Source organism: Acidovorax sp. ACV01, assembly GCF_014851495.1.
GTDB classification, from domain to species: Bacteria; Pseudomonadota; Gammaproteobacteria; order Burkholderiales; family Burkholderiaceae_C; genus Acidovorax; species Acidovorax radicis.
In genome coordinates, this window is the sequence record NZ_JACUZT010000004.1 from 338,871 (window position 1) to 454,213 (window position 115,343).

A 115,343-nucleotide genomic window follows, 5' to 3' on the forward strand; every position below is an offset into this window, starting at 1 on the left:
AGCCCGAGGCGGGCGTCGTCTTCGAAGCCCAGCGGTTTGTGGAAGACGTGCGCACGCTCCAGTTCGACAACGGGCATTTTCTGAGCGCGGAAGGCGCACGCCCCGCCCCGGTGCCCGCACAGGGCCTGCCCACCATGGACTTCTACCGCCAGCAGATCGTTCTGGGCCTGCGCGACTACGCGCGGCGCTGCGGCTTCACGCAAGTGGTGGTGGGCAGCTCGGGCGGCATCGACAGCGCGCTGACGCTGGCGCTTGCTGTGGAGGCGCTGGGTGCGGACAACGTGGTGGGCATCACCATGCCCTCGCGCTACTCCAGCAGCGGCTCGGTCGATGACTCGGTGGCGCTGTGCCACAACCTGGGGGTGCAGCTGTTCACGCACCCGATTGCCGAATTGGTAACGGGCTACGCGCAGCCGTTTGAAACCAGCTTTGGCAAGCCGCTGCAAGGCCTTCCACTCGAAAATCTGCAGGCGCGCATTCGCGGCACGGTGCTGATGGAATACTCCAACGCCTTCGGCCACCTGCTGCTCACCACCGGCAACAAGTCGGAGATCTCGGTAGGCTATTGCACGCTGTATGGCGACACCAACGGCGGGCTGGGCCTGATTGGCGACCTCTACAAGACCGAGGTATTTGCCCTCTCGCGCCACGTCAACGAACACGCCGGGCGCGCGCTGATTCCGCAGGCCATCATCGACAAGGAACCGTCTGCTGAACTGGCACCCGGCCAGCGCGATGTGGACAGCCTGCCGCCCTACCCCGTGCTCGACGAAGTGCTCAAGCTGCTCATCGAAGGCGACCGCCTTTCTGCTGCGGAGCACGCGGCGGCCCAGAATTTTGTGGCCCAGCTGCAAACCGACGACGCGGGCCGCGCCCTGGTGCAGCGCGTGCGCATGATGGTGGCGCGCAACGAATACAAACGCCGCCAGGCCCCGCCCATCGTGCGCGTGCGGGCCCGGGCCTTTGGCAGCGGGCGGCAGATGCCGATTGCAGCGCGGTATGTGTGAAACGGCTCCACGGTAAAATTACTACCAAAAAGATAGCTGCTAGCGCTTTATAGATAGGCGCCAGAGGCCAAAAACACTGAAAAATGCGAACCCAGTAACGGAGACACATGGTCGATACCGCTATCTACATCGGGCGTTTTGAACCCGTGCACAACGGCCACATTGCGCTGCTGCAGCGTGCACTCGACAGCGCGCAGAAGGTCATCGTGGTGGTGGGCTCGGCCTGGCAGGCGCGCTCGCCCAAGAACCCCTTCACCTGGCAAGAGCGCGAGGCCATGCTGCGCAATGCGCTGCCCGAGGCCGACCGCAGGCGCGTGGTCGTGCTACCCATGCGCGACTACTACAACGAGGCCGTGTGGGTGCAGGCTGTGCGCGCAGGCGTGGCGCGTTTGACCACGCCGGGTGCGCGCATCGGGCTGGTGGGCCACTTCAAGGACGCCACCAGCGGCTACCTGAGCGCCTTCCCCGGCTGGGAGCTGATCCACGTGGAGCGCCAGGGGCCGATCGACGCCACGGCCATCCGCGACGCGTGGTTTGGCGCCAACCCCGACACGGTGCAGTCCGCCCTCGCCCCCCTGGCCGACCAGATGCCCGCCAGCACCCTGGCCACGCTGATTCAGTTTGCGCAGACCCCGCACTACCCGGCGCTGCAGCAGGAGTGGCAGATGCTGCGCGGCTACCGCCAGGCCTGGGCCGCCGCGCCCTATCCACCGGTATTCGTGACGGTGGACGCCGTGCTGCGCTGCCGCGACCACGTGCTGCTGATCCGCCGCGCCCACGCCCCCGGCAAGGGTCAACTGGCCGTGCCCGGCGGCTTCATCGAACAGCGCGAAACCGTGTGGCAGTCATGCCTGCGCGAGCTGGTGGAAGAAACCCATTGCCACCTGCCCGAGGCCACCATGCGCGCCGCGCTGCAGTGCGTGGCGGTGTTCGACCACCCCGACCGCAGCCAGCGTGGACGCACTCTGACCCACGCGCATTACTTTGATCTGGGCGACGCACCATTCCCCACCGTGCAGGCCGACGACGACGCGCTGCAAGTGCAGTGGACCCCCATCGACCAGCTGGCGGCGATGGAAGAGGAATTCTTTGAAGACCACTTCCACATGCTGGACCACTTCCTGGGGCTGACAGGCGCATTGAAGTCCAGCGAACAGCGCAGCAAGGTGAAGGTCGGCAACGGGCTTAGCGGCTAAAACTGGCGCTGCCCAGACCAGTGCCCCCGTGCAAGGGCCGCCCCGCCGCACCGGGGGCGTCCCCCTCCGCATTGCGCAGCAATGCCAGAGAGGGGGAAGGCGCGAAGCGACTCAGGGGGTGCTTACTTACTCACGCCACCCGGAACTGCCCCACCGTCTGCGACAGCGTCACGGCCTGCTGGCTGAGCGACTGCGCCGCGGCCAGGGCTTCTTCGACCAGCGCCGCGTTCTGTTGCGTGCTTTGGTCCATCTGCGAGATGGCCTGGTTCACCTGGGCAATGCCCGCGCTTTGCTCGCCGCTGGCAGCGCTGATCTCGGCCACCATGGTGGTCACGCTTTTCACCCCCGCCACCACCTCGCTCATGGTGGCGCCGGCCTGCTCCACGAGTTGTGTGCCCACACCCACCTTGGCCACGGAGTCGTCGATCAGGCCCTTGATCTCCTTGGCAGCGGCCGCGCTGCGCTGTGCCAGGCTGCGCACTTCGCTGGCCACCACGGCAAACCCCCGGCCCTGTTCGCCCGCGCGGGCAGCTTCCACCGCTGCATTGAGCGCCAGGATGTTCGTCTGGAACGCAATGCCGTCGATGACGCTAATGATGTCCACGATCTTGCGCGAGGACTGGTCGATGGAGCCCATGGTGCCCACCACCTGCTGCACCACATCGCCCCCGCGCACAGCCATGTCGGAGGCAGCGCGCGCCAGCTCGTCGGCACGCTTGGCGTTGGCGGCGTTCTGCTGCACGGTGGAGGTGAGCTGCTCCATCGAAGCCGCCGTCTCCTGCAGTGCGCTGGCCTGCGATTCGGTGCGGGCCGACAGGTCGCCGTTGCCCGCTGCAATTTCGGACGAGGCCGTGGTGATGGAGTCGGTGCTGTCGCGCACCTGGGTCACCAGGTGCGAAAGATTGTCACGCATGGCGCGGATGGCGTGCAGGATGCTGGTGGTGTCGCCGGGCAATGTCTGCACGTCCACGGCCAGGTTGCCTTCAGCGATCTGCGTCACAACATCGGCCGCGTACTGGGGCTCGCCGCCGAGCTGGTGCACCAGCGTGCGCAGCATCTGCCAGGCCATCAACGCAATCACCAGCATCAGCGCCGCGCCGATGGACAGCAGGATCGCGGTGTTGCGCCAGAAGGCGTTTTCGATGTCGTCCACATAGTCGCCAAAACCGATGATCCAGTCCCAGGGCTCGAACTTGATGATGGCGTAGAGCTTGTCCACCGGCTCCTTGGCACCGGGGCGCGTGCCGGGCGCGGTGACCGTGCCCACCGTCACACCTTGCAGTGCTGCGCGGTAACGCACGCCCGCTTCCTTGCCGCCCTTTTCATCGACGATGCCGATGCGTTTGGGGTTGGGGTGCACATAGTTCACGTCGTTGGTGAACCCACGGACAAAGAAATATTTGTCCTTGTCCACAAAACTGCCAATGGCGCGGGTCGCTTCCTTGATGGCATCTTCGCGCGACAGGGCGCCGCTCTTTTCCTGCTCGTGCGCCTTTTGCGCGGCGGCATGGGCCAGCACCACCAGGTTGGAGAGCTGCGCCGTGCGCTCTTTCATCATCGACTGATAGAGCGTAGTCAGCGCCACGGCCGACAGCACCACCAGGCCCAGGAGTGTGGCGGCACACAGCCACAGGATGCGGGTTTTGAGTTTCATGGCCTGTCCTCTTCTCGGAATACGGAATTAAAAGTAACCAGAAGATACAACGAGGACCATGTCCTGTGGGCGTGATGGTCTAAATCGAAGGGCGCGCAGCCCCGTGCGGCCGCGCTCGATCAGGTGCCTGCACGCTCCAGCATCGCGTGCAGCAGCACGTTGCAGCCCGCCGTGATGTGCTCGGGCTTGGCGTCTTCGATCTCGTTGTGGCTGATGCCGTCCTTGCAGGGGATGAAGATCATGCCGCTGGGCGCGAGCTTGGCCATGTAGACGGCGTCGTGCCCCGCGCCCGAGACGGCGGGCATGTGGCTGTAGCCCAGCTTGGCCGTGGCGCGGGCCACGGCCTCCACGCATTCGCTATGGAACACCTGCGCCGGGTAGCTGGACACCATCTCGATATGCACCTGCACGCCGTGCTCCTGCGCCACCTGGTGGGCCCGCGCCTTCACTTCGGCCGCCATCTGGTCCACGAGTTCGTCCGTGCTGTTGCGCAGGTCGATGCTGAACTTGACCCGGCCGGGGATGACGTTGCGGCTGTTGGGGAAGACCTGCACCATGCCCACGGTGCCGCGCCCATGCGGCGGATGGCGGTGGGCGGCAGCCACCACGTCCTGCATGATGTGGGTGGCGGCCACCAGGGCGTCCTTGCGCAGCGCCATGGGCGTGGGGCCCGCGTGGGCTTCCATGCCGGTGACGGTGCAGTCAAACCAGCGGATGCCCAGCACGCCGCTGACCACGCCGATGGTCTTGTCGTTGTCTTCCAGCACCGGGCCCTGCTCGATATGGGTTTCGAAGTAGGCGCCGATGGGGTGGTCGCCCGGCTCCTGCTCGCCGATGTAGCCGATGCGCTCCAGCTCGCCCTTCACCGTCTTGCCCTCGGTGTCAGTGGCGGCGTAGGCATGCTCCAGCGTGAAGGCCTTGGCGAACACGCCCGAGCCCATCATCACCGGCACGAAGCGCGAGCCCTCTTCGTTCGTCCAGAAGGCCACTTCGATCGGCGCCTCGGTTTCGATGCCGTGGTCATTGAGCGTGCGCACCACCTCGATGCCCGCCAGCACGCCGTAGTTGCCGTCGAACTTGCCGCCGGTGGGTTGGGTGTCGATGTGGCTGCCGGTCATGATGGGCGGCAGGCTGTTGTTGCGCCCGGGGCGGCGCATGAAGCCGTTTCCAATCTTGTCGATGGTGACCGTCATGCCGGCCTCGCGCGCCCAGCGGGTGACGAGGTCGCGGCCCTGCTTGTCCAGGTCAGTGAGCGTGAGGCGGCACACGCCGCCCTTGGGCGTGGCGCCGATCTGCGCCAACTCCATCAGCGATGCCCACAGGCGGTCGCCGTTGATGCGCAGGTTCTCGATGTCGGTTTTCACTTTGGTGTCCATGGTGTTCTCCGTGATGGCGTTCGTTCTTCAACGAGCGACTGCAGTGGGGGCCAGATCGTGGGCGCGCTTTTGCACGGCCTGGAAGTTGCTGCCAAACGCGGGGCGCTTGATGTACCGGCCCTTGCCCTGCTCTGCGCGCAGGTCGCCATTGGCAAACACCACGCGGCCCTGGCTCACGGTGTGGCTGGGAATGCCGCGCACAGCGCGGCCTTCAAAAATGTTGAAGTCGCCCTTGCTGAACTGCGTTTTGGCCGAGAAGGTCTTGGTGCCTTCAGGGTCCCACAGCACCAGGTCGGCGTCGGCGCCCTCGCCGATGAAGCCCTTGCGCGGGTAGATGTTGAACAGCTTGGCGCAGTTGGCCGAGGTGATGGCCACGAACTCGGAGGGCGTGAGGCGGCCGGTGTTCACGCCGGCATCCCAGATGGCGGCCATGCGCTCTTCCACGCCGCCCGTGCCGTTGGGGATCTTGGCGAAGTTGTCCTTGCCTGCCGCCTTCTGCGCGGCGCAGAAGGTGCAGTGGTCGGTGGCGGTGGTGTGCAGCTGGCCCGATTGCAGGCCGCGCCACAGCGCCTCCTGGTGAGCCTTGGGGCGGAAGGGCGGGCTCATCACGTGGGCGGCAGCGGCAACAAAGTCCGGGTCGCGATAAACGCTGTCGTCCACCAGCAGGTGCCCCGCCAGCACCTCGCCATACACCCGCTGGCCACGCGCACGGGCGCGGGCGATGGCATCGGCCGACTCCATGCAGCTCACATGCACCACGTAGATGGGCACGCCCAGCACGTCGGCAATCGCGATGGCGCGGTTGGCGGCCTCTGCCTCGACCATGGGCGGGCGCGACAGCGGGTGGCCTTCGGGGCCGGTGATGCCCATCTTGGCGACCTCTTGCTGCAGCAGGTACACCAGCTCGCCGTTTTCGGCATGCACCGTGGGCATGGCGCCCAGCTCCAGCGCGCGCTTGAAGCTGTTCACCAGGGTTTCGTCGTCGCACATGATGGCGTTCTTGTAGGCCATGAAGTGCTTGAAGCTGTTCACGCCCTCCTGTTGCACCAGCGTGCCCATGTCGGCGCGAACCTGCTCGCTCCACCAGGTGATGGCGACATGGAAGCTGTAGTCGGCCGCCGACTTCTCGGCCCAGCCGCGCCATTTGCGGTAGGCATCGAGGATGGGTTCCTGCGGGTCGGGGATCACAAAGTCGATGATGCTGGTGGTACCACCGGCCAAGCCTGCGGCCGTGCCCGTGAAGAAGTCGTCCATGGTGACCGTGCCCATGAACGGCAGCTGCATGTGCGTGTGCGGGTCGATGCCGCCGGGCAGCACGTATTGCCCGCTGGCGTCGAGCACCTGCGCCCCCGCAGGCGCCTGGGCCGCAGCCCCCTCCCCCACGGCCACGATGCGGCCATCGACACACAGCACATCGGCGCGCTGCTCACGGTCGGCGTTGACCACGGTTCCACCGCGGATCACAAGGGCTTGGGTCATGGGGGTCTCCTTCAGGGATACAGATCAAAAAAGGGCCCTGCACTGGCACCAGGCCCAGGCAGGGCCAGAGGTCATTTTTTCTTGGCGGTCAGGTAGTAATAGGTACCGGCCACGGCCAGGCTGAAGAACCAGCCCGAATCGAACAGCGTGAGCCAGATGGCGGGCATGCCCGCCTTGTCCACCACGCCCGACACCGCCAGATAGCCTGGCAAGCAAGGCAGCACGCCCAGTGCAAAGGCGATGAGCGCGTGCAGGTTCCAGCCATTGCTGTACTCGTACTCGCCACCCCGGCGGTACAGGTCTTCCACCTTCAGCTCGCTCTTGCGCACCAGGTAATAGTCCACCAGCAAAATGCCCGCGATGGCGCCCAGCAGCGTGCCGTAGCCGCCCAGCCAGGTGAAGAGGTAGCCGCCCGATGTGGCCAGGATCTTCCAGGGCATGAACACGAGCCCGATCAGCGCGGCGATGACGCCGCCCATGCGGAAGCTGATCTTGGAAGGCGCGATCTGGCTGAAATCGTACGAAGGCGACACCAGGTTGGCGGCCACGTTGGTCGTCAGGTTGGCCAGAAGGATCACCAGCAGGCCCAGGCCCGCGGCCACGCTGCCCATCTGGGTCAGCAGGCCATCAGGGAACAACTGCGCCTTGCCGTACAGGATGGCCGACGCCGAGAAACCGATGACGCCCACCATGGAGAACAGCGCCATGGGCAGCGGCAGGCCGATGGCCTGGCCCATGACCTGGTCTTTTTGCGACTTGGCGAAGCGCGTGAAATCCGGGATGTTGAGTGCCAGCGTGGCCCAGAAGCCCACCAGTCCCGTCAGCGCCGCCCAGGTCTTGGGACCGCCTTCCACCACCTTGGCGGGCAGATTGAAGAGCTGGCCTGACGGCACCTTCATCATCAAAACCACCACGAACAGCACCGAGGCACCAATCATCAGTGGCGCGGCAATCACTTCCAGCAACCGAATGGACTCCGGCCCCTTCCAGATGAAGTAGATGTGAACCGCCCAGAACGCGAGGAAGCACATGAACTGCGAGGTACTGATGGTCTCGCCCTGGGCGGGCCCCGCGAGGTTCATGCCCACGATGTTCAAGAAGCCATGCAGCGCGAGTGCGCCGAAGTAGCAGTTGATGGAGAACCAGCCACACGCCACCAGGCCGCGCAGCACAGCCGGCAGGTTGGCGCCCTTCACGCCGAACGACGCACGCGCGAGCACCGGGAACGGCACGCCGTACTTGGGCCCGACGCGGCCGATGAGCACCATCGGTATCAGCACGATGCAGTTGGCCAGGAACACGAGCCACACTGCCATCTGCCAGGTGAAGCCTTGGTCCAGCATGGAACTGGCCATGGTGTAGGTGGGCACACACACCACCATGCCCACCCAGAGTGCGGCGAAGTCTTTCCAGGTCCAGTGCCGCTGCGCGGCGGTGGTGGGGAGCAAATCTTCATTGGCGAGCGTGTTGGAGGCTCCGCCGGGCATTAGCCCCGCCACGTGGGCAGCGCTGCCGGTACTGTTGGTCATGCCTGTACTCCTGTCAAAGACTTCGTTGGGGTTGCACACAACCCGCTGTCTGGTCCGGCGCCCTCACGCTGGCAGATGGCGGGCAAAGGGAAGCGAGCGATGCTAGAGAGGACGCAAGAACTGCACCAGATGCAGTGCAGCATGCGTTGCAAATCAGCACCACGACGGGGGCATCCGGAACGTCTTGCATGGCCTGCAATGGAAGCACGCATCGGGTGCAGGATCAGGCCGTTGCAGACACGCGCTGCGGATTGTTGGGGTGCGTGGTCCAGTTGGCGTATTCACCGGTGACCTGCTTGCCCGTGCGCACATCGACTTCGCCCGGTTCCAGGGCGCGCATGGTGATGCACTCGGGCACGGGGCAGATCGACACGCAGAGGTTGCAGCCCACGCACTCGGCCTCGTTGATCTCGAACTTGCGCACTCCGCCGTCCTTGGTGAAAGTGATGGCCTGGTGCGAGGTGTCTTCGCACACCACATGGCAGCGGCCACACTGGATGCAGGCATCCTGGTTGATGACGGCTTTCTCGATGTGGTTGAGGTTGAGGTTCTTCCAGTCCTTCACCGTGGGCACGGCCTGGCCCTTGAAGTCGTCAATCGTTGCGTAGCCATGCTCGTCCATGAAGTTCGACAGCCCATCGCACATGTCCTGCACGATCTTGAAGCCGTAGACCATGGCGGCCGTGCACACCTGCACGGTGCCACAGCCGAGCGCAATGTATTCGGCCGCATCGCGCCAGGTGGTGATGCCTCCAATGCCGCTGATGGGCAGGCCCGCGGTCTGCGCGTCGCGTGCGATCTCGGCCACCATGTTGAGCGCAATGGGCTTGACGGCCGGTCCGCAGTAGCCGCCGTGCGAACCCCAGCCGTCGGTGCTCGGACTCATCACCATGCGGTCGAGGTCCACACCCATGATGGAGTTGATGGTGTTGATGAGCGACACGGCATCGGCCCCGCCCGCCTTGGCGGCGCGTGCGGGCTGGCGCACGTCGGTGATGTTGGGCGTGAGCTTCACGATCACGGGCAGCTTGCTGTAGTGTTTGCACCAGGCCGTGACCATCTGGATGTACTCGGGCACCTGGCCCACGGCCGCGCCCATGCCGCGCTCGCTCATGCCGTGGGGGCAGCCGAAGTTGAGTTCAATGCCGTCGGCGCCGGTGTCTTCCACGAGCGGCAGGATGGCCTTCCAGCTCTGCTCCTCGCAGGGCACCATGAGCGAGACGATCATGGCGCGGTCCGGCCAGTTGCGTTTGACGCGCTTGATCTCTTCGAGGTTGGTGTGGAGCGGCCGGTCGGTGATCAGCTCGATGTTGTTCAGGCCAATCACGCGGCGGTCTTGCGACATCAGCGTGGAGTAGCGCGGCCCGTTGACGTTGACCACCGCCGGGTCTTCGCCCAGCGTCTTCCACACCACGCCACCCCAGCCGGCTTCGAAAGCGCGGGTGACGTTGATCTCTTTGTCGGTGGGCGGTGCGGAGGCCAGCCAGAAGGGGTTGGGGCTTTGAATGCCCAGAAAATTGCTGCGAATGTCTGCCATGGGGTGCTCCCGTGAGTTGCAGTTGACGACGTCAGGCCACGAGTGCCACGGGCACGCTCAGCGCTTGATGAATGGAGACAGCAGCGACCTTGCCGTGCTCCACCGCCTCCACCGTGAGGTCGCGGCCACCCACGCGGCAGTCGCCTCCGGCCCAGACGCGCGCCAAGCTGGTGCGGCCCTCCAGATCCGTCACAATGCGCCCGGCTTCCAGCGCGATGGAGGCACCCACCGGCTCGGCCACAAAGGTCTGGCCGATGGCCTTGAGCACCATGTCGGCCTCCAGCGAGAAGGTCTCGCCGGTTTCCACCAACTTGCCGCCACTCAGCGCCGTGGCGGCAAAACGCACGCCCTTGACAACACCGCCTTCGCTCAGCACCTCTTTCGGTGCAGCCCAGTGGCGGATGGCCACACCATTCGTCTGCGCCCACTGCTGCTCCACAGCGGACGCCGACATGGCCTCTGCGCCGCGGCGGTAGACGATGGTCACCTCTTCGGCGCCCAGCTTGCGCGACTGCACGGCGGCATCCACCGCCGTCATGCCGCCACCAATCACCACCACGCCGCGGCCTACGGGCAGGGTCGAGAGATCGGTGCTCTGGCGCAGCTCGGCGATGAAGTCCACCGCATTGCGCAGGCCGGTGGCCGTGGGTTCGGCCACGCCCAGCGCATTCACGCCTTGCAGGCCCAGGCCCAGGAACACCGCGTCGTACGCGCCCAGCAGGCTGTCGAGCGTGATGTCACGGCCCAGCTGCTGGCCGGTGCGCACCTCGATGCCGCCGATGGACAGCAGCCACTCCACTTCCTTCTGCGCGAAGTTGTTGGTGGTCTTGTAGCTGGCCAGGCCGTATTCATTCAGGCCGCCCAGCTTGGGGCGCGCCTCGAACAGCACCACGTCATGGCCGCGCACGGCCAGGCCATGCGCGCAGGCCAGGCCTGCAGGCCCGGCGCCCACCACGGCCACACGCTTACCGGTAGCGGCCGCGCGCTGGAACAGCGGTGCACCGGGCTGGGCAAAGAAGGCGTCGGTGGCGTAGCGCTGCAGTGAGCCGATCTCCACCGGCTTGTCTTCGTTGGTGTTGCGCACGCAGGCCTGCTCGCAGAGCACCTCGGTGGGGCACACCCGCGCGCACATGCCGCCCAGCGGGTTCGCCTCCAGGATGGCGCGGGCAGCACCCCGGTTGTTCTCCTGTGCGATGCGGTGGATGAACGAAGGGATGTCGATGCCCGTGGGGCAGGCGGTGGCGCAGGGCGCATCATGGCAGTAGTAGCAGCGCTCGGCCTCGATCAAGGCCTGGGGTTTGGTGAGCGGCGGGTGCGCATCACTGAAGTTGGCAGCGTAGTCGGCCAGGTTCAGGCGTGCAGCATGAATGCCGCAGGCACGGCTTGCGGGTGTGTCCATCAGTTTTCCTCCGGAAGGGTCGGGGTGGGGGTCTGGGCGTGCGCCGGCGCCTTGCAGCGCCTGCAGCGCCCGCAGCTCATGGGGCCGGGGCCAGCCAATGCGGCGCCAGCGTAGGTGCTGGCGCCCGCAAACTTCGGAGGTTTCATCGTGGGCCTCGCTGTAGGATTCAGGTGCCCACTGCTTTGGTGCAGCGGTGCCCTGTGTGGTGGGTCAATTTACCAACCCGTAAAAATTTACCAATTGGTAAAATCCCTAGAGCAAACCCCGTGCCAGTCAAATCGCCACAAATCCCCGCCCCACGCCAGCGAATTGCCAGTTTTTGGCCCCTGGCTTGTTCCACAATGGTGCGATGACCGACGCCCGCCCGTCCCCCGCAGACACCGCCCCCCGCGCGCCCACCGCCTCGCGCCTGCTCAAGGAACAGAGCATCCTCACCGAAGCCGAGAACCACTTTGCACAATTCGGCTTCGAGGGTGCTTCGCTGGAGAACATTGCCGCAGCCATTGGCATCAGCCGCCACAACCTGTTGTATTACTTCACCAGCAAAGAGGCGCTGTACCAGCGTGTGCTCGACGATGTGCTGACCCAGTGGCTGGCGGGCATGGAAGACCTCTCGCACAGCGACGACCCCCAGCAGGCGCTGCGGCGCTATATCCGCGCCAAGCTGCAGTATTCGCGCACGCGCCCCCAGGGCGCCAAGGTATTCACCAAAGAGGTGATTGCCGGTGCACCACGCTATGGCAAAGCCATCATCGAGCGCGTAGGCCCGCTGCTCAAGACCGAGGTGCGCACCTTCGAGCGCTGGGCGCGCGAAGGCCGCATCGCCAAGGTGAATTTCACGCACCTGATGTTCATCATCTGGTCGGTCACGCAGGCCTACGCCGAGCAGGAAGCCCAGTTCGCCCTGCTGCTGGGCAAACCGGCGCTGACCGAACGCGACTACGACAAGGCCGAGGAGTTGATCGTGCGCATGGTGCTGAGCGCGCTGGCGCCGGACAACGCCATCTGAATCGCGGGAGCGCTGCGATGCAGAGCAGCCATTGGCGGCTTGGACCGCTGAACGGCCTGCACCGCCCTGATTTACTACTATATTGATAGCTATAAGCGCTTTACGGGCAAGCGCCAAAGTACATTTTATTGTTATTTTTGCTGATCTCCTGTCTTGTGCAGCGTTGCGTGCAAGACAGCGGACACAGGCTGCAGCCCCGCCCTACACCTGCTTTTGCTGCCACAGCACATCCAGCACATGCTGGGTGGCCCGCTCCACAGGGCCTGCGCGGTGCGCGATACCCAGAGGCCGCCACAGCCGGGGCTGCAGCGGCAGCATGCGGATGCGGGGGTCCAGTGGCGCGGCGGTGGAAGCCTCTTGGGGCAGCAGCGTTGCACCATAGCCTGCCGCCACCAGGCTCTTGATCGCGTCGTTGTAGTTCAGCTGGATGCGCGCCTTGGGGTGCTCGCCGGCCAGCGCAAACCACTCGCTGGTCAGCCTTGACAGGCTGGTGCCGTCATCGTTGAGGATCAGCGGCTGGCCCGCCAGCCAGCGGGGCGTGGCCCTTGCGGGCAAAGGCCATGAGGACGGCACAAACGCCATGACCGGGTCGCGCCGCCACGGCAGCACCGCCACGCCAGGCGTTGCCGCTTGCGGCAGGGCCACCAGGCCCACATCCAGTGCCCCATTGGCCAGCCGCGACATGGTTTCCTGCGAGGTGAGCACCGCCACCTGCACGTCAATGCCGGGGTGGTGCTTACCCAATGCCTCCAGGGCCAGGGGCAACAGATGGGCAATGGCACCCGTGGAGGCGCCCAGACGCACACGCCCCGCCAACCCCTGCACCTGGCGCTGCACGAGGTCCATCGCTTCGTCGGCATCTGCCAGCAGGCGCCGGGCGCGTTCAACCAGCAACTCGCCTACGCCGGATGGCCGCACCTCGCCCCGCTTGCGCACCAGCAATGGCGCACCGATGTGGGCCTCCAGGTCCGCAATGTGCAGGCTCACCGTGGGCGGCGCCAGGTGCAGCGTGCGGGCGGCTTCGGCGAAGGAGCCCAGGTCGGCGATGGTGACAAGGGTGCGCAGCCGGTCGAGATTGAGTTCGCGCATGACGTTCAGTAAACCTGATGCTGATGTTTGTGAAATTCAACTTTTCAAAGTTTAGACCGGGACCGAAGATTCCACACCCCCTCCATTTCAGGAACCTGCCTCCATGACCACCCAACCCCTTGTCTTCATCGATGGCGACCAAGGCACCACCGGCCTGCAGATCCACGAGCGCCTGCGCGGCCGCACGGATCTGCAACTGCTGACCCTGCCCGACCACGAACGCAAGAACACCGCCCGCCGCACCGAGGCCATCAACAGCTGCGATATCGCCATCCTGTGCCTGCCCGATGCCCCAGCCCGCGAGGCCGCGGCCGCCATCGTCAACCCCGCCGTGCGCGTGATCGACGCCAGCTCGGCGCACCGCACGGACCCGCAGTGGGTGTATGGCTTTCCGGAGATGGGCGCAGAACAGGCCGCACGCATTGCGGGCGCCAGGCGGGTCAGCAACCCAGGCTGCTACCCCACGGGCGCCATCGCCCTGCTGCGGCCCCTCGTGCAGGCGGGCCTGGTGCCCGCCGACCATCCCATCACCATCCATGCGGTGTCGGGATATTCGGGTGGCGGACGGGCCCGCGTGGACGAACATGAAGGCCCGAACGCGGCCAACGCCCCAGCCTTCCAGCTCTACGGCCTGGGACTGGAACACAAACACACCCCGGAAATCGCCTTGCATGCCGGGCTGTCGCAGCGCCCGTTCTTTCTTCCAGCCTATGGTTCGTTCCGCCAGGGGATTGCGCTCACCATTCCGCTCCTGCTGCGCCAGCTACCCGCAGGCACCACCGGAGAGCGTTTGCACGCTTGCCTGGTCCAGCACTTTCTGGGTGCAGCCCATGTCGAGGTCCTGGGCCTCGCGCAAGCACGGGACACCCAGCATCTGGACCCGCAGGCCCTCAACGGCACCAACCAGATGCAGCTGGGCGTTTTCAGCAACGCCCGCCATGGCCAGGTGCTGCTGACTGCCGTATTCGACAACCTGGGCAAGGGGGCGTCGGGGGCGGCTGTTCAGAACCTGGATCTGATGATCGGCCGCGGTCATCAAACCGCCCGGTTGTAGCCTCCTGCCACACAGGGGGCACAGCAAGACGAGTACACCCAAAGCGGCCCGCGCAGGAGTTTCCCGCAGCGCGGGTACCCCCACCAAGTCATTGTTTTTGCGGACTTTTTCACAGACTGTGACGTTTTTTGGTCTGCTACACTGCCTTCGCGCTAGAGCCTCCCCAACCGGGGACGGCTCTCCCCCACATTCCCCCCGACGCCCTTCCATGGCTCAATCCGGCAAAGCACCCTACTTTTTCGCCCTGATTTTGTTGTTGGCCGTGTTGGGCGTGTATGTGCCTGGATTGAGCAATGAGCTGCTGTTTGACGACATACGGCTCACGGAAGGCACGATCTTTGGCAACTACGGCAGCCTGCTGGAGTTCAAGCAGCGCATGGTCTCGTATGGCAGCTTCGTCTGGGTAGACCAGATCGCAGGCGCCGGCTGGTGGAAGCAGCGCATCGTCAATATCGCCTTGCACCTGGGCGTGGTGGCTGCGATGTATGCGTTCTTCAAAGCGCTGATGGCCAGCACGCGTTTCCCACAGGACATCGAGGAACAGGCGCACTTCGCGTCGTCGCAAAGGGCGGCATTGCAGGTTGGGGTGGCGCTGTTTGCACTCCACCCCATGGCGGTGTATGCCATCGGCTATCTGGTGCAACGGTCCATCCTCATGGCGACCCTGTTCGCCGTGCTGGCATGCTGGGCCTTTGTGCGTGGGCTGCAAACCAAGCGAGTGGCCTGGTACGCAGGCGCGCTGCTGAGCTACCTGCTGGCCGTGCTGTCCAAGGAGCATGCGGTGATGACCGCCGCAGCAGCAGTTCCCCTGTATGTCTACGTGTGCCGTCCGGGCGGCAAGCGCACCGCCACCGTGGTAATTGGTGCCTTGCTGCTGCTTGCGCTGGCGGTGGGATCCCTGCTTCACTTCCGCGGCGACCTGGTGGGGCGGCTTTTTGACGCCCAATCCATCGCGTTCGCAGAGCAGCTTGAAGCCATGCGTCCCGGCATCACCGGTCAGATCTATCCGCTGAGCATTCTGAACCAGGCTGCGCTCTTCTTCGCCTACGGATTGCTGTGGGTGCTGCCCTATGTCGGGTGGATGTCGATCGACCTGCGCCCGGCTTTCCCTTTGGGCTTGGCATCCCCCTGGCAACTTGTAGGCGCCTTGGGATACGTCGCACTGTTGTCAGGTTGTATTTGGCTGGTTTTGCGACGCACCGGCGCGCTGGGCCTGGCCGCGCTGTGCCTGCTGCTGCCAATGCTGTGGTTTGCCACGGAGTTCGCCACCGTCTGGATCCAAGACCCCTTTGTTCTGTACCGCAGCTACCTCTGGGCCGTCGCGCTGCCAGGCCTGCTGGCAATTGCACTCACGGGCTTCAAGCCCCGCACGATCTACGTGGCCGGAGTGATCTTGGGCCTGGTGTTCGGTGCGCTGGCCCTGGAGCGCAACCTGTCGCTGCGGGATGAAAGCACGGCCTGGACCGACGCGGCCGAGAAAATCGATCTCAAGGCCCCTGCCAACGCCGTGGGCCGCAGCCGACCCTTCATGAACCTGGGCGCCTACCACTTGCGCAGAGGGTTCCCCGACCAGGCTGAACGCGCGTTTGCAACCGCAGCCGCTTTTGGCGACCGGGGCGAACTGGGCCGCAGCACACGCCTCAATGTCGGAGTCGTCCTGCAGCAGCAAAAAAAGCACGCCGAAGCCTTGAAGGCCTTTGCCGCCGCCGAGGCCCTGGGTTACTCAGACTTGCCCTTGTACTACCACCGCGGCGAGTCCCAGTTTGCGCTCAACCAGTTCGCGCCCGCCTTTGAGAGCTTCACGATCGCGCTGCAAAAAGTCGCCAAAGACAAGAACAACCAGAGCACCGAACCCACCATTCGCCTGCGGCGGGCCGAAGCGGCCCTTGCGGTTCAGCAGTTTGACGAAGCCGCCACCGAATTCCGAACGCTGCTCAAGACCGATGCCCACAACCCGCGTTTCGTCCAAGGCCTGGCCATGGCCTTGCTGGGCAAAGGCGATGGTAAGCAGGCCACCGCGCTGCTGGAGGCGCTGGTAGCGCAAAAACCGAGCGCTGCGGCGTACTACGCCCGCGCGATGGTCTACCACAGCACGGGGCGCATTCCAGAGGCACAAAAGGATTTGGACCAGGCCATCCAGCTGGACCCACGCAATCCCCAATACCGGCAAGTGCGCGAAAAAATCGCGGGCATGCCTGCAGCTAAACGCTAGCACTTCGCAGGCACATGGCGCTCAGGGTCTTGCACGTCGGCAAATTCTTTCCTCCGTACCACGGAGGCATGGAAGTTTTTCTGGCCGATCTGATTCATGAACAGCGGCGCCAGGGCCTGGATGCCCACGCATTGGTACACGGCGATCCCCTGCCTGATGACCCCCCATGGTTGCAGCGAGTGCCAGTGCAGTTCAGCGTGGTCTACGCGCCCATCGCACTCGGATTTCGGAAAGCATTGGGTCGGGCCATTCAGCGCATCCAGCCTGATGTGCTGCACCTGCACATGCCCAACAACTCCGTTTTCTGGGCGCTCACCCTGCCGCAGGCGCGCGACATTCCGTGGGTGGTGCACTGGCATTCCGACGTGGTGGTGTCACGCATCCGCACGGCAGTTGCCATCGCCTACCGCCTTTACAGGCCCTTCGAACAAGCGGTACTCAGCCAGGCGGCGCGGGTCATTGCTACATCTGCGCCGTATCTGGAAGCCAGCGAACCACTTCGAAAATGGCGGGACAAATGCGATGTAGTTCCCCTGGGCCTGGACTGCGCCACCCCTGCACCCTCCGGCGAGATAAAACCGTTAAAGGCCTGGGCAGCCGAAGGTGGCGGCGCGCTGCGCCTGTTGTCGATCGGGCGCCTCACCTATTACAAAGGTTTTGAAACCCTGGTCCGCGCTGTGGCGGGCCAGCCGGGGCTGGAGTTGTTGATCGTGGGGGAAGGCGACTCTCGTCAGGAACTGGAGGCCCTCATTGCCACCCACACCCGATCCGGCGAACAGCCCAATGTGCGCCTTCTGGGGGACGTGGGTGACGACGAGAAACATGCGCTGCTCAGAAGTTGCGACGTCTTCTGCCTGGCTTCGCGCGAGCGGACCGAGGCCTTCGGCATGGTGTTGCTGGAAGCCATGCACCACGCCCGGCCTTGCATCGTGAGCGACTTGCCTGGATCGGGCATGCCCTGGGTCGTTTCGCAGGCAGGTGCTGGCTTGCGTGTTTCCCTGGAGAGCGATATCTCGGGCTGGCGGGCGGCCTTCAAGCACATGCAAGACCAGCCCGGACAACGTGCCGAATTTGGTGCCGCTGGACAGCGCTCCCTGCACAGGCACTTCTCCATCGCGGCCAGCGCCCAAGCGCTTGCGACCCGGTACACACTGGTGGCCCCAGAGGCGGCAAGGCCGGCTCGGGGCAAAGACCTTCTGGTGGTGATCCCCGCACGCAACGAAGCCAGCACCATTGGCAGCGTGCTGCAGCATTTGCATGCCGCAGGCTGGCACGATGTACTGGTCATCAATGACCAGAGCACGGACGATACGTCCGCCATTGCCAGCGCGGCGGGTGCCTGCGTGTTGAATCCTGTGCTCCCCATGGGTGCATGGGGGGGCATGCAGGCGGGCATTCGCTATGCGCTGCTGCACGGCTACCAAGCCGTCATCACTATGGACGCCGATGGGCAGCATGAGGTCAACGAGATTCCTGTTTTGCTGCGGGCGCGGGAGCAGGCCGATCTGGTCATAGGAGCTTACCCAGAGCGCGCCAGCCGTACACGGCAACTGGCCTGGAACTGGTTTCGCCACCTGGCCGGTTTTGACTTGCGCGACCTTACCTCGGGATTCAGGCTCTACAACGCCGATGCCATGCAGGTCCTGGCATCGCGTGAAGCCACCTTGCTGGACTACCAGGACCTGGGTGCGCTGCTGATGGTGCGCCGCGCCGGGCTGCGTATTGCCGAGGTGCCCGTTTCCATGAATCTGCGCGCAGTCGGCAAGTCGCGGATTTTCAACTCATGGTTCAGTGTGGCCAAGTACATGGCAGCCACCACGCTGCTGTGCCTGGCACAGTGGCAAGTGCGTCGAGCACGCCGCGCTAGTCCCTGAGTCTCAGAAGTATTCCCCAAGCCACGCACCGACAAATGCGCGTGAAAGCTAGCCGAGACGATTTTCTCGCAAAGCAGTGTTATCGGCTTCCAAAATGGCTAGCCGCTGGTTGAGGCGCCGCACATCCCTTTCCACTCGGGTATTGACAATGTCGGTGTGCAGCGTTTTCACGAGAACGATCACCACCGCCACCAGCAAAAGCAGAGCTGGCGGATAACTGATACCTACAACCACAGCGAGACGGTCAATCAACCCTGGCCAAACTCCCAGAACTGCTGCAGCCCCCGCCACAAGAATCCAGAATAGACCGTGCAAAAGATAAAGGTGATCGCGCCGCACTAGCAGCAAAATGACGGCGGCAAGGCCGATGCCCAGCAAGGTGGTCGTGATTTGAAGTGGCGCCATGTTGGGGTATTTACAGAAAACCAATTACACACAGGCGCCCTCGCGCCAATCCCCTCGCCTCGCGCCATGGAACTGGAGCACTGACGGGCCTGAGATGAGGATGATTCTAACGTTGCACATGCGCAGGCTCGGACCGCGTCCGTGCTACAGCGAATACATAGCAGACAAGCTTCTATTTGAATAAATCGGTCGTGTAGCACCACTCATCCCGAGTGTTTGTGTGCGTTGCCCGACTTTAGGTGTTTGAATTCCACGCGGCTGTCTTGCACCGATTGGGAATGATGCCCAGGTATAGTTCCATGCGACGGTCTGCTGTTGATCCAGCATGCGGGCTAGGATCAATGACAACGTAGTGCAAAACTATATGAAGGTCTGTGAATGTCAGAAGTGAGATCTGGTCTGCGACATCTGCTGGCCACGCCCGTGCTCTATAACATTTTTCAGAATATTGTCGGCGCGAACGCCTGGCGACGGGAGGCGGTGGGCCGCGCGTTGGCGACTGTCACAAAAGATGCCAAGCATCGTGTGCGCGTGCTCGACATTGGATGCGGCACCGGGGATGTTCTGTCCTACCTTCCGGCGAATGTCGACTACGTGGGCTTTGACCGGAACGCCGCCTATATTGCCAGCGCGCAGGAGCGATTTCGGGAGCGCAGCGCACGATTTGTGTGCGATGAGCTGACGGTTGACTATGACTCACAGGAATCGGAATTCGAAATCATTCTTGCACTCGGTCTGCTCCATCATCTGGACGACTCAACGGCCGAGAGCCTTTTTCGCACGGCCAAGCAACGATTGAGGCCCAGCGGTTTTCTGCTGACGCTGGATCCCCTATACGCACTTGGGCAATCGAAAATCGCGCGCTACATCATCTCGAAGGATCGTGGCACCCACACTCGAACCGAAATGGAATACTGCGAATTGGCGCGGCGTGTCTTCAATCATGTGACGTGCGACGTAGACCAAGACCCTCTGCGCATTCCATATACCGGGGTCGTGATGAGATGCGCCATATAAGGCGATGGTTGACGCTGCTCACAAACCGGGCATCGCGAGGGTAACTATCGAGGTTTCAGCGCAATAGGATGACGACATCAGCACGCGACGCACGATGTGCACCAGGCTCACCTGCGGAGCGAGCTTGCGTACCTTGGCCACTCAATGCGCAGCACAACTTGCGCATCGTCCGGTATTTTGCAATTGACCGTGCCCGACGTGGGTAGGCTGACGCACCATCCACCATCGTTATAGAACTCCGCATCCGCCCGCGCCCACAGAGGTCTCTGCCGCGAGGGGCGCCACCACCACACGGTCCAACTTAATTGACACGCCGTAGTAATCTGTTGCTACGTCGGACTCAAAAACCATCACGTTCGAACCCTGCTTGAGCACACCTGCGGGAACTATGGCTCTACCTTCTAAACCCTGCTGGGTCATTGGCAACTGGACACCGTTGACCGACAGAACGAGGCTCTTCAGTACCGACTCTCTAGCTATCGCAGCCAGTCGAAAACGAAGCAGATAACTATCATCCTTGGGCAACAGTTCGAAGTACAAGCTACCCCGCTCATCGGTCTTCCAGGCGGCCGACGTCTTGCGCAACCCGGACACTTCCCACTCCGCTTCACGCCACCCACTCCCACGTATCGGAAGATCTAGGCTCCATACATCCCCAAAGTCCCAGCGATAGCAGTCACGCACACGGTGAGCCGACTGCCATAACAGCCCTGTGAGCGGCCACCGTACCTCGTACAGGCCGGTTGGATTCGCAGGATCCTGCCTGCTGCCAGACGCATACGGTAGGTTTGAAATTCCGCTGGAATCCAGAACCATTTCCTGGCCTACATCTAGGGTTACGGTGGTAGACACAGGCCACCGGACCACCCTGCGCGGTTCGCTGGATACGGGAAGACCAGGACCACTGGCCAGGGGCGCAGCCTCGAAAACCCATTGTCCATCGGCAACATAACAGTGCCCAGTGCGACCTAATCCATCTCGCCGCATCCATTCGCCGGCGGGCTGACGACAGATCTCCAGAGGTCCCGTCGGATGTCCAATGACGTACGACAGGGCATAGCCCAAATTCTCAGGAAGGAACATCCATGTGTGACCCAGACTGTTGCTATGGTCTCGGACTACGACGGGGGGAGCGCCTTCGCGCCGGCCATATTGGCTGGCGACCTCTCCCAGCAGCCTGCGTTGGATATCTGATAGGTCCTGGTAATGACTGAACTGATGCAGCTGGAAGGTCAGACCAAGAAAGACTGCTGGAAACGACATCAACAACATCACCTTCCGACTGTGGGCGACCACGAAGGCCAGCACGCCCACCCAGAGGAGTGCCGCACCGGGGCTGGCAGCCAAAAAAGTGCGCTGGTTGATCGACAGGTGAGGCAATGAAAGCAAATAGGGAAAATAGCCTGCCAGTGCCATGGCACCACCCATCAGCATCAGTCTGAAGGCTTGCACAGATCGAAGCCCTCCAACGGGGTGGCTGGCCGGCAAGCACATGCCCACTGCCGCAGCCAGGAGCAACAGCGTACATACAGCCAGATAGATCTGGTTGGACATTGGCTGGTCCATCGCCAGCCGGAATGCCTCGACCCAGCCCCCCCAAACCGCATGCAGCGCGCCAACAGTGAAGAGCTTCGGCCAAGTCACGGCAAGCAGTCCTAGAACACTGCCGCCTCCCACCAAGTTGCCCTGATAGCTGCTGCCGCTACTGACGCTAGCGATATACACGCCATATAGACCGAGACCGATGCTAAAGAGGAGCCATACCCAGGATTTGCGCCGGGCGATGGTCAAAACGCCAACAGCGCCCCGCTGAACGAAGAAGTAGCCGGGTACCAAGAGAAGCAGAGCCAAGGCTGCTTCGTACATTGCAATGCCGCCAACAGTCGATATGGCAGCGACCACAGCCAGCGCACCTTGGACGAACCTACCTACCTCTCGTTCCAGGGCCTCAATAAGCGCACACGCTCCCAACATTGCCAAAGTGATGGCCCAGACAATGTGCAGGCTCCTCAACGACACATGCATCGTGTCCGCCGGGTAAAGGATGCACAACAGTACCGCCGCCGCCCCCAGCGTCCTAGATTGCGACAGGCGCCATACCAGCCAGCCCCCCATCGCCCCCTTGAGCAAAAGAGCGAGTATTAACAACATGTGCCATGGAACGAAAGAATGCGAGCTCAGTTGATTCGCCAAACCGGGAATCAGAAAGGTAAGGGGTCGCATCGCCAGGCTGGGCAGAAGGCCCTCCCTGCCAGATAGGTAGAAGTGGCCGTGCTTGGCGTAGAGGCCCAACAATCCCCACTCTTCGATCAAGCCTCCCATTTCGAAACCGAAGGGTAGCCAAATAGCCGTGACAACCAGCCCCGCCAACAGGAAACAAGCGGCAACATAGGAAAACCTGGACATCTAGCAACCTTCTGTCAGCAAACAACTAAAGCCATATTCACAGGCTCCGCAGAATGAGTGTTGTGCAGGCGTTCCAGCACTCGCTCACGACTTGGTGAATACCCACCTGTCCATCACCACGTAAGTCGCAACCGGAACCATGAGAATGGTTATCCCGATTCCAACCCATAGGGGCCAACCCAATAGGTCGCACACCAGCCAGGGGATGGCCGCAGCCAGCACGAACCCCAGAAAATGCGTCGCAACAAAGCGGACGAACTGCGGCCACAACGCACCCTGAGCTTGAAATGTCAGGCCTCGATGCCCCAAAAAGGCGATGGGCACCGCAGTGGCATAGCCCAAGCCACCAGCGACAGCGGCATTCACTCCCCACACATCTACATACAGCCGCGTCGCTGCAGCGTAGACCAGGGCATTTGCAATCCCGACCAAGGTGAAGCGCGAAAACCTGTGCAGCAATGCCGGACTCACGGCCACCCTCCCAATCGCAGCCCATCCGCATGACTGGTCCAACGGTTTGCGCTTGAATACATGGTCAACTTCCTGGCCACTCAGCAAATAGCGCGTATTGCGCGCCCAATGGCAGCCACCGCATCTGAGGCTCTACGGCGTTTAACTTCTTCAACGCAGCGGGGAAAAAGATGATGTTCCAGAGGCTAGCGATCTGATAGCCCTGCTCCCTCAAGATCGACTTTATTTCTCGAGGCCTAACCAGCGTCACACCGGCATCGAACGGGCAATCCCGCACCACTCTACGCGTCACCGGATTGAAAGGATTGTGCTCGAATACTGCCAATAGGCCGCCAGGCTTCAAGCAGCGAGCGATTTCCCTGAGCGTCGAAGCGCGATCAAACGGTTCGATATGGTGAAGGACATTGGACACAACCACCATGTCGAAACTCGCAGCCTCGAAAGGCAAGGTTGTTCCATCGTATAAGGCCAACTGGCACCTGGGGACTTGGCGTCCACTGGACACCTCCAGACTGCGTTGTGAGACATCCACCCCTTGCAAAGCAGCGTCGGGGAATAGGTCACGTAAAAAAGGAAGGTTGGTACCAGTTCCGCAGCCGAAATCCAGAATGGACGCAGGTGCGGTGTGCGGACGCTCGTTCTGATATGCACTCAGAGCGGCAAACTTACGCTCTGCATAGTAAACGCTGTCGCCACCGCCAATCGCAAGTGCCCGATCAAGCGTCTGCCGATAACTGTCAGCGTGCGCGTCAAACTCGGGTGCTGACATGCTGAACCATTTCAGAAAAATGTTGAAAGAATTGCTTTCGCATGATGCGCGTCACCAAACCTGTGTCCATACCATGGGCCTTGCAGTACCTACAACAAGGAAATTCCCCTCAGCACCTCCGTCGGCTTCGATCTTCCGGGACCTGTGCGAGGTTCGGCGCGTCCAACTCCGAGTCGGAGTGCCAGCGCTTCGGCAAAAATGTTTCCTCACCTGCCGCAGCGTGTCGGTGGTGACGAGGCCACGAGCCTTCCGGATGCCGCCAACCTGCGTGACCTCAAAGAGGACTAGCAATTGGGCGCTCGGCCCGATATAGAGGCGCCTGAAAGTTTGCCTCAGGAGGCTCAAGCGGCAAGCTCTCTGAGATAAGACGCGATTACCACATCATCGCTTCTGTCGATGACGAAAAAAGTGGGCTTTCCTTGAGCCCGAAGTACCAGAATAGAAAGGTACTCCAGAGCAGCGCTGATCAGAAAAAGGATCATCCCACTGAACACCATATTGGAGATGATCAAAGAGCTCCACCCACGCGCCATGAAAGCGCCAGGATGGAAAAACTCCCTGACTGCCACATACGCGGCAAACGTAAACCCAAAAAACATAGCTGCCAATCCCAGGTAACCTCCGATACGAAGGGCCTTGACGCGGCTGGACATAATAAGTCGCCGGGCGTGAGACATCAGCTTTCTCAGCGAGTAGCCACTTTTTTTGCCTTCGATAAAGCGCCGGTCTTTAATGGGCAGGATTGAGGTGCCCACACGGCGGGAGTACCAAGAAAGCGCAATGTCAAAGTAGGTTTCATGGCCACACACTCGACTGGCGGAGCGGGCGATCGAACCGCGCATTACGCGAAAACTGCTGAAAGTTGAGACGCTCATGTCGCCTGCTAAAACACCTGTGACCCGCTTCATGAAACGCGAGCCGAGATCACGGATGGCACTTTCATGCACCCCTTCCAGGGCATGGGCATAGACAATATCGAGCTGATCAGCGACAGCAACCTTCAGCATCGCAGGAATGTACTCAGGTGGATGCTGCAGGTCCTCATCCAGAGTAACCACCCAATCACCGCAAGTATGCAAAATCCCCGCGATGGTGGCTGGATGTTGGCCAAAATTCCGCGACAGATGAAGCACCCGCATCCATGCACGGCCCTCAGACAGGGTGCTCAGCACAACAGCAGATTCATCAACGGAGTCGTCGTTAACGAAGACCACCTCTTCCAAATGTAATGGTGCACGGTCCGATATCCAGGCTTCACGGAGCTGTGCAATCGATGCAACCAGTTCCGCCAGATAGTCAGCACCCGAATAGACGGGCACCACCAGCGACACCAGTACTTTGTTGTTAGGATTCGCGCTTACGCTCACTCCGCTCCCCCTTGGTATGCAGACTAGGCATCGACAGGCACTAGCCGTATTTATAGTGTGATCTATCAGATCGTCCGCAACACAGACACTCGACGCACGGGCACGCCGACATACACACCAGTCTGGTCAATGGAGCGATGCACGACCCCGCCACCTCCAATCGTGACATCGTCCACTATAGTCAGTCCATCTAGAACAGTGGCGCCAGCCCCCACCATGACCAAGCGGCCAATCCGACTGCGCCCAGCAATCACGGCCTTCACCGATACATGAGAGAAGTCGCCAACGACCGCTTCATGTTCAACCACCGCCCCTGTATTGACAATGCACCCTGCTCCGACGCGCGCCATGGGGCCTATATGAGCGTGATGGCCGACAAAACACCCCGGCTCCAACGAAGAGCCGACACCTATCGACGCTGATGGGGAAACAAGGGTCGCCAGGGGCCACCCGGCCCGAAGCGTCCATTCGACCTGTTCACGCCGACGTGCGTTAGAACCTGCGGCAGGGAACACGGTCCATCCGGATGGCAAGGTTTCGGGAAAAATGGTTTGCGTGGGAAAACCCAATAAAGTCTCGCCCGGCGCTGCATTCGCGTCCACAAAAAGAAAGTCCTGGATCCCAACGGCAACTGCTACGTCCATCACCGAGCGAGCATGCCCTCCAAAACCTAGCACGCACAGCCCAGTCGGTACCACCGGCGAATGACTCACGATATACCCTCGGCTGCGCCACGCTGCGACACCATGCGGTCCAGGATATCAAGGTGCTCATTCACCACGTCTTGCCAAGTGCGTTGCACCAACTGTTCATAGGTCGGCAATTGCACCGCTAACAACTTCTCTCGATTCGCGACACCCCATTGAATTCGCTCTGCCATGTCTTTCCAGTCGTAGGGGTCAAAGAACGTAAGTTCTTGCAAGACTGGATCAGTCAACACCTCTTGGCTTACAGGAATTTTCGCCATAACTACCGGTGTGCCAACCGACAAGGCCTCGGTGAAGGTGAAAGGACACCCTCCCTCGCTCAAACTGGGATTCACCGCCAATGTTGCAAGCTTGTAGCATGCAGCAAGCTCATCAACGCTTAGCTTGGGCAAACAAAGAACTTCCTCCTCCAATCGATGCTGGACAATAAAATCCTGTATCTCCGGCATGTGGCGCGGATTACCCGTCAATATCAACTTGAGTGACACGTGGCGGCTTCGCAATAAATACTCATATGCCCTCAAGAGGCTTAAGATATTTTTATTGGGCCTAAACTGACTTGCATAGAATAAAAACTGAATATCTCCATTTTTTATACCTGCAAGGTAGTCAATGTTCTCACCTTTCAAAAAAGCTTGAGATAAAATACTGCGGCAATAATTTTTTGACGCCTTCTCTGGATCAGGAAAACCAGTAACAGTTACCGATTGATCCAATTTATTCGGTGCGTGGTATATTACAGATACCTTATCTTCATCAACCCCATACCTATCAACCAATGTCCCCCATTTTATGGCACCACTATAGGCCACTAGATTATCAGAATCAGCAATCGCTTTTTCGACATTTTCAAAAACCTGCAAAGTGTAATCACCGTTCACAGATGAAAATCCTACCGGGAAGTCCGTCAAAACCACGTCTGGAACACACATAAGGCGAGGTGCCTTGATCTGATTAAAGGCGGGCCAGAATGCAGCCGGGCAGTACCAAGCGCTCACTCCACGCAGGCGCTCAATCACTCTTTGCATGCGCTGGGTTTCGGTTTGCTCCATATCGGCAAACAGGCGCTGCACAAATCCTATACCCTGAGGCTGATCAAGCAGTGCTTTCAAACGGTTCTTTTTCGCTGCGACCTTGGGAGTCACTCGCCGAACACTGCCTCGAAATATCGCGGTCCATCGATTGACAAGGACTATCGGCACCCAAATTGGTGCAAGCAGCAAGAACAACCCTGCCATGGGCAACGCCTCAATGCAAAACAGAAACAGCGTGGACACACTGTTCACCTGCACCGCTCGACGCCCTATGCGGGTCTGCGCCTGCGTCACCCCGGCTGCTATTGCACGGCCTATATGCTTGAGCCTGCCGGAGCTGCGGTCCCGCTGTTGATATGCCTTCCATGCTTCGTAGGCGTACAACACGTAAGGCTTGCCTCTAGGCCCCACCACACGGAACCGATCTTTGGGAACGCCTTCGCTGTCAAACAACTCCTCCAGCGAATCATGCGACCAACTCGGACACACAATGGTAAAGCGTACATCACTTCGGCCTTCCGAGCCCTTCAAGAACGCTGCCAGATAGCGGCCCAACCCCTCCGCACGCAAGTCTACGGTTGGCGGATACGCCACATAGATCCCGTATTCCTTTATCACAGGCACGCACGCACCTCTTTCCAATAAAAGGGGGCAAGGGCTTCCACGCTTTGCACCGACAGCTGTTGGATTGTAGGCAAACGGGCTCGCCGGGCCATCGCCTCATGCTCCATCTGTTTGAGTTGCATGGCCATATCTCTTGGCGACGCAGGATCCATCCAAGACAAACCAAGCGAAAACTGGGCATCCATTTCACGCATCGCCGGGTAGTCACTGGAAAGCGATGGAACTCCAAGGCAAGCTGCTTCCACTACGCTGAAAGTTCCATTATCTATACGGCCTGCGTGCCACAGAAACAATGCACCCCGCAAAAGTTCTCGATATGCCAAGTCAGGCAATTCCCCACACCACCGAACGCGTTTATCCAGGATCTCGGAACGATCAAATACTTCAGCCATCGCTTGAATATGGGAGCCCTCTCCAGATCGCAGACCTTGCGTATTGACTCCCGTTACGCGGCAATTCAAGTGCCCACCCAATTCCCCATAATAAATTTCCAATGCACGCGCTGCATTGACGTGATTCTTATGGGCCGCAGCATTGGTGGTCCACAAAAAATAATCTTCACTAGGCCGTGGGCTTGCCACCTGCTCGACTTTCATCACCGGAAACTCTGGAGCCAGCATCGGGACCTTGCGTACCTTTCCAGGCTCAAGACCGGCGTATTGAATCGCATCGCGCCAAGTGAAATCTGTGGTGACCAGCACGCGGTCTGCGGCCCGGGCGGCCATCAGAAACGCGTGGTCTGTCCCCTTGGAAATCACCGGCTCATACCTTTGAAGATAATCAAACACCATAAGCACACTGCTTTTCAGCGGCAGCAATGGACACGAAAGACGGTCACTTACCACAAGCCATAAATCACAATCTTGCAATTGTTGAATACCATCGTTCGGCACGATGTATTGGTTGGCGGTGGGTTCCCACTTTGAAAAACCAGCATACCGCATAGCGCGGAGAGCCTGGCTGGCTGTCAAGGTCTTCCACGAATATGGTCTACGTAATACGCCCTCTGGCAACTCGTCAAAATCAGCATCTGAATAAGTTGCAGATTCATCCAAATGCAAAAAAACCACATCAACAGGTTCTCCGGCCTGCCGACTGCCAAGATATAGAGCTTTCGCCAAAAGCAATGCGCCACGCAAGCTTCCACCACGGTATCCCACCGGCAGTATCACCGCCACACGTTTTCGCGAGATTGCTATTGGTCGCGACTGCATTTTTTCGCGCGATGCCTCGAGATCGGCAGCAATGCGCTGAAAGCCTTCACGCCATAACTGCACCATATTCTGTGGGTCCATGGCACTCAGCAGCACCCTCTGAGTAGAACAAATTTCTTCGATGAACTTCCAATCATCGCCCAAAATTCGCTCAATTTTCGCACGAGCCTCACGTATCGTAGAGCAACGTCCGGGCAATTTATCCCCACCGAGCCGATCCAACATGCCACCAGACATAAACACAAGCGGCATTCCGATGCGTACAGCCTCGAAAGGATGATAATGAATATGATGTGATTCACGACTTTGATAAAACATCACCCGCGCTTGCACCATATTTCGATGATGCTCCGACCCACTCACAAAGCCCAGGACATGGGGATCAGCAATCGCGACGGGCTGAGCTCCCGAGACCATGTACGGGAAATCCCCAAAATCTTTGCAAAAAGATTCATATGTTTTTTTGTAATAATCATTGAATGCAATATCAGGGCAAACAAATAGTATTTTCTTACACTCGCCTTTCCACGCATTCTCAAAGCCGATATCCAACATACCCAACGGCAAGTAGCAGCGCCGATCACGAAGATGACTCGGCTCCTGATCGGCAAGGTGTGAATAAGCCTCACCAAAATAGAACCGCCTTCCCAAGCGCTTTAGCACACGCTCTCCCCCATAGTAAGCAATTATCTTACCGTAGGTCATAGGTTGCTGAGTTCCAAAAACCCTCCAAACAACAGCACCGTAAAAATGCTTAGATACAGATTGAAAAATATCCAGCGAATAGAATATTATAAAAACAACATCGAAGTACTTGTTCGCCAAACGCCAGGAATTTTCGTCTCCGCCCGCATACCAATCCGTTTTATTTAGAATTTCCAAATCATCTTTTGGTATTTTCAAAAGATGATCTTCAGAATAATCAACGCTTGCACTTCTAAATCTTGGATCATCAGGGTAAGACTTAGGCAAGAAGATCTGCTCCACACCAATGCGCTTGAGCATCGATATCTCAAATTTTCGTGCCGACGTATGGTTCAACAACCACATCACACGCAAAGGGGATCGCGAACTCATAGTATTTTATTTATCTTCTTGTATTCACTAATGGCATCATCCACTGCGCCATCAAACACCACTTCTCCACGATGAAAAACAACCCCCCGCTGGCATAGACTCTTCAAAGCAGAAAAGTCATGAGAAGCCAAAACAAGAATCTCTGCCCGCTCAATCAATTGGGCTATGCGCAGCCGGGCCTTAACCATAAAATTGGCATCCCCCGCCCCAATCACTTCATCAAGCAGTAGAATATCACCCCCCACCGCTGTTGATATGGCAAATGCTAGCCTAACCTGCATTCCCGCAGAATAGGTTTTAATAGGATAATCAATAAATTCACGCAAATCGGCAAATTCGACAATCTCCGCCTGCTTTTCGCGCATGAATTTTGGCGTCAACCCCAAAAGAAGGCCGCGATAGAGAATATTTTCTCGGCCAGTTGCATCCGGTTCAAACCCTAAACTCAAGTCGAATAGCGAACGGACTTGGCCACGTACTTCAACCTTGCCACTTGATACAGGATACAAGCCTGCCACAGTTTTGAGAAAAGTACTCTTCCCAGCACCATTATGTCCGAGGAGACCCACCCGCTCCCCTCCTGTGATCTCAAGATTAATATTCTTAAGTGCATGAACATCTTTGACTTCATCTGCATTGCGCTTGCCAAAGGGCCTTGCAACAAGAGACTTCAAGGAACGCTCTTTGAATGCAACCGATGCATAGTGAAGATTTACTGTCTGGAGGCTAATGTGGGGTTGGCTCATAGATAGAAGATCACCTTACTCTCAGCCTTACGGCCTACCAACCACGCGAAAAATGCAAAAATCAGCGCTAGGGCTAGAGAATAGGCATAATTTTCGACTGTGGGCCACGCCCCATTCAAGAGCGGTGCCCTGACCAGTTGAAGAACATGGTAAATGGGATTGAAATCAACCAAGAAGTCCATACCTCCTTGCTTGAACATTTTTGCCTCAAAGTAAACCGGTGACACAAACCACAAAGCCTGCATCAGCAGTCCCATGGCATGTGGCACGTCACGGAAACGCACTCCCACATACGCCAAGGTTGTTGCCAGTGGCCAAGCGATTATTCCGAGAATCGGGAAAATGGTGAATACTGCCAGCCAGCTCCAGCCAAAGTTCTGTGGGAGCACCACAAGAGACCATCCAAACAATGCAAGGCTCGCCAGCATCAACACGGCCAGACTTCCCAAGACGGTTCGGAGGGTATAGATGGCCAGTGGGTGTTTGCACTGTTTGATATACGCATCTGCTTGGACGAAAGACAGGGCACCGCCAGTAACGTTGGCAACCACAAACTCCCACACAATCAAGCCAGAGAGAATATAAGGGGCGTAGGTTGTGATGTCCGATTTAAACATCTGACTGAACACCACCGCCAACAATGCGGTCATACCCAGTGGTTGAATAATAGACCACAAGGCTCCAAAAAAGGAACGCCGCCAACGCGAACGCAGGTCAGCAAGGGCGAGGTGGATCCAAAAATAGCGGGATTGCCATATCCCCTTCCAATATCGATTCATCAAGCTAGTCCAGTGGTTTGACCGTTGCACCTATCCATCGGATACCGAGCCCCTTATTGCAGCTGTCCAGCCCTAGTACTGACGCATCCAGATGCATTACCTCCACATCTCCTATCAACAAAATAGCCGTTGAAGAGGTAACGGAGAGCTGGCAATCTCCTTTTATTGGAAGCCCGAACACAGCTGCAACTTCTGACAACTGTTTCCACGTTTCTCCATGATGGCGCCATACAGACAATACCCCCTCCTTACCCGAACTCTGAACGAGTAATGCAGCCATATGGGTATCCCCCCCTTTACCCGTATACCCAAGCACAGCAGAGACATGCGACTCCTGTCCTGCTTCCAGCGCATAGGTAAAGCTCTCCGTCGATTGATTGCCTGTAGCGTGCTTCAGAGCCAAACACAGGCCGGCAGATGCTCGCTTGCTACCATCATTTAACGTTTCTGGCGAACCAAGGACCAACTGGTACGAGGACCATGCAATCCTCCCTTCCACTGCAGCGCGTGCAGCCTGGAGCCTGTTCTGGGTTATATCCCCCTGCATGTGGATAGGTTGCCATCTTTTTTCTACAGGCTTCGGGAGCCGCTCTTGAACTCCGTCTCCAGCCATGCTTTTCTCCAGAAATTTCTGAAGATTATTCAGCGGCACCCCATGATGTGCTTCGTCAGGGACATCCAACAATCTCACTTCATTCACAGCCCCAAAAGACCCTAGGCAAAAATAATCAATTGCCTGCCACTTTTTTCTATCCAATATCCACAATGCGCTCAAAGAATCGCGGCGTAAGTCTCGCCCCACTTTCTGACTCTCGCCTACAACAACGTAATCTCTAGTCGCAGCCAGTCCGCGTGTATAAACCGGCGAACCAGACTCCCACAGAGGTTCTTTTGAATCAATATCTATCAAGCCACCTATTTCTGAGTGGCAACTTAATCGTTGGCCTTCAGAAGTAATCCAAATATTGTGAAGCCCCGTTCTTTCACCCAAAGGAATTATCGACAACACTTCCAGGTCAGGATACGAAAAAACGGCGAGCTTCGAACCCTTACTGTGGCCATGGGCCACAACGAACAATTTTCCAGAATGAAGAAAAACGGAATTCAGATGATCTCCAGTAATCCTATCCAGTGCTAATCGATCCCATCTGGCGCTGCTGACTCCTGCCTCCTGAAAAACCTTGGGTCGATTCAAATCGATTATTGAAATGACATTTCTACCCGTGTTCGTAGATATGACACGTCCATCGGGTGCGCAAAATATCTGGTGAGGCTGAGATAAAAATTTCCCACTATTTTTAGCGCCTTTTGACAGCCAACCTTGCTCAGATTGAGCATAAGATGAAATGTCAACAAGCTCAGAATTATTCACCCCGGAGTGGGAGAGGACCAATTCATCCTCTCCCGCAAACCAGGATATTCCATAATATTCGGTACGATGACTCTCGAGAGGCAGCACCTTTCTAGACTGGAGATCCACAAGCAATAAATAGCCTGTAGTTGCGACCAAGGCGTACTTCATTGCACCATAGCCCCAAAAAAGGACTGAATGTACTGAGCAATCCGCTGGATTTCACCTTGCGTCAGTGCGGGATAACTTGGCAAATTGACCCCACGTGCGCCTAAATATTCAGCGACAGGAAATACCCCCTTTGTCAGACAATGGGGCATGGTGTGCGCAGGATAGAACACGGGCCGGGTCTCAACGCCGTGCTCCCGCAGGTGCTGGCGCAGCCCATCTCGATGGCTGGCATTGTTCACAAGAATGGAGCACATCCAGAAAGAGTGTGTAGTGCCGGGCTCTTCTCGATGCACGTCCAGCGGCAGTCCTTGCAGCGCTTCTGCGTACCAAAGTGCGATTTGGCGCTTTTTTTCAAGAATGACGTCTGCTTGCTCCAGCTGCGCCAAGCCAATGGCGGCGCAGATGTTGGTCATTCGGTAGTTATAGGCAACGATGTCATGCCAGTACTCCCTGCTTGGCGATACACCCTGATTCTTCAAGTGAAATGCCTTCGCCAATACAGCAGCATCCTTCGCAACCACCATTCCTCCTTCGCCAGTAGTAATGGTTTTATTGCCAAAGAAGCTGAAAGTGGCGATGTCACCAAAGGAGCCCACATGACGTCCCTTGTAATAGCTTCCGAAGGCTTCGGCACAGTCTTCGACTAGGAATAGATTGTTTTCTTCGCAAATTTGAAGAATGGGATCCATATCACAGGATTGCCCATACAAGTGAACCGCCATCACCGCTTTAGTGTGCGGTGTAATTTTTCGCCGGATATCTTCGGGGTCAACCTGCCAGGTGGCTTGTAGTGAATCCACAAACACGGGTGTCGCACCCGTCTGGATGATGGTGTTGACCGAAGCAATGTAGGTGAAGGTTGGCACAATCACTTCGTCACCTGGACCAATTCCCAACGCGGCCAAGGCCAGATGAATGGCCACAGTGCCATTGCAAACACTGGTTGCCCCCCCTGGCGCGCCCACATATTTTGCAAAGGCCGACTCAAATCTGCCGATGAACTCTCCTTTGGACGAAATCCAAGTGGAATCCAGGCATTGATTGACGTATTCTTTTTCGCGACCGTTGAAGTAGGGTTGATATACAGGAATCATGCCTGGCCGATCATTCGTGATGGTTGAAGTATTTGAAACCATTCTGTTTGACCAACTCGTCGCGTTGCGCCTCCTTGAGGTCTTCCCGCATCATTTCAGACACCAGCTCTGAAAAAGTGGTGATTGGCACCCACCCAAGCTTTTGCTTTGCCTTGCTAGGATCCCCAAGCAGGGTTTCGACCTCTGAGGGGCGGAAATACCTGGGATCAACCGCCACAATACACTTACCGGTTGCCGAGTCGTAGCCTTTTTCCTCGACACCCTTGCCCTGCCATTGGATATGAATGTCGATTTCTTTCGCTGCGAGATCCACAAATTCACGCACTGAGTGCTGTTCTCCGGTTGCGATCACGAAATCTTCTGCTGTTTCCTGCTGCAGCATAAGCCATTGCATTTCGACATAGTCACGTGCATGGCCCCAATCGCGCAGGGCATTCATGTTTCCAAGGTACAGGCACTCCTGCAATCCCAGCTTGATTCTCGCAAGTGCGCGGGTGATCTTGCGGGTCACGAAAGTCTCGCCTCGCAATGGAGATTCGTGGTTGAACAAAATACCATTGCACGCATACATTCCATACGCTTCGCGGTAGTTCACTGTGATCCAGTAGGCGTACATCTTTGCCACTGCATACGGAGACCGTGGGTAAAACGGGGTGGTTTCCTTTTGAGGCACTTCCTGCACTAGGCCATAGAGCTCAGAGGTAGATGCTTGGTAAAAACGGGACTTTTTCTCCAAGCCTGCAATACGTACGGCTTCCAACAGGCGCAACGTTCCCAATGCATCAGAATTGGCGGTGTACTCAGGCTCTTCGAACGAAACTGCCACATGGCTTTGGGCTGCAAGGTTGTAGATTTCGTCCGGCTGAACCTGCTGAACAATGCGAATAAGGCTGGACGAATCTGTCAAATCCCCATAATGGAGTGTCAAATCCAGCCCTTCGCTATGTGGGTCGTGATACAAATGGTCAATGCGATCTGTATTAAATAGCGAAGCCCGCCGACGAATGCCGTGAACTGAATACCCCTTACTAAGCAGCAATTCGGCCAAATATGCTCCATCCTGCCCGGTAATGCCTGTTATAAGCGCTATCTTTTTCTTCAATTCACTCTCCTGGATACTGATTTATTAAGTTAAGAGGACATTCGCCCATAGCTATCGTCATATCTCACGATATCGTCCTCCCCCAGATAACTTCCCGACTGGACCTCAATGATCTCCAACGGTACCTTCCCGGGGTTGGAAAGTCGGTGAATGTGGCCTACGGGGATATAAGTCGATTCGTTCTCACCCAACAGGAAAACCTTCTCGCCGTTGGTGACTTGGGCCGTTCCTTTGACAACCACCCAGTGTTCGGCACGGTGGTGATGCATTTGCAAGCTAAGACTCGCGCCGGGGTTCACCACGATGCGCTTGACCTGGAAGCGCTCCCCGCTGTCAATGCTGTCGTACCAGCCCCATGGCCGGTGCACCTTCCGGTGTGTATCCGCCAAGGCGCGCTTTTGCGCCTTGAGATGCGCCACGATGTGCTTGACGCTCTGAGTTTGCGATTTGTCGGCAACAAGAACCGCATCGGGTGTCTCAATCACCACGATATTCCTCAGGCCGACACCTGCAACCAGTCGACTGCGCGCCATCACTAGCGAGCCCGTCGAATCGGTTAACACAGCATCCCCCACAATGGCGTTGTCATTGGCATCGTGCCCAAGGACTTGCCACAACGCATCCCAGGCCCCCAGATCAGACCATCCAGCCTGCAACGGCACGACACATGCAGGGATTCCTAGATCAGGACGCTTGGGCAGGTGCTCCATCACCGCATAGTCAATGGAGTCTGACGGACAGGCTGCGAACGCCGCCACATCAGGCCGTACGAAATCCAGATCGCACTGGGCGTCGGCCATCGCACGGGTGCAGGCCTGCAGGATTTCAGGTTTGCATGCGTCCAACGCTTTTAGCCAAACACTCGCGCGCACCATGAAAAGCCCACTGTTCCACAGGTATTCCCCAGAGTCGACGTACCGCTGAGCGGTATCCCCGTCAGGCTTTTCTGCAAAGTTGGCGACCCGATAGGAACCCTGCTGATATTCGGCGCCGCGCTGAATGTACCCATACCCTGTTTCAGGCCGGTCCGCCACGATGCCAAAAGTGACCAGGGCCCCTTGTACAGCCACCTCCATGGCTTGCAGGATTGCCACATGCAAGGCGGCCCGATCAGTGAACACGTGGTCCGCCGGCATGGCCAAAAGTATGGGGTCAGCCCCGTCGGAGCCCGCCTGCAACGCAGCAAGAGTGAGCGCTGGTGCTGTATTTCGGCCAAATGGTTCCAGCACGATCCGTGCGTCATCCACTTGCGCAGCCACCAGTTGGCTGGCTGCAAGAAAACGATGCTCGACATTACAGACGAGCACAGGTGGCGCCAACGACACGCATTCCGCCAAGCCATGCAAGCGCAGAACGGTGTCTTGAAGCATTGTGAATTCACCGTCAAACGCAAGAAACTGCTTTGGGTAGGCTTCACGCGACAAAGGCCACAGCCGGGTGCCAGAACCTCCACACAAGACGACAGGAACCAGTGTGTGCTTCATGAAAAGGGGATAAGAAGGAAAGCGTCAGTGTTCGCCGCGGCCCAGCCCGCTTGGAAACTGAACAAGTCAAAAAAGGGGTGCGCGGTGAAGGCGGACCTTGCGAAAGGCGCGTATGAGAGACCAAGGCGCCGGTGTAGCTCTCCGGCACTTCTTTAACGCATTGTATCTTTGCTCATATACGCGCCAGCCAGGGTTACATCGGGTTTCCTTCTCCGGTGCTGAACAGGGTGGGGCACATAATGATTTAACGGAAATTGTCCGCTAGGCCCCACTGGCGAAGAAGTTGGCTGAAACCCCCATGGTCTGTAACTGCTCAGCCATGCGTTCATGGGTGTTGCCATAGATCGAGTCAGTGCACAGCCCACTGTTGCAGCGCTGTGGCTCCCTCGGAACCCGCAGCATGCATCAATGTATGAGCCTGCCCGTCCGCCCAAGCTGGGCTCACGACGCTGGCCCATGCACACCCCTAAAACCCGCAGTGCCGAGGAATCCCCGCAGCTCCAAGGCCTCTCTGCCCACCAAGAAATCAGGCCAGGGCATGCCCGCTCAACCATCGAAAAACAAGTCGCTGTCAAAGACAGGTTCCAGGATCTACTCGCCAGTTGGGTGAGACGGAGCTAGCACACTTCAGGCCGATGTTGATCGGCCTCCTGAAAACTCAGGTCTTTCCTTTTTTAACCGAACAGGCATTCAATCAGAAGTGGCATACAGAACATCTTCACGATCACCCCAGTTGTTACAGGCATTGTTGCCAAAAACGGATACCGTCCTGTCTTGCGCCTGGGCAGACAACAACAAGGCATAGATGGTTTTCCCTTGGGCTGTGGCGAGATTGATAGCCCATTGGTTATTATTACCACATGATGGCGAGCCAGTTTTAACGCCTGCCGTGAAAAACAGGAAATTGCTGGAATTGATAATCAGCGTGGTTACCTTACCAGACGAAGATCCTGCCTGCGCACTGCATGCAATCATTGCCACGCCGGTGGCAATAGCGATTTTCTTGAATATTTTCATATAAACCCCTCAGTCTAAAAGAAGTTGCAGTATCGGCGCCATATTTATCAGTCTCTTATGGTAGGTCGCGGCCAAGGTAACCCCACTGTATTGACTATCACCACGCAGCATGACATGGTAGGTTCCTGCGGTCGGGGTGGGGAAGGTGCAGGTCTCCTCGTTTCCCACCGCAAAAGGCCTGCAGTCATATGAAGCGGTAGTTGGCACTTGGCCAAATTTGACATAGAGGTCCACATCTCCAATACCCCCGCTGATCTGGATGACAAGATTTTTTGCGCCGGCAGGAACCACAACACTGCGGTACTGAACCGAGCCCGCAGTACCCGTCAGATTCGTCTCCAACAATGGGGTTGTTGCACGCCCGCCTCCGCTGCTGGAATTGAAGTTTGCAGTCACAGTGGTGTTTGCATTTACGGTGAATGAGCAAGCACCTGTTCCACTGCAGCTCCCACCACTCCAGCCGACAAATGAGCTTCCTGCAGCGGGGCTCGCCGTCAGCGTCGCAATGGTGCCAGGAGCAAGTGACTCGGTACAAGTACTACCGCAGTTGAGCAATCCTCCTGCACGACTTACGGTGCCAGTCCCAGTCCCGATTTTCGCGACAGACAGTACGCCTTGGGGAGTTGGAATGAATGTGGCCGTCACATTCCGCGCCACACTCATCGTGACAGTACACACACCGGCACCCGAGCAAGCACCTCCCCATCCGGAAAATGTGTACCCCGTTCCAACGGATGCAGATAACGTGACGATAGTGCCCGCAGCATAACTTTCGTTGCAGTCCAACCCACAATTAATACCTGCCGGAGAGCTGGTTACCGTGCCTGTTCCCGTTTTGCTAACGCTCAGATCGAAGGTACCTGAAGCATCCAGCGGCAGCTTTGATTGCGCTTGATCCGACATCACAGTTGGAACACGGCCAGCATTTACCCCATAGACGTGATTGGTTCCAAAAGTCCATGTGATGTTGCTCATCCCCCCATTGAGCAGATGGCAGTAACTCATGATGGTCCCGTTTCCCTGACCTGCGCCCCCTCCAGTGGTTGAGGATGCGCCAGGCAAAAAGCCCAACCGTCCGGCGCCCCCAAGGGCAATTCCGCACTGCCCAGTAGCATTTCCCGAATAGCAGCAATCGATTGCACCACCGGTATTAGGTGACGGAGCAATATAGGGATTGTCGTAGTCATGCGTATGTGAACTACCAAATGCATGTCCAATCTCGTGGGCAACTACGACCGAATCCCAGATGACCTGCGGGTTCGACGGATTGAAATCTCCTTCGATATTTGCACTAACGCCATAAGCCGTACTTTGGTTGGAGAGGCTACCCACATAGGCTATCCCACCCCCAGAATTTTTCCCGCTAAGTAAATGAACATGGTGCCGCGAAACAGAGGCATTTGCCCCGGCATTCCAGAAGGCTTGCAACTCGTTGAGCATCGCGCCCGTGGCTGTCTGGGTCCAAGGATCGGCAGATGTTGTGCGAATTACTATTTGCTTGAGATTGAAACGGGTGGATATTTCTGCTTGGTACCGACTACCCACATAGGTAAGCAGATTGGTCACATATGTGAATGCAGCAGACTCAGAACCAAAATTTTGATAAAACTCGTAGTCGCTATCAATGATGATATCCGCACGCCGAGGGCTGCCTGCTTTCTCTTCACTCAAAATTTTTTGAGAATTTTCCCGGCCAGTTTTGAGCAAATTTTCAATCCCGAGCTTCTTCTGGCTCGGGTCGGATTGAAGAAAATCTGGGCTTACACCGCAAGAAAACTCTCGATTGATAAAATCTTTCTGATGATTCACCAAGCGTGAAACAGCAGCACCCGCACCGTTGCCGCGAACAGGAAGCAGTTCATTGACAACCGTCTCCTTCCCGCGGTGAATGATGGTGCGAATTTCTCCCTTGGGGGATACCGTTACAAAAGCATAGCTATCGGGATTGCCTTCGAGCGTGCCCACAAAATGTGCGCTGGTAGCCAATGGAAAGGCCCGCGATCCCTTTTCATCGACAACAATAAATTGTGTTTCACCGCTGGTGACTTCTGAACGCCGAAGCCTGAGATTCACTACCGAAGGAACTTCATCGTTAATTTTTAGATTTTCAATGAGCAACGCTTCGCCAGGCTTGGTATCCATTGCGGTGAGCGCAAGCTTCTCCGTCGGCGGCTCCCCCGGTGTGAGTTGCAGAATCTGCTGGGCTTGAGCTGCCGCCAGAAAGAGCGTCAACACTGCAAGGGTTACCGATCTTGTGGACTGCCATCTCATTTTATTGAACATCTTTTTAGTTCTCATAGTGATTGAGGATCACAAAATCAATTAGTGGCCCCTCGAGACACCCTCTCCAGCACGCGGGATTTCCAGTCCATAGGCTTCGATTAAAAAATTTAACGCAAATTCACGAATGCAGCAAGAGCATCGTCACTAGCTAAGCTCACTGAGCAGGCTTGAGCCAGACGGGACACAAATCCTGTCGCGTTGTACAGCGCCACCGATGTGGCTCACAAGAGTCTCCTCTGCTCTGCCATCCGCCCCCCCGCCAAACCACGCCGTTTGGCCGGTAGTGTGTGGTTGCAACCCATCATTCAGGTCTCTTCAATGAACTGCCAAGGCCCGCCAAAACCGAGACCGCAGAGTGGCGCCTGCACCAGCCCCCTTAGCACGAAAAAACACAACGATGTAGGCGCACATCAATGCTTGCCATGCGTATCAAAACACTTATTCAAACCAAGCCAAGGCAGGAATTACTTGATATGAAATCTCGCCAAGACAGACTGCAGCGCTTGCATGAAACGCCACGATCGTGATTCGACGATATGCGTGTAAACCTGGCGAAGCTGGATATGACTTGCTTCCAGATGTGCAAGTTGCGCTCGAACCATGCCATTGACAGCCTCGGCCTCCATGGAACGTGCCTGCTGCACCTCCAAAGCTTTTAGATTCGCCTCGGATGCCTGCAAATGCAGGATTTCGATTTGCTGTAGCTGCTCGCGCAATTGCTCGCTTTCGCTCTGTATTCTCTTGTTTTCGATTTCCAGTCTTGAGAGGCTTAACCGCAAGGCCTGATATTCCTCCTGGGAGGGCCGCTGCCTCGAAGACCTGCTTCCCTGAGGACGATCACCAGTATTTTCCCCAGCGAACCACTTGTACGCATAGACGGGCATGGAGCCAGAACGCCACTCTTGGATACGCTCCTTGAAGAGGAGGCAAGCATATTCATAAAGCTGCTGATCGTATTTGACCTGCTCTGCAATTATACCTCTCACGTGTTGAGTCACCTCATCAACAACAATGCGAGATCTGTTTTCCTTTTCTCTGACAATTTCATAGTCCGAAAAATCCGGAATCATCAATCGCAAGAGCTCCAGTGATTCCATAAAATTCTCAGTGATTCCAAAAAAATCAAATGTATTTAGATTTTTTTTTGCACTTTTCAGGTGCTCTTCCATATCCCCCCCCAAGTACGTGGAGAGACAAATTGTTTGTTGATTGCCCAACGCCCCATCAAAGATTATTGGATTACCAGAACACACAAATTCCTCCAAAGATGCCTGCTGCGCAAAAATCAGTGCGTCGCGCTCAGAGGATGTCGCCACTTTATAATGTGGATCGTCAGGATGAAAGTTGTTCTCGTCGTGCCATGATTTGTACTGCGAAATTGTCCGATTCACCGGATCACGGACAAAGGTGGCCGTAAATGCATTGGGGCAAAAGCGTAGCAAATTTTGATAATGAAAATGCCCGAAGACAAATGACGATAATGCTTCTTTCTTGAAATACGCCTCAAGCGATTCTGACTCACCATTCACACCAACACCAGTAAATGCCCTAGAAGATGCAAAGCCTCCTCCCTGGGAAATCATGTAATTTTCAAATGCCGTTCCCGAGCATTTCGGTATATGCACAAATGCAAAGGGAGCCTTGGCACTGGATGGCGGGCCTATTTGGTCACTGCAGGTTGTGCGCCTACATTCTTCATTCTGCATAGTGAATAATAATTGAATCTCTTCAAGGAGATGATTAAAAGCAAGATGCCAGTAGAACCATGATCGATCTCGTAAAAAATCCAAACGATATCTTGTTAACGACCATGCCCGGCCACCTCATGGAAGCCAAGTCTAATCATTGGGACGTTGGCACTCCACGTCAAAGACCTTGTGGACAACCCCGCATCGCCCGACGACCCACGGCAGATAGCGGCAGTGAAGGATGGAATAGCTCACGAGGTCCTCTTAAAACGCATGGTCTGGACTACGTTAGCGGGCTCGATCACATGCCATCGCACCCGCCTTCTAGGGCATCACAGATAGACACCAACCTAGGGGACCCGGTGGTAGACCCTTCTGCAGCAGCATCCGAAGAAATCGGGAAATGCCTTGGACGTCTTGAAACCGTCACAAATGCCCGTATCATTAGCACTCACCACAGACGAGTGCTAACACCACCTTGCCTGTCGGAAGTTTGGTAGCGCCTGGGTCTCCAGGCGCTGAGTAAGTCAGCTTTTTTACTGAAAACAGGAGCAATGCAATGAACCTTCGCCCTCTGCACGATCGCGTGATCGTCAAGCGTATCGAAAGCGAAACCACGACCGCCTCCGGCATCGTGATCCCTGACAACGCCGCTGAAAAGCCCGATCAAGGTGAAGTGCTGGCCGTCGGCCCTGGCAAGAAGAACGACAAGGGCGAAGTGCTCGCCCTGAACGTGAAGGTCGGTGACCGCGTTCTGTTCGGCAAGTACTCGGGCCAGACCGTCAAGGTCAACGGCGACGAGCTGCTGGTCATGAAGGAAGACGATCTGTTCGCAGTGGTCGAGAAGTAATCTCTCGCCCTCTGAATTACTCATCTTTTCATAGCCTCTAGCGCTTACTGGATAAGCGCTAGCGGCCAATTTGAATCAAATTTTCAGGAGCTCCAAAATGGCAGCAAAAGACGTAGTTTTCGGCGGCGAAGCCCGCGCACGCATGGTTGAAGGCGTGAACATCCTGGCCAATGCGGTCAAGGTGACCCTGGGCCCCAAGGGCCGCAATGTGGTGCTGGAGCGCTCGTTCGGCGCCCCTACCGTGACCAAGGACGGTGTGTCCGTGGCCAAGGAAATCGAACTCAAGGACAAGCTGCAGAACATGGGCGCCCAGCTCGTGAAGGAAGTGGCCTCCAAGACCAGCGACAACGCTGGTGACGGCACCACCACCGCTACCGTGCTGGCACAAGCCATCGTTCGCGAAGGCTTCAAGTACGTGGCCGCCGGCATCAACCCGATGGACCTGAAGCGCGGTATCGACAAGGCTGTGACGGCCCTGGTTGCCGAGCTGAAGAAGGCTTCCAAGCCCACGACGACCTCCAAGGAAATCGCCCAAGTGGGTTCGATCTCCGCCAACTCCGACGAAACCATCGGCAAGCTGATCGCTGACGCCATGGACAAGGTTGGCAAGGAAGGCGTGATCACCGTGGAAGACGGCAAGTCCCTCGACTCCGAACTGGACGTCGTGGAAGGCATGCAGTTCGACCGCGGCTACCTGTCGCCCTACTTCATCAACAACCCAGAAAAGCAATCCGCCATTCTGGACAACCCCTTCGTGCTGCTGTTCGACAAGAAGATCAGCAACATCCGCGACCTGCTGCCCACGCTGGAACAAGTCGCCAAGGCCGGCCGTCCGCTGCTGATCATCGCCGAAGAAGTCGAAGGCGAAGCCCTGGCTACGCTGGTGGTCAACACGATCCGCGGCATCCTGAAGGTTGTGGCTGTGAAGGCACCTGGCTTCGGCGACCGCCGCAAGGCCATGCTGGAAGACATCGCCATCCTGACGGGCGGCAAGGTCATCGCTGAAGAAGTGGGCCTGACGCTCGAGAAGGTGACCCTGGCCGACCTGGGCCAGGCCAAGCGCATCGAAGTGGGCAAGGAAAACACCATCATCATCGACGGCGCTGGCGCTGCGGGTGACATCGAAGCCCGCGTCAAGCAAGTGCGCGTGCAGATCGAAGAAGCCACGTCCGACTACGACCGCGAAAAGCTGCAAGAGCGCGTGGCCAAGCTGGCTGGCGGTGTGGCCGTGATCAAGGTCGGCGCTGCCACCGAAGTCGAAATGAAGGAAAAGAAGGCCCGCGTGGAAGACGCACTGCACGCAACGCGCGCAGCTGTGGAAGAAGGCGTTGTGGCCGGTGGTGGCGTGGCCCTGCTGCGTGCCAAGCAAGCTGTCGGTGACTCGATCAAGGGTGACAACGCTGACCAGGAAGCCGGTATCAAGCTGGTGCTCAAGGCCATCGAAGCGCCCCTGCGCGAAATCGTGAACAACGCTGGCGGCGAAGCCTCGGTGGTGGTGAACGCTGTGTTGGCCGGCAAGGGCAACTACGGCTTCAACGCTTCGAACGACACGTACGGCGACATGCTCGAGCTGGGCATCCTGGACCCCACGAAGGTCACCCGCACGGCCCTGCAGAACGCTGCCTCCGTGGCATCGCTGCTGCTGACGACCGAAGCCATGGTTGCAGAAGCACCCAAGGACGAGGCCGGTGCTGGCGGCGGCATGCCCGACATGGGCGGCATGGGTGGCATGGGCGGCATGGGCATGTAATGGCCAGCCGCTCCGGGTGGAACCCAGGTTCTGCCCGGTAGTGCACAAAAAAACCCGCAGGTTGCAAAACCTGCGGGTTTTTTACTTGGAACACGTGAAGCACGTCGTGACGCGGGCTGCCCTTTCGACATTTGTACCGCGGTTCACTGCACCGCGCCAACCCAGAGCAAAGGGCCCGGCCTTCGCATTGGCACTGTGCCGTGCCAGTGCCGCACCGTCGCATGGGCGGCGTCCCCTCGGGGGAAGACGCGAAGCGGCTCAGGGGGTTAAAACCTATACGTCGCGCTCAGCACCACATTGCGGCGCGCGGCCCACCAGCAGTCGCCACGCGCCAGGCAGGTGCTCATGTACTTCTTGTCGGCCAGGTTGCTGATGTTCAGGGCGTAGCGCCAGTCCTGGCTGTCGTAGGCCAGCAGCGCATCCACGACACCCGCCGCCGGCACCTTCGGCCCCGTGCCATCACGGAACGACGACAGCCAGCGATAACCCGCACCCGCCGAGAAGCCGCGCACGCCGCCAATGGAGAACCGGTACACGCCCCACACGGCCGCCTGATGGCGCGGCAGGTTTTCCAGCAGCGGATCGACATCGGTGTAGTTGTAGTGGGCGGTCAGGTCGAACGCTGTGGCCACGCGGGCCTTGTACTCCAGCTCCAGTCCCTTGTTGCGGGTCTGGCCCACCTGCAGCGAGTTGTTCGGGTTGACCGGATCAACCACCTTCTGGTTCTTTTCCTTGAGGTCGTACACCGCCGCCGTGAACTGGGTGGCGCTGCCTGCGGGGGCGTACTTCACGCCCACTTCGATCTGCTCGCCTTCCAGCGGCTTGAAACGCTGGCCGTAGGTATTGGTGCCGCTCACCGGGCTAAAGGATTCTGCGTAGCTGACGTAGGGTGTCCAGCCTCCGGCCAGCTGGTACATCACGCCCAGGCGCTTCGTGGTGTCGCTCGTGCGGTCATCTGACTGGCCCGCCAGGCTGTTCACGGCGCGGTCGTGGCGCAGGCCGGCGATGAAGATCCAGCGGCCCCATTTCATCTGGTCCTGCACATACAGGCCGTTCTGGCGCTGCACGTTCTCGGGTTTCGCGACAAGCGTCGGATTCAGGACGTTGCCGTACACCGGGGCGTACGCATTGATGGGCGCGTTGTATGCGTCGTCGGCCTCGTTTTTGTTTTCGGTCTGCCGGTTCCAGTCCACGCCCAGCAGCAGCTGATGGCTCAGGCCCCCGGTGGTGAGGTTGCCCTGCAGATGGGTGTCCACCGCGGCCATGCGCGTGCGCGTGATGTTCTTGCCGTACAGGCGGCCGATCAGCCGCTGGTTGACGGGGTCTTCGCCCCAGCCGCCTGGGAGTTTGTAGAAGTCGGCGTAGTGGTAGCCGCCGCGATTTTCGTTGCGGGCCAGGCGCAGGTTCTGGCGCACGGCCCACGCGCCGTTGAAACGGTGCTCGAACAGGTAGCCGATGGATTCCCGGTCACTGTCGTAATAGTCGCCGGGCTCTCCGATGAAGCGGCTGATGGGCAACATGCCGTTGGGATTGGGCAGCAGCGTGCCTGACCAGGGCAGGAACTGCGAGGTGGTGCCACTGCGGTCCTGCTGCCAATGGGCCTGCAGGACCAGCGATGTGGCCGCACTGGGCCGCCAGGCCAGGGACGGAGCGATCAGGCGGCGGTCGTCCGGCACGTGGTCCACCTGGGTATTGGCATCGCGCGCCACCGCCACCAGGCGGTACGACCATTCACCATCCGCGGTGAGGGGGCCGGTCAGGTCGGCCTGCAGCTGCTTGCGGCCCCAACTGCCAAGCTGCACGCCCACTTCGCGCTGCGCTTCTTGCTGTGGGCGCTTGCTCACCATGTTGACCACGCCTGCCACCGTACCTGCGCCGAACAACATGCCCGAAGGGCCGCGAAGCACTTCGATGCGCTCCAGCGCATAGGGCTCTGCAGGGGTGGTACTGGTGTAGTAGTTGTAGTTCTGGCGCAGCCCGTCGAGATAGGTGTCCGGGGTGCTGCCGCGCACCCGGACGCTGTCGGCCCGGCTGTCCAGGCCGTACGCATCGCTGCGCACCCCTGCCGCGTACAGCAGCGCCCCCTGAAACGTGGTGGCGCCCTGGTCCACCAGCTGATCGCGCGTGACCACCGTCACGGACTGGGGGGTTTCGGCCAGCGGTGTGTCGGTCTTGGTGGCGGTGGCAGCATTGCGGGCACGGTAGCCGACCACCGGTGCGGTGGCGGACTCTTTCTCGGCGCTGGCGTCCACTCGCACCTCCGACAGAGTGGCACTCACACCTTGCGCCGAAGCCCTTGCGGGAAGAAGACCGAATGCCAACGCGATGCCCAGGCATACCGCTGTCTTTTGATGAAGGATGGCCATGGTTTTTAATAATGAGAGTAAGAATGATTCCCATTTTAAAAACCAATCATTGCCTGCCGGGCGCGTTGTCGTACGACGACAACATCTCCATTCAAAACAGTTCAATCCATTTGCTTCTGTTTTTATAGCAATTAACGCTTTACCATCAAGCGCTGGAGCCAACTTTTACCAAGAATCGATCCGCCACACCGGCACCCCCTCACTGCCCCCATCAAAAAAGCCCGCTGGCCGTGGGGCCAGCGGGCTTGGTGCGGGCGGACCCAGGAGGTCCGCTGCGCGTAAGGATCAGCCCTCGCTAGGCTGCACCCACCAGTAGATCAGCACCAACACACCGATGCCGGTCAGCGTCAGCAGTTGCCACCAGCCCGAGCGGCCAATGTCGTGCAGCCGGCGTGCGCCCACGGCAAATGCGGGCAGCACCAGTGCGATGGAAACGATGCCGGAGATGACGTCTCCGAGGAAACTGGCCGCCACCATCACCACCACCTGGAACAGAAAGAACCACCAGAATTCGGAGCGCACAGCGCGGCCCGAGAAACCAGCGTACTGCGTCAGACAGCTTTTGATAGCCGAAACAAAATCCATACAGAACTCCCTCTCTTTGAAACGTGAAGCCGTTGTGGCAGGGACAAGCCCCGCGCCATGATAGAGGTGCGCAGGGCAGCAAGTCCACAAGGCAGTGATCCCAGCGCCTGCGGCCACCCTCCGCCGCCGTACCTTGCAGCCGAACCACCACGCAGCGCTTGCTTCTCTTTTTATAGCTATCGACGCATACTGAACAAGCGCCAGCCTCCTATTTCATCCAAAATCCTGGCAAACTCACGCAGCCTTGCGCAACGCGTGTGTCTCGCGCGCCAGCTGGGTGATGCGCGCCCAGTCGCCCGCACGCACGGCGTCGGCCGGCGTCAGCCACGAGCCGCCCACGCAGCGCACATTGGGCAGCGCCAGGTAGTTGGGCGCAGTGGCCAGGCTGATGCCCCCCGTGGGGCAAAAGCTGACCTGTCCAAACGGACTGGCCCAGGCCTTGAGCAGCGGAATGCCACCCGCAGCCTCGGCCGGGAACAGTTTGAGGAACGAAAAACCATCGGCCAGCGCCGCCATGATTTCGCCGGACGTGGCCACGCCGGGCAGCAGCGGCAGGTTCAACCCCTTGCAGGCACCGCCCACTTCGGAGGTGTAACCCGGGCTCACCGCAAAACGTGCACCCGCGTCGCTGGCACGGCGGGCGTCGTCGGCGTTGAGCACCGTGCCCACGCCCACCACCGCCTCCGGCAGGTGGCGCGCAATGGCCTGAATGGCAGGCAGGCCCGCTGCGGTGCGCAGCGTCACCTCCAGCACCTTCACGCCACCGGCCAGCAGGGCCTCGGCCAGGGGCAGCGCGTCTTCCACGCGGTCGATCACGATGACGGGGATGACGGGGCCATGACTGGCGATGTCAATGGGATTCATGGGAATACTCCTTGATGTTGGATGCCGCACGCGGCGTATGACAGGGGCGCGGCCCATACCAGTGCACCCGTGGAACTGGCTTCGCCAGGCCACCGGGTGCGTCCCCCTCCCGCGCAGCGAGAGAGGGGGAAGGCGCGCAGCGACTCAGGGGGTGCATCCTGCTACAACCACGTGCAGGCTCCTTGTTCGGCACCGCCAGCGTGGCGGCGAAAGTTGGTAAACAGTTCACGGCCAAAGCCGGTGGCGGGGCGCGCGGTGTACGGCGCCACGGGGCGGGCTGCCCAGGTGGCTTCATCGACCAACACATCCAGCGTGCCGGCCACAGCGTCCACCCGCACGATGTCGCCGTCCAGCACCTTGGCCAGCGGGCCACCCGACATGGCCTCGGGTGTCACGTGGATGGCGGCGGGCACCTTTCCCGATGCGCCGCTCATGCGCCCATCCGTCACCAGCGCCACCTTGAAGCCCTGGTTCTGCAGCACGGCCAGCGGCGGGGTGAGCTTGTGCAGCTCGGGCATGCCATTGGCCTGCGGGCCCTGATAGCGCACCACGGCCACCATGTCCTGCTGCACCTCGCCCGCGCTGAAGGCGGCGAGCAGTGCCTCTTGCGAATCGAACACGCGCGCAGGCGCTTCGATGATGTGGCGGTCTTCGGGCACCGCCGAGACCTTGATCACCGCGCGGCCCAGGCGCCCTTGCAGCAGGCGCAGCCCACCGGTGGGCGAGAAGGGTTTGGACACCGGGCGCAACACGGTCTCGTCGCCCGACACCGCCGGAGCGCCCTGCCCGCCTGCGGCGATGCCTCCCGCGTTCACGCTCATCACATCGGGGTGCATGAAGCCGCCAGACAGCAGCTCCCGCAGGATCCACGCAGGGCCGCCTGCGGCCTGGAACTGGTTCACATCGGCATCGCCATTGGGGTACACGCGGGCCAGCAGCGGCACGGCGGACGACAGCTCGTCAAAGTCCGACCAGTCGATCAGGATGCCCGCGCTGCGCGCAATGGCCACCCAGTGGATCAAATGGTTGGTGGAACCGCCCGTGGCCAGCAAGGCCACCATGGCGTTGACGATGCAGCGCTCGTCCACCACGCGCCCGATGGGCGTGAAGCGCGATCCGCGCTTGCCAATGTCGAGCACCGTGCGGACGGCCTGGCGCGTGAAGGCTTCGCGCTCTTCGGTGCCGGGTGGCGCAAACGCCGCACCAGGCACGTGCAAGCCCATGGCTTCCAGCAGCATCTGGTTGCTGTTGGCCGTGCCGTAGAAGGTGCAGGTGCCGGGGCTGTGGTACGCGGCGGACTCGGCCTTGAGCAGCTCATCACGCCCCACCAGGCCCTGCGCGTACTGCTCGCGCACCTTGGATTTGTCCTTGTTCGACAGGCCCGTGCCCATGGGCCCTGCGGGCACAAACACACAGGGCAGATGCCCGTAGTGCAAGGCACCGATCAGCAGGCCGGGCACGATCTTGTCGCACACACCCAGCAGCAGCGCACCATCGAACACATCATGGGACAGCGCTACCGCAGTGGCCATGGCAATGGCATCGCGGGAGAACAGCGACAACTCCATGCCGGGTGTGCCCTGCGTGACGCCGTCGCACATGGCTGGCACACCGCCTGCAACCTGCACGGTGGCCCGGTGCAGGGCGGCTTCGTCGCGCAGGATGGCGGGGTAACTTTGGTACGGCTGGTGGGCCGACAACATGTCGTTGTAGGCCGTGACCACGCCAATATTGGGCGCCTTTTCGACCGTGATCTTGAACTTGTCGGCGCCGGGTAGCGCGGCATAGGCGTGCGCGAGGTTGGCGCAGCCCATGCGCTCCTGGGTGGGTTTGCGGGCCAGCATATCGTCGATGCCGGCGAGGTAGGCAGAGCGGGTGTCCGTGCTGCGCTGGATGATGCGGGCCGTCACGCGCGCTACGACTGAATGCATGGGATGCTCCATCGGTGGGTAAGCCCTCGGATTGGATACGGGGCTACTGTTTGAGTGCCCTAGAATGTAACTCGATAACCACCTCACTTCAACCCATGACCCTGCAGCGCCTGCCCCTTCCGCCCTCCGAGCTGGGTGAATCGCCGTTCTGGCACCCTGAGGAAAACTGCCTCTACTGGTGTGATATCCAAGGATTCACGGTGAACGCCTGGCGCCCGGCGGACGGCCAGCACCGGCAATGGAAGACCCCCAGCGAACCCGGCTGCTGCGCACCCGCCGCGGACAAAAAGATAGTAATCGGGTTACGGGACGGCTTTTACCTGCTGGACACCGTCAGCAGCGCACTTACCCTGCTGGCGCCGCTGCCCCCGGCCCAGCACGACACCCGCGTGCTGCGCCTGAACGATGGCCGCTGCGACACGGCGGGCCGGTTCTGGGCTGGCTCGGTCATCACCCCCCGCACGGCCCCCGATGCCGCGCTGTGGCGGCTGTCGGCATCCGGCGGCGGCTACGCCGTGCAGCACATGGCGGGCGACAACTTCACCGCCAACGGCCTCGCATTCAGCCCCGACAACCGGTTCATGTACTGGTCCAACACGCCGGAGCACCGCATTGACCGGTTTGACTTTGATGTGGCCACCGGCACCATCGCCAACCGCCAGCCCTGGGCGCGGTTTGATCGCAAGGTGGACGGCCAGCCGTACGGTGGCCGACCCGATGGCGCGGCGGTGGATGTGGAGGGCAACTACTGGGTGGCGATGTACGAGGGGGCGTGTGTGCTGCAGCTGTCGCCAACGGGTGAGGTAATGCAACGCATCGAAGTGCCGGTGCAGTGCCCGACCATGGTGTGTTTTGGGGGGGAGGATTTGCGGACGTTGTTCATCACGTCGGCGCGGGCGGGGAGGCCGGCGGAGGAGCAGCAGGCGGCGGTTCCAGCGGGGTCGCTGTTTAGCGTGCAGACGGAAGTGGCAGGGCTATCGGTAAACTTCTTCAAGGGCTAGAAGGCTGCACAGAGGAGCCGCAACTCTCAGCCCGGCTTTGGATCATCTTCATCAACAGAATACCGTTCAAATGGCCTTACATCCTGCAGCCGCACGCCTTGAATCCGTGACCCAGCAGCGCCTGAATGATGAAATATATTTTTGCCGCCTGGGAATCCCCTACGAGCCTGAGTCACTACTCAAGGTGCTTCGTGAACGCAAGCCAAAAACAGCGGTTCCTGCGGCTTGCCATGGCTTGGCGAATTTGGGCGCCAAAGAAGCAATTCCCGAGCTAAGAGCCCTGGCCGATTTCTCACACGCAGACACCAAGGCTACGTCTGTGCTGGCTATTGCCCGGCTGGGAGGAAGTCAGGCGACACCCTGGCTTATGGAGTGCTTATCGCAAAAGGGCACGGACAAGGGATATGTACTCTGGGCATTGGCCGCTGTAGGAGACCCTTCAGCCTATGAAGCAGTCCGCCAGTGGTTTACGCCCATTCTGAAGAAGCTGGAAAAAGACCCAGGCTCGGATAAAAGAGGCAAATCTATCTTCGCCATCGCGTACTTGGAGCAGGTCACCGATGCACATCCGGACGCATCAACCCTGCTGGAGCGATTCCACGCGGTGGTGCCTTCTCTGGGTCCATCAATCCGTACCCAGTTGGCTCAGTTCACGCGCTCGTACGCCCGCTCGACAACGAACCAGACGTAGCGCACTGATCGACACAATCTCTTCGGGGCTTTTTTCAAACGGGGGCGTCACCCCGAGTCACGCAACGTCAGTCGGCCTCAGGCTACCCACGCAAAGCCAGCCATACGTCATAACACGCCCCCATGTTGTGATAATCCACCTTCCCCGCGTTGCTTTTCTCGCGCGTGTGGTTGCGGTTGGCACCGTCCAGGATGCGAAACCAAGCGCCGTGTTCGTGGTCCACAAAGTGCTCCCAGCAGTAGGCCCAGATGCGGTCGTACCACTGCCAATACCGATCGTCACCCGTGCGCACAGCCAGCACGGCGGCAGCGGCCATGCTCTCGGCCTGCACCCAGTGGTATTTGCCGTCGTCGCAGATGCTGCCGTCCGGTGCCATGCCGTAGACGATGCCGCCGTGCACGGCATCCCAACCCTTCTCCATCGCTGCGTCGAACAGAAACCTTGCGCAAGGCAGATGCCAATCTGCTGGCGCCAGGGCGTCGAGCTGCAGCAGCAGCTTGGCCCATTCGGTCTGGTGGCCGACCTGGTAGCCCCAGGGGCGGAAGATGTTGGTGCGGTCGTGGCGGTTGTATTCCCAGTCCACTGACCAGTCGGCCTGGTAGTGCTCCCACACCCAGCCTTCGGCCGCGGGGGCCGATGCGCGGTCCGACAACGACGCCTGCCGCTGGCAGATACCCTGCGCGAGCTGCTCGGCGCGCTCGATGTAGCGCGCCTCGCCCGTGGCGCGAAAGGCCGAGATCATGGCCTCGCAGGCGTGCATGTTGGCGTTCTGGCCCCGGTAGTCCGTCAGCACCCAGTCGGGCGATGCTTCGTCGGCGTACAAGCCCTGCGCGGGCTGCCAGAAGTGCTGCTCGGCGGTGTCGAAAGCCTCGGCCAGCCAGCCGCGCGCCTCGGGCACACCGGCTTCAAAAGCCCGCGCATAGGCCAGTATCACAAACGCCATGCCGTAGCAGTGCCGCGTGCCGTCCAGCACAGTGGCGCGGCCGCCCTGCCAGTCGATGAGCCAGGCGTAGCCGCCGGTGGCAGGGTCGAGGAACGCGGTGCGCAGAAACTGCAGTGCGTGCAACATGCCGGCCTGGTAGCGCGCCTCGCCCGTGGTGCGGTAGAGCATGGCGTGCGTGACCACAAAACGTGTGGCGCTGACCAGGTGGCGGGTGCGCGTGTCGTACACCGTGCCGTCGTCCAGGAAGAAGTGGTACATGCCGCCGCTCGCGTCGGTGGCCACGGGCTCGTAGAACGCCATGGTCTGGCGGATGTGCGCGCGCAGGAAGTCGGGCGAGCGGAAATCGGGCTGGGATGCGGTCATGCAAGGGTCCTCGGCTGCCGCCATCACCACCTAGCACGCTGAGCTTTTCGAAGCGCTGCGCCCAGGCTTCGACAAGCTCAGCCCGAACGGAAGGGGATGGGGCGAACGTGTTGGGTTTTTTGGGGGTTCAGTCGTGGGCGCGAAGACGCTCCAGCAACCCTGCCGTGGAGCCATCCAGCCCCGCAGCGTCGCCACTGGCCAGACGCGCCTCGATGTCCTTGGCCAGCACCTTGCCCAGCTCCACGCCCCACTGGTCAAAGCTGTTGATGCCCCACAGGCTGCCGCTCACGAAGACGCGGTGCTCCTGCAGCGCGATCAGCGCGCCCAGCGATGCGGGGGTGAGTGCATCCAGCAACAAGAAGGTGCTGGGCCGGTTGCCCGGAAAGTGACGGTGGCCGTCTTCGCCTTCCTTGCCCACCATCAGCGCCTGGGCCTGCGCCAGGGCGTTGGCCAGCAGCTTGTTGTGGTGGCCCTCCAGGGGGTGGGTGGGCTGGCGCACGGCGATGAGTTCCAGCGGCAGCACGTCGGTGCCCTGGTGCAGCATCTGAAAAAAAGCGTGCTGGCCGTTGGTGCCCGGCTCACCCCACAGCACGGGCGACGTGGCGTAGGGCAGCGGCTGGCCATCCAGCCCCACGCGCTTGCCATTGCTTTCCATCTCGAGCTGCTGCAGATAGGCCGGCAGGCGGCGCAGCGCTGCGTGGTAGGGCGCGATGCAGCGGCTGGTGAAGCCATGGAAGTTGCGGTACCAGATGTCCAGCAGGCCCAGCCGCACGGGCAGGTTCTGCGCCAGGGGTGCGGTACGGAAGTGCTCGTCCATGGCATGGGCACCGGCCAGCAGATCGCGGAAGCCCTCGGAGCCAATCGCGATCGCAATGGGCAGGCCGATGGCCGACCACAGCGAGTAGCGCCCGCCCACCCAGTCCCAGAAGCCGAACGTGGTGGTGATGCCCAGCGCCTGGGCGGCATCGACGTTGGTGGTCAGCGCTGCAAAGTGGCGCCCCACATCCTGCCCGCCTTGCGCGGCAAACCAGGCCAGCGCCGAGCGCGCGTTGGTCATGGTTTCTGCGGTGGTGAAGGTTTTGGAGGCGATGAGGAACAGCGTGCTCTCGGGCTTGAGCGTGCGCAGTGTGGTGTGCAGCTCATGCCCGTCCACGTTGGAGACAAAGTGCAGCCGCTTGCCCGGAGCGCGGAACTGATCCAGCGCCAGCACGGCCATGTGCGGGCCCAGGTCCGAGCCACCGATGCCGATGTTCACCACATCGGTGATGGCGCCATCCGCACGCACCGTGTCGGCATAGGCCAGCATGGCATCCAGCGTGGTGTGCACCTGGTCCAGCTTCTGCGCAATGTCCGGCCCGTCGCCGGGCAACGCAAGGCCCCGGGGCCGGCGCAGCAGCGTGTGCAACACGGCGCGGCCTTCGGTGCTGTTAATGGGCTGGCCGCCGAACATGGCGTCGCGGTGCTGTTCCAGGCCACAGGCACGGGCCATGTCCAGCAGCAGCGCCTCGGTGGCGGCGTCCCACAGGTTCTTGGACAGATCCGCAAACACCTCGGGCGCATGCTGGCTGAAGTGCCCAAAGCGCTGCGCATCGCTGGCAAAGGCCTCCCGCAGGTCCAGACGGCTGCCATCTGCGGAGAACGCGGCCTGCAACTGAGGCCACTGCGGAGTTTGGTCGCAACGGAGGGACATGGTGGATTCAGGATGTGGGGAGGTGAAAACCGGCGAGATAGTAACTTGATTACACAATTTATCCGATACTTTTCTGCACACGAACTGTCAAAAAACGTTTTACCACCTCTACGGCTACACAATTCAATGTAACGAGATTACAATTTCCAACCTCAGATGCACAACAACACCCTTGATACGGAGACCCCATGAGTTTTGACCTTGTCCTGTTTGGTGGAACAGGTGATCTGGCCTGGCGCAAGCTCATGCCCGCATTGTTTCAGGCGTTCCGGCATGGAACCCTGCCAGAGGGGGGCCGCATCATTGCGGTGGCACGCGACGAGCTGAGCCATGAACAATACCGCAGCCTGATCCAGTCGCGTTTTGACAGCGTGGAACTGGCCAAGCGCCCCACCCCGGACGAGTTCGAACGCTTTGGCGCGCTGCTGCACTACCTGCGCATGGACCTGTCCAAAACCGACGACTATGCGCGTCTGGCCGCCATGCTGCACGAGCGCAGTGCCGACTCGGTGGTGATGTATGTGGCCACCGCGCCCAGCCTGTTCACCAACGTGTGCGAGCAGATCGCCGCCGTCGGCCTGAACGGCCCCACCACCCGCGTGGTGCTGGAAAAGCCGCTGGGCCACGACCTCAAATCCAACCAGGCCATCAACGACACCCTGCGCCGCGTGCTCAAGGAAGAACAGGTCTTTCGCATCGACCACTACCTGGGCAAGCCCTCGGTGCAGAACCTGTTTGCCATGCGGTTTGGCAATGCGCTGTTCGAGCCCCTGTGGCGGCGCGAAACCATTGCCAACATCCAGATCACCATTGCCGAAGAACTGGGTGTGGAAACGCGTGGCGCGTTCTACGACCAGACAGGCGCCCTGCGCGACATGGTGCAGAACCACGCGCTGCAGCTCTTGTGCGCGATTGGCATGGAGCCACCCATCAACTCCAGCGCCAACGCCATCCGCGACGAAAAGCTCAAGGTGCTGCAGTCGCTCAAGCCCTGGAGCATGGAGACCATCGGCCAGCATGTGATTCGCGGGCAATACAGCGCAGGCAACGCGCAGGGCCACGCCGTGCCCGGCTACCTGCAGGAAAAAGGCGTGGCCCCCGGCAGCACCACCGAAACCTTTGTGGCGCTGCGCACCGAGATCAGCAACTGGCGCTGGGCCGGCGTGCCGTTCTACATCCGCACCGGCAAACGCCTCGCGGGGCGCGACGCACACATCGTTGTCAACTTCCGCCCCGTGCCGCATCCCATCTTCAAAACACCCGCTGGTGCCGCCAACCGCCTGGTGATCAACCTGCAGCCCAAGGACGGGCTGGAGCTGCACCTGCTGGCCCAGGGCGCTGCCCAGCACCAGACGGAACCCGCCCTGTCGCAGGTGCAGCTGAACCTGGACTTCGACCAACGCTTTGGCACCGAGCGCGTGGGCGCCTACGAACGCCTGCTGCTCGACGTGATTGCAGGCCGCCTGAACCTGTTCGTGCGCAGCGACGAACAGGAGGAAGCCTGGCGCTGGGTAGAGCCCATCCTGCAGCACTGGAAGAACGACCCGGTGGGGCCGCGCCCGTACATGGCGGGCAGCTGGGGGCCGAGCTCGGCCAGCGCAATGATTGCGCGCGATGGGTATTGCTGGAGTGAGGAGATGTGACCTCTTGAGGCGCTGCGCGCCTTCCCGGTAAAGGGGCGACGCTCCCAGCGCCGCGGGGCAGCCCTTGCGCGGGAGCACTGGCCTATGCAGCGCGTGTTTGAGGCACTGTTGGTGCAATCAGAAAGCAAAACGGGCTCCCAGATGGGAGCCCGTTTTCATGCATGCAATCGTCGTTGCACGTCGTGTGTGGGGAAACACTTCCACATGGTGGCGGCATCCACGACCGTGAAATGCCACCACCACGGGAAGGCCCGCATTCTTTACATGGCGCCGATTTCGCCAGAAGAGATCTGGCCAGTGCGCAGGGCTTCAGCAGCCTGGGCACGCACAGCAGCGCGGTCAGCGGTGGACTTGTAAGTCACCACACGCGAACCAGCAGGCTCAATGGAGCGGGTCTGTGCCACGGTAGCGGCTTCAGCAGCCACTTCAGCGCGGGTGCGGTTCGTGTCGAACTTGGTGGCAAATTGCGAAGCATCGGCTTCGTCAGCCTGGGCACCGAAGGAAGCGAAAGCGGCTACAGCGGCGATGGAGAGGAAACGTGCGGTCTTGTTCATGATGAAAATCCTTGAAGTTAAAAAAGCGTCTCAAAAAACCGGAGCAAAGAGCGGGAGAGGAAAGCTGCTTCAAACCGGGTTCGGTGAGTCGCCTTGCGGGTTCGGCTCATCGATGGGTTGAACTGTACGCCTCTGTTGTTCAGAGAAAAACCACTCAGTCGCAAACTAACTGTTCCAGTTTTGAAAACAATACTGCGAGAACTGACAGCCCACGCTGCAAAGAAAAATGCCGCCCAGGTTGCCCTGTGCGGCATGGCGCTCTGCAAAGGCGCTGGCTATACCGGCCGTGGGCCTACCAGTTCAACGGGCAGGCCATCGGGGTCTGCAAAAAAGGTGAACAGCGCGCCGGTAAACGGATCGACCCGCACCGGCTCCGCTGCCACACCGTGCGCAGCCAGGGTCAGCAGGCTGGCCTCCATGTCGGCCACGCTCAGTGCCAGATGGCGCAGGCCACAGGCTTCAGGGTACGACGGGCGCGCCGGGGAGTTGGGGAAGGAAAAAAGCTCCACCTGCGTGCCATCGGGCAGTTGCAGATCCAGCTTGTACGACTGCCGCTCCGCCCGAAAGACTTCGTTCACCACCCGCAGACCCAGCACCTCGGTGTAGAAGCGGCGCGAGCGGGCATAGTCGCTGGCGATGATGGCCACATGGTGCACACCGCTGACCTGCAGCGCGGGCAGCGCGGCGGGGCCGTCGCTCATCCCTCAGAGCCCGCGATGTCAAGCGCGCGCGACGCGCCATACAGCGCTGGCGTGGCGCTGGGGTCGATGATCCAGCACGGGATGGACGCGAGGTAGGGCTGAAAGCGGCCCTTGGACTCGAACCGCGCGCGGAACGAGGATTTGTCAAACCACGTGCCCAGGCGCGGCACCATGCCACCACCAATGAAAACGCCTCCGCGCGCCCCCAGGGTGAGGGCCAGGTTGCCCGCCACGCTGCCCAGAAAGCCGCAGAAAAGATCCAGCGCCTCCAGCGCCAGGACGTCGTTGGACTGCAGGGCCAGCTCAGTCACCTGGGAGGCCGAGCTGACCTCCTTGCCACCCCGCTGCGCGAGGCGGCGCAGCGCATGGTACAGGTCCACCAGCCCCGCACCACACACAGCGCGCTCGGCCGACACATGGCCGTAGCGCTCCTGCAGGATGGCCAGCACATCGAATTCGCGCTGCGTCTGCGCCGCCAGCGACACATGCCCGCCCTCCCCCGACAAGGGCACGCCGTTGCTGGAGCCGGGCGGGAACACCAGCCCCGACACACCCAGGCCCGTGCCTGGGCCCAGCAGCGCAATCGCAGCACCCGGCACGGCCTCGCCGCCGCCCACGGGGCGCAGCAGGTCGGGCGTCAGCAGGGGCAGCGCCAGTGCCAATGCGGTGAAGTCGTTGATGACCACGAGCCGCTCGAAACCAAACGCCTCGCGCACCGCGCGCTGCGAAAAGCTCCAGCTGTGGTTGGTCATGCGGATCGCGTCGCCCGTGACGGGGTTGGCAATGCCGAAAGCCGCCTCGCGCGGGGTGGGCACACCCACTTCTTTCAGATAGGTCGCCAGCGCAGCGTCCACGGTGGGGAACTGCGCGCAGGGCAGCACCCGCGTGTCGTTCAAGGGGCCGCCCGGCTCGTTCTGCCAGGCCAGTCGGATGTTGGTGCCGCCGATGTCGGCGAGGAGGCGCTGAGGTTGCATAGGAAAAAGATGGAGGCCAAAGGTCACACGCCCCCGCTGCCCTCCGGCAGACGGCGGCCCGTGGATCGCGAATGCTATTATTTATATAGCTACTCGCGCTTTATGGATAAGCGCTGGAGCCTCTTTTTACCTGAATTACCCCTTCAGGCAAAGACCAAAGTCCCTTCTTGCGGCGACCCAGCGGACGGGGCTCGCCCCTCTCAGCCCGTCAGCCGCTCTTCGGACTTCGCGTCGAACCAGTGGGCGTTGGCAGGTGCTACCGTCAGGCCCACGTGGTCGCCCGGCTGCACGCGGGTTTGTGCATCGGTGCGCAGCGTGACGCTGCCTGCGGCGGTGTCCACCATCACATAGGTGTCGGGGCCCGTGGGCTCCACCACGCTCACCTGCCCGCGCCAGGGCGCGTCGTCCTGCAGTTGCAGATGCTCGGGGCGCACGCCCAGCAGCATCTCTGCGGCACCCGTGGGCGGTGCCAGGCTCAACGATGCGCCTTCGATGCCAAAGTGCCCGGCGGGCTGCGCACCTCCGCGCAGCAGGTTCATGGTGGGTGAGCCGATGAACGTGGCCACATAGGTATTGGCCGGGCGGTTGTAGATCTCGTCGGGCGTGCCCAGTTGCTGCACCACGCCGCCCTTCATCACCGCAATGCGCGACCCCAGCGTCATGGCTTCGACCTGGTCGTGCGTCACGTACACGCTGGTGATGCCGCTGGCCTGGTGCAGGCGCTTGATCTCGGCCCGCATCTCCACGCGCAGCTTGGCGTCGAGGTTGGACAGCGGCTCGTCGAACAGGAACAGCTGCGGCTGGCGCGCGAGCGCACGGCCCATGGCCACACGCTGGCGCTGGCCGCCCGAAAGCTGGCTGGGCCGGCGGTCCAGCAGGTGGCTGATCTGCAGCATGGCCGCCACTTCGTCGATGCGCTTTTGCCGCTCGGGCTTGGGCATCTTTCGCATCTCCAGCGCAAAGCCGATGTTGTCGGCCACGGACAGTGTGGGGTAGAGCGCGTAGCTCTGGAACACCATGGCGATGTCGCGGTCGCGCGGAGGCATGCCCACCACGTTCTTGCCGGCGATGCGGATCTCGCCTTCGGTGGGCTCGTCCAGGCCCGCAATGATGTTGAGCAGCGTGGACTTGCCGCAGCCCGAGGGGCCGACCAGGATCAGGAATTCGCCCGGTGCCACGTGGATGTCGATCTTGCGCAGCACTTCCACGCTCTTGTCGCCCTTGCCAAAGCGCTTGTTGATGCCCGCGATGTCCAATGAAGACGCCATGATTTTCCTTAACCTTTCACCGCGCCAGCCGTCAGGCCGCGCACAAAAAACTTGCCTGCGAGAACGTAGATCACCATGGTGGGCAAGCCTGCGATGATCGCGGCCGCCATGTCCACGTTGTAGGCCTTCACACTGCTGCTGGTGTTGGCCAGGTTGTTCAGGCCCACGGTCACGGGCTTCGAGTCGGTGCCCGAGAACACCACGCCAAACAGGAAGTCGTTCCAGATGTTGGTGAACTGCCAGATCAGCGTGACCATGATGATGGGCGTGGACAGCGGCAGCACGATGCGCCAGAAGATCTGGAAGAAGCTCGCGCCGTCCATGCGTGCGGCATTCACCAGCTCTTTCGGGATGGCCGCGTAGTAGTTGCGGAAGAACAGCGTGGTGCCCGCCAGCCCCGCCAGGCAGTGCACCAGCACCAGCCCGGTGATGGAGCTCGACAGCCCCAGCCAGCCCAGCACCTGGCTCATCGGCAGCAGCACCACCTGGAAGGGCATGAACACGCCGAACAGCAGCATGCCAAACAGCGCATCGCTGCCCCGGAACTTCCACAGGCTCAGCACATAGCCATTGAGCGCGCCCCACACGGTGGAGATCATCACGGCCGGCACGGCCATGGCCACCGAGTTCAGGAAAAACGGACGCAGTCCGTTGCAGTCGACCCCCGTACAGGCGCTGGACCACGCGGTACCCCAGGCCGACCAGTTCAGCGCGGCGGGCAAGGCCAGCAGCGACGTGCTGCGGATTTCCTCGGCGTCCTTGAACGACGTGACCAGCATCGCATACAGCGGCAGCAAAAAGAAGGCGGTGGCCAGGGCCAGCACCGCATAGACCAGCAGGCGGCCCACGGAAGGAAATACAGAAGGCTTAGCGGTCATGGGGTTTGCTGCGCAGTTCGCTGTACAGGTAGGGGATGACCAGGGCCGCCACGGTGGCCAGCATCATGGTGGCGCTGGCGGCGCCCAGGCCGATCTGGCCGCGCGAGAACGACATGGTGTACATGAACGTTGCAGGCACGTCGGTGGCAAAGCCGGGGCCACCGGCCGTGAGTGCCATCACCAGGTCAAAGCTCTTGATCGCCAGGTGCGACAGCACCATGACGGTGGAGAAGAACACGGGCCGCAGCGCCGGCAGCACGATGCGCCAGTAGATGCGGGGCAGCGAGGCGCCATCGACCTGGGCGGCCTTGATGATGCTGTCGTCGATGCCGCGCAGGCCCGCGAGGAACAGCGCCATCGCAAAGCCCGCGCTTTGCCAGATGCCCGCGATCACCACGCAATAGATGGCCATCTCGGTGTCCACCAGCCAGCCAAATTCAAAATTGGGAAAGCCCCAGTCGCGCACCATTTTTTCAATGCCCAGGCCCGGGTTCAGCAGCCACTTCCAGGCCGTGCCTGTGACCACGAAGGACAGCGCCATGGGGTACAGGTAGATGGTGCGCAGCGCGCCCTCGGCGCGAATCTTCTGGTCCAGCAGCACCGCCAGCACCACACCGATGGCCAGGGACCCGCCCACGTAGCCCACCCCGAAGATGCCCAGGTTCTTGAGGGCCACCCACCAGCGGTCCATCTCCCAGAGTTTTTCGTACTGTGCGAGGCCCACCCACTCGTAGTTGGGGAGCATGCGCGATGCGGAGAGGCTCAACACTCCATTCCAGACCATCAGGCCATAGATGAAGGCAAAGCCCAGAACAAAAGCCGGTGTCACGACCAGCTTGGGCAGCCATGTTTCAAACGTGTTCTTGCTCATGGCCACGGTATGTGTTTGTCATCGTCCTGCACTAGAAAAAGCGGGGGGCACGCAGGAGTGCCCCCCAAATGAACAAAGTAACCTCTGACTAACTCGCTAACTCACTCAACCATTCCATGTCCGGGCCGCAAGGCTTTGCGGGACGAGCGCTCCGCGCTCCCTGCGGCCCGAAGTGGAATCACTTACCACCAGACCTCATATTGCACGCCCACCAGCGTGCGCGAGGTCTTGCCGTTGGCGCCGAACGTGGCCGCATTGGCCACCGCAGCCGCCTGGTTCCAGTTGGCCTTCGTCACATACAGACGCAACTCGGGACGTGACCAGAAGTCTTCCGACAGGGCCAGGGCGCCCGCCAGCGTTGCCTTGGACAGGCGCTGGTCAGGGCCGGTGCCCTTGCGGGTGGTGGTGGACAGTTCCACCAGGCCCTTGAAGTTCTTGGTGAACGCGTACGAACCGCGGCCGCCCAGCGAGAAGTCCTTGGTCTCCACGCCCGTCAGGTCGGCCTTGTTGGTCTGGTAGCCAATGAGGGCCTGGCCACCAAACGGACCGCTTTGCCAGTTGATGGAGTCGGCGATGCGGGTGGCGCGCTTGCCCGCGCTCGTGCCCTCGATGGCCTCGAACTCTCCGTCGATGCGTGCATGGCCCCGCGACGTTTGCAGGTACAGGGTATTGCTGATGCTGGGCAGCAGGAATTCCTTCTGGTTGTGCATGAAGGAGATGCCCGAACCCGAACCACCGTTGACCTGGCCCTTGCCACCCACTGCCGTCAGCAGCACCCGCAGCTTGCCGCCGGGGTTGGTGTTGATCTCCGACAGGTCGGCGTTGATGCGGTGCGCCTTCACGTTGTTGGGCAAGCCACCGTCGAACTTGTCGCCGGTGAACACGCCCACACCCAGCTTCATGCCACCGATCGGCACATCGGTCACACCCGCACCGATGTTGTCGCCATAGTTGAGCAGGAAGTAGTCGACGATGTGCACGTCCTGAATCCGCAGGCGGCGCTGGCCGACCCAGAACTTGGCTTCGGGGGAGAACGAGAAGCCGCTCATTTCCACAAAGGCCTGTTCGGTGCTGATGTCGCCACTGCCCCACTTGGCGGGCATGTAGTTCACCTTCCACTTGACACCGCCGGCTTCAAACCCGCGTGCGAAGTTGACTTCGATGCCGTTGTCGCCCTCATTGCCCAGGCGGTATTTCTGCAGCTCGCCGCCGAGCGAAAGGTTGCCCTTGACGCCGTCGGAGTGGTTGAACACCGGGCCGCCCCGTGAGTAACCGTTGAACTCAAAGCCGGCAACATCCATTGCCATGGCACTACTCATCGCGCATGCGGCGGCCAAAGCCACCGCCGTGAGGCGGTTTCTTTTCATCATGATGGGATCCCTCTAGTGGTGGTTTACTTGGCTTACTTGGTCTTGGCGGCGATCGCGATCTTCTTCATCGCGTCGGCAACGCTCACCTTGTCGTCATTCCAGAACTGGCTGACAACATCCTTGATGGCACCTTCGGTGGCGGGCGCAATCGCCATGCCGTGGGCCACGCTGGGCAGCAGGCTGCCGCTCTTGGCGGTGTCGACGAAGTCCTTGGCCGAGGCCTTGGCGCAGTCGTCGAACTTGTCCATCTTCTGGCCGGCGCGCACCGGGATCGAGCCCTTGTTCAGGTTGAACACTTCCTGGAACTCGGTGCTCATGATGGAGCTGGCCAGGTCGCTCTGCGCCTTTTGGGCGGCGGCATCCTTGAGCTTGAAGAGGATGAACGAATCCACGTTGAAGGTGTACGACGTGGTCGTGCCCGGTGCTGCGGCGCACAGGAAGTCCTTGCCGGGCACCTTGTTGGCCGCCAGGAACTCGCCCTTGGCCCAGTCGCCCATCAGCTGAAAGCCTGCCTTGCCCTGGATCAGCATGGCCGTGGCCAGGTTCCAGTCGCGGCCCGGGGCGCCAGGGTCGGTATACGACTTGATGCGGCGGAAGGTCTCGAGCGACTTCTTCATCGTGTCGCTGTTGATGGCCTTGTCGTCAAGCTTGACCAGTGCGTCCTGGTAGAACTTGGGACCACCGACACCGAGCACCACGGATTCGAAGGTGGTGAAATCCTGCCAGTTCTGGCCACCGTGGGCCACGGGCACCAGGCCGGCAGCCTTGAGCTTGTCGGCCGCAGCAAAGAACTCGTCCCAGGTCTTGGGCATGGCGGCCACGCCAGCCTTCTTCAGGGCCTCGGAGCTGCCCCACATCCAGTTGACGCGGTGCACGTTGACGGGGGCGGCCACGTAGGCGCCCTTGTACTTCATCACATCGGCAACGACCTTGGGCAGCAGCTCATCCCACTTCTCGGCCTTGGCCAGGGTGTCCATGTTGGCCAGCACGCCTTCGGACGCCCACTCCTGGATGGCCGGGCCCTTGGTCTGGGCGGCCGAAGGGGGGTTGCCCGAGATCACGCGGCTCTTGAGCACGGTCATGGCGCTGTCGCCACCGCCACCTGCCACGGCGAAATCGCGCCAGGTGTGGCCCTTGGCCTGCATGATCTTCTTGAGCTCGGCCACCGACTTGGCCTCGCCGCCCGAAGTCCAGTAATGCAAAACCTCGACCTCCCCCGCGCTGGCCGACATCGCTGCCGCCAGGCCCACCGCCACTGCGGCGATTTTTGTCAACTTCCACATACCCTTGTCTCCTCGATGTTTGAATCCGTTGGGTGCGCCGGAATCCGGTGCTGTTCAGCGCAGTCGGTACTTTAATTACAATAATTAATGAACATATCAGGGCTTTCCCGGGTGTGGGTTACATACCAACGCCATTAGCCCGTTATTGAATTACCAACCGCTGCGCGTGCAGGCATTGCCACCCCGCAGGGGCCTTTGGCAGGGTGCTTTGTTATGCTCAATCCCATGGCCACGATACTGATTGTTGAAGATGATGCCCTGCTGCTGGACGCGCTGACTGGCCAGCTCCAGCAGCTGGAATTCGGCGTGCACACGGCCTCCAGTGTGGCCCAGGCCACCACGCTGCTGCAGTCGCAGGCAGTGGACGGCATCATCCTGGACCTGGGCCTGCCCGGTGCCGACGGCATGGAGCTGCTGACCTGGGCACGCACCCACATTGCCGGCCTGCCCGTGCTGATCCTGACCGCGCGCGATGGTGTGGAGGACCGCGTGCTGGGCCTCAATGCCGGGGCCGACGACTACATCACCAAGCCCTTCAACATGCAGGAGCTGCAAGCCCGCCTGCAGGCCATGCTGCGCCGTGCGCGCCAGCCCGCCTTTACCCAGGCCAGCAGCGCCGCAGGCGGCGCCAGCACCACCATCGGCCCCCTGGTGCTGGACCACGCCAGCCATTCAGCGGCGCTCAATGGCGACCTGCTCGACCTCACGCAGCGCGAGTGGGAACTGCTGGAGCTGCTGGTGCACCGCTGCGGCGAGGTCGTCACGCGCGACGATGTGCTGGCCGCCTGGCGCGCCAGCCCCCCGGAACCCGGACAAACCGCCGCGCCCCTGAACTCCAATGCGCTGGAGGTGTATGTGCACCGCCTGCGCAAGAAGCTCGACACCTCGCCGCTGGCCATCCGCAACATCCGGGGGCTGGGGTACATGCTGAACAGGCCATGAAGCCCCCCCTGAGATGCTGCGCATCTTCCCCCCGTGGGGGGGACGCCGCCAGCGCACACAAGCGCAGCGCCGTATCTGCGGCTTGGCGGCCCTTGCGCGGCGGCACTGGCCTCGGTCGCGCCAGTTGCAAGCCGCGTGCCGCTTAATTTTTACGGTCATTCATGCGCCACGTTCCGGGTGTTTCTCTGCAACGCAAGCTGCTGCTGTGGTTGCTGTTGCCGCAGCTGGTGCTGTGGCTGTCGGGCGGGTTTCTGGCTTGGCGCATTGCGCTGCAGAACGGCGAGAAGGGCATCGACCAGACGTTGACCCAGTCCGTGCGTGCGCTGGCGCGGCAGATCAAGCCCATTGGCGACGGGCTGCTGGTGGACTTCCCCAAGGCTGCGCAAGACATCCTGGAGCAGGACCCGGCCGACCGCATCACCTACATGGTCTCGTCCCCGCCCGGCCGCTTTTTGCTGGGCAACGCACAGCTGCCCGCGCCCCCACTGGTGGAGGTGGCTGTGGGCGAGGCGTTTTTGTACCAGGCACGGGTGGACGACAAACCCGTGCGCGTGGCCTTGCTGGACGTGGACTACGGTACCGCCTCCACCCGGCAGCGCCTGCGCGTGCAGGTGGCCCAAAGCCTGACGGTGCGCGAACGCATTGCGCGCGAGCTGCTGGAACAAATGGTGTTCCCCATGGGGCTGATGGGGCTGGCCCTGAGCGCCGTGGTCTACGCGGGTGTGCTGCGCGGCCTGCAGCCCCTCAAACGCCTGGAGGCCCAGATCGAACGGGCCGGCGCCCTGCCGCAGGCCGGCACCACGCCGCTGCCCCCCATCGAGCTGACCTCAGCCCCGCAGGAGGTGCATTCGCTGGCCAGCACCATCAACCGGCTGCTGGAGACCGTGGCACGCGGCCAGCAGAAGGAAAAACGCTTCCTGAACGACGCAGCGCACCAACTGCGCACACCGCTGGCCGGGCTCATTGGCCAGACCGAGCTGGCCCTGCACGAAAGCCACGAGCCCGCGGTGCAGGAGCGGCTGCACAAGGTGCTGTCGGCCGCACAGCGCAGCGCCCACCTGGTGCACCAGCTGCTGCAGCTGGCGCGCTCGGAATCGAACGTGGAAATGCAGACCATCGACCTCGGCAGCCTGGCCCGCGAAGTGGCCCGTGAATGGGCGGCCCGCGCGCTGGCGCAGGGCATGGACCTGGGCTATGAGGGCGACGAGCGGCTGGCGGTACAAGGCCATCCGCTGCTGCTGCGCGAGGCGCTCAACAACCTCATCGACAACGCACTGCACTATGCAGGCGAAGGTGCCACCGTCACGGTGCGCGTGGGCCACGAGGAGCCCGGGCGCTGGGCCCTGCTGGTGGTGGAGGACGATGGGCCGGGCGTGCCGGCCGAGCACCTGGGCGATCTGTTTGCACGCTTCTGGCGCGGATCGGACAAGGCGGGCGGGTGTGGGCTGGGCTTGTCGATCGTGGAGGAGATTGCGCTGCGGCACGGCGGCCGGACGGTGGCCGAGGGGATCGTGCCGAGGGGGTTGCGGGTGGGGATGCGGCTGCCCGCGGGGTGATTTTTTGGTGTTTTTGGAGCCTGGCGCTTGCTGAACAAGCGCCAACAGCTATTGTTTTAATAGCGGTTGGTTCTCGCGCTTGCCATTCGGGCGGAGGAAACCACAGAGCTATAAAAACAATAGCGGCTGGCGCTTGCTACACAAGCGCCAGCCGCCTAAACACTAAAAATTCCGACCTCAAGCCACCAGGATCAGCTTCTCCAGCTTCACGGCATCCACCGCAAACGCCCGAATGCCTTCGGCCAATTTCTCCGTCGCCATGGCATCTTCATTCAGCGCAAACCGGAACCCGGCCTCGTCATAGTTCACCGCAGGCAAGTCCATCCCCTTCGCCGCATCGGCATTGAGCGCCCGCTGCAACGGCGCGTCGCTCGCGGCCAGCTGGGCCAACAGATCGGGTGCGATGGTCAGCAAGTCGCAACCCGCCAGCGCCGTGATCTGCCCCACGTTGCGAAAGCTCGCGCCCATCACCTCGGTCGCAATGCCAAAGTGCTTGTAGTGGTTGTAGATCTGCGTGACCGATTGCACGCCCGGGTCGTTGGCCCCGGCGCGCGCGGCCTCATCCCAGCTTGCGCCAGCCTGCTTCTTGTACCAGTCGTAGATACGGCCGACAAACGGCGAGATCAGCTGCACCTTGGCCTGGCCGCAGGCCACGGCCTGGGCGAACGAGAACAGCAGCGTGAGGTTGGTGTGAATGCCCTTGCGCTCCAATTGCTCGGCAGCCTTGATGCCTTCCCAGGTGGCGGCGACCTTGATCAACACGCGGTCGATGTGGATGCCTTCGGCCTGGTACAGCTCAATGATGCGTTCGGCGCGGGTCACGGTGGCGCTGGTGTCAAAGCTCAGGCGGGCATCGACCTCGGTGGAGACCCGGCCCGGGATGGTGGCCAGGATTTCGCGGCCGAAGCGCACCAGCAGGCGGTCGATGATCTCGTCCATTGGCCGGCCCCGGAACTGCGCCACGGTGTCTTGCAGCAGCGGCGCGTACTCGGGCTTTTGGACAGCCTTGAGGATCAGCGAGGGGTTGGTGGTCGCATCCTGGGGCTGGAACTGCGCCAGTTGCTTGAAGTCGCCGGTGTCGGCAACCACGGTGGTGAACTGTTTGAGGGCGTCGAGTTGGTTCGTCATGGCGCCATTATTCCGCATCGCGCTGAGCGCCTTCGGTACTACCAACCACCGATACGCCGTGCGCACCCAGGCTCAGCTGCACGTCGTCACCCACAGACAGCACATCGTCCAGGTCGGACGACACCACAAAGATGCTGCCCAGCGCCGTCTCGAAGGTGTATTCGTGCACCGCGCCCAGATAGGCCAGTTTGTCCAGCCGGGCCGGCAGCAGGCCTGCGCCTTGGCGGTGAATGCGCCAGGCCTCCGGGCGCACCGCCACCTTCACTGCCCCGCTGCGCACCGCCATGCGGGGGCGCAGCACCAGCGGCCCGAGCGAGACCGAACCATCGGCCTGTGCGGTAGCCGGGAACAACATCGCCTCGCCCATGAAGCCCGCCACGAATTCGCTGTGGGGTGTCTCATACAGCGCGCGGGGCGTGCCCTTTTGCGCAATCAGCCCCTGGTTCATCACGATGATCTGGTCGCTCACGGCCATGGCCTCGGCCTGGTCGTGCGTGACGTAGGCCACCGTCAGCGACAGGCGCTGCTGCAGCGCGCGGATTTCCTCGCGCATCTCGCGGCGCAGGCGGGCGTCCAGGTTGGACAAGGGCTCGTCGAACAGCAGCACTTCGGGCTCCAGCACCAGCGCACGCGCCAGCGCCACCCGCTGCTGCTGGCCGCCCGAGAGTTCGCTGGGCAGGCGGTCGTCATACCCCACCAAGCCCACGCCGCGCAGGGCCTCCACGGCCTTGGTGCGGGCCACGTCCTTGGGCTGGCCCGACATGCGCAGGCCGTACATCACGTTCTCGACCACGTTCATGTGTGGAAACAGCGCGTAGCTCTGGAACATCATGCTCACATTGCGCTGCGCGGGGCCCAGCGTGGTCACATCCTTGCCGCCAATCAGGATCGTGCCGGAGGTGGGCGACTCCAGCCCCGCGATCATGCGCAAGGTGGTGGTCTTGCCACACCCCGAGGGCCCCAGGATGGTGGCCAGCGTGCCACGCGGCACTTCGAAGTTGATGCCTTTGACGGCCAGACCCGCCGAGGGGTCGCTGCCATAGCGCTTGGTAATGTCGCGAAAAACGATGCCTGCCGCGTTGTCGTTCATATCGAACTCGATTCCTGTGTGCAAGAGAAAGATCAAAAAATCAGTGCGCCACGCGCGCGGCAGCGCCACGCCGGCCCAGCTTGCGTTCCCCCACCACCAGCTGGATCAGCCCGATGGAGGCGGACATCAACACGATGAGCACCGTGCAGTACGCCAGCGCCACGCCATAGTCGCCATTGCCCACGCGACCGATGATGTAGGTCGTTGCGAGTTCGTTCTCGGCTGTGACCAGGAAGATCACCGCGCTCACGGTGGTGATGGCACGCACAAAGCTGTAGACCAGCGCTGCCACCAGGGCGGGCTTAAGCAGCGGCAACACCACATGGCGCAGGGTCTGCACGCTGCCCGCACGCAGCATGACGGACGCCTCATCGAGCGAGCGGTCCAGCTGCTTGAAGGCCGCCGTGCCCGCCCGCACGCCCACCGGCAGGTTGCGGAACATGAAGCACAGCACGATGATGAGCGCGGTGCCCGTCAGCTCGAACGGTGGCACGTTGAAGGCCAGGATGTAGCTCACGCCCAGCACCGTGCCCGGTATGGCAAACGCGAGCAGCGCCGCAAATTCAAACGCGCCCTGCCCCCGGAACTCGGTGCGCGCCAGCAGCCACGCAATGCCGATGCCCAGCGTGGCCGTGAGCGGCGCCGAGATGGCCGCCAGCTTGACCGTGGTGAAGAACGAGTTCCACGCCGTGCCTGCCCACACCACGCCGAACTGGCCCCATTCCACGTTGAACGCGGTGCGAAAGTGCGCCAGCGTGATGGTGTAGTCGCGCCCCCAGGTCTGCACAAAACCACCGGCCAGCGCAAACAGGTAAACGATGAGCGTGAACGCCATCCAGGGCAGCGCAATGGAATGCACCACACGCCGCACGCCCGCAGGTAGCGGCATGGCAATGCCCGCGTCGCCCTTGCCCGACACGGTGGTGAAGTTCTGCTTGCCCAGCAGGCCACGCTGGATCGCAAACACCGTGAGCGCAAAGAACGTGAGGATCCAGGCCAGCGAGGCCGCACGCCCCTGGTCGTACTGCGCGCCCACGATGGCAAAGAAGATTTCGGTGGACAGCACCGAGAACTGCCCCCCCACGACGATGGGGTTGCCGAAGTCGGCCATGCTTTCGATGAAGCCCACCAGAAACGCGTTGGCCAGGCCGGGCTTGAGCAGCGGCAAGGTCACGGTCATGAAGGTGCGGTGCGGGCTGGCGCGCAGGGTTTGCGCGGCCTCTTCCAGGCTGGGCGCCACGCCCTGCACCACACCGCGCATGATCATGAAGGCGATGGGGGTGAACGCAAAGGTCTGTGCCACCCAGACGCCAAACCAGCCATAGAACCAGCGCGTGGGCGTGATGCCAAAGGCGACTTCCAGAAACTGGTTGAACACCCCGGCGCGGCCAAACAGCAGGATGAGCCCCAGGCCCACCACGAACGGCGGCGTGATGATGGGCAGCAGCGCCACGATATTGAGCGGGCGTGCATAGCGGCGCGAGGCGCGCTCGGCCATCAGCGCCATGAAGCTGCCCAGCAGCGTGGTGCTGGTGGCGGTCATCAGCCCCAGGAACAGCGTGTTCCAGGCTACGCCGCAACGCGGCCCCCCGGCCAGGCACGACAGGCCGAAGTTGCGCTCGTGCGCAATGCGCTCCCACACCACGGCCAGCGAGAACGGGCCGTCTTCGAGGAAAAACGCGGCCGACAGCGCCTTGAGCACCGGGAACACGATGAACAGCGCCAGCAGGCTGCCACAACCCAGCACGGCCGCCGCCACGAAGAGGTCGCCCTTGAAGAAGCCGCGCCGCGCGACGCCAAACGCCAGCAGCACCAGCAGCGCAGAGAGCACCACAAACCCGCCCCAACCCATGCCGGGCTGGCGCGCACCCAGTTCACCCAGACTGGTGTTCATCCATTCAAAGGCCCAGCCGCGTGCGCCAATCGCAAAACCGCTGAGCAACAGCGCCAGCAATCCCAGCGCGCCACCGACAGCCAGCACTGCGCCTTGCTTGCGGCCCGCCGGCAGGCAGGCGCCCAGCCCGGCCACCGCCAGTCCGACCAGGCCCAGCCACAGCCAGGACCGGCCAAACAGTGCCGCCTGCATCAACCCATTGCCCGCCTGTTCGCTGCTGAAAACCTGGCCCACCGCAAGGAGGCCATTGGCGTCCTGCTGCGCATACCAGGGGAACACGAGATACCCCAGCACGCCCACGACCAGCCAGACCCACAGGGGCCGGTTGACCGCAACGCCCGTCGCGTTGGTTCGTGGGGTTGCGTACGCCGCCGTTGCTACCGACATGATGGTGGGTTCCTCAGCGCGCTGCGTTCTGGACTTCTTTTTCCCAGCGCGCAATCAGGCGCCGGCGCTCGGCACTCGCGCCGTATTTGGCGTAGTCGTAGTTGATGAGCTTCATCTTGGCCGGATCGGTCATGCGCGGGTCCTTGGGCACCAGCGTGTTGCTGGGCAGCTGGAACTGCTTGGCTGCCAGGCCAAACTGCTGGCCACCAGGGGTCAGCGCCCATTCGTAGAACTTCTTGGCGGCCTCGGTGTTGGGGCTGTTCTTGACGATGCTCATCGAACCCACCTCGGCGCCCGTGCCTTCCGAAGGCGTGATTGAGCCCACCGGAAAGCCGTTGACCGCCTCGGTGGTCACGTCGTGCACGAAACTCACCGACACCGTGGTCTCGCCCCGGGCTGCCGCCTTGACAGGCGCCGTGCCCGAACGCGTGTAGGTGCTCACGTTGGGGTGCAGGGCCTTGAGGTATTCAAACGCCTTCTCCTCGCCCATGATCTGCACCAGCGTGGCGATCATGGTGTAGGCCGTGCCGCTGGATGCGGGGTTGGCCATCTGCACCTCGCCCTTGAACTCGGGCTTGAGCAGGTCGGCCCACGACTGCGGCGGGTTGAGCTTGCGCTTGGCCAGCAGCTCCTTGTTGTAGCCAAAACCGAGCGGGCCCAGGTACACCCCGACGGTGCGGTACTTGGAATCGACCGCCTGCTTCTGCGCCCAGGGGTGCAGCTGCGCAAGCTGGGGCGACTTGTATTCGAGCGTCAGGCCTTGCTCGGCGGCCTGCAGGTGCGGGTCGCCCGTGCCGCCAAACCAGATGTCGGTCTTGGGGTTGGCGCGCTCCGCGTTGAGCTGCGCCAGCGCCTCGCCCGAGCCCTTGGCCGCCATGTTCACCTTGGTGCCCGTGGTCTTGGCATACACGGTGGACATCAGGTTGCACCATTCGGCCTGCACCGAACAGATGATGTTGACCTGGCCCTGGGCCCAGCTGCCGGAGGTGGCAGCCAGCAGGGCCGCACCGGCCAGTAGATTCGTCAGCAAAGGTTTGCGCATGGAAGGCTCCTCAGTATCTGGATAACGTGATGCAAGGATGCTAGCCCGCAGGCCTGCCAAGGGTCAGGGGGGAAACTCCCAGGCCCGGTGCAAGCGGGATGAAAGGCAGGGATAGCGCCCTCCCCGCCACGTTGGGAACCAAGTTACATTAAGAACGGCTGACCCAACCTGTTCGAAGGCCTCACCTGAGCAGCCCGCGCTGCACACCCTGACTGAGACATGCTCGACCGCATCACTGCCTCCCTGCCTTCACTGGCCCCCGCCGAACAGCGCGTCGCCCGGCTGGTGCTGACCGACCCGCGCACCTTTGCACGCCTGCCCGTGCGCGAACTGGCCGAGCGCGCACACGTGAGCAAGCCCACGGTGGTGCGCTTTTGCCGCAGCATGGGGTATGACGGGCTCGCGGATTTCAAGCTCAAGCTCGCGGGCAGCGTGAGCGAGGGAGTGCCCTTCATCCACCGCAGCGTCGATGCCGACGACAAGACGGGCGACGTGCTCGTGAAGGTGGTGGACAACGCCGTGGCCGCGTTCCTGCAATACCGCAACGCCGCCAGCACCGTGGCGCTGGAGCGCGCGGCCGAATGCATTGCCGCCACCTGGAAGACCGGCAAGCGCATCGAGTTCTATGGCGTGGGCAATTCAGGCATCGTGGCCCAGGACGCACAGCACAAGTTCTTTCGCCTGGGCGTCACGTCAATTGCCACCAGCGATGGCCACATGCAGGTGATGAGCGCCACGCTGCTCGGCCCGGGCGACTGCGCCGTGATCATCTCCAACTCCGGCCGCACCCGCGACCTGATGGACGCCGCCGACATCGCGCGCAAGAACGGCGCTACCACCATTGCCATCACCGCCAGCGGTTCACCCCTGGCCAGCACCTGCCAGATCCACCTGGCCGCGGACCACCCCGAGGGCTACGACCGGTACAGCCCCATGGTGTCGCGGCTGATGCACCTGATGATCATTGACGTGCTGGCGACCTGTGTGGCGTTGCGCATCGGCAGCTCGCTGCAGCCGATCCTGCAGCAGATGAAAGAGAACCTGCGGGCGAAGCGGTACGCGTGAATTTTGGATTTTTTGGGCTCTAGCGCTTGTGTGAAAAGCGTTGATAGCTACCAAAACAATAGCAAATCTCACACCCCGTATCACTGCATCTTTCAGGTTGTTCCATCGAAGGACCGCGCGGCACCCGGCACGTGTCACCGCTGCCGAAAGTGCGGCAACCCTTTGCAGCACGCACCCAGGAAGTGAAGCAGTCGGCCCAGAAGCGCGCCACCTGCCAGGACCAACGGCAGCGCTGCCAGGGCGAGCAGATAGATGAACCCACCCGCCCCCTGCGACCTGGGCGGCGTGCAAGGCTCCGTCGCCAGTGCATAGTGCATCGGCGCCCACAGCAGACACACCAGGACTGACATCAACGGAAACCTGGACTTCGCTGCGAAGACGGCAAAGACGAGCACGGTCCAGGACGGCAGCATCCAGAGGCTGAAAAAGCTCTCCACACAACGCCCGTAGACCACGGGCAGGCCCAGGACCAGCCCGGCGAACAGGGCGGAGACCGTCAGGGCCAGTGTTCTGCCGCGGTTTGGGTTCATGGCGTTGGGACTTGAATGCGGGACATTGTTCACCCCAAGGAGCGTACAGCACGCGGAACCTTCCATGTGCCACAACGTTCGTTGCGATCGCAGGATGTCTGGCGGGGCACTGGGCGCGGGCAGCGCAAGCCAATGGGCGGACGGCAGCGTCCGCGTTCACGTCGGCCGTCAGCTTCTCACGCCGGCCATCAAAACACCACAGGCTCCCGAAGGAGCCCGTGGTGTTGCGGACAAATGGGGGCCATCACGTCGGCCCGCGGCATCGAGCCGACCGGTTTATGAACCCAATTGGCCCCTGGCGCTTATCCATCAAGCGCTAGCAGCTATATTTTCAGGAGCATTCGCTCAAATCCGTCCTTCTTCCACCGCATGGCACGCAATGCGGATGCCACCGATGCTGAGCAGCTGCGGCCGCTCGGCACGGCAGCGCTCGTTCACATGGGGGCAGCGCGGGTTGAAGGCGCAGCCGGGAGGCGGGTTCAAAGGGTTGGGCACCTCGCCCTGCACGGGGGTGCGCGCCTTGCCGGTGTCGTGCATCTTGGGGATGGCATCGAGCAGCATGCGCGTGTAGGGGTGGCGCGGGGTGTCGAACAGCGTGTGTTTGTCGGCCAGCTCCACCAGGCGGCCCAGGTACATCACGCCGACCTGGTCGCTCACGTGGCGCACCACGGCCAGGTTGTGGCTGATGAACAGGTAGGTGAGCTGCCGCTCGCGCTGCAGGTCCTTCATGATGTTGAGCACCTGCGCCTGCACCGACACGTCGAGCGCGCTGGTGGGCTCGTCGCACACCAGGAACTCGGGCTCGGTGGCCAGGGCGCGCGCGATGGAGATGCGCTGGCGCTGGCCGCCGGAGAACTGGTGCGGGTACTTGACCATGTCCAGCGGCGACAGGCCCACGGACTTGAGCAGCTCACCCACACGCTGTTTCAGCTCGGCCTTGTCGGTGATGAGGCCGTGCTCCTTCAGCGGCTCGCCAATGATGTCCTCGACCAGCCAGCGCGGATTCAGGCTGGCATACGGGTCCTGGAAGATCATCTGGATGCGGCGGCGCATCGCCTTGGCATCGTTGCCCTTGAAGGCGGCGTGTGCATCCTGGCTGTCAAACGTAAGGCCGCCACGCGTGGGTTCGTACAAGCCCACGAGCAGGCGTGCCACGGTACTCTTGCCACAGCCAGACTCGCCCACCAGGGCCAGCGTCTTGCCTTTTTCGATCTCGAAGCTCACGCCGTCCACGGCGTGCAGCAGCGTGCGCGGCTTGCGTTCGATCACGCGGTTGAGCCACGGTGCGGAGACGTCAAAGGTCTTGGCCAGATCGTGCGCCTGCACCAGGGCCTTGCTTTTCACGACACCGGTCTGGGTGGTGGTGGTAGCGGTGGCGCTCATGCGGTCACCTCGGCTTTGGTGGTCGTGGCGCCAGCGTGCAGCCAGCAGGCGGCGCGGGTGGGGCCTGCGTCCATCAGGTTGGGGCGGTCGGTCATGCAGCGGTCAAAGACTTTGGGGCAGCGCGGGTTGTAGGCGCAGCCCTGGGGAATGGCGTTCAGGCGGGGCATGGCTCCGTCGATCTGGTTCAGGCGTTCACGGTCCACCGCCATGTCGGGGATGGAAGCCATCAGGCCGCTGGTGTAGGGGTGCGAGGGCTTGTTGATCACGTTGTGCACCGGGCCGATCTCGGCCACACGCCCGGCATACAGCACGGCCACGCGGTCGCAGGTTTCGGCAATTACACCCATGTCGTGGGTGATCAGCATCACGGCGGCGCCGCGCGATTTGCAGATGTTTTTCAGCAGCGTGATGATCTGCGCCTGGATGGACACGTCGAGCGCCGTGGTGGGCTCGTCGGCGACGATGAGCTTGGGCTCGGCCGCCAGGGCCAGGGCAATCACCACGCGCTGGCGCATGCCACCCGAGAACTGGTGCGGGTAGTGGTCGATGCGCTCTGCCGCAGCCGGAATGCCGGTGTCCTGCAGAAGTGCAATGGCGCGCTGGCGGGCCTCGGCGGGCGTCACGGGCAGGTGGGCCAGGATGGTTTCGGTCAACTGGCGGCCCACGGTGTACAGCGGGTTCAGCGAGGTCAGCGGGTCTTGAAAGATCGCGCCGATGCGGCGGCCACGGATGTGCCGCATTTGCTCATTGCTGAGGTTGTCGATGCGCTGGCCCTCGAGCAGGATCTGGCCGGATGCGACGCGGCCTGGTGGCTCCAGCAGGCCGATGATGGCGGCGCCGGTAAGCGACTTGCCCGCGCCAGACTCACCCACCACACCCAGGATCTCGCCGGGTGCAATGGAGAAGGAAATGTCGTCCAGGGCGCGCAGGGTACCGCGGCGGCCCGGAAATTCAACAACGAGGTTTTTGACTTCTAGAAGGCTCATGGGATATCGCTTTTCTTGTTCTTGTTCAGCGCAGGCGCGGATTGAGGGCATCACGCAACCAGTCGCCTAATAGATTCACGGAAAGAGCAATCAGCACCAGCATGGCACCGGGGAACACGGTGATCCACCATTCGCCGGAGAACAGGTAGTCGTTGCCGATGCGGATCAGCGTGCCCAGCGAAGGCGATGTGGGGGGTGCGCCCACGCCCAGGAAGGACAGCGTGGCCTCGGTGATGATGGCCGTGGCCACCTGGATGGTGGCGAGCACCATCACGGGGCCCATGACGTTGGGCAGCACGTGCTTGCGCATGATGCGCAGCGGCGAGACGCCCGTCACGCGGGCGGCCTGCACGTATTCCTTGTTGCGCTCGACCAGGGTGGAGCCGCGCACCGTGCGCGCGTACTGCACCCAGCCGGTGAGCGAGATGGAAATGATGAGCACACCAAAGGCCAGCGACTCGTGCGCGTTGGGGAAGAGCGCCCGGCCGACACCGGCAATCAGCAGCGCCACCAGGATGGCGGGGAAGGACAGCATCACGTCGCACAGGCGCATGAGCACCGCATCGATCCAGCCGCCCCGAAAACCGGCGAGCAGCCCAAACGCCACGCCCACCACCACGGAAAGCACCACGGAAGCGAGGCCCACCACGAGGGAGATGCGCGCACCGTAGATGAGCGCGGACAGGATGTCGCGGCCCTGGTCATCGGTGCCCAGCGGGTACTTCAGGGAGCCTTCGGGGCTCCAGGCGGGGGGCAGCCGCGCATCGCTGAGTTCGAGCGTGGCAAGGTCAAAAGGATTGTGGGGTGCGACCCATCCGGCAAACACCGAACAGAACACACAGATCAGCGCGATGGCGGCAGCCACCATCGCCATGGGCGAAGTGCGGAAGCTGTAGCCGATATCGCTGTCAAACCAGCGGGCAAGGGTTTTTTTCATTGTGGGAACCAGTAAACAGGCACCAACGCAAGGCCCGGGTAGGGGCCCTGCGTGGTGTGGACTTTCAAAGAACCGGTCGTTCTCTCTTTTCTCGGCGATCTACTAACTGAGGGACTTCTGCGCTTCGTCTCACTTGCTGATGCTCATCCACTTGAAGTGCATGAAGTTATCGGCCAGCTGCACGAGCTTGACGTTCTTGCCCACGCCCCAGGCCAGCGCTTGCTGGTGCAGGGGAATGTGGCCCACATCGGCCGCGTGCAGATCGAAGACTTCCTTGATCATCGCGTTGCGCTTGACCTTGTCGGTCTCGGCCTGGATCTTGAGCGTCAGCTCATCCACCTTGGGGTTGCAGTAGGCGCCCAGGTTGAACTGGCCCGATCCCTTGTCATCCACGCAGCGCATGAGGGCGTTGAGCGCGTTGTGCGAGTCGTAGGTAGCGGGTGTCCAGCCCAGCATGTAGAAGCTGGTGTCGCGGCGCAGCACCTTGGGGAAGTAGGTGCCCTTGGTCTCGGCCTGGAGGTTGATCTTGACGTTGATGCGCGAGAGGTTGGCGGCCACGGTCTGGCAGATGCGGCCGTCGTTCACGTAGCGGTCGTTCGGGCAGTTCATGGCCACTTCAAAACCATTGGGGTAGCCCGCTTCCACCATCAGCTTCTTGGCGGCTTCCACATCGTAGGGAAGGCGCTTCGCGTCTGGCTGGAAGCCATTGATGCCAGGGCCTACCAGCAGGGCCGATGGGTTGGATGCGCCGCGCATCACGGTCTTCTTGATGCCGTCGATGTCGATGGCCTGGTAGAAGGCCTGGCGCACGCGCTTGTCCTTGAAGGGGTTCTTGCCCTTGACGTTGGAGTACAGAAGTTCGTCACGCTTTTGGTCCATGCCCAGGAAGATGGTGCGCAGTTCGGGGCCGGTGATGGCACGGGTGTTGGCGCTGCCATTGACACGTTCGATGTCCTGCACTGGCACGGGCTCCATCACGTCCACTTCACCCGACAGCAAGGCGGCCACACGGGTTGCATCGTTGCCAATGGGGGTGAACACCACTTCGCTGACGTTGCCGTCGATCTTGCCCCAATAGGTGCCGTTGCGCGTGAACACCGAACGCACGTTGGGCTGGCGCTCACGCAGGCGGAAGGGACCCGTGCCATTCGCGCGGAACGAGGCCGCGTTCTCGATACCCTTGCGGCGGTCCACTGGGCCCACGGCCTGGTTGGTCTCGCACCACTTCTTGCTCATCATGTACACGAGCGAGATCACATCCGGCAGGATCGGGAACGGTGTCTTGGTTTCGATTTCGACCGTGTGGTCATCCACCTTGCGCACTTCCTTGAAGTCGTTGGTGTAGCTCTTCATGTCCGAGCCTTCCACCTGGGTGCGCCCGAAGCTGAACACCACGTCATCGGCCGTGAAAGGCGTGCCGTCGTGGAATTGCACGCCCTTGCGCAGCTCGAAGCGCCACACAGTGGGGGATGTCTGCTTCCAGCTGGTCGCCAGCGCGGGGGCCAGGCTCAGGTCCTTGTTGCGGCCCACCAGTGGCTCATAGACGTTGCCGGTGACGCTCAGCTGCAGCGACTCGTTGAGCGAGTGGGGGTCCATCGACAGGGAATCACCCTGGTTGGCGATGCGGATGGTCTGAGCTTGGGCCACCAGGCTCGCCGCCGCCAACGCGGTAAAGAGAGCGGTCAGAGCGATTTTTTTATGGAATTTCATGGAAACCTCCAGGTTGGGGAAAGCGGGGTGAAAGGGTTGGGCCGTGGCGCAGTAGTGCAAATGGGCAGGCAGGCTGGACGGTGCTTCAAGCTGCCGCCAAAGGCATGGCCTGCTCGATAAGGCTTGCGTGCAGCGCCGAACCCAAGGGCAGGATGTCGTCGTTGAAGTCGTAGCGGCTGTTGTGCAGGGCGCTGCCGCTGGCCCCCGTGCCCTGGCCGATCCGCAGGTAGGCACCGGGGCGGGTCTGGAGCATGAAGGCAAAGTCCTCGGCGCCCATGCTGGGTTCCAGGTCTCGCACCACATGGTCGGCACCCAGCAGGGACTCGGCCACATCGCCGGCAAAAATGGCTTCGCTCTCGCTGTTGATCGTGGCCGGGTAGATGCGCTCGTAATGCACGGTGGCCGTGGCCCCGAACCCCAGGGCAATGGCGTTGCACAGCTCCTTGAGGCGCTTCTCCACCATCTCCTGCACCACAGGGTCGAACGTACGCACGGTACCCACCAGGGTGGCGGAGCCGGGCAGCACGCTGAAGGCGCCCAGATCACCCGCTTGCACAGCACACAGGCTGACCACGGCGCTTTCAATGGGTCGCACATTGCGCGAGACGATACTTTGCGCGGCCGTGATGATGTGTGCGGCCACCACCACCACGTCCACCGTCTGGTAGGCATGGGCGCCATGGCCGCCCCGGCCGGTGATCTCGATGGTGAAGCGATCGGCCGCAGCCATCATGGGGCCCGAGTTGATGCCCACCGTGCCGGGTTTCATCGCCGGCCAGTTGTGCATGGCAAAGATGGACTGCACCGGGAAGCGGTCAAACAGACCGTCTTCCATCATCACGCGGGCCCCGGCAAAGCCTTCTTCGCCAGGCTGGAACACCAGCACGGCCGTGCCGTCGAAATTGCGGGTCTCAGCCAGGTAGCGCGCAGCCCCGACCAGCATGGCTGTGTGGCCGTCATGGCCGCAGCCGTGCATCAGGCCGGGCTTGCAGGACTTCCACGAAAAATCGTTGTGTTCGGACAGGGGCAGTGCATCCATGTCGGCGCGCAGGCCCACCATGCTGCCACTGGAGGTGCTGCGGCCCCGGATCACGCCCACGACCCCTGTGCGGCCGATGCCGTCATGGATCTCGTCCACGCCGCAGAGCTTCAAGGCCTCTTTGACGCGCGTGCTCGTGTAGATTTCTTCGAAACCCAGTTCAGGGTGGGCATGCAGATCCCGGCGCAGCGCGGTCAACTCGGGGTGGTACTGCGCAATGTGCGCAAACGCCCGGCCACCGGCTTTGTATCGAAGCGACTGCATTTCAATTGGCCACGGAGCTGCACAGGCTCCACGACGCTTGAAACCGGCACGGCCCAGGCCAGTGCCCCCGCGCAAGGGCCGCCCCGCCGCGCTGGGGGCGTCCCCCTCCCGCTTCGCCAAGCGAAACGAGAGAGGGGGAAGGCGCGAAGCGACTCAGGGGGTGCATCATCTCTAGTGCCCTCCTGCCTTGCCCACGCGCAGGCGCGGGTCCACAGCAAAGTACAGCAGATCCACCACCAGGTTGATCACCACAAAGATCAAGGCAATCAGGCACAGGTAGGCGGCCATCACCGGGATGTCGGCAAAGGTGACGGCCTGAATGAAGAGCAGGCCCATGCCCGGCCACTGGAACACGGTCTCGGTGATGATGGCGAACGCAATCAAGCCACCCAGCTGCAGGCCGGTGATGGTCATCACGGGCACCAGCGTGTTCTTGAGCGCGTGGCCGAAGTGGATGGCCCGGTTGGAGAGGCCCCGGGCGCGTGCGAACTTGATGTAGTCGGTGCGCAGCACTTCCAGCATTTCGGCGCGCACCAGCCGCATGATCAGCGTGAGCTGAAAGATCGCCAGCGTGATGGCAGGCAGCGTGATGTGGTGCCAGCCCTTGGCCTTGAGCAGGCCGGTGCTCCACCACCCCATCTGCACCACCTCGCCCCGTCCAAAGCTCGGGAACCAGCCCAGCGTGACCGCGAACACCAGGATCAGCAGGATGCCGATGAGGAAGGTCGGCAGCGACACGCCCAGCAGGGACAGCGTCATGAACAACTGGCTCGTGAAGGTGCCACGCTTGAGGGCCGCATACACGCCCATGGGAACACCAATGGCCAGGGCCAGTACGGCAGCCACTAGCGCCAGCTCCAGCGTGGCAGGGAAGCGCTCCGCGATGAGGCGCGAGACTTTGGCACCCTGGCGCAGGCTCAGGCCAAACTCGCCTTGGGCTGCGTTGACCAGAAAGTGCCAGAACTGAATGAAAAAGGGCTTGTCCAGGCCCAGGGAGGCGCGCAGTTCGCGGATCTGCTCCGGGGTGGCGTCCTGGCCCAGCAGGAACACCACAGGGTCTCCCACGTACTGGAACAGCATGAAGGAGATGAAGGCCACCGTGACCATGACAATCACAGCCTGTATCAGGCGGCGCAATATAAAGGCGAGCATCGGAGAGTCGATTGAGTGTTCGATGGGAACGCCGCAGCCACTTTTGATGGCAGGGCGCTGGCAGGCAATAGGCGGTCGTCAAACCAGACCAAAAACCGAACCAAAGAAAGCAAGGGCCTCAGGGCCCTTGCTCTCAGTGTGTCAGGAACCGGTCAATTCACCTTGACGGTGCGCATGTCCACACGGTTGTCTGCGCGGTGGACCAGTTCAATGTTCTTCTTCACGGCCCATGGGATCACCTGGTCATGCAGAGGAATGTGGGACACGGTGTCGTTGGACAGTTGCAGCGCCTCTGTCAGCATGCGGGCGCGCACGGGTGCATCGGTTTCGGCCTTGATGCGGTCCACCAGGTAATCCATGCGCTGGTTGCTGTAGCGCCCCACGTTGTAGTTGCCGTCACCACCCTGGCCGACGCTGCGGACAAGCGATTGCAGGCTGTACAGCGCATCGAAGGTAGGCACGCCCCAGCCAAGCATGTAGATGCTGGCTTCGTAGCGCTGGATCATGGGGAAGTAGTTGACCAGCGGCAACGTGCGCAGCTTGGCCTTCACGCCCACGCGCGACCACATGGCGGTCACGGCCTGACAGATGGCTTCGTCGTTGATGTAGCGGTTGTTGGGGCAGGCAAAGTCCACTTCAAAGCCGTCAGGGTAGCCAGCCTCGGCCAGGAGCTTCTTGGAGGCCTCTACGCTGTAGGGGAAACGCTTGCCCACCGCCTCGGTATAACCCGCCACTTGTGGGGCAACGATGGTGCCCGTGGGCTTGCCCAGGCCGCGCATGATGTTGCGGGAAATGGTTTCCGCATCGATCGCCTGGTACAAGGCCTTGCGCACGCGCACGTCCTTGAGCGGATTCTTGCCCTTGATGTTGGAGCCCGGCAGTTCTTCACGGAACTGGTCCATGCCCAGGAAGATGGTGCGGTTCTCAATGCCGTCGATCACCTTGAGATCGGGACTGGCGCGCAGGCGGCCCAGATCCTGGGGAGTGGGGTCCAGCACCATGTCCACTTCGCCCGACAACAGGGCTGCAATGCGCGTGGCAGCAGACTTGATCGGGGTGTAGACGATTTCGGTCACATTGCCGTCCATCTTGCCCCACCAGTTGGGGTTGCGCTTGAACACCATCTTCACGTCCGGCTGCCACGAGTCCAGCGTGTAGGGGCCGGTGCCCATGGCATTGCGGTGGGCAAAGTTTTCATCCGTGCCCTTGATGTCCTTGGGCTCCACGGACTTGTTTTTTTCCGCCCAGGCCTTGCTCATCATGCGCAGTTCGGTCATCTGGCGCAGCAGCACCGGGTTCGGCGCGGTCAGGATGACGTCAATGGTCTGCGCGTCCACCTTGTTGATTTTGCTGATGCCCTGGATGTAAGGGGTGAAATTCGATGTCTTGGCCATCGCGCGCTGCAGCGAATACACCGCATCGTCAGCCGTAAAGGCCGAACCATCATGGAACTTCACACCCTGGCGCAGTGTAAAACGCACCTGTGTGGGGCTGACCTCTTTCCAGGCAGTTGCAAGCACGGGTTCCACATCAAAGGTCTTGCTGTTGTAGTAGACCAGGCTTTCGTACACGTTCGCATGGATGCCGTTCTGAAGCGCATTGTTCTGCGAATGAATGTCCCAGGTTGCGATCTCTCCCTGGCTCGCCCATTTGAAAGGCTTGGCGTGCAGCGCTGGCGCTGCCAGCAGTGCAGCCGCCGCAGCCACGGACAAAAGACTGTATTTGAGTTTCATGGAACCCTCTTGAATAAAAGTTTTACTATGCAGTAAAGGTTGCTCTATAGCCAACGGGAAATCCCTGAATCCCCGGCACCACGAAGGGCCTTGAAGGCCGATTTTGTAGAGGTGAAGTACGCAAGGATGGTGCCAATAATCTGCACCAATGCAAAGAAGGGGAAGAAACCTCGGAGACAGTCCAAAAATGCCATCAGGTGGCATCGCTTGGTACAGAGGTGGTCGGCATGTTCCCGGAGTTACATGCCGGGACGGATGAAAACGGGTGGCTTGGGAGATCAACATTCCGAGTTCTCCCCCAAGAAACACTGCGATGGCGATTACCCCATGCTCCCAAGGCAAACGACGGTGAATGAGGAAGGGCGCTTGGTACGCCCGGAATCTAGCGGCCCTCGGCAGCCTCATCAAAAACCAAAATGAGAACGAAAAAAAGCCGCCCGAAGGCGGCTTTTTAGCTTGGATATCGTCAACTGGCCAAAAGCCAGTTTCGATATTAGAAGCTGTGACGGATACCGAAGTCGTAGCCGTTGGAGTTGTCGCCAGCAGCAGTCACGGAACCGTTCAGGGACTGAGCGGAGCCGTTCTTGTTGCTCACGTGAGCGTACGTAGCGTACAGAGCCGTGCGCTTGGACAGGTTGTGCACGTAGCCCAGAGCCAGCTTGTTGGCACGTGGATCGGCACCGGGGGTTTCGATCTTGTAGGTGGAGTAAGCCAGACGGATTTCGCCAGCGCCCACAGGCACCAGACCACCGATCAGGAAGCCCTTGCCTTCGTTGCCGTTCTTAACGTCGTCTTGGTTGTAGTGAGCCATGATCTTGGCCACGCCCAGGTCGTATTGACCGCCCAGGTTCACAGCCTTGATGTTGGCGTTCAGGAACTTGGTGTCAGAGAAAGCCAGAGCCACGTTGATGGGGCCATTGGCGTAACCAGCGCGCAGGGCCAGGCCGTTGCCGTCCTTCTTGTTGGCCGTGTTGCTCAGGTTTTCACCCATGTAGTACTGTGCTTGGCCGTAGAAGCCGCCCAGGTTGCCAGGCAGGAAGTAGCCGATGGCGTTCGAAGCGCGCACGGTGGTTGGGCCACCCAGGCTGGAGTTCAGGGTTTGGCTGGTGCCAACGCCGTTCGTGCCGAACGGATCGAACACGGTCAGGTTCCAGAATTGTGGGGTGTAGTCACGGCCCAGACGCACTTCACCGAAGCCGCCGTTCAGGCTGACCGTCGAACGACGGTTGAACACCAGACCGCCGCCAGTGCTGACAGCTGCTTGGTTGTTGGTGTTGGTAACGCCGCCGGTACCGTTGTCGTTGTTCAGACCAGCTTCGAGCCAGAACGAAGCGGACATGCCGCCACCCAGATCTTCAACGCCGCGGAAGCCCAGACGGCTGCTGTTGTAGCCGGAGTTCGTCAGTTGGGACTTGTTAGCGACGCTACCGGAACCGTAAGCGTAGGTTGCATCAACCACGCCGAACAGGGTCACGGACGATTGAGCCATTGCAGCGCCGGAAGCAGCCAGCACAGCCAGGGCAATCAGGGATTTTTTCATTGCGAGTTACTCCAAGGTTAAACATAGGGCGCCGGTACGGGGGGTCTATGGTGAAAGCACCTGCACAGTCCCGCCGGTTCCCCGGGCCAACCTCCTGGTGGGGAAGTTGCTCTTATTGCACCAGACCCGGCCAGGTTTCGCAAAGGAATTCACCCACAATCGCCCCGAAAGGGAAAAATCGTTGCAGTGTTGCAACATTTCAATGAACAGCGGCAAAATCGATCTGCTCGCCTTGGGACGGCTTCCCGGCAGCCTCCGATATTTGTATCCAAGTGAAATTTGTGTTTCCGAGCCCTTGCCAATCTGAAAGCCTCCATGGACTCTTTGCTCACTGCCGCCGACACTGCCCTGCGCACCCTTTTTGCAACCCCCCGTGCCTCCGAACCCACGCCAGCGCGCGGCATGGAGGAAGGCACGCTCGACCCTGCACAAAAGAAGCTGGCGGGGGCACTGATGCGCGTCAATCACGTGGGTGAAGTCTGTGCGCAAGCCCTTTACACGGCGCAGGCAGCCGTCACGCGCGACCCCGCACTCCGGGTTCACCTGCTGGAGGCCGCCCGCGAAGAAACAGACCACCTGGCATGGACCCAGCAGCGCCTGGACGCCCTGGGCGCGCGCCCCAGCCTGCTCAACCCCCTGTGGTTTGCGGGCGCCTTCGCGCTGGGGTTGGTCGCGGCCAAGGTCAGCGACCGGGCGAGCCTGGGTTTTGTGGCAGAAACGGAAAACCAGGTGGCGGCGCACCTGCAGAGCCATCTTGCACGGCTTCCCACGCAGGATTTGGCCTCGCGGGCCGTGGTGGCCCGCATGAAAGACGACGAGGAACGCCACGCGGCCCAGGCCCGGGCCTCCGGCGCGCTGGAGCTGCCGCCCCCCGCCCGGGCGGCGATGAAGGCAGCAGCCAAGGTGATGACCACCACTGCGCACTACCTCTGACTGCTACCGCCCAGAGAACACACAGACAGGGACCGCAAAAGGTGCCGCGCGCCCACAGCCTCTGAAACTGGCGCAGCCCAGGCTAGGCCAGCAAACACCATGGAACTGGCTTCGCCAGGCCACTGGCGTCGTCCCCCTGGGGGGGGAAGGCGCCGAAGGCGACTCAGGGGGGTATTTCAAGCTTCGACCACCTCAAACCCGGTGGTGATCTCCGCCGTCTTGCCCAGCATGATGCTGGCCGAGCAATATTTGTCATGGCTCATGGCAATCGCGCGCTCCACCGCAGCGGGCGGGATGCCCTTGCCCGTCACGGTGAAGTGCATGTGGATCTTGGTGAACACCTTGGGGTCCGTCTGTGCACGTTCGGTGGTCAATTTGACGCTGCAGCCTCGCACATCGTGGCGGCCCCGCTTGAGGATCAGCACCACGTCGTAGGCCGTGCAGCCGCCCGTGCCGGCCAGCACGGTCTCCATGGGCCGGGGCGCCAGGTTCTGGCCGCCGTTCGCCGGATTGGCCGCGTCGGGCGCTCCGTCCATGGCCAAGACGTGGCCGCTGCCGGTCTCGGCCACAAAACCCATACCGGAACGGGTTCCCGACCCGCCGGTCCAGCTGACTGTGCATTCCATTGTGTTTCTCCTGTGTGATACGTGGTTTTTTCGCACGGAATGGCCCGGCGAAACAAAAATTTGGTGTTGATTTTGCTGCAATGCAACAAGACTCGCGCTAAACTTCCCCCAAGCGCTGCTTTTTCTGGATGGAAAAGGCAGATGGCAAGAAGCCCGGCATCCGGATCTTGCCCCGCACCGATTGTCTCCTCCATCTCCTCAAAGGATGGATTAGCCCCAGGCCTCACGGCCCGGGGCTTTTTTTTGGCTGGACCGGCCGCGCAGCGGCCCCCACCGGCGAATCGGCCTGCAAAAACCGACCCCCTATGATGTGGACCCCCGCCGCTGCCCCGTGGCGGCCCCACCTGCCCTGCCATGACCCAGCACCTGACCCCCGCCGACTACCTGAAGAAAATCCTGACCGCCCGCGTGTACGACGTGGCGGTGGAGTCGGCCCTGGAGCCCGCCAAGAACCTCAGCCGCCGCCTGAACAACAAGGTGCTCTTGAAGCGCGAGGACCAGCAGGCGGTATTCAGCTTCAAGCTGCGCGGCGCCTACAACAAGATGGCGCACCTCACGCCCGAGCAGCTCCAACGCGGCGTAATCTGCGCCTCGGCCGGCAACCACGCCCAGGGCGTGGCCATGAGCGCCCACAAGCTCGGCACGCGCGCCGTGATCGTCATGCCGACCACCACGCCGCAGCTCAAGATCGACGCGGTGAAAACGTTGGGCGGCGAGGTCGTGTTGTTTGGCGAGAGCTATTCCGACGCCTACGGCCACTCGGTGAAGCTCGAAAAGGAACAGGGCCTGACCTTTGTGCACCCCTTTGATGACCCGGACGTGATTGCGGGCCAGGGCACCATCGCCATGGAGATCCTGCGCCAGCTGCAAAGCCTGGGCAGCAACCAGCTGGACGCCGTGTTCGTGGCCATCGGCGGTGGTGGACTCATCTCGGGCGTGGCCAACTACATCAAGGCCGTGCGGCCCGAGATCAAGGTGATCGGCGTGCAGATGAACGACTCGGACGCCATGATCCAGTCCGTCAAGGCGCACGAGCGTGTGACGCTGGCAGACGTGGGCCTGTTCTCCGACGGCACCGCCGTGAAGCTGGTGGGCGAGGAAACCTTCCGCATCACCCACAGCGGCCTGGTGGACGAGTTCATCACGGTGGACACCGATGCCGTCTGCGCCGCCATCAAGGACATCTTCGTGGACACGCGCAGCATCGTCGAGCCCGCAGGGGCGCTGGCCGTGGCCGCCATCAAGCAGTATGTGGACACCCACAAGACCCAGGGCGAGACCTACGCCGCCATCCTGTGCGGCGCCAACATGAACTTCGACCGCTTGCGCTTCGTGGCCGAGCGCGCCGAGGTGGGCGAGGAGCGCGAGGCGCTGTTTGCGGTGACGATTCCCGAAGAGCGCGGCAGCTTCAAGCGCTTTTGTGAACTGGTGGGCGAGCTGCCAGGTGGCACGCGCAACGTGACCGAGTTCAACTACCGCATCAGTGACGCCGCCCAGGCCCATGTGTTTGTAGGGCTGACCACGCGGGGCAAGGGCGAATCCGAAATCATCGCCCAGAACTTCAGCCTCCACGGCTTCGAAGCGCTGGACCTGACCCACGACGAGCTGGCCAAGGAACACCTGCGCCACCTGGTGGGCGGGCACTCGGCCCTGGCACAGGATGAGCGGCTGATGCGCTTTACCTTCCCCGAGCGGCCGGGCGCGCTGCTCAAGTTCTTGAGCCTGATGCAGCCGACCTGGAACATCAGCCTGTTCCACTACCGCAACCAGGGCGCCGACTATGGCCGCATCCTCGTGGGCATCCAGGTGCCGCCCGAGGACGCCGCCACGTTCGACGCCTTCCTGGCCACGCTGGGCTATCCGTATGTGGAAGAGACGCTGAACCCGGCCTACCGGTTGTTTCTGCGCTCCAAATAACCAGAATATGGGTCAAATTGGCATCCAGCGCTTATCCAATAAGCGCTGGCAGCTATCAAATCTGACATAACCACCGCCAGCCCATGCAAGCCCTGCGCCACTACCTGCTGGCCGTGCAGTTCTTCACCCGCATTCCGGTCACCGGTCGGCTGGCGCAGTGGGTGGGTTACAGCCCCGCCATGCTGCGGGCCAGCGCGGCGCATTTTCCGGGCATTGGCTGGCTGGCGGCACTGCTGTCCACCGCCGTGTATGCCGCGCTGCACTGGGCCCTGGCGCCCAATCCGCTCGCCCCGGCCGTGGCTGCCGTGTTCTGCACCATCGCCACGGTGCTGATGACCGGGGGTTTTCACGAAGACGGCCTGGCCGATGTGGCCGACGGCCTGGGCGGCAGTGCCGACCGCGAGCGGGCGCTGGACATCATGAAAGACTCTCGCATCGGCGCCTTCGGGGCCATGGCGCTGGTGCTGGCGCTGCTCGCCAAGCTCAGCCTGCTGGCACTGCTGGGTGCCCACAGCCTGCTGGCTGCGGTGGCCGGGCTGGTGGGGGCGCATGTGGTGTCGCGCTTCTGGCCGCTGCTCATCGTGCGCAGCCTGCAGCATGTGGGCGACACGGCCCGGTCCAAAAGCAAGCCGCTGGCGGACCAGATCTCGGGCGCAGCGCTGGTGACGGCATTTTTATGGTGTTTTGTGCCGCTGGCGCTTGTCTGGCAAGCGCAAAAAGCTATATTTTTAATAGCGTCTATCCTGCTGAGTGCCCTCGCCGCCGCCTGGATGGCGCGCTGGTTTGCGCGCCGGCTGCAGGGCTTCACGGGGGATTGCCTGGGGGCCACGCAGCAGGTCAGCGAAATCGGCTTTTACCTGGGCGCGGCGCTGGCCTTGCGCTGGATGTGAAGCCCCTGGCCCAACCGCAGCGCGGTGCCCGCCTCTGGCTGGTGCGCCACGCCCAACCTCTGGTGGCACCCGGTACCTGCTATGGCGCGCTGGACATCCCCGCCGACCCCACCGCCACCCGCGCTGCCGCAGAACGCCTGGCCACCGCGTTGCCGACCCAGACGCGGGTGGTTCACTCTACGCTACAAAGATGTGAGCTGCTTGCGCAATATCTACAAGCGATGCGGCCTGATTTGACCCCACAACCCGACGCCCGCCTGCGCGAAATGGACTTTGGCAGCTGGGAGGGGCAGGCCTGGGATGCCATTGCCCGCAGCGACATCGACGCCTGGACAGCCGCATTTGCCCACTACCGCCCAGGCAAGGGGGAAAACCTGGCGGCGGTGCTGGCCCGCGTGGCCGCTGCGCTGCAGGACCACGGCCCCGGCGGCCATGCCCCCCGTGGGGCCACGCAGGATGTGGTGTGGATCACCCACGCCGGGGTCATCCGCAGTGTGGCGTGGCTAAAGGCGCACGGCAGCGGCGTGCTGCCGAGCCCGGAAGAATGGCCCGTCGCCGCGCCGGGCTGGGGCGAGTGGGAAAGGATCGACCTGGGCTAGCGCAAATGCCAGAAACCCGCAGCCCCGGAATCAACGCTTGAGCGGCATGTCCAGCGTGAGCGTGGCCGGGCCACCGGCTTCGCGCCCCAGCTGTGCCTGGCGTGGGCCCACCGCCTGCAGCAGCAGCCCCTCATCCACCGCCGTGCCCACCCGGAACGGCTTGGCGGGTTTGCCATCCACCGCGATCAACGCGGCGCCGCCCCCGCTGTTGCGGCCCGAAAGCACCCCGATCAGCGCGAACCGGCTGGCCAGCGTCGCCACCGGGGCGGCCGCCACCACACCCGGGGCTGCGGGCACAGCCCCCAGCAGCCGGGCCAAGGCCTGCGCATCGGGCGCCACGGGCGCGGGCAGCACCACGGGCGCTGCGGTTCCGGCCGCAGGGGCCGACAGGCGCAGCCCCCAAAAGACCACGCTGGCGCCTGCGGCGGCCCATAGCGCCAGAGTCCCCAGGCGGACGCCCCATTTGCTGTACGTATTGGTCACCATGCGGGGATTATGATTCACGCGATTCGACCATCCGAGAGACCGCCAGCAGTGAACACTTCTTTTCCCCGCCTCTTGCGCTCCGCACACCACCGCCTGGCCAGGAATGTGGCCCGTGGCTTCACCCTCATCGAGCTCATGGTGGTGCTCGTCATCATCGGCGTGCTGGCCGCCCTCATCGTGCCCAATGTGCTGGAACGTGCCGACGATGCCCGCGTGACCGCCGCCCGCACCGACATCACCAACATCATGCAGGCGCTCAAGCTGTACCGCCTGGACAACCAGCGCTACCCCACGGCCGAACAGGGCCTGCAGTCGCTCATCATCAAACCCACCTCGGGGCCGGTGCCCAACAACTGGAAGCTGTACCTCGAAAAACTGCCCAACGACCCCTGGGGCCGTCCGTACCAGTACCTGAACCCCGGCATCAAGGGCGAGATCGACGTGATGTCGTTCGGCGCCGATGGGCAGTCGGGCGGCGAAGGCAAGGACGCGGATGTTGGCAGCTGGCAGTAGTGTGGCCCCCACGGTCGCGCACTGCGTGTCGCTCCCTGCCCCCCGAGGGGGCCGGGCCTTGCTTGGGGCGGCCCGGCGCTGCGGCCGCTCGCCTTCTGGAAACGCCGCGACCGTTGCAACCTCACGTTGCATAGGCCCATGAACCGCTCACGCGGCTTCACCCTCCTTGAATTGCTGGTGGTCATCAGCATCATCGCCCTGGCCACGGCCGGGGTAGGGCTGGCGATGCGCGACAGCGGGCAGACGCTGGTCGAGCGCGAGGCGGCCCGGCTCGCGGCGCTGCTGGAATCCGCGCGGGCGCAGTCGCGCGCCGGGGGCATGCCTGTGCGCTGGCGTGCCGACGCGCGTGGTTTCCGGTTCGAGGGCCTGCCGCCCAGCGCACTGGCGGCAATGCCCGGCCAGTGGCTGGATGCAGGCACCACGGTGCGCGCGCCCACGCTGCTGGTGCTGGGGCCGGAGCCCCTCATTGGGCCCCAGCAGGTGCTGATCACCCACCACGCCTATCCCGAGCGCACGCTGCGCGTCGCTACCGACGGGGTGCGTCCCTTCACCGTCGAGACCGTCCAATGAACACCCCCCTGCCCCCCTGCCGCCGCAAGCGACTGCACGGCTTCACGCTGGTGGAGGTGCTGGTGGCGCTCAGCATCGTGGCCATCGCACTCATGGCGGGGCTGCAGGCCACCACGGCGCTCACGCGCAATGCGCTGCGCCAGTCAGACATCGTGCTGGCCCAGCTGTGCGCCGAGAACGAACTGGTCTATGCGCGCCTTTCACGCCAGATGCCCAGCGTGGGCGACAGCCAGCTCACCTGCGAACAGGCCGGGCGCCAGCTCACCGTGGCCCTGATCGTGCGGCCCACGCCCAACCCGAGCTTCCGCCGCATGGACGCGCAGGTGCTGGATGGCGACAACTCCATCCTGCGCATCTCCACCATCATCGGAAGGTATTGACTAGATGGCCCCCCTGAGTCGCTTCGCGCCTTCCCCCCAGGGGGACGCCACCCGTGGCCTGGCAAAGCCAGTTCCACGGTGGCACTGGCGTTTGGGCGCGCCAGGTTCCACGGCCTCCGGCGATGCGCGGCTGCATGCAAGAAGGAACCAGTCACGCCGCACTCACGGTGGCTTCACGCTGGTCGAGCTGCTGCTGGCCATTGCGGTGATGAGCCTGCTGGCCATCCTGAGCTGGCGGGGGCTTGATGGCATGGTGCGGGCGCAAGAGATCACGCGCCAGCGGGCCGACGAGATGCTGGTGCTGCAGTCGGCCCTGGGCCAGTGGGGCACGGACCTGGATGCACTGATGCCCATTGCCAACACCACGCCGCTCGACTGGGATGGCCAGGTGCTGCGTTTGACGCGGCGCAGCAGCGCGGTGCCCGACGAGGGCGCCCTGGTGGTGGCGTGGACGCGCCGGGGTGCCCAGGGTGTCGGCCAGTGGATGCGCTGGCAGTCGCCACCGGTGCGCACGCGCGCCGAATGGCAGGAAGCGTGGCAGCTGGCCGGGCAATGGGCGCGCAGCCCGGGCGAGGCCGAGCGGCGCCGTGAGATGACGCTGCTGCCACTGGAGGACTGGCAGATCTTTTATTACCGGGGCGGTGCGTGGTCCAACCCGCTGTCCAGCAGCGGCGCCACGCCGGCGGGCACCTCGGCCATCCCCGATGGCGTGCGCCTGCAGATCACCCTGCCGCCCGGCCAGGCGCTGGTGGGCCGGCTCACGCGCGACTGGGTGAACCCCGTGCTGGGTGGGGGGCGGACATGACAATGACAAGCCCCCCCCTGAACAGCTGCGCCGCTTCCCCCCAGGGGGACGCCACCCGTGGCCTGGCAAAGCCAGTTCCACGGTGGCACTGGTCTGGGTCGCGCCAGTTTCACGGCGCCTCAGGGGGATTCCACACGTGGCCGCGCCCGGTTCGCGGGGAGCGCGGTGCTGCGCTGCTGCTGGCCATGCTCACCGTCACCCTCGTGGCCACTTTCGCGGCGGCGTCCATGTGGCAGCAGTGGCGCGCGGTGGAGGTCGAGACGGCCGAGCGCGGCCGCGTGCAGTCCACCTGGATTCTGGTCGGCGCGCTCGACTGGTCGCGCCTGATCCTGCGCGAAGACGGCCGCTCGGGCGGCGCCGACCACCTGGCCGAGCCCTGGGCCGTGCCACTGCAGGAGGCGCGGCTGTCCACCTTTCTCGCGGCCGACAAGAACGTGAGCCAGGTGGACGACGCCACCACCGACACCACCGAGGCCTTTCTGTCGGGGCAGATTTCGGACATGCAGGGCCGGCTGAACCTGACCAATCTGGTCGATGGCGGCAATGTGCAAACCCTGACGCTGCGGCAGTTCACGCGGCTGTTCGAGCGCCTGGCACTTCCGCAGCAGGAACTGAGCCTGCTCACCGACGCTCTGCGGCGCGCGCAGGCCACCACCGGCGCCGACGTCAACACCGCCCCGCTCTTGCCCCCCACCATGTCCCAATTGGGCTGGCTGGGCCTGGCGCCCACCACCGTGGCCCGCCTGGCGCCCCACGTGACGCTGCTGCCCGTGCGCGCGCCGGTCAACCTCAACACCGCCGACATCGATGTGCTGCTGGCCGCCATCGACGGCCTGGACATGGCCAGTGCCCAAAAGATGCTGCAAGCCCGCGAAGCCCGGCATTTCCGCACGCTCAGCGAGGTGCGCGACCTGCTGGGCGCCAGCATCGACATCAATGAAGGCGCACATGCCGTGGCCTCCTCGTACTTCGAGGTGCGCGGCCGCCTGCGCCTGGGCGATGCCATGGTGGACGAGCGATCGCTGGTGCGCAAACAGGGCATCGAGGTCACCACGCTGTGGCGCGAACGGGGTGCTTTTGACCGCGAAACTGCCCCCGGCACGCCGGAGGCACCGCGCTGAAATCTGACACATCTGCAACACATCCGCAGGTTCGGCCCGCACCGTCAAGCCCGCCCCCTAAAATGGCCCGCAAAACCTGTCCATGAGCACCCTCATTCTTTTCCTGCCGCCGGCCCGTCCGGGGCCGGCCACCGAGTACAGCTACACGCTGACGGCGGACGGCCACACCGCCCTTCGCCACGCCACCGCCCCGGCCGCGCTGCTGCCCGAACCCACACGCCCTGGCGGCGAAGTGGTGGCCGTGGTGCCGGCGCGGGCACTGTCCTGGCAACGGGTGCAACTGCCGCCTGGCTTGGCATTGGGCGCGGGCCAGCAGACACCGCGCCTGAGGTCGGCCTTGGAGGGGCTGCTCGAAGACCGCGTGCTCGACGATGCAGCACAACTGCATTTCGCCATCCAGCCCGATGCCAATGCGGGCGAACCCGTGTGGGTGGCGGTATGTGACCGCAACTGGTTGCGCGAAAACCTGCAGGCCCTGGAAGCCGCCGGCCGCCGTGTGTCGCGTGTCGTGCCTGAATTCGCCCCCGGCCCCACCCCCAGTGGCCGCCCCGAGCTGTGTGCCCTGGGCACCCCCGAAGACGCCTGCGTGGTGCTGACTGGCCAGGGTGCGGACCACGGCGTGGCCGTGTTGCCCCTGTCCATTGCCTCCGTGATGCTGGCCCGTGCCGGGCTGCCCCAGGATGCAGCCACGGACGAAGACAATGCACCGGTGGTGCGCGCCGAGCCTGCGGTCGCGGCCCTGGCAGAGCGCACCCTGGGCCAGCGCGTGGCACTGCACACCGCCAGCCAGCGGGCGCTGGACGCCGCACGCGGCGACTGGGATCTGGCCCAGTTCGATCTGGCCAGCACAGGCCGCACCCGTGCACTGCGCAAGGCAGGCAGCCTGGCCAGCGCACTGCTGAATGCCCCACAGTGGCGCGCGGCGCGCTGGGGTGCGGGACTGCTGGTGGTGGCCCATCTGATCGGGCTCAATGCCTGGGCCTGGCAGGAGCGCCAGGCGCTGGCCGCCAAACAGGCAGCCGTTCGGTCCACGCTGACGCAGACTTTCCCCAAGGTGCAGGTCGTGGTGGACGCCCCGGTGCAGATGGAACGCGAACTGGCCCAGCTGCGGCAGGCGGCCGGTGCCGTATCGGCCCGTGACCTGGAGCCCTTGCTCGCTGCCGCAGGAGCAACCTTGCCCAGCGGCCGCCAGCCCACGGGCATCGAATACGCCCCCGGCGAGCTGCGCCTGCGCGGTGTCACGCTGGCCCCCGATGAAGAATCCGTGCTCTCGGCCCGCCTGCAGGCGGCGGGCTACCGGGCCCGGCTGGACGATGGCAGCCTGCTGCTGCGCGCGGAAGGCACACCATGACCACCATTACCTCCCCCGCCCTGCGCGCCCGCTGGCAGGCCCTGGCCCCGCGTGAGCAAAACATGGTCCTTGCCGCGGGCGGCCTCATCGCCTTCGCCCTGCTGTGGTGGCTGGCCGTGGCACCGGCGCTTTCCACGCTGCGCGCCGCGCCAGCGCGCCACGCCGAGCTGGACACACAGTTGCAGCGCATGCAAGGCCTGCGCTCCGAGGCGCAGCAGCTGCAGTCGGCCCCGCGCAATACGCGCGGCGATTCCGTCGGTGCGCTGCGCACGGCGCTCGCACAACGCCTGGGCAATGCGGCCCAGCTCAACGTGGTGGGCGACCGCGCCACCGTCACGCTCAAGGGCGCCCCCGCCGACGCGCTGGCCCAGTGGCTGGCCCAGGCACGCAGCAACGCCCGCGCCGCCCCGGTGGAAGCGCGCCTGACCCGCAGCACCGCCGCGGCAAGCCCCGCGCCCAACGCCCCGGTCCCCCTGGGCGGCGCGGCCGCTGCGATGCCACGCTGGGACGGAACCCTGGTGCTGGCCCTGCCGCCAGCCCAGCCCTGAAGCGACCCACCGGCACCAGACCCCCTCTCCCCGTGGCCACCTCCCTCCGACACAGAAAACCCATCACCCGCGCGCCCCGCAGCGCATGGGCCTGGGCGCTGACAGGCGCCGTAGCGGGCGTATTGCCTGCCGTGGTGGTGTTTGCGCCAGCGCACTGGCTGGCGCAAAACGTGGCCAGCGCCACGGGCGGGCAGGTGCAGCTGTTGCAAGCGCGGGGTACGGTCTGGACGGGCTCTGCACAGCTGGTGCTGACGGGGGGCGCTGCCAGCCAGGACAGCGCCGCCCTGCCCGGCCGCCTGGACTGGCGAATTCGCCCCAGCTGGAGTGGCCTGCACGCGCAGCTGCATGCCAGTTGCTGCACACCCACACCACTGCAGCTGCAAGCGAGTGCAGGCTGGTCTGGCACGCGCCTGACCGTGATCGACGGCGAGAGCCTGTGGCCAGCCTCCGTGCTGACCGGGCTGGGCACGCCCTGGAACACCCTGCAGCCCCAGGGCCAGCTGGCGCTGCAGACCCGCGGCTTCACCCTTCGGTGGAGTGCCGGGCGCATGTCCCTGGCGGGCCAGGTGCAGCTGGATGCCCGGGCCATGTCATCCCGCCTGTCCACCCTGCGCCCCATGGGCAGCTACCGGCTGGCGGTACAGGGCGGCGAGGTGCCCACGCTCACACTGAGCACGCTGGACGGGCACCTGCAGCTCAACGGCACCGGCCAGTGGGTGGGCAATCGCCTGCGTTTTGCGGGGGAGGCCAGTGCCGCCCCCGAGCGCGAAGCAGCCCTGTCGAATCTTCTGAACATCATTGGACGGCGCAACGGCGCGCGCTCCATCATCACCGTGGGTTGAACCTATGAACTCCTTGTTGTCACCACGCCTGGGTTTTGCTCTTAAAGCAATAGCAGCTAGCGCATTACTGGCATGCGCCAGTGGCCAAATTGTTGCCCAAACTGCCATCGATACCGGCACGGGCAGCGTGCGCGCCGGCGAGCCCGTCACCCTGAATTTCGCCAATGCCGAGATCGAAGCCGTGGCGCGCACCATGGCCACCATCACGGGCCGCAATGTGGTCGTGGACCCGCGCGTGAAGGGCCAGCTCAACCTGGTCACCGAACGCGCCGTGACGCCCGCCGCCGCCTTCCAGCAGTTCCTGGCAGCGCTGCGGCTGCAGGGCTTCACGGTGGTGGAGGCTGCAGGCCTGTACAAGGTGGTGCCCGAAGCCGACGCCAAGCTGCAGGGCGGCAGCGTGAGCGTGGTGCAGGGCAGTTCTGGCAGCGCCCCCGGTGGCGGGCAGATCGTCACGCAGATCTTCAAGCTCAACTTCGAGAACGCCGCCAACCTCGTGCCGGTGCTGCGCCCGCTGATCAGCCCCAACAACACCATCAACGTGAACCCCGGCAACAACTCGCTGGTGATCACCGACTACGCCGACAACCTGCAGCGTCTGGCGCGCATCGTGGCGGCCATGGATGTCTCCAACGCCAGCGACGTGGAGGTGATTCCGCTGCGCAACGCCATCGCCACCGACCTCGCGCCGCTGGTGGCGCGCCTGATAGACGGCGGCAGCGGCGCCGCACCGGTCGCCGCACAGGGGCAGGCCGACACCTCGTTCAAGACCACGCTGATTGCCGAGCCGCGCAGCAACTCGCTGATCCTGCGGGCCGCCAACCCGGCCCGCGTGACCCAGGTGCGCGCGCTGGTAGCCCAGCTGGACCAGGCCCCCGCGCCCGGCAGCAGCGCATCCACCGGCAACATCCATGTGGTGTACCTGAAGAACGCCGACGCCACCAAGCTGGCCACCACGCTGCGAGCCGCCATGGCAGCCATGGGCGGCAGCGGCAACACGGGTGGTGGCACTGCGGGCGCGAGCGCAGCACCGGCCGCACCCAGCGGCGGCCTGGGCGGTGGGGGCACCAGCGGCAACATGCTGTCCGTCGGCAGCGGCCTGTCGGGTGGCAGCAGTGCAGGGCTGGGCGCGGGCAACAACAGCATGGGCACCAGCAGCACCAACAACAACCAGCCTTCCACGGGTGGCCAGATCCAGGCCGACCCCACCACCAACTCGCTCATCATCACGGCGCCCGAGCCGCTGTACCGCCAGCTGCGTGCGGTCATCGACAAACTGGACGGGCGGCGCGCGCAGGTGCTGGTTGAAAGCCTGATCGTGGAAGTCGCAGCCAACAAGGTGGCGCAGTTCGGCATCCAGTGGCAGGGCATCCTGGGCAAGCAGGGCGATGGCACCGTGGGCGTGATCGGCACCAACTCCAGTACGGCCGGCGCCAACATCCTGGGGCTGACGGCCGCGCTGGCGTCGGGCAGCGCCAGCAGCATCGCCACCGCCGCGAGCGGTCTGGGCGGGGGCCTGAACCTGGCGCTGGCGCCGCGTATCAACGGCCAGTACTACCTGGGCGCGCTGGCCAACTTCCTGCAGAACAGCGGCGACGCCAACGTGTTGTCCACCCCCAACATCATGACGCTGGACAACGAGGAGGCCCGCATCCTCATCGGCAACAACGTGCCCTTCGTCACCGGCTCGTATGCCAACACCACGGGCAGCGGCACGGTCAACCCCTTTCAGACCGTCGAGCGCAAGGATGTGGGCCTGATGCTCAAGGTGCGCCCGCAGATCGGCGAGAACGGCACGGTGAAGATGGCCATCTACCAGGAGATCTCCAAGATCGACGGCAACACCCTCAGCAACGCCAACGGACCCAGCACCAGCAAGCGCTCGGTCGAGTCGAACGTGATGGTGGACGACGGCAGCATCATCGTCATTGGCGGCCTGCTGGAAGACACCTACTCGCAGGGCGAGGACAAGGTGCCGTTGATGGGCGATCTTCCTGTAGTGGGCAATCTGTTCAAAAGCGAGAAGCGCAGCCGCAACAAGACGAACCTGATGATCTTCCTGCGCCCCATCGTGGTGCGCGACACTGCCACCAGCGACGCATTGGTCGTGGACCGTTATGAGGCCATCCGCGCCTTGCAGCACACCACACAGCCTGGCCCCAGCCTGATGATGGGCACGGTCTCTGGCGCCCCCATCCTTCCCGCGCTGCCCGAGCGGGCGCCTTCGGCCCCCAGTCCTGCGTCCGTGCAGCCCGCCGTGCCGGTGCCCCTGCAGCAGCTCGCCCCCGCGGCACCACCGACCCCACCTGCACCGCAAAGCAGCGCACCCGCCGCCCCGGCAGCCCAGGCACAGGCCCCGGCACCGCAGTACTACGTGAATGTGGGCGTGTTCGGCAAGGACGCGGAATCGCGCACCGCCATGACCAAGCTGCGCAGCTCCGCCCTGCCCCTGTCCATTCAATCGGTAGACACCAACCGTGGCACGCTCACCCGCGTGCGGGTCGGCCCCTACAACTCCGAGGACGCTGCCAATGCGGCAGCCGCCACCGTGCGCAGTCTGGCACTCAACGCCACGGTCTCGCCCCAGGCGCTCTGAGGGACCCACACCCATGCGCCATCCTCTGCCCTACGCCTTTGCCCGCACCGCCCAGCTGCTGCTGGAGGACGACGGCCACCATCTGGTGCTGTGGCATGGCCCCCACCCCGACGCGGGGGCGCTGTCGGAGGTGCTGCGCAAGCACGCCGTGCAGCAGCTGCTGCCGCTCGACGCCCCGGCACTGGCCCAGCGCATCAGTGCCGTGTATTCGCACAGCGAATCGAGTGCGGCCACGGTGGTGAGCGAGGTCGAGAGTGATGCCGACCTCTCGCGCATGATGCAGGAACTGCCCGCCGTGGAGGACTTGCTGGAGTCCGCCGGCGACGCACCCATCATCCGCATGCTCAATGCCCTGCTCACGCAGGCCGCGCGCGACGGAGCAAGCGACATCCACATCGAACCGTACGAGCGCCATTCCAGCGTGCGCTTTCGGGTGGACGGCACGCTGCGCGAGGTGGTGCAGCCCAACCGCGCCCTGCACGCCGCCCTGATCTCGCGCCTGAAGATCATGGCCGACCTCGACATCAGTGAAAAACGGCTGCCGCAGGACGGCCGCATCAGCCTGCGCCTGGGCACCCGCGCCATCGACGTGCGCGTGTCCACGCTGCCCAGCGCCCACGGCGAACGTGCGGTGCTGCGGCTTTTGGACAAGAGCGAAAGCAAGCTCAGCCTGGAAGCCGTGGGCATGCAGGGCGACACCTTGCGCCGCTTCGAAGGCCTCATCTCGCAGCCGCACGGCATCATCCTGGTGACCGGGCCCACGGGCTCGGGCAAGACGACCACGCTGTACGCGGGCCTGGGGCGCCTGGACGCCACGCGCAACAACATCATGACGGTGGAAGACCCCATCGAATACGAGCTGCCCGGCGTCGGCCAGACCCAGGTCAACAGCAAGATCGAGCTGACCTTTGCGAAGGCCCTGCGCGCCATCCTGCGGCAGGACCCGGACATCATCATGATCGGTGAAATCCGCGACTTCGAGACCGCGCAGATCGCCATCCAGGCCTCACTGACGGGCCACCTGGTGCTGGCCACGCTGCACACCAACGACGCCGCCAGCGCCGTGACGCGCCTGACCGACATGGGGGTGGAGCCGTTCCTGCTGTCGTCCTCGCTGCTGGGGGTGCTAGCGCAGCGCCTGGTGCGCAAGTACTGCAGCCATTGCCAGGGCAGCGGGTGCGATCACTGCGGCCAGACGGGCTATACGGGCCGCACCGGCGTGTTCGAGCTGCTGGTGACCACGGACGCGATCCGCGCGCAGATCCACAACCAGGCGTCCGAAGCCGACATTCGCACCGCAGCGCTGGCGGGTGGCATGGCCCTGATGCGCGACGATGGCGAGCGGCTGATTGCCGCGGGCATTACCAGCCGTGAAGAAGTGCTGCGGGTAACCAGGGACTGAGATGCCCCCTGAGCCGCGGCGCGGCTTCCCCAGACGGGGGACGTAGCCGGTGGCCTGGCAAAACCAACTCCACGAGTGCACTGGCCTGGGGCGCGCCAGTTGCAAGCGCTGTGGGGTTGCGCAAAACCATGGCAAGCTACCATTTACTATTATTTTGATAGCTACTAGCGCTTGATGGACAAGCGCCATCTGCCAAAAAGACCTGAAATTACCGTATCCGCAGCGCGGGCCGGCGCGGCGCCTGGGCCACGGCTGGTGCAGAGGGCGCTGCTGCTGCCGCGCTGAAGGCCGATGGTGTGGAAACACCGCCGTCCTGCAGCTTGAACTGGCTGACCGCGCTACTCAGGTGCAGGGCCTGTTCGCGCAGCGACTCGGAAGCAGCGGTGGACTCTTCCACCAGCGCGGCGTTCTGCTGCGTCATCTGGTCGAGCTGGCCCACGGCCTGGCTGATCTGGCCGATGTTGTCGCTTTGCTCGGCCGACGAGGCGGTGATCTCCGCAATGATGTCGGACACCCGGCGCACGCTGCTGACGATCTCGGTCATGGTCTGCCCGGCCTGACTGACCAGGCGCGAGCCGTCTTCGACGCGTTCCACCGACGAACCGATCAGGCCCTTGATCTCCTTGGCCGCCTCGGCACTGCGCTGCGCGAGGTTACGCACCTCACTCGCCACCACGGCAAAACCCCGGCCCTGTTCGCCGGCGCGCGCGGCCTCTACTGCGGCGTTGAGCGCGAGGATGTTGGTCTGGAATGCAATGGAGTCGATCACGCCCGTGATGTCGGCGATCTTGCGCGAGCTGGTGGTGATCTGGTCCATGGTGGTGACCACCTGCGACACCACGGCACCGCCACGCGCGGCCACTTCGGCGGCCGACGAGGCGAAGTCGCTGGCCTGGCGGGAGGACTGCGCGCTTTGCTGCACGGTGCTGGTCAACAGCTCCATGGACGAGGCTGTTTCCTCCAGGTTGGCCGCTGTCTGCTCGGTGCGGTGGCTCAGGTCGTGGTTGCCGCTGGCGATCTCGGAGCTGGCGGTGGTGATGTTACCTGCCGAGTCCTGCACCTGGCGCACCAGGCCACGCAGGGCATCCTGCATGCGGCCCATGGCCGAAACCAGCTGGCCGACCTCATCCTGGTTCATGGCAGCCACGTCCCGCGAGAGGTCGCCACTGGCAATGCGGTCGGCCAGCTCCTGCGCCTGGCCCAGGGACCGGGTGATGGAGCGCACGCTGAAGAACGTGAGCGGAATCAGTACCGCCAGCCCAAGCAGCAGCCCGATGCCAATGAGGGCAGACATCGTGGAGGTGCGCGACTCCACACCTTCGCGGGCTTCATCCATCCGCGCACGGGCCGTGGCGGACAGGCTGGAGAACAGCTTGTCGGTGGCCTCCATGTGCACTTTCAGGCGGTCTGCGTAGGCACCACCGCCTGCACCATCGAGCTGGGCACGCTCGATCTGCTCGAAGATCGGCGAGATGCCAGTTTCGTACTGCTTGATCTCGTCCAGGGATTTATCGATGGACGCGACGAACTCCGTGTCGCCCGACTGGACCTGGCGCACATCGGCAAGGCTCTTGCGCAGGGCGGCCAGGGTCTTGGCCCAGGACTCGCGCAAGGCCGAGACCTCCACCGAGTTGTTGAAATTGATGATGATGTCTTTTTCGGTCCGGCGCAGGTCCCCCAGCGTGGTGCGCAGATCCGACATGTCCGTGAGGGTCTGCACTCGCTGCGAGAACAGCACCTGCAGCGTGCCGCGCGTGCGGTCCAGCGCCACATAACCCATGGCGCCAATGACAACAAGAAGAATCAGGGAAAAAACGGTCCCGAAGTAAAGGCGCGTGCGGATGGAGAAGCGGCCGAGAGCATTCATGGCTCTTCCTTACATTTTTTAACAGACAACTCAGCATAGCAAATTTAGTGCCACACACCATCCTCCCGATCTTCTGAACCGGGGGGTGGGCGGGACTATAGAGCGAGCGCTGTCGTCTGCCGCACAGGGTAAGCACGGCCCCGGGCCCTGGTGCAGGGAATCCCCGGGGGTAGTAGGCGGGCTTATGCAGCCGGTGTTACAGGAATGTAGAGCTGCCCGCCCAGGCGCTGGAATTCCACCGCCTTGGTCTCCATGCCCTGGGCCAGGGCATCCGCCTCCGCCATGCCTTTTTGCGCAGCAAAGTCACGCACTTCCTGCGTGATCTTCATCGAGCAGAACTTCGGTCCGCACATCGAGCAGAAATGCGCCACCTTGGCCGAGTCCTTGGGCAGGGTTTCGTCGTGGTATTCCTTGGCGGTCTCCGGGTCCAGGCCCAGGTTGAACTGGTCTTGCCAGCGGAAGTCGAAACGCGCTTGGCTCAGCGCGTCGTCGCGCGAGCGGGCGCCCGGGTGCCCCTTGGCCACATCGGCAGCGTGGGCGGCGATCTTGTAGGCAATGATCCCTTGCTTCACGTCGTCGCGGTCGGGCAGGCCCAGGTGCTCCTTGGGCGTCACGTAGCACAGCATGGCCGTGCCCATCCAGCCGATCATGGCCGCGCCGATGGCGGACGCAATGTGGTCGTAGCCCGGTGCGATGTCGATGGTCAGCGGGCCCAGGGTGTAGAACGGCGCCTCGTGGCAGGTCTTGAGCTGCTCGGTCATGTTGGCCTGGATCATGTGCATGGGCACATGGCCGGGGCCTTCGATCATGGTCTGCACGTCGTGTTTCCAGGCCACCTGCGTGAGCTCGCCCAGCGTGTGCAGCTCGGCAAACTGGGCTTCGTCGTTGGCGTCTGAAGCGCAGCCGGGGCGCAGGCCATCACCCAGGCTGAACGACACGTCGTATGCCTTCATGATGTCGCAGATGTCCTCGAAGTGCTCGTACAGGAAGCTCTCGCGGTGGTGCGTCATGCACCACTTGGCCATGATGGAGCCCCCGCGCGAGACGATGCCCGTGCGGCGGTTGGCCGTGAGGTGGATGTAGGCCAGGCGCACACCCGCGTGGATGGTGAAGTAGTCCACACCCTGCTCGGCCTGCTCGATGAGCGTGTCGCGGAAGATTTCCCAGGTCAGGTCTTCGGCCACGCCACCCACCTTCTCCAGCGCCTGGTAGATCGGCACGGTGCCGATGGGCACCGGGCTGTTGCGCACGATCCAGTCGCGCGTGGTGTGGATGTTCTTGCCGGTCGACAGGTCCATCACGTTGTCGGCACCCCAGCGGATCGCCCACACGAGCTTTTCCACTTCTTCCTCAATGCTCGACGTGACGGCCGAGTTGCCGATGTTGGCGTTGATCTTGACCAGGAAGTTGCGGCCAATCGCCATCGGCTCCACCTCAGGGTGGTTGATGTTGGCGGGGATGATGGCCCGGCCCCGGGCCACTTCGTCGCGCACGAACTCGGGGGTGATGATGCGCGGGATGCTGGCCCCCAGGGGGTTGCCCATCAGGCGCTGCTCACGGCCAGCGTCGGCCATGTACTGCTCCATCCACTCGCGCTTGCCGTTTTCGCGAATGGCCACGTATTCCATCTCGGGGGTGATGATGCCTTTGCGGGCGTAGTGCATCTGCGTCACATTGGCACCACTTTTGGCCCGCAGAGGCTTGCGCTGCAGCGCGGCGGCCTCGGCACGCAGCTGGGCCAGGCGGGTGGCGTCTTCGCTCTTTTGGCCGTCGTCCAGCGCCACAGGCGCGCGGCCTTCGTAGTGCTCCACATCACCACGGCCGGTGATCCAGCCACCTCGCACGCTGGACAGGCCCTTGCGCACATCGATCGCAGCCTCGGGGTCGGTATACGGGCCGGAGGTGTCGTACACGCTGACCAGTTCGCCATTGGTCAGCGCAATGTCGCGCACGGGCACGCGCAGATCGGTGTGCAGGTGGCCGGGGAGGTAGGCCTTGCGCGATGCAGGAAAGGGTTCGCGCGTGCGTGCGAGCAACTCGGCGAACTTCTCGGGGGTGGCCAGCTTGGCGTGGGGGTCGGGGGCGTTCATGGGCAGGTCTCCTGGTTCCGGTGGCGGTAGGTGCTGCTCCGGAATGGACCTGTGCGCCCCTCGGGTGCGGCGGCACCTGAGGCATGGCGTGCCAGCAGGGACTGCGGGCACGGGGACAAGGAGGTCGGCTCTTCTTCCGCCGGTATGAACCGGATCAAGTTCGTCGGGTTCGCGAGGCCTGCCGAATTTCTTCAGCCGACTCGCATCTCAGCGCTTACGCACACCCCGGAGCAGGCGCGAGTATAGGCCAGAAGAAAAAGAGGCCCCAGTCGCACTTCGACCGTACGGTCAGGCCAAACGGCCGATGAGGATCACCGCAAAGAAGAAGACGGCTGCGATCACCGTCCATTTGAGGATGACGAGCCCCAGGCGCTTGTAGCGCGCCTGGCCCGTGCCCGCATAAAACGCAAACGACACGGCAGCCGCCAGAAGCAGCAGCATGGCCAGCCAGCGAAAGATCAGCATTTCACGAATCCCCCGCGCCGTGAAAACTGACGTGGCATGGGCCAGGGACGCCCAGCAAGGGGCGCCTCGCAGCGACGGCGTTGCTCCCCTCCCACAACGCGAGAGAGAGGGAAGGCGCGAAGCGACTCAGCGAGTGCTTCATCGCTACCAGGCGCGCGCGGGCTGCACAAAGCCGCTCGGAGCCTGGCGCTCGTCCTCGAAGGTGACCACTTCCCAGGCATCGCGCTGGGCCAGCAGCTCGCGCAGCAGCAGGTTGTTCATGGCATGGCCCGAACGGAACGCGCTGTACGCGGCCAGCAGCGGTTTCCCAATCAGGTACAAATCGCCCATGGCGTCCAGGATCTTGTGCTTCACGAACTCGTCGTCGTAGCGCAGGCCGTCGCTGTTGAGCACCTTGTAGTCGTCCATCACGATGGCGTTGTCCAAGCCCCCGCCCAGCGCCAGGCCGTTGGAGCGCATCATTTCGACATCGCGGGTGAAGCCAAAGGTGCGTGCGCGGGCAATGTCGCGGCTGTAATTGCCCGCCCCCAGGTCAAACTCCACACGCTGGCCAGTGGAATCCACCGCAGGGTGGTCAAAGTCGATCTCGAAGCTGAGCTTGTAGCCGTGGTAGGGGGTGAGGCGCGCCCACTTGGCGTTGGCGCCCTCGCCCTCGCGCACTTCCACAGGCCGGGTGACGCGGATGAAACGCTTGGGCGCGTTCTGCAATTCGATCCCCGCGCTCTGCAGCAGGAAAACGAAGGAAGCCGAAGACCCGTCAAGGATGGGCACCTCTTCCGCAGTGATGTCCACATAGAGATTGTCGATGCCCAGGCCCGCACAGGCCGACATCAGGTGCTCCACCGTGTGTACCTTGGCATTGCCCACCGCGATGGTGGACGCCAGCCGCGTGTCCGTCACCGCTTCAGCCCGGATCGGGATGTCCACCGGCTGGGGCAGGTCAACCCGCCGGAACACGATACCCGTGTCCGGCTGCGCGGGCCGCAGGGTCAACTCGACCCGCTGGCCGCTGTGCAGCCCGACGCCTACGGCCCGGGTCAGTGTCTTGAGGGTGCGTTGCTGGAGCATCTCGGCATTTTAGTTTCTGGCGCCCCGCCCCGCACACGCTGAGGTCTTGCCAGCCTCACCAACACCGCCCCCGGAGCCACCGCCGCGTTTTCACCTACAGCACATGCCCCAGGGTTCGCCGCACAATTTGGGGTCGGCGGGCCTTAAAAGACACAACATGAACACACCGCAAACGCCCCACAGGAGACTCCCATGAGCAAGCTCAGCTTCAAAATGAAAATCATGCTCATGATCGGCACCGCACTGGCTGCGCTGCTGATCATGGCCGTCATGTCCTTGCTGCAGGAACGACGGCTGATCAGCGAGTCGCGCAAGGAGTTGCTGACCACGGCCGTCCAGTCCGCCCACAGCATCGTCGCCGCCTACCAGGCCAAGGCCGCCAGCGGCGCCATGCCCCAGGAAGAAGCACAAAAGGCCGCCAAGGACGCCCTGCGCATTGCCCGCTATGGCGGCGCCGACGGCAAAACCGAGTACTTCTACATCTGGACCACCGAGGGCGTCGGGGTGATGCACCCCTTCAAGACCGAGTGGGACGGGCAGGACATGCTGGGCAAGGTCAAGGATGGCTCGGGGGTGGACATCATTGGCCTGCTCGTGAACGGCATCCGCAACAGCAAGGACGGCAAGGCCTTTGTCCCCACAATGTTTGCCCGCCCGGGTCAAACGACACCCCAGCCCAAGCTGCAGTACATCGTCCGGGTGGACGGCTGGAACTGGATGGTTGGCTCAGGCCTCTACACCGACGACGTGGATGTGCTGCTGCGCCAAGCCCTGCTGTCGAGCCTGGCCATGGTGGTGGTGGTGTTTCTGGTCGTCGGCGCCATTGGCATGATGGTGTCGCGGTCGGTATTGCGCCAGATCGGGGGAGAGCCCACCGACGCCATCGCCATCATGTCGGAAGTGGCCCAGGGCAACCTCGATACCCCAATCCCCACGGCCCACCCGGGCTCGATGCTCGACGGCCTGGCCCACATGGTCACCTCGCTGCGCAAGCTGGTCACCGACGTACGCTCCGCCACCGACAGCATCGCCACCGCGTCCAGCGAGATTGCCCAGGGCAACAATGACCTCGCCCACCGCACCGAAGACACGGCCAGCAACCTGCAGAGCACCGCGAGCAGCATGGAAGAGCTGACCAGCACCGTCAAGCAGACCTCGGAATCCGCACAGACCGCCAACCAGATGGCAACGTCGGCCGCTGCCGTCGCGGCACGCGGGGGCGAGGTGGTGTCGCGGGTGGTGGCCACCATGCAGGACATCAACGCCAGCAGCAACAAGATCAGCGACATCATCGGTGTCATTGATGGCATTGCCTTTCAGACCAACATCCTGGCCTTGAATGCCGCAGTGGAAGCCGCCCGTGCGGGCGAGCAGGGCCGGGGCTTTGCCGTGGTGGCCAGCGAGGTGCGCAGCCTGGCCCAACGCAGTGCAGAAGCCGCCAAGGAGATCAAGACCCTGATTGGCGCGTCGGTCGAAAAGGTGGCATCGGGCACGCAACTGGTGGGCAATGCGGGCGCCACCATGACCGAGATCGTGGACAGCGTTCAGCGCGTGACCGACATCATTGGAGAGATCCGCTCCGCCACCTCTGAACAAAGCCAGGGGATTGCGCAGGTCAACACCACCATGAACCAGCTCGACCAGATGACGCAGCAGAACTCGGCCCTGGTGGAACAATCCACCGCCGCCGCAGACAGCCTGCGCGAGCAGGCCATGAAACTCACCCAGGTGGTCGCGTTGTTCCGGGTGAATGGCAGCAATGCCTCGGCACCTGCCCCCATGCCGGCAAGCCGGCCAGTGCCTTCGGCGACACCCCGTCCGGCACCGGCCCCCGTACGCGCCGCGGCACCACGCCCCGCACTGGCCAAGGCTGCGGCCCCCCGCCCACCCGCTCCAGCCGCCAAGGCACCGGCAGCAGCGCTGCCCCCCAAGGCCAGCAGCCCCAAGCCCGCCGCAGATAACAACGACGATTGGGAGTCCTTCTAAACCAGGGGTGCTGAGGGCCTCAAGGGCCTGAGCCAGCACAAGAGCCCACACTGCCCACAAAAAAGAGGCCCTGCCAGCTCACGCTGGCAGGGCCTCTTTCATTCTTGGGGTCCAACAGTCACCCTGTGGGCCACCGGAGACCTCCGATCAGTCGGCTTGCTTGCGCAGGAAGGCCGGGATCTCCAGGTCATCCATACCACCCGACGACAGTGCGTCCACACGGGCTGCCGCCTGCGTGCGGTTGGTACGCCAAACGCTGGGCACCGACATGCTGCCGTAGTCGGCCTGTGCGCTGCCGGCGTGGCCGCCTTGCACACCCACCGCACCACCCAGGGTGCCGACACCAGCCACGGGCATTTGATAGGCCATGTTGTCCGTGCCCGTGCGCAGGCCACCCTGCACCACCGAGATGGGCTGGCGGCGTGCGTTGACGCGCGACAACCCCGTGGCCACCACGGTCACGCGGATCTCGTCGCCCAGGGTTTCGTCGTAGGCAGCGCCGAAGATGACGTGTGCATCGGTCGAGGCATAGGCGTTGATGGTGTTCATGGCCTGGCGCGACTCGGACAGCTTGAGGCTGCCCTTGCTGGCCGTGACCAGCACCAGCACACCCTTGGCGCCCGACAGGTCGATGCCTTCCAGCAGTGGACAGGCAATGGCCTGCTCCGCAGCGATGCGCGCGCGGTCGGGGCCGCTGGCGGTGGCCGTACCCATCATGGCCTTGCCAGGCTCGCCCATGACGGTGCGCACGTCTTCGAAGTCGACGTTCACCTGGCCGTACTCGTTGATGATTTCAGCAATGCCGCCCACGGCGTTCTTGAGCACGTCGTTGGCATGCGCAAAGGCTTCGTCCTGGGTGATGTCGTCGCCCAGCACGTCTAGCAGCTTCTCGTTGAGCACCACGATCAGCGAGTCCACGTTGGCTTCCAGCTCGGCCAGGCCATCGTCGGCGTTCTTCATGCGGCGGCCACCTTCCCAATCGAAAGGCTTGGTGACCACACCCACCGTCAGGATGCCCATTTCCTTGGCCACGCGCGCGATCACCGGAGCAGCCCCGGTCCCGGTGCCGCCGCCCATGCCGGCCGTGATGAACAGCATGTGCGCGCCCTGGATGGCGTCACGGATGTCGTCCACCGCAGCTTCGGCCGCATCGCGCGCCTTTTCTGGCTTGCCGCCCGCACCCAGGCCGCTGCCGCCCAGCTGGATGACACGGTGGGCCGAGCTGCGCGTCAGTGCCTGCGCGTCGGTGTTGGCGCTGACAAACTCCACGCCCTGCACGCTGCGGGCGATCATGTGCTCGACGGCGTTGCTGCCACCGCCGCCCACGCCGATCACCTTGATCTGGGTGCCCTGGTTGAATTCTTCGGCTTCGATCATTTCGATGGTCATGTTGGAGCTCCTGTTTCTAGATTCGTATGCAATTGCCAAATGGGGATTGGGGTACCTGGTAGGGAAGAGCGCGGCGGTCCTGTACATCGCCATCGCTCGCGCGGCGTTTGGTGGGGACTCCCTCGCGCCAGCCACAAGGCCCCCACGCTTGCCACTGCGTGTGCTGCGCTGCCCCCCATGGGGGCTTGCGCGCCTTGGGGCGGCCCGGCGGCGCTCATTCCTAGGTATTTCATGGTCAGAAATTCCCCACGATGAAATCTTTGAAACGCCCGAACGCGGTCTTCATGGAGCCGCTCTTTTGCGCCACCTTGAAGCCGCGCAGCCGTGCCAGGCGAGCTTCTTCGAGCAGGCCCATGACAGTGGCTGCTCGTGGCTGGGCCACCATGTCGGACAGGGCACTGGAATACTTGGGAATGCCGCGCCGCACGGGCTTGAGGAAGATGTCCTCGCCCAGTTCGATCATTCCCGGCATCACCGAACTGCCGCCCGTAAGCACGATGCCCGAGGACAGCACTTCTTCGTAGCCCGACTCGCGAATGACCTGCTGCACGAGCGAGAAGATCTCCTCCACCCGCGGCTCGATCACACCCGCCAGCGCCTGCTTGCTCAGCATGCGCGGGCTGCGGTCGCCCAGGCCGGGCACTTCGACCTGGCTCTCGGGGTCGGCCAGCAGTTGCTTGGCGTAGCCACTCTCGACCTTGATGTCTTCTGCGTCCTTCGTGGGAGTGCGCAATGCCATGGCGATGTCGCTGGTGATGAGGTCGCCCGCAATCGGAATCACCGCCGTGTGGCGGATCGCACCGCCCGTGAAGATCGCCACGTCCGTGGTGCCCGCACCGATGTCCACCACCACCACGCCCAGCTCGCGCTCGTCATCCGTCAGCACCGCCTGGCTGCTGGCCAGGGGGTTGAGCATGAGCTGCTCGACCTCCAGGCCACAGCGGCGCACACACTTGATGATGTTCTCGGCCGCACTCTGCGCGCCTGTCACGATGTGGATCTTGGCCTCCAGGCGGATGCCGCTCATGCCGATGGGCTCCTTCACATCCTGCCCGTCGATCACGAATTCCTGCGGCTCCACCAGCAGCAGGCGCTGGTCGCTGGAGATGTTGATGGCCTTGGCCGTCTCCACCACGCGCGCCACGTCGGCCGAGGTGACTTCCTTGTCCTTCACAGCCACCATGCCGCTGGAGTTGAGGCCGCGAATGTGGCTGCCAGTGATACCGGTGTACACGCGCTGGATCTTGCAGTCGGCCATCAGCTCGGCCTCCTTGAGGGCCTGCTGGATGCTCTGCACCGTGGCGTCGATGTTGACCACCACACCGCGCTTCAAGCCGTTGCTCGGGGCCACGCCCAGACCTGCGAGCTTGAGCTCGCCATTGGGCAGAACCTCAGCCACCACGGCCATGACCTTGGCGGTGCCGATGTCCAGCCCCACCACAACGTCTTTGTATTCTCTTGCCATATCAGTCTCTGCCCTTCTCTGTTCTGTCCCGCCGCCCCACGGCCTCATTCACGAACCGACCTGCTTTTTGCGCCATGCACCGCTGATCCATGCCATCACCTCCTGCGCACGGCGCCAGCGGCTGCTGTGGCATCGGGAACCACGGTGCTCACACCGCGCATGCGCAACGCATAGCCCCCCGCATGCCGCAAATCGGCGGACTCGAGGGCATCCACGCGGCGCCCGTACTGTGCCGCCACCTGCGTCAGGGTGCGCGTGAAGCGTTGCGTGCGCTGCACCACCTCCTGCGGCGTACCGCCCCCCAGCTCCACCACCGCGTCGCTGTCGAGCGTGGCCCTCCAGCCGCCCCGCCCGGTCAGCTCCAGCGTCTCCACTTCCAGGCCCAGCGGCTTGAACACCGGCTGCAGCAGCCCATGCATCAGCAGCACCTCGGGCGAACTGCCCACAGGGCCCAGCAGGCGCGGCAAGCCGTCCTGCTCCACGTCGCCCACGTTGGCCTCAAACACCTCGCCCTGGCGATTGACCAGGGCCGAGCCGCTCTCGGGCCCCCAGTACGCCACGGCGTCATGCTCCTGCAGCTCCACGCGCAGGCTGCCGGGGTACTCCCGCCGCACGTCGGCGCGGCGCACCCAAGGCACCTGCTCGAAGGCATTGCGGGCCGCCCGCAGGTCCACCGTAAAAAAGTTTCCTGCAAGGTGCGGCGCCACATTGGCCCGCAAGGTCACCGCGTTGTTGTGCACCAGCTCGCCCTGCACCACGATGCGTGCGATGGCAAAGCCGGGGTAGCGCAACACCCACCACGCACCCGCCGCCAGCACAGCCATGGCGCAGCCCACGAACAAGACCGATGCGGTCAGGTTCATGAGCTTGACGTCCAGGGGTGCTGGCAGGCTGTTGGTCATCAGGCGTCCTTCGGCCTTGGGGCAGTGTCCAACGCTGCATCCACCAGGATGCGCAGGCACAGTTCCTCATAGCTGATGCCCGAGGCCCGTGCCGACATGGGTACCAGCGAATGACCGGTCATGCCAGGGGACGTGTTCATCTCCAGCAGGAAGGGTTTGCGGTCGCTGGCGCGGATCATCAGATCTGCACGGCCCCAACCCCGGCAACCCAGCGTGCGATAGGCCTCCAGCACGATGCGCTGGATCTCGCGTTCCTCGGCCTCGGGCAGGCCGCTCGGGCACTGGTACTTCACGTCGTCGGTGAAGTACTTGTTCTGGTAGTCGTAGGCGCCATCGGGCGCCACGATGCGGATCACCGGCAGCGCGCGGGCGTCTGCCCCCTGGCCCAGCACCGGGCAGGTCACTTCCTCGCCGTCGATGAACTCTTCGCAGAGCACGTCGGGGTCGTACTTCGCCGAGAGCGCCACGGCCTCCTGCATGTCCGAATAGCCACGCACCTTGGTCACGCCGATGGACGAGCCCTCGCGGGGCGGCTTCACGATCAGTGGCAAACCCAGCTCATCGGGCACGGTGCGCACCACCTCGCGCTGCTGGCGGTCGGGCGCCAGCCACACATAGCGTGGCGTGGGCAAGCCCTCGGCCAGCCACACCCGCTTGGTCATGACCTTGTCCATGGCGATGGCCGAGGCCATGACGCCCGGGCCGGTGTAGGGAATGCCCAGCAGCTCCAGCGCGCCTTGCACTGTGCCGTCTTCACCATGGCGGCCATGCAGTGCAATGAAGCAGCGCGCATAGCCATCGCGCTTGAGATCGCCCAGCGCGTTCTGCGCAGGGTCGAACGCATGCGCGTCCACGCCCCGCGAACGGAGGGCCTGCAGCACGCCACTGCCGGACATGAGGGAGACCTCACGCTCGGCCGAGTCGCCACCCATCAACACGGCGACTTTGCCGAGCGATTTCACATCCATATTTGAATCAAAAGGGGTCATAGCGCGCTCCCTTCAAGCGCTTTTAGCTCATTATTTTGTAGCATCTCCACCACCTTGCCGGGTACTGCACCAATGGAGCCTGCGCCCATGCACATCACCACATCGCCGTTGCGCGCGTTGTCGGCAATGGCTTGCGGCAAATCGGCCACGTTGTCGACGAACACCGGCTCCACACGGCCCGCCACGCGCAGCGCGCGGGCCAGTGAGCGGCCATCGGCGGCGACCACGGGTGCTTCGCCAGCGGCATACACCTCGGTCAGCAGCACCGCGTCGGCGTTGCCAATGACCTTCACGAAATCCTCGAAGCAATCGCGCGTGCGGCTGTAGCGGTGCGGCTGGAAGGCCAGCACCAGGCGGCGGCCCGGGAAGGCGCCGCGCGCAGCCGCCAGCGTGGCGGCCATCTCCACCGGGTGGTGACCGTAGTCATCAATGACAGTGAACGTGCCGCCGTCCTTCGCGGGCAGATCACCGTAATGCTGGAAGCGCCGGCCCACGCCCTTGAAGCCGGCCAGCGCACGCTGCACGGCCTCGTCGGGGATGTTGAGCTCCACCGCCACGGCAATGGCCGACAGCGCGTTGAGCACGTTGTGCTCGCCCGCGAGGTTGAGCACGATTTCCATGTCGGGCAGCGTGACGCCGTTGCGCCGCTGCACGGTGAATCGCATCTGACCGGCTTCGGCACGCACATCGATGGCGCGCACCTGGGCGTCTTCCGAAAATCCGTAGCTTGTGATCGGACAGGTCACGCTTTGCAGGATGTCGCGCACGGCCGGGCTGTCCACGCACAACACCGCCGTGCCGTAGAACGGCATGCGGTGCAGGAAATCGACGAACGCGCCCTTGAGCCGGCTGAAGTCGTGCCCGTAGGTCTCCATGTGGTCGGCATCGATGTTGGTCACCACCGCCATCACGGGCAGCAGGTTCAGGAACGACGCGTCGGACTCGTCGGCCTCGACCACGATGTAGTCGCCGCTGCCCAGCTTGGCATTGGCGCCCGCGCTGTTGAGCTTGCCCCCGATCACAAACGTCGGGTCCAGCCCCGCCTCGGCCAGCACGCTGGTCACGAGGCTGGTGGTGGTGGTCTTGCCATGCGTGCCGGCAATGGCGATGCCCTGCTTCAAGCGCATCAGCTCGGCCAGCATGAGCGCGCGAGGCACCACGGGGATCTTCTTCTCGCGCGCAGCCAGCACCTCGGGGTTGTCGGGCGTCACGGCGGTGGAGGTGACCACCGCATCGGCGCCGTCGATGTGTGCCGCCGCGTGGCCCAGGCAGGTCTTGATGCCCAGGCCCTGCAGGCGGCGCAGCGTGGCGCTGTCGGCCAGGTCGGAACCCGAGATGCGGTAGCCCAGGTTGAACAGCACCTCGGCGATGCCGCTCATGCCGGCGCCGCCCAGGCCGACGAAATGGATGTGGCGGATGGCGTGTTTCATGCCAACTCCTCGCAGGCAGTCACCACTTCGCGGGTGGCGTTGATTTTTTGCATGTTTTTGGCCTTCAGCGCTTTATCCATCAAGGTAGAGCGCTCTGTATTCAATAGCATCTGAGCCAAACCCTCGGGCGTGAGGTCGCGCTGCTGCACCAGCCAGCCACCGCCCGCGTTCACAAGAAACTGCGCATTGGTGGTCTGGTGGTCGTCCACCGCCGAAGGGAACGGCACGAAAACCGCCGCAGCGCCCACGGCAGCGATCTCGGTCACGGTGCTTGCGCCCGCGCGGCAAACAACGATGTCGGCATCGGCAAAGGCACTCGCGGTGTCGTCGATGAAGGGCGTGCATTCCGCCTCAACGCCGGCCGCGGCGTAGTTGGAGCGCAGTGCATCGATCTGCGTCGCACCGCTTTGGTGGATGACCACAGGGCGCTGGTCGGCAGGCATCAGCGCGATGGCTTGCGGCACGATCTCGTTCAATGCCCGCGCCCCCAGGCTGCCGCCCACTACCAACAGGCGCAGTGGGCCGGTGCGTTGTGCAAAGCGTTCGGCCGGTGCGGGCTTGCTGGTGAAGGCGGTGCGCAGCGGGTTCCCCACCCACTGCCCCTTTTCGAACACGTTGGGAAAAGCGGTGAAAACCCGGTCTGCCACGCCTGCCAGCACCTTGTTGGCCATGCCGGCCACCGAGTTCTGCTCGTGCAGCACGAGCGGTTTGCCCGCCAGCACAGCCATCATGCCGCCCGGAAAGGTGATGTAGCCGCCCAGGCCCACCACCACGTCGGGTTTCACACGCCGCACCACGGCCAGCGCCTGCCAGAAGGCACGCAACAGGCGCAGCGGCAGCAGGGCCAGCGTGACGAGGCCCTTGCCGCGCACGCCCGAAAAATCGATCAGCTCCAGCGCAAAGCCGTGTGTGGGCACGATGCGCGACTCCATGCTGCCCGGCGTGCCCAGCCAGTGCACGCGCCAGCCGCGCGCGCGCAGTTCCTCGGCCACGGCCAGGCCCGGGAAGATATGGCCGCCCGTACCACCCGCCATGATGAGGGCCGTCTTCTGCGTCATACGCGGCCTCCTCTCATCGAATGCTCCGCATTCGGCAGCGTTGCACGCTGCTGCAGCTTGTTTTGGTGAAACAACCTCCTCATACGCGGCCTCCGCGCATCGGTTGCTGCGCACCCGCCAACGCTGACGCGTTGCAGCAGCTTGTTTTGGTGAAACAAACTCCTCATACGCGGCCTCCGCGCATGAGGAGTTTGTTTTCATAGTCCACCCGCAGCACCACCGCGAGCGCCACCAGATTCATCAGGATCGCGGATCCCCCAAAACTCATCAGCGGGAGCGTGAGCCCCTTGGTCGGCAACGCGCCCAGGTTCACGCCCATGTTGATGAAGGCCTGAAAGCCGATCCAGATCGCCACGCCCTGCGCCACCAGCCCCGCGAATACGCGGTCCAGCGCGATGGCCTGGCGGCCGATGTGCATGATGCGGCGCGTCATCCACAGGAAGAGCACGATGAGGATGACCACGCCCACCAGGCCGAACTCCTCGCCAATCACCGCCAGCAGGAAGTCGGTGTGGGCCTCGGGCAGCCAGTGCAGCTTTTCCACACTGCCGCCCAGGCCCACGCCAAAGATCTCGCCACGCCCGATGGCGATCAGCGAGTGGGAAAGCTGGTAGCCCTTGCCCAGGGCGTGCTCCTCGCTGAAGGGGTCGAGGTAGGCAAACACCCGTTCACGGCGCCAGGGTGAGCTGGCGATCATGACGCCGAAAGCGGCCACCAGAACCCCTGCGATCAGGAAGAACATCCGGGCGTTGACACCCCCCAGAAAAAGGATGCCCATGGCGATCACTGCCACCACCATGAAGGCACCCATGTCGGGTTCGGCCAGCAGCAGCACGCCCACGATGGCCACGGCGGCGCCCATGGGCAGCACGGCGCGGAAAAA

The 115,343-nt window shown here is 62.5% G+C and carries 94 protein-coding genes, 1 pseudogene and 1 riboswitch (2 of these 96 cut by a window edge); of the genes and pseudogenes, 30 read left to right on the forward strand and 65 right to left on the reverse strand.

The genetic code is table 11. From position 1 onward, the window contains the following. Together IB243_RS14190 and IB243_RS14195 are read left to right on the forward strand one after the other, a co-directional pair. Positions 1-1,007 carry the 3' portion of an NAD+ synthase gene (locus IB243_RS14190; RefSeq protein ID WP_192427825.1) on the forward strand. 694 nt of this gene lie to the left of the window's left edge, so 1,007 of the gene's 1,701 nt are visible here — the last part of the coding sequence; its start codon lies beyond the left edge, outside the window; it ends in the stop codon at positions 1,005-1,007. Between the two features lie 107 nt (positions 1,008-1,114). Next, a complete protein-coding gene (locus IB243_RS14195; protein ID WP_192427827.1) occupies positions 1,115-2,203 on the forward strand; it encodes a bifunctional nicotinamide-nucleotide adenylyltransferase/Nudix hydroxylase in 1,089 nt (362 codons plus the stop codon). A gap of 130 nt (positions 2,204-2,333) precedes the next feature. Here the strand turns inward: IB243_RS14195 and IB243_RS14200 are convergent, their stop codons facing one another. The 6 genes from IB243_RS14200 to IB243_RS14225 all read right to left on the reverse strand — a co-directional run bounded on the left by IB243_RS14200 (position 2,334) and on the right by IB243_RS14225 (position 11,177). After that, positions 2,334-3,857 carry a methyl-accepting chemotaxis protein gene (locus tag IB243_RS14200; protein ID WP_192427829.1) on the reverse strand — a complete coding sequence of 508 codons (1,524 nt, stop codon included), beginning with the start codon at positions 3,855-3,857 and terminating at the stop codon, positions 2,334-2,336. 119 nt (positions 3,858-3,976) lie between these two features. After that, entirely contained in the window at positions 3,977-5,233 is a 1,257-nt protein-coding gene (locus IB243_RS14205; protein WP_192427831.1) for a Zn-dependent hydrolase, read from the reverse strand. Between the two features lie 27 nt (positions 5,234-5,260). Further along, entirely contained in the window at positions 5,261-6,712 is a 1,452-nt protein-coding gene (hydA, locus tag IB243_RS14210; protein WP_192427833.1) for a dihydropyrimidinase, read from the reverse strand. 71 nt (positions 6,713-6,783) lie between these two features. Beyond that, positions 6,784-8,241: an NCS1 family nucleobase:cation symporter-1 gene (locus IB243_RS14215; RefSeq protein WP_192427835.1), complete on the reverse strand. Its 1,458-nt coding sequence runs from the start codon at positions 8,239-8,241 to the stop codon at positions 6,784-6,786. Positions 8,242-8,464: 223 nt separating this feature from the next. Beyond that, positions 8,465-9,778 (reverse strand): NAD-dependent dihydropyrimidine dehydrogenase subunit PreA, encoded by a 1,314-nt coding sequence (preA, locus tag IB243_RS14220; protein ID WP_010462186.1) that lies wholly within the window; start codon positions 9,776-9,778, stop codon positions 8,465-8,467. Between the two features lie 31 nt (positions 9,779-9,809). After that, entirely contained in the window at positions 9,810-11,177 is a 1,368-nt protein-coding gene (locus tag IB243_RS14225; RefSeq protein ID WP_192427837.1) for an NAD(P)-dependent oxidoreductase, read from the reverse strand. Positions 11,178-11,526: 349 nt separating this feature from the next. Between IB243_RS14225 and IB243_RS14230 the strand changes: the two genes are divergently transcribed. Beyond that, positions 11,527-12,186: a TetR/AcrR family transcriptional regulator gene (locus IB243_RS14230; protein WP_192427839.1), complete on the forward strand. Its 660-nt coding sequence runs from the start codon at positions 11,527-11,529 to the stop codon at positions 12,184-12,186. Positions 12,187-12,387: 201 nt separating this feature from the next. On the opposite strand, the gene IB243_RS14235 is transcribed toward IB243_RS14230, so the two are convergent. Beyond that, the gene (locus IB243_RS14235) at positions 12,388-13,275 is read right to left on the reverse strand and encodes a LysR family transcriptional regulator (protein ID WP_192427841.1); all 888 of its coding nucleotides are present in this window, start codon (positions 13,273-13,275) and stop codon (positions 12,388-12,390) included. 103 nt (positions 13,276-13,378) lie between these two features. On the opposite strand from IB243_RS14235, the gene argC reads away from it, so the two are divergent. From argC to IB243_RS14250, 3 genes are all read left to right on the forward strand, one after another. Continuing rightward, positions 13,379-14,329 carry an N-acetyl-gamma-glutamyl-phosphate reductase gene (gene argC, locus IB243_RS14240; RefSeq protein ID WP_192427843.1) on the forward strand — a complete coding sequence of 317 codons (951 nt, stop codon included), beginning with the start codon at positions 13,379-13,381 and terminating at the stop codon, positions 14,327-14,329. Positions 14,330-14,537: 208 nt separating this feature from the next. Further along, complete coding sequence (locus IB243_RS14245; protein WP_192427845.1) at positions 14,538-16,541, forward strand: tetratricopeptide repeat protein; 2,004 nt, start codon at positions 14,538-14,540, stop codon at positions 16,539-16,541. Between the two features lie 68 nt (positions 16,542-16,609). Beyond that, complete coding sequence (locus IB243_RS14250; RefSeq protein ID WP_192427847.1) at positions 16,610-18,415, forward strand: glycosyltransferase; 1,806 nt, start codon at positions 16,610-16,612, stop codon at positions 18,413-18,415. A 48-nt stretch (positions 18,416-18,463) separates the two neighbouring features. Here the strand turns inward: IB243_RS14250 and IB243_RS14255 are convergent, their stop codons facing one another. Beyond that, complete coding sequence (locus IB243_RS14255) at positions 18,464-18,820, reverse strand: DUF2304 domain-containing protein (RefSeq protein ID WP_010462199.1); 357 nt, start codon at positions 18,818-18,820, stop codon at positions 18,464-18,466. Positions 18,821-19,243: 423 nt separating this feature from the next. On the opposite strand from IB243_RS14255, the gene IB243_RS14260 reads away from it, so the two are divergent. Next, positions 19,244-19,837 (forward strand): bifunctional 2-polyprenyl-6-hydroxyphenol methylase/3-demethylubiquinol 3-O-methyltransferase UbiG, encoded by a 594-nt coding sequence (locus IB243_RS14260; RefSeq protein WP_050812500.1) that lies wholly within the window; start codon positions 19,244-19,246, stop codon positions 19,835-19,837. A gap of 228 nt (positions 19,838-20,065) precedes the next feature. Here the strand turns inward: IB243_RS14260 and IB243_RS14265 are convergent, their stop codons facing one another. The 16 genes from IB243_RS14265 to IB243_RS14340 form a co-directional block, all read right to left on the reverse strand. Then, positions 20,066-22,243: a hypothetical protein gene (locus tag IB243_RS14265; RefSeq protein WP_192427849.1), complete on the reverse strand. Its 2,178-nt coding sequence runs from the start codon at positions 22,241-22,243 to the stop codon at positions 20,066-20,068. Between the two features lie 84 nt (positions 22,244-22,327). Beyond that, positions 22,328-22,714 (reverse strand): GtrA family protein, encoded by a 387-nt coding sequence (locus IB243_RS14270; protein ID WP_159103190.1) that lies wholly within the window; start codon positions 22,712-22,714, stop codon positions 22,328-22,330. Between the two features lie 64 nt (positions 22,715-22,778). Next, the gene (locus tag IB243_RS14275; protein ID WP_057229005.1) at positions 22,779-23,483 is read right to left on the reverse strand and encodes a class I SAM-dependent methyltransferase; all 705 of its coding nucleotides are present in this window, start codon (positions 23,481-23,483) and stop codon (positions 22,779-22,781) included. Positions 23,484-23,824: 341 nt separating this feature from the next. Next, positions 23,825-24,814, reverse strand: a complete 990-nt coding sequence (locus IB243_RS14280) for a glycosyltransferase (protein WP_192427851.1) — start codon at positions 24,812-24,814, stop codon at positions 23,825-23,827. A 101-nt stretch (positions 24,815-24,915) separates the two neighbouring features. Next, positions 24,916-25,563 carry a NeuD/PglB/VioB family sugar acetyltransferase gene (locus tag IB243_RS14285; protein WP_370540341.1) on the reverse strand — a complete coding sequence of 216 codons (648 nt, stop codon included), beginning with the start codon at positions 25,561-25,563 and terminating at the stop codon, positions 24,916-24,918. Continuing rightward, positions 25,560-27,215: a glycosyltransferase gene (locus tag IB243_RS27445; RefSeq protein WP_370540342.1), complete on the reverse strand. Its 1,656-nt coding sequence runs from the start codon at positions 27,213-27,215 to the stop codon at positions 25,560-25,562. Before IB243_RS27445 ends, IB243_RS14285 begins: the two co-directional genes overlap by 4 nt. Beyond that, positions 27,206-29,434, reverse strand: a complete 2,229-nt coding sequence (locus IB243_RS14295) for a hypothetical protein (RefSeq protein ID WP_225584953.1) — start codon at positions 29,432-29,434, stop codon at positions 27,206-27,208. Before IB243_RS14295 ends, IB243_RS27445 begins: the two co-directional genes overlap by 10 nt. Before the next feature lie 68 nt (positions 29,435-29,502). Then, positions 29,503-30,252, reverse strand: coding sequence for an ABC transporter ATP-binding protein (locus tag IB243_RS14300; RefSeq protein ID WP_057272313.1), 750 nt, complete (start codon positions 30,250-30,252; stop codon positions 29,503-29,505). Next, a complete protein-coding gene (locus tag IB243_RS14305; protein ID WP_029413917.1) occupies positions 30,249-31,031 on the reverse strand; it encodes an ABC transporter permease in 783 nt (260 codons plus the stop codon). The genes IB243_RS14300 and IB243_RS14305 overlap by 4 nt, the downstream gene beginning before the upstream one ends. Before the next feature lie 4 nt (positions 31,032-31,035). Then, the gene (locus IB243_RS14310; protein ID WP_192427855.1) at positions 31,036-32,553 is read right to left on the reverse strand and encodes a hypothetical protein; all 1,518 of its coding nucleotides are present in this window, start codon (positions 32,551-32,553) and stop codon (positions 31,036-31,038) included. Then, positions 32,550-33,647 (reverse strand): DegT/DnrJ/EryC1/StrS aminotransferase family protein, encoded by a 1,098-nt coding sequence (locus tag IB243_RS14315; protein ID WP_192427857.1) that lies wholly within the window; start codon positions 33,645-33,647, stop codon positions 32,550-32,552. Before IB243_RS14315 ends, IB243_RS14310 begins: the two co-directional genes overlap by 4 nt. A 10-nt stretch (positions 33,648-33,657) precedes the next feature. Beyond that, a complete protein-coding gene (gmd, locus tag IB243_RS14320; RefSeq protein ID WP_010462223.1) occupies positions 33,658-34,749 on the reverse strand; it encodes a GDP-mannose 4,6-dehydratase in 1,092 nt (363 codons plus the stop codon). 29 nt (positions 34,750-34,778) lie between these two features. After that, positions 34,779-36,233: a mannose-1-phosphate guanylyltransferase/mannose-6-phosphate isomerase gene (locus IB243_RS14325; RefSeq protein ID WP_192427859.1), complete on the reverse strand. Its 1,455-nt coding sequence runs from the start codon at positions 36,231-36,233 to the stop codon at positions 34,779-34,781. Positions 36,234-36,923: 690 nt separating this feature from the next. Beyond that, on the reverse strand, positions 36,924-37,250 hold the full coding sequence (locus tag IB243_RS14330; RefSeq protein ID WP_139019190.1) for a hypothetical protein: 327 nt from the start codon (positions 37,248-37,250) through the stop codon (positions 36,924-36,926). Between the two features lie 9 nt (positions 37,251-37,259). Beyond that, the gene (locus tag IB243_RS14335; protein ID WP_304503445.1) at positions 37,260-39,533 is read right to left on the reverse strand and encodes a M12 family metallo-peptidase; all 2,274 of its coding nucleotides are present in this window, start codon (positions 39,531-39,533) and stop codon (positions 37,260-37,262) included. Between the two features lie 464 nt (positions 39,534-39,997). Then, the gene (locus IB243_RS14340) at positions 39,998-41,239 is read right to left on the reverse strand and encodes a sulfotransferase family 2 domain-containing protein (RefSeq protein ID WP_192427863.1); all 1,242 of its coding nucleotides are present in this window, start codon (positions 41,237-41,239) and stop codon (positions 39,998-40,000) included. Between the two features lie 541 nt (positions 41,240-41,780). On the opposite strand from IB243_RS14340, the gene IB243_RS14345 reads away from it, so the two are divergent. After that, positions 41,781-42,071, forward strand: a complete 291-nt coding sequence (locus IB243_RS14345) for a co-chaperone GroES (RefSeq protein WP_056173280.1) — start codon at positions 41,781-41,783, stop codon at positions 42,069-42,071. Between the two features lie 97 nt (positions 42,072-42,168). Beyond that, positions 42,169-43,821, forward strand: coding sequence for a chaperonin GroEL (gene groL / locus IB243_RS14350; protein WP_010462232.1), 1,653 nt, complete (start codon positions 42,169-42,171; stop codon positions 43,819-43,821). 266 nt (positions 43,822-44,087) lie between these two features. On the opposite strand, the gene IB243_RS14355 is transcribed toward groL, so the two are convergent. From IB243_RS14355 to edd, 4 genes are all read right to left on the reverse strand, one after another. After that, entirely contained in the window at positions 44,088-46,187 is a 2,100-nt protein-coding gene (locus IB243_RS14355; RefSeq protein ID WP_225584954.1) for a TonB-dependent siderophore receptor, read from the reverse strand. A gap of 285 nt (positions 46,188-46,472) precedes the next feature. Then, the gene (locus tag IB243_RS14360; RefSeq protein WP_010462236.1) at positions 46,473-46,772 is read right to left on the reverse strand and encodes a DUF805 domain-containing protein; all 300 of its coding nucleotides are present in this window, start codon (positions 46,770-46,772) and stop codon (positions 46,473-46,475) included. 234 nt (positions 46,773-47,006) lie between these two features. Beyond that, entirely contained in the window at positions 47,007-47,636 is a 630-nt protein-coding gene (eda, locus tag IB243_RS14365) for a bifunctional 4-hydroxy-2-oxoglutarate aldolase/2-dehydro-3-deoxy-phosphogluconate aldolase (protein WP_192427865.1), read from the reverse strand. Positions 47,637-47,797: 161 nt separating this feature from the next. Beyond that, positions 47,798-49,567 (reverse strand): phosphogluconate dehydratase, encoded by a 1,770-nt coding sequence (gene edd, locus IB243_RS14370; protein WP_192427867.1) that lies wholly within the window; start codon positions 49,565-49,567, stop codon positions 47,798-47,800. A 95-nt stretch (positions 49,568-49,662) separates the two neighbouring features. On the opposite strand from edd, the gene IB243_RS14375 reads away from it, so the two are divergent. Together IB243_RS14375 and IB243_RS14380 are read left to right on the forward strand one after the other, a co-directional pair. Beyond that, positions 49,663-50,568, forward strand: a complete 906-nt coding sequence (locus tag IB243_RS14375; protein WP_192427869.1) for an SMP-30/gluconolactonase/LRE family protein — start codon at positions 49,663-49,665, stop codon at positions 50,566-50,568. Between the two features lie 70 nt (positions 50,569-50,638). After that, complete coding sequence (locus IB243_RS14380; protein ID WP_192427871.1) at positions 50,639-51,259, forward strand: HEAT repeat domain-containing protein; 621 nt, start codon at positions 50,639-50,641, stop codon at positions 51,257-51,259. Positions 51,260-51,341: 82 nt separating this feature from the next. On the opposite strand, the gene IB243_RS14385 is transcribed toward IB243_RS14380, so the two are convergent. After that, positions 51,342-52,565 (reverse strand): AGE family epimerase/isomerase, encoded by a 1,224-nt coding sequence (locus tag IB243_RS14385; RefSeq protein WP_192427873.1) that lies wholly within the window; start codon positions 52,563-52,565, stop codon positions 51,342-51,344. 127 nt (positions 52,566-52,692) lie between these two features. After that, positions 52,693-54,255, reverse strand: a complete 1,563-nt coding sequence (gene pgi / locus IB243_RS14390) for a glucose-6-phosphate isomerase (RefSeq protein ID WP_192427875.1) — start codon at positions 54,253-54,255, stop codon at positions 52,693-52,695. A gap of 188 nt (positions 54,256-54,443) precedes the next feature. Here pgi and zwf point away from each other — a divergent pair, with 188 nt between their 5' ends. Next, positions 54,444-55,898 (forward strand): glucose-6-phosphate dehydrogenase, encoded by a 1,455-nt coding sequence (zwf, locus tag IB243_RS14395; RefSeq protein WP_057229032.1) that lies wholly within the window; start codon positions 54,444-54,446, stop codon positions 55,896-55,898. Positions 55,899-56,158: 260 nt separating this feature from the next. Here the strand turns inward: zwf and IB243_RS14400 are convergent, their stop codons facing one another. From IB243_RS14400 to IB243_RS14435, 8 genes are all read right to left on the reverse strand, one after another. After that, positions 56,159-56,452, reverse strand: coding sequence for a DUF4148 domain-containing protein (locus tag IB243_RS14400; protein WP_192427877.1), 294 nt, complete (start codon positions 56,450-56,452; stop codon positions 56,159-56,161). Positions 56,453-56,727: 275 nt separating this feature from the next. Beyond that, complete coding sequence (locus IB243_RS14405) at positions 56,728-57,153, reverse strand: VOC family protein (RefSeq protein ID WP_192427879.1); 426 nt, start codon at positions 57,151-57,153, stop codon at positions 56,728-56,730. Further along, on the reverse strand, positions 57,150-58,127 hold the full coding sequence (gene glk / locus IB243_RS14410; protein WP_010462249.1) for a glucokinase: 978 nt from the start codon (positions 58,125-58,127) through the stop codon (positions 57,150-57,152). Before glk ends, IB243_RS14405 begins: the two co-directional genes overlap by 4 nt. A 200-nt stretch (positions 58,128-58,327) precedes the next feature. Further along, on the reverse strand, positions 58,328-59,395 hold the full coding sequence (locus tag IB243_RS14415) for an ABC transporter ATP-binding protein (RefSeq protein ID WP_035197041.1): 1,068 nt from the start codon (positions 59,393-59,395) through the stop codon (positions 58,328-58,330). Positions 59,396-59,403: 8 nt separating this feature from the next. Further along, the gene (locus IB243_RS14420) at positions 59,404-60,273 is read right to left on the reverse strand and encodes a carbohydrate ABC transporter permease (RefSeq protein ID WP_010462252.1); all 870 of its coding nucleotides are present in this window, start codon (positions 60,271-60,273) and stop codon (positions 59,404-59,406) included. Then, positions 60,263-61,144, reverse strand: coding sequence for a carbohydrate ABC transporter permease (locus IB243_RS14425; RefSeq protein ID WP_035197039.1), 882 nt, complete (start codon positions 61,142-61,144; stop codon positions 60,263-60,265). Before IB243_RS14425 ends, IB243_RS14420 begins: the two co-directional genes overlap by 11 nt. Before the next feature lie 182 nt (positions 61,145-61,326). After that, entirely contained in the window at positions 61,327-62,445 is a 1,119-nt protein-coding gene (locus IB243_RS14430; protein ID WP_010462256.1) for a carbohydrate porin, read from the reverse strand. 101 nt (positions 62,446-62,546) lie between these two features. Beyond that, on the reverse strand, positions 62,547-63,797 hold the full coding sequence (locus tag IB243_RS14435; RefSeq protein WP_192427881.1) for an ABC transporter substrate-binding protein: 1,251 nt from the start codon (positions 63,795-63,797) through the stop codon (positions 62,547-62,549). 225 nt (positions 63,798-64,022) lie between these two features. Between IB243_RS14435 and IB243_RS14440 the strand changes: the two genes are divergently transcribed. Continuing rightward, complete coding sequence (locus IB243_RS14440; protein ID WP_057229650.1) at positions 64,023-64,739, forward strand: response regulator transcription factor; 717 nt, start codon at positions 64,023-64,025, stop codon at positions 64,737-64,739. A 161-nt stretch (positions 64,740-64,900) separates the two neighbouring features. Beyond that, the gene (locus tag IB243_RS14445) at positions 64,901-66,295 is read left to right on the forward strand and encodes a sensor histidine kinase (protein WP_010462261.1); all 1,395 of its coding nucleotides are present in this window, start codon (positions 64,901-64,903) and stop codon (positions 66,293-66,295) included. A gap of 177 nt (positions 66,296-66,472) precedes the next feature. Here the strand turns inward: IB243_RS14445 and tal are convergent, their stop codons facing one another. The 4 genes from tal to IB243_RS14465 are packed head-to-tail and all read right to left on the reverse strand — an operon-like array spanning position 66,473 to position 71,836. Continuing rightward, a complete protein-coding gene (tal, locus tag IB243_RS14450; protein ID WP_192427883.1) occupies positions 66,473-67,423 on the reverse strand; it encodes a transaldolase in 951 nt (316 codons plus the stop codon). A 7-nt stretch (positions 67,424-67,430) separates the two neighbouring features. Continuing rightward, positions 67,431-68,513 (reverse strand): ABC transporter ATP-binding protein, encoded by a 1,083-nt coding sequence (locus IB243_RS14455; RefSeq protein WP_035197148.1) that lies wholly within the window; start codon positions 68,511-68,513, stop codon positions 67,431-67,433. A gap of 40 nt (positions 68,514-68,553) precedes the next feature. Beyond that, positions 68,554-70,794 (reverse strand): iron ABC transporter permease, encoded by a 2,241-nt coding sequence (locus tag IB243_RS14460; RefSeq protein WP_192427885.1) that lies wholly within the window; start codon positions 70,792-70,794, stop codon positions 68,554-68,556. Positions 70,795-70,807: 13 nt separating this feature from the next. Beyond that, positions 70,808-71,836 carry an ABC transporter substrate-binding protein gene (locus IB243_RS14465; RefSeq protein WP_010462269.1) on the reverse strand — a complete coding sequence of 343 codons (1,029 nt, stop codon included), beginning with the start codon at positions 71,834-71,836 and terminating at the stop codon, positions 70,808-70,810. A 219-nt stretch (positions 71,837-72,055) separates the two neighbouring features. On the opposite strand from IB243_RS14465, the gene IB243_RS14470 reads away from it, so the two are divergent. Continuing rightward, positions 72,056-72,901 carry a MurR/RpiR family transcriptional regulator gene (locus IB243_RS14470; RefSeq protein WP_010462270.1) on the forward strand — a complete coding sequence of 282 codons (846 nt, stop codon included), beginning with the start codon at positions 72,056-72,058 and terminating at the stop codon, positions 72,899-72,901. A gap of 134 nt (positions 72,902-73,035) precedes the next feature. Here IB243_RS14470 and IB243_RS14475 read toward each other — a convergent pair whose 3' ends face one another. The 9 genes from IB243_RS14475 to IB243_RS14515 form a co-directional block, all read right to left on the reverse strand. Then, positions 73,036-73,431 carry a hypothetical protein gene (locus IB243_RS14475; RefSeq protein ID WP_192427887.1) on the reverse strand — a complete coding sequence of 132 codons (396 nt, stop codon included), beginning with the start codon at positions 73,429-73,431 and terminating at the stop codon, positions 73,036-73,038. A gap of 345 nt (positions 73,432-73,776) precedes the next feature. Beyond that, the gene (locus tag IB243_RS14480) at positions 73,777-74,814 is read right to left on the reverse strand and encodes an ABC transporter ATP-binding protein (RefSeq protein ID WP_192427889.1); all 1,038 of its coding nucleotides are present in this window, start codon (positions 74,812-74,814) and stop codon (positions 73,777-73,779) included. Next, positions 74,811-75,800: an ABC transporter ATP-binding protein gene (locus IB243_RS14485; protein ID WP_192427891.1), complete on the reverse strand. Its 990-nt coding sequence runs from the start codon at positions 75,798-75,800 to the stop codon at positions 74,811-74,813. The genes IB243_RS14480 and IB243_RS14485 overlap by 4 nt, the downstream gene beginning before the upstream one ends. Positions 75,801-75,825: 25 nt before the next feature. After that, on the reverse strand, positions 75,826-76,737 hold the full coding sequence (locus IB243_RS14490; RefSeq protein WP_057229053.1) for an ABC transporter permease: 912 nt from the start codon (positions 76,735-76,737) through the stop codon (positions 75,826-75,828). A gap of 129 nt (positions 76,738-76,866) precedes the next feature. Further along, complete coding sequence (locus IB243_RS14495; protein ID WP_057272106.1) at positions 76,867-78,447, reverse strand: ABC transporter substrate-binding protein; 1,581 nt, start codon at positions 78,445-78,447, stop codon at positions 76,867-76,869. An 85-nt stretch (positions 78,448-78,532) separates the two neighbouring features. Continuing rightward, complete coding sequence (locus IB243_RS14500; RefSeq protein WP_192427893.1) at positions 78,533-79,750, reverse strand: M20 aminoacylase family protein; 1,218 nt, start codon at positions 79,748-79,750, stop codon at positions 78,533-78,535. A 171-nt stretch (positions 79,751-79,921) separates the two neighbouring features. After that, positions 79,922-80,902, reverse strand: coding sequence for an ABC transporter permease (locus IB243_RS14505; protein ID WP_010462283.1), 981 nt, complete (start codon positions 80,900-80,902; stop codon positions 79,922-79,924). Positions 80,903-81,054: 152 nt separating this feature from the next. Beyond that, on the reverse strand, positions 81,055-82,635 hold the full coding sequence (locus tag IB243_RS14510) for an ABC transporter substrate-binding protein (RefSeq protein WP_057271882.1): 1,581 nt from the start codon (positions 82,633-82,635) through the stop codon (positions 81,055-81,057). 493 nt (positions 82,636-83,128) lie between these two features. Then, positions 83,129-84,175, reverse strand: a complete 1,047-nt coding sequence (locus IB243_RS14515; protein WP_192427895.1) for a porin — start codon at positions 84,173-84,175, stop codon at positions 83,129-83,131. Between the two features lie 315 nt (positions 84,176-84,490). Here IB243_RS14515 and coq7 point away from each other — a divergent pair, with 315 nt between their 5' ends. Then, a complete protein-coding gene (gene coq7, locus IB243_RS14520; RefSeq protein WP_057271884.1) occupies positions 84,491-85,108 on the forward strand; it encodes a 2-polyprenyl-3-methyl-6-methoxy-1,4-benzoquinone monooxygenase in 618 nt (205 codons plus the stop codon). A 176-nt stretch (positions 85,109-85,284) separates the two neighbouring features. Here the strand turns inward: coq7 and IB243_RS14525 are convergent, their stop codons facing one another. Then, positions 85,285-85,734, reverse strand: a complete 450-nt coding sequence (locus IB243_RS14525; protein ID WP_192427897.1) for an OsmC family protein — start codon at positions 85,732-85,734, stop codon at positions 85,285-85,287. Positions 85,735-86,088: 354 nt separating this feature from the next. Between IB243_RS14525 and ilvA the strand changes: the two genes are divergently transcribed. The 3 genes from ilvA to IB243_RS14540 all read left to right on the forward strand — a co-directional run bounded on the left by ilvA (position 86,089) and on the right by IB243_RS14540 (position 89,140). After that, positions 86,089-87,651, forward strand: coding sequence for a threonine ammonia-lyase, biosynthetic (gene ilvA / locus IB243_RS14530; protein ID WP_192427899.1), 1,563 nt, complete (start codon positions 86,089-86,091; stop codon positions 87,649-87,651). Positions 87,652-87,734: 83 nt separating this feature from the next. Beyond that, entirely contained in the window at positions 87,735-88,541 is an 807-nt protein-coding gene (gene cobS / locus IB243_RS14535) for an adenosylcobinamide-GDP ribazoletransferase (RefSeq protein ID WP_057229061.1), read from the forward strand. Continuing rightward, positions 88,538-89,140: a histidine phosphatase family protein gene (locus tag IB243_RS14540; RefSeq protein WP_192427901.1), complete on the forward strand. Its 603-nt coding sequence runs from the start codon at positions 88,538-88,540 to the stop codon at positions 89,138-89,140. Before cobS ends, IB243_RS14540 begins: the two co-directional genes overlap by 4 nt. A 30-nt stretch (positions 89,141-89,170) precedes the next feature. Here the strand turns inward: IB243_RS14540 and IB243_RS14545 are convergent, their stop codons facing one another. Continuing rightward, on the reverse strand, positions 89,171-89,626 hold the full coding sequence (locus IB243_RS14545; protein WP_010462298.1) for a type II secretion system protein N: 456 nt from the start codon (positions 89,624-89,626) through the stop codon (positions 89,171-89,173). Between the two features lie 72 nt (positions 89,627-89,698). On the opposite strand from IB243_RS14545, the gene gspG reads away from it, so the two are divergent. The 10 genes from gspG (at position 89,699) to IB243_RS14595 (ending at position 99,751) form a co-directional block, all read left to right on the forward strand. Then, positions 89,699-90,139: a type II secretion system major pseudopilin GspG gene (gene gspG, locus IB243_RS14550; RefSeq protein WP_029413934.1), complete on the forward strand. Its 441-nt coding sequence runs from the start codon at positions 89,699-89,701 to the stop codon at positions 90,137-90,139. Positions 90,140-90,277: 138 nt separating this feature from the next. Next, a complete protein-coding gene (locus tag IB243_RS14555; protein WP_010462302.1) occupies positions 90,278-90,709 on the forward strand; it encodes a prepilin-type N-terminal cleavage/methylation domain-containing protein in 432 nt (143 codons plus the stop codon). Continuing rightward, positions 90,706-91,089: a type II secretion system minor pseudopilin GspI gene (gene gspI / locus IB243_RS14560; RefSeq protein ID WP_057271887.1), complete on the forward strand. Its 384-nt coding sequence runs from the start codon at positions 90,706-90,708 to the stop codon at positions 91,087-91,089. The genes IB243_RS14555 and gspI overlap by 4 nt, the downstream gene beginning before the upstream one ends. Before the next feature lie 4 nt (positions 91,090-91,093). After that, positions 91,094-91,894 (forward strand): type II secretion system protein J, encoded by an 801-nt coding sequence (locus IB243_RS14565; protein ID WP_192427903.1) that lies wholly within the window; start codon positions 91,094-91,096, stop codon positions 91,892-91,894. A gap of 2 nt (positions 91,895-91,896) precedes the next feature. Next, positions 91,897-93,015 (forward strand): type II secretion system minor pseudopilin GspK, encoded by a 1,119-nt coding sequence (gene gspK / locus IB243_RS14570; RefSeq protein WP_192427905.1) that lies wholly within the window; start codon positions 91,897-91,899, stop codon positions 93,013-93,015. A gap of 82 nt (positions 93,016-93,097) precedes the next feature. Then, positions 93,098-94,366, forward strand: coding sequence for a type II secretion system protein GspL (gene gspL / locus IB243_RS14575; protein WP_010462309.1), 1,269 nt, complete (start codon positions 93,098-93,100; stop codon positions 94,364-94,366). Then, positions 94,363-94,914, forward strand: a complete 552-nt coding sequence (gene gspM / locus IB243_RS14580; protein WP_057271891.1) for a type II secretion system protein GspM — start codon at positions 94,363-94,365, stop codon at positions 94,912-94,914. The genes gspL and gspM overlap by 4 nt, the downstream gene beginning before the upstream one ends. A gap of 32 nt (positions 94,915-94,946) precedes the next feature. Continuing rightward, positions 94,947-95,756: a type II secretion system protein N gene (gene gspN / locus IB243_RS14585; protein WP_370540343.1), complete on the forward strand. Its 810-nt coding sequence runs from the start codon at positions 94,947-94,949 to the stop codon at positions 95,754-95,756. 4 nt (positions 95,757-95,760) lie between these two features. After that, positions 95,761-98,349: a type II secretion system secretin GspD gene (gspD, locus tag IB243_RS14590; protein WP_192427907.1), complete on the forward strand. Its 2,589-nt coding sequence runs from the start codon at positions 95,761-95,763 to the stop codon at positions 98,347-98,349. 13 nt (positions 98,350-98,362) lie between these two features. Then, positions 98,363-99,751 carry a GspE/PulE family protein gene (locus tag IB243_RS14595; RefSeq protein ID WP_010462317.1) on the forward strand — a complete coding sequence of 463 codons (1,389 nt, stop codon included), beginning with the start codon at positions 98,363-98,365 and terminating at the stop codon, positions 99,749-99,751. 136 nt (positions 99,752-99,887) lie between these two features. Here IB243_RS14595 and IB243_RS27450 read toward each other — a convergent pair. The 5 genes and pseudogenes from IB243_RS27450 to lpxC form a co-directional block, all read right to left on the reverse strand. Beyond that, positions 99,888-99,953: pseudogene (locus tag IB243_RS27450) on the reverse strand (hypothetical protein); the annotation flags it as partial. Between the two features lie 6 nt (positions 99,954-99,959). Continuing rightward, complete coding sequence (locus tag IB243_RS14600) at positions 99,960-101,618, reverse strand: methyl-accepting chemotaxis protein (protein WP_057229072.1); 1,659 nt, start codon at positions 101,616-101,618, stop codon at positions 99,960-99,962. A 182-nt stretch (positions 101,619-101,800) separates the two neighbouring features. Continuing rightward, positions 101,801-103,681 carry a phosphomethylpyrimidine synthase ThiC gene (gene thiC, locus IB243_RS14605; RefSeq protein ID WP_192428054.1) on the reverse strand — a complete coding sequence of 627 codons (1,881 nt, stop codon included), beginning with the start codon at positions 103,679-103,681 and terminating at the stop codon, positions 101,801-101,803. Between the two features lie 141 nt (positions 103,682-103,822). After that, positions 103,823-103,946, reverse strand: a riboswitch (TPP riboswitch). A 50-nt stretch (positions 103,947-103,996) separates the two neighbouring features. Next, positions 103,997-104,173, reverse strand: coding sequence for a hypothetical protein (locus tag IB243_RS14610; protein WP_010462321.1), 177 nt, complete (start codon positions 104,171-104,173; stop codon positions 103,997-103,999). 144 nt (positions 104,174-104,317) lie between these two features. Beyond that, positions 104,318-105,241, reverse strand: coding sequence for a UDP-3-O-acyl-N-acetylglucosamine deacetylase (lpxC, locus tag IB243_RS14615; RefSeq protein ID WP_192427909.1), 924 nt, complete (start codon positions 105,239-105,241; stop codon positions 104,318-104,320). Between the two features lie 192 nt (positions 105,242-105,433). On the opposite strand from lpxC, the gene IB243_RS14620 reads away from it, so the two are divergent. Beyond that, a complete protein-coding gene (locus tag IB243_RS14620; RefSeq protein WP_192427911.1) occupies positions 105,434-107,227 on the forward strand; it encodes a methyl-accepting chemotaxis protein in 1,794 nt (597 codons plus the stop codon). A 147-nt stretch (positions 107,228-107,374) separates the two neighbouring features. On the opposite strand, the gene ftsZ is transcribed toward IB243_RS14620, so the two are convergent. From ftsZ to ftsW, 7 genes are all read right to left on the reverse strand, one after another. After that, a complete protein-coding gene (ftsZ, locus tag IB243_RS14625) occupies positions 107,375-108,616 on the reverse strand; it encodes a cell division protein FtsZ (RefSeq protein ID WP_010462327.1) in 1,242 nt (413 codons plus the stop codon). 235 nt (positions 108,617-108,851) lie between these two features. Beyond that, positions 108,852-110,081, reverse strand: a complete 1,230-nt coding sequence (ftsA, locus tag IB243_RS14630) for a cell division protein FtsA (protein WP_010462329.1) — start codon at positions 110,079-110,081, stop codon at positions 108,852-108,854. Between the two features lie 95 nt (positions 110,082-110,176). Next, entirely contained in the window at positions 110,177-110,983 is an 807-nt protein-coding gene (locus tag IB243_RS14635) for a cell division protein FtsQ/DivIB (protein ID WP_010462331.1), read from the reverse strand. Beyond that, positions 110,983-111,972, reverse strand: coding sequence for a D-alanine--D-alanine ligase (locus tag IB243_RS14640; RefSeq protein WP_192427913.1), 990 nt, complete (start codon positions 111,970-111,972; stop codon positions 110,983-110,985). The genes IB243_RS14635 and IB243_RS14640 overlap by 1 nt, the downstream gene beginning before the upstream one ends. Continuing rightward, positions 111,969-113,402, reverse strand: coding sequence for a UDP-N-acetylmuramate--L-alanine ligase (murC, locus tag IB243_RS14645; protein WP_010462335.1), 1,434 nt, complete (start codon positions 113,400-113,402; stop codon positions 111,969-111,971). The genes IB243_RS14640 and murC overlap by 4 nt, the downstream gene beginning before the upstream one ends. After that, positions 113,399-114,460: an undecaprenyldiphospho-muramoylpentapeptide beta-N-acetylglucosaminyltransferase gene (murG, locus tag IB243_RS14650; protein ID WP_192427915.1), complete on the reverse strand. Its 1,062-nt coding sequence runs from the start codon at positions 114,458-114,460 to the stop codon at positions 113,399-113,401. The genes murC and murG overlap by 4 nt, the downstream gene beginning before the upstream one ends. A 163-nt stretch (positions 114,461-114,623) precedes the next feature. Continuing rightward, on the reverse strand, positions 114,624-115,343 hold the 3' portion of the coding sequence (ftsW, locus tag IB243_RS14655) for a putative lipid II flippase FtsW (protein WP_010462341.1). It continues 555 nt past the right edge of the window; only the last 720 of its 1,275 coding nucleotides appear in the window; its start codon lies off the right edge, out of view; it ends in the stop codon at positions 114,624-114,626.

Excerpts from the sequence above, each read along its gene's own strand:
- cobS (WP_057229061.1), top strand. The coding sequence starts at position 87,735 with ATGCAAGCCCTGCGCCACTACCTGCTGGCCGTGCAGTTCTTCACCCGC.
- IB243_RS14215 (WP_192427835.1), bottom strand. The coding sequence starts at position 8,241 with ATGACCAACAGTACCGGCAGCGCTGCCCACGTGGCGGGGCTAATGCCC.
- IB243_RS14640 (WP_192427913.1), bottom strand. The coding sequence starts at position 111,972 with ATGACCCCTTTTGATTCAAATATGGATGTGAAATCGCTCGGCAAAGTC.
- IB243_RS14595 (WP_010462317.1), top strand. The coding sequence starts at position 98,363 with ATGCGCCATCCTCTGCCCTACGCCTTTGCCCGCACCGCCCAGCTGCTG.
- IB243_RS14455 (WP_035197148.1), bottom strand. The coding sequence starts at position 68,513 with ATGAACGACAACGCGGCAGGCATCGTTTTTCGCGACATTACCAAGCGC.
- IB243_RS14420 (WP_010462252.1), bottom strand. The coding sequence starts at position 60,273 with ATGACCGCTAAGCCTTCTGTATTTCCTTCCGTGGGCCGCCTGCTGGTC.
- IB243_RS14480 (WP_192427889.1), bottom strand. The coding sequence starts at position 74,814 with ATGAGCGCCACCGCTACCACCACCACCCAGACCGGTGTCGTGAAAAGC.
- IB243_RS14355 (WP_225584954.1), bottom strand. The coding sequence starts at position 46,187 with ATGGCCATCCTTCATCAAAAGACAGCGGTATGCCTGGGCATCGCGTTG.
- lpxC (WP_192427909.1), bottom strand. The coding sequence starts at position 105,241 with ATGCTCCAGCAACGCACCCTCAAGACACTGACCCGGGCCGTAGGCGTC.
- IB243_RS14310 (WP_192427855.1), bottom strand. The coding sequence starts at position 32,553 with ATGAAGTACGCCTTGGTCGCAACTACAGGCTATTTATTGCTTGTGGAT.
- IB243_RS14315 (WP_192427857.1), bottom strand. The coding sequence starts at position 33,647 with ATGATTCCTGTATATCAACCCTACTTCAACGGTCGCGAAAAAGAATAC.
- glk (WP_010462249.1), bottom strand. The coding sequence starts at position 58,127 with ATGCAACCTCAGCGCCTCCTCGCCGACATCGGCGGCACCAACATCCGA.
- IB243_RS14545 (WP_010462298.1), bottom strand. The coding sequence starts at position 89,626 with ATGGTGACCAATACGTACAGCAAATGGGGCGTCCGCCTGGGGACTCTG.
- IB243_RS14510 (WP_057271882.1), bottom strand. The coding sequence starts at position 82,635 with ATGAAACTCAAATACAGTCTTTTGTCCGTGGCTGCGGCGGCTGCACTG.
- IB243_RS14330 (WP_139019190.1), bottom strand. The coding sequence starts at position 37,250 with ATGAAAATATTCAAGAAAATCGCTATTGCCACCGGCGTGGCAATGATT.
- murG (WP_192427915.1), bottom strand. The coding sequence starts at position 114,460 with ATGACGCAGAAGACGGCCCTCATCATGGCGGGTGGTACGGGCGGCCAT.
- IB243_RS14465 (WP_010462269.1), bottom strand. The coding sequence starts at position 71,836 with ATGCGCAAACCTTTGCTGACGAATCTACTGGCCGGTGCGGCCCTGCTG.
- pgi (WP_192427875.1), bottom strand. The coding sequence starts at position 54,255 with ATGTCCCTCCGTTGCGACCAAACTCCGCAGTGGCCTCAGTTGCAGGCC.
- IB243_RS14425 (WP_035197039.1), bottom strand. The coding sequence starts at position 61,144 with ATGAGCAAGAACACGTTTGAAACATGGCTGCCCAAGCTGGTCGTGACA.
- IB243_RS14475 (WP_192427887.1), bottom strand. The coding sequence starts at position 73,431 with ATGAACCCAAACCGCGGCAGAACACTGGCCCTGACGGTCTCCGCCCTG.
- IB243_RS14500 (WP_192427893.1), bottom strand. The coding sequence starts at position 79,750 with ATGCAGTCGCTTCGATACAAAGCCGGTGGCCGGGCGTTTGCGCACATT.
- IB243_RS14460 (WP_192427885.1), bottom strand. The coding sequence starts at position 70,794 with ATGTCGGTAGCAACGGCGGCGTACGCAACCCCACGAACCAACGCGACG.
- IB243_RS14495 (WP_057272106.1), bottom strand. The coding sequence starts at position 78,447 with ATGAAATTCCATAAAAAAATCGCTCTGACCGCTCTCTTTACCGCGTTG.
- argC (WP_192427843.1), top strand. The coding sequence starts at position 13,379 with ATGACCACCCAACCCCTTGTCTTCATCGATGGCGACCAAGGCACCACC.
- IB243_RS14340 (WP_192427863.1), bottom strand. The coding sequence starts at position 41,239 with ATGCAGAATGAAGAATGTAGGCGCACAACCTGCAGTGACCAAATAGGC.
- IB243_RS14300 (WP_057272313.1), bottom strand. The coding sequence starts at position 30,252 with ATGAGCCAACCCCACATTAGCCTCCAGACAGTAAATCTTCACTATGCA.
- IB243_RS14470 (WP_010462270.1), top strand. The coding sequence starts at position 72,056 with ATGCTCGACCGCATCACTGCCTCCCTGCCTTCACTGGCCCCCGCCGAA.
- zwf (WP_057229032.1), top strand. The coding sequence starts at position 54,444 with ATGAGTTTTGACCTTGTCCTGTTTGGTGGAACAGGTGATCTGGCCTGG.
- gspD (WP_192427907.1), top strand. The coding sequence starts at position 95,761 with ATGAACTCCTTGTTGTCACCACGCCTGGGTTTTGCTCTTAAAGCAATA.
- IB243_RS14375 (WP_192427869.1), top strand. The coding sequence starts at position 49,663 with ATGACCCTGCAGCGCCTGCCCCTTCCGCCCTCCGAGCTGGGTGAATCG.
- ftsA (WP_010462329.1), bottom strand. The coding sequence starts at position 110,081 with ATGGCAAGAGAATACAAAGACGTTGTGGTGGGGCTGGACATCGGCACC.
- IB243_RS14345 (WP_056173280.1), top strand. The coding sequence starts at position 41,781 with ATGAACCTTCGCCCTCTGCACGATCGCGTGATCGTCAAGCGTATCGAA.
- IB243_RS14335 (WP_304503445.1), bottom strand. The coding sequence starts at position 39,533 with ATGTTCAATAAAATGAGATGGCAGTCCACAAGATCGGTAACCCTTGCA.
- hydA (WP_192427833.1), bottom strand. The coding sequence starts at position 6,712 with ATGACCCAAGCCCTTGTGATCCGCGGTGGAACCGTGGTCAACGCCGAC.
- IB243_RS14555 (WP_010462302.1), top strand. The coding sequence starts at position 90,278 with ATGAACCGCTCACGCGGCTTCACCCTCCTTGAATTGCTGGTGGTCATC.
- IB243_RS14275 (WP_057229005.1), bottom strand. The coding sequence starts at position 23,483 with ATGTCAGCACCCGAGTTTGACGCGCACGCTGACAGTTATCGGCAGACG.
- IB243_RS14295 (WP_225584953.1), bottom strand. The coding sequence starts at position 29,434 with ATGCTCAAGCGCATTGGTGTGGAGCAGATCTTCTTGCCTAAGTCTTAC.
- eda (WP_192427865.1), bottom strand. The coding sequence starts at position 47,636 with ATGAATCCCATTGACATCGCCAGTCATGGCCCCGTCATCCCCGTCATC.
- IB243_RS14515 (WP_192427895.1), bottom strand. The coding sequence starts at position 84,175 with ATGAAAAAATCCCTGATTGCCCTGGCTGTGCTGGCTGCTTCCGGCGCT.
- IB243_RS14600 (WP_057229072.1), bottom strand. The coding sequence starts at position 101,618 with ATGAATGCTCTCGGCCGCTTCTCCATCCGCACGCGCCTTTACTTCGGG.
- IB243_RS14230 (WP_192427839.1), top strand. The coding sequence starts at position 11,527 with ATGACCGACGCCCGCCCGTCCCCCGCAGACACCGCCCCCCGCGCGCCC.
- IB243_RS14635 (WP_010462331.1), bottom strand. The coding sequence starts at position 110,983 with ATGACCAACAGCCTGCCAGCACCCCTGGACGTCAAGCTCATGAACCTG.
- IB243_RS14265 (WP_192427849.1), bottom strand. The coding sequence starts at position 22,243 with ATGTCCAGGTTTTCCTATGTTGCCGCTTGTTTCCTGTTGGCGGGGCTG.
- IB243_RS14360 (WP_010462236.1), bottom strand. The coding sequence starts at position 46,772 with ATGGATTTTGTTTCGGCTATCAAAAGCTGTCTGACGCAGTACGCTGGT.
- edd (WP_192427867.1), bottom strand. The coding sequence starts at position 49,567 with ATGCATTCAGTCGTAGCGCGCGTGACGGCCCGCATCATCCAGCGCAGC.
- murC (WP_010462335.1), bottom strand. The coding sequence starts at position 113,402 with ATGAAACACGCCATCCGCCACATCCATTTCGTCGGCCTGGGCGGCGCC.
- IB243_RS14430 (WP_010462256.1), bottom strand. The coding sequence starts at position 62,445 with ATGGATGTTGCCGGCTTTGAGTTCAACGGTTACTCACGGGGCGGCCCG.
- IB243_RS14385 (WP_192427873.1), bottom strand. The coding sequence starts at position 52,565 with ATGACCGCATCCCAGCCCGATTTCCGCTCGCCCGACTTCCTGCGCGCG.
- IB243_RS14610 (WP_010462321.1), bottom strand. The coding sequence starts at position 104,173 with ATGCTGATCTTTCGCTGGCTGGCCATGCTGCTGCTTCTGGCGGCTGCC.
- coq7 (WP_057271884.1), top strand. The coding sequence starts at position 84,491 with ATGGACTCTTTGCTCACTGCCGCCGACACTGCCCTGCGCACCCTTTTT.
- IB243_RS14380 (WP_192427871.1), top strand. The coding sequence starts at position 50,639 with ATGGCCTTACATCCTGCAGCCGCACGCCTTGAATCCGTGACCCAGCAG.
- gspM (WP_057271891.1), top strand. The coding sequence starts at position 94,363 with ATGACCACCATTACCTCCCCCGCCCTGCGCGCCCGCTGGCAGGCCCTG.
- IB243_RS14255 (WP_010462199.1), bottom strand. The coding sequence starts at position 18,820 with ATGGCGCCACTTCAAATCACGACCACCTTGCTGGGCATCGGCCTTGCC.
- IB243_RS14620 (WP_192427911.1), top strand. The coding sequence starts at position 105,434 with ATGAGCAAGCTCAGCTTCAAAATGAAAATCATGCTCATGATCGGCACC.
- IB243_RS14405 (WP_192427879.1), bottom strand. The coding sequence starts at position 57,153 with ATGAGCGACGGCCCCGCCGCGCTGCCCGCGCTGCAGGTCAGCGGTGTG.
- IB243_RS14490 (WP_057229053.1), bottom strand. The coding sequence starts at position 76,737 with ATGAAAAAAACCCTTGCCCGCTGGTTTGACAGCGATATCGGCTACAGC.
- IB243_RS14245 (WP_192427845.1), top strand. The coding sequence starts at position 14,538 with ATGGCTCAATCCGGCAAAGCACCCTACTTTTTCGCCCTGATTTTGTTG.
- preA (WP_010462186.1), bottom strand. The coding sequence starts at position 9,778 with ATGGCAGACATTCGCAGCAATTTTCTGGGCATTCAAAGCCCCAACCCC.
- groL (WP_010462232.1), top strand. The coding sequence starts at position 42,169 with ATGGCAGCAAAAGACGTAGTTTTCGGCGGCGAAGCCCGCGCACGCATG.
- ilvA (WP_192427899.1), top strand. The coding sequence starts at position 86,089 with ATGACCCAGCACCTGACCCCCGCCGACTACCTGAAGAAAATCCTGACC.
- IB243_RS14195 (WP_192427827.1), top strand. The coding sequence starts at position 1,115 with ATGGTCGATACCGCTATCTACATCGGGCGTTTTGAACCCGTGCACAAC.
- ftsZ (WP_010462327.1), bottom strand. The coding sequence starts at position 108,616 with ATGACCATCGAAATGATCGAAGCCGAAGAATTCAACCAGGGCACCCAG.
- gspL (WP_010462309.1), top strand. The coding sequence starts at position 93,098 with ATGAGCACCCTCATTCTTTTCCTGCCGCCGGCCCGTCCGGGGCCGGCC.
- IB243_RS14400 (WP_192427877.1), bottom strand. The coding sequence starts at position 56,452 with ATGAACAAGACCGCACGTTTCCTCTCCATCGCCGCTGTAGCCGCTTTC.
- IB243_RS14200 (WP_192427829.1), bottom strand. The coding sequence starts at position 3,857 with ATGAAACTCAAAACCCGCATCCTGTGGCTGTGTGCCGCCACACTCCTG.
- IB243_RS14415 (WP_035197041.1), bottom strand. The coding sequence starts at position 59,395 with ATGGCGTCTTCATTGGACATCGCGGGCATCAACAAGCGCTTTGGCAAG.
- IB243_RS14225 (WP_192427837.1), bottom strand. The coding sequence starts at position 11,177 with ATGGACACACCCGCAAGCCGTGCCTGCGGCATTCATGCTGCACGCCTG.
- tal (WP_192427883.1), bottom strand. The coding sequence starts at position 67,423 with ATGACGAACCAACTCGACGCCCTCAAACAGTTCACCACCGTGGTTGCC.
- IB243_RS14325 (WP_192427859.1), bottom strand. The coding sequence starts at position 36,233 with ATGAAGCACACACTGGTTCCTGTCGTCTTGTGTGGAGGTTCTGGCACC.
- IB243_RS14485 (WP_192427891.1), bottom strand. The coding sequence starts at position 75,800 with ATGAGCCTTCTAGAAGTCAAAAACCTCGTTGTTGAATTTCCGGGCCGC.
- IB243_RS14505 (WP_010462283.1), bottom strand. The coding sequence starts at position 80,902 with ATGCTCGCCTTTATATTGCGCCGCCTGATACAGGCTGTGATTGTCATG.
- IB243_RS14525 (WP_192427897.1), bottom strand. The coding sequence starts at position 85,734 with ATGGAATGCACAGTCAGCTGGACCGGCGGGTCGGGAACCCGTTCCGGT.
- gspK (WP_192427905.1), top strand. The coding sequence starts at position 91,897 with ATGACAAGCCCCCCCCTGAACAGCTGCGCCGCTTCCCCCCAGGGGGAC.
- IB243_RS14440 (WP_057229650.1), top strand. The coding sequence starts at position 64,023 with ATGGCCACGATACTGATTGTTGAAGATGATGCCCTGCTGCTGGACGCG.
- gspI (WP_057271887.1), top strand. The coding sequence starts at position 90,706 with ATGAACACCCCCCTGCCCCCCTGCCGCCGCAAGCGACTGCACGGCTTC.
- IB243_RS14435 (WP_192427881.1), bottom strand. The coding sequence starts at position 63,797 with ATGTGGAAGTTGACAAAAATCGCCGCAGTGGCGGTGGGCCTGGCGGCA.
- IB243_RS14235 (WP_192427841.1), bottom strand. The coding sequence starts at position 13,275 with ATGCGCGAACTCAATCTCGACCGGCTGCGCACCCTTGTCACCATCGCC.
- IB243_RS14250 (WP_192427847.1), top strand. The coding sequence starts at position 16,610 with ATGGAAGTTTTTCTGGCCGATCTGATTCATGAACAGCGGCGCCAGGGC.
- IB243_RS14305 (WP_029413917.1), bottom strand. The coding sequence starts at position 31,031 with ATGAATCGATATTGGAAGGGGATATGGCAATCCCGCTATTTTTGGATC.
- IB243_RS14445 (WP_010462261.1), top strand. The coding sequence starts at position 64,901 with ATGCGCCACGTTCCGGGTGTTTCTCTGCAACGCAAGCTGCTGCTGTGG.
- IB243_RS14565 (WP_192427903.1), top strand. The coding sequence starts at position 91,094 with ATGGCCCCCCTGAGTCGCTTCGCGCCTTCCCCCCAGGGGGACGCCACC.
- IB243_RS14205 (WP_192427831.1), bottom strand. The coding sequence starts at position 5,233 with ATGGACACCAAAGTGAAAACCGACATCGAGAACCTGCGCATCAACGGC.